This is a genomic window from Affinirhizobium straminoryzae, from assembly GCF_007004135.1.
GTDB lineage: Bacteria > Pseudomonadota > Alphaproteobacteria > Rhizobiales > Rhizobiaceae > Neorhizobium > Neorhizobium straminoryzae.
In genome coordinates this window covers 1-115343 of record NZ_VJMG01000008.1, presented here as the reverse complement: position 1 = coordinate 115343, position 115343 = coordinate 1, and the positions used below count along the sequence as shown (strand labels likewise).

Sequence of the window (115343 nt, the reverse complement as noted above, 5' to 3'; positions counted from 1 at the left end):
GCGTCGCGCCGCCTCGATGTGACGGCGAAGTCCGGTCTGCTGGTCGGCGGGCGTCTGCGTGTCGTAGAAGTAATCGAGGCCCGCCTCGCCGATCGCGACGATCTTCTCGTGGCTTTCGGCGAGGTGCACCAGATCGTCGGCCGTGACGTCCAGTTCCTCATCGGCATTGTTCGGATGCGTGCCGACCGAGCAGAACACGGAGGGATAGCGTTCCGTCAGTGCAAGCAGGGTCGGAAGCTTCTTCACCCGCGTCGAGATGGTCACCATCTGGGACACGCCGGCCGCATGGGCGCGCTGAACCAGTTCGTCGCGCTCGGCGTCGAAATCGGCAAAATCCAGATGGCAGTGGGTATCGATCAGCATGATGATGTCTCAGGCCTTGTCGGCGTCCGGCGCAACATAACGCGGGAACACCGGCGAGGGTGCCGGCAGTTCCGTGCCAGGCTGCAGACGACCCGCCTCGCCCAGCCTGTCGAAGCCGCGATCCTCTTCCGCCACCGCGACCAGATCGAGGATCTTCGCAGCAGACTGCGGCATGATCGGCTGGAAGAGGATGGCGATTTCGCGCACCACTTCGGCCGTCACCCACAGCACCGTTTCCATGCGCGGCACATCCGTCTTGCGCAGCACCCAGGGCTCCTGGGCGGCGAAATAGCGGTCGGCCTCGTTGACGATGTTGATGATCGCAGCCACCGCCTTGTGGATCTGCTGGCGGCCCATCTCCTCGCGGCAGACGGCAATCGCCTCGTCGGCCGTGGCGAGAATGGCCTTGTCCGCGTCGGTCAGTTCGCCGGGCTGCGGGATCTTGCCCTCGCAGTTCTTGGCGATCATCGACAGCGAGCGCGAGGCCAGATTGCCGATGCCGTTGGCGAGATCGGCATTGATGCGGGCGGCGATCGCCTCTTCCGAATAGCTGCCGTCCTGGCCGAAGGACACTTCGCGCAGGAAGAAGTAGCGCACCTGGTCGAGGCCGAAATGGTTCACCAGATTGACTGGATCGACCACGTTGCCGAGCGACTTCGACATCTTCTCGCCCTTGTTGAGCAGGAAGCCGTGGGCATAGACGCGCTTCGGTAGCGGAAGACCCGCCGACATCAGGAAGGCCGGCCAGTAGACGGCGTGGAAGCGGATGATGTCCTTGCCGATGATATGCACATCGGCCGGCCAGTATTTGGCGCGCGGGCCGTTCTGGTCGTCCACATAGCCGGTGGCGGTGATGTAGTTGGTCAGCGCGTCGACCCAGACATACATCACGTGCTTCGGATCGTCCGGCACCTTGATGCCCCAGTCGAAGGTGGTGCGCGAGATGGAGAGATCCTTCAGGCCCGACTTGACGAAGGATACCACCTCGTTGCGGCGCTCGGACGGGCCGATGAAATCCGGCTGCGCGTCATAGAGCGCAAGCAGCCTCTCCTCATAGGCCGAGAGTCGGAAGAAGTAGCTTTCCTCCTCCACCCATTCGACAGGCGTGCCTTGCGGTCCGTAGCGCACGCCGTCGGGGCGCACCTCGGTTTCCTCTTCCTGGTAATAGGCCTCGTCGCGCACCGAATACCAGCCGGCATAGCTGTCCTTGTAGATGTCGCCATTGGCGGCCATGCGGCGCCAGACCTCCTGCACCGTCAGGTGGTGGCGCTGTTCGGTGGTGCGGATGAAATCGTCGTTGGAGGCGTTGAGCAGTCCGCCCATGGCGCGGAATTCATTGGAATTGCGCTCGGCAAGGGCTTCCGGCGTGATGCCTTCGTTGCGGGCCGTCTGCTGCATCTTTTGGCCATGCTCGTCCGTTCCCGTCAGGAAGAACACATCCCTGCCATCGAGCCGCTGGAAACGCGCCATGGCGTCGGTCGCGATCAGTTCGTAGGCATGGCCGATATGCGGCTTGCCGTTCGGATAGGAGATGGCGGTCGTGATGTAGTAGGGGGTCTTCGTCGACATTGCGGCCAGCATTACCGTTCTTGTTCAGGTTCTCTGGTCCGCGTCTTAACGCAAGTTTCGCGGATGCGAAACAGCAAGTTTCCGTTTGATACCCCAGCCCGCTACCGCGTCACATCCTCCAGCAGCGACAGGATCGTCTGCTTGCGGTCGAGATTGTAGGCCTGCGAGATGCCGATCCGCTCGCCGATCTCGGATGACAGGCGCGAGGCGCGGTCGGCGCCGGCCAGATCGCCGGCAAAGGCGGCGGCCCGCGCGCGCTCCACCAGATGCTCGCGCAGATGATCGAGGAAGAAGCCGAAGATCACGTCATTGTCCTTGGCCGAGAGCACATCCGCCAGCCGGTGCATGGCGCGCCGCGCGGCGGGGCCGGAGGATTGCAGCACCTCGTTGAAGGCGGCAACGATCTCCGTGCCGCCGTAGTTCAGAAGCTTCAGCGCCTGTGAAACGCTTCCAGCCGCCTCGGTGAGCACGTCTTCGGAGGTGCGCCCGCCGTCCGGGGCGAGACCGAGGGACGTTAGGGCTTTGGCCAGATCCGGACGGGAAAGCGGCGACAGTTTCAGCGGCAGGCAGCGGGAGCGGATGGTCGGCAGCAGCCGTCCCGGCGCATGGCTCAGCACCAGAAACAGCGCCCGCTTCGGCGGCTCCTCGAGGATTTTCAGGATGGCATTGGCGGCATTGCGGTTGAGGTCATCGGCCGGATCGATGATGACGATGCGCCAGTTGCCCGTGCCCGAGGTCTGGGAAAAGAAGTGCCCTGCCCTTCGGACCTCGTCGACGGTGATCGCCGTCTTCGCCTTGCCGGTCTTTTCGTCCACCGGCCGTGTGAGATGCAGGAGATTGTGCGAGGCACCCGACGCGATCTGCCGACTGACCGGCGTGTTCGGATCGGGGTCGCCAAGCCGTTCGGGCGCGCTGGCAGGCTCCGGATGGGAGAGCACGTGATTGGCAAAGCGGAAGGCGAGCGTTGCCTTGCCGATGCCCTCCGGTCCCTCGATCAGAATCGCATGGTGGCTGCGGCCGGAGCGATAGAAGCGCGCCAGGAAATCTTCCGCATCGGCGTGCCCGAACAGATGCGGATTGACCTGCGGCGCAACCGCACCCTCCAGAATGCCGTGGCCTTCCTCGCTCATGCCGTGCCTGTCCCCGCAATCCGTTCTGCAAGACTGGCCTCTACCAGTTGCAGGATCTCTTCGGCAATCGTGGCCTCGTCGCGCGCCGCATCGAGCACGCGGCAACGATCGGGTTCCGCGGCGGCAATGGCGAGAAAGGCCTGGCGGCGCGTCTCGTGCACGGCGATCTCTTCCTTCTCGAAGCGGTCGGGCGACACCGCCTGCCCCGCCGCTGCGGCCGCGCTGCGGCGGCCGGCGCGCGCGAGCCCCTCGGCGGCGGGCAGGTCCAGGATCAGGGTCAGATCCGGTTTCACGCCGTCGATCGCCACCCGCTCCAGCCGTTCGATGAAGACGGGGTCGAGATCGCCGGTAATGCCCTGATAGACCCGGGAGGAATCGATGAAGCGGTCGCAGAGAACCACCTTGCCGGCGGCGAGCGCCGGACGGATCAGGGCGCGGACGTGATCGGCGCGCGCGGCGGCAAACAGCATGGCTTCCATGCGCACGCCAAAGGGTTCGGCCGCGCCGGAGAGAATGACATGACGCACCGCTTCCGCGCCGGCCGAACCGCCCGGCTCCCGTGTGACCACCACATCATGGCCGGCCGCCTTCAGCGCTTCTCCCAGGCGGCGAATCTGGGTGGACTTGCCGGCCCCTTCCCCGCCCTCGAAACTCACGAACAATCCGGGTGTATTGACCACTTTTCCGTCGCTTTTCCTGTCCTGCTGCACTCGGTTCTAGCCGATTGCGCCACAATGCGAAACCGCGCGGTCTGCGTTAAAGCCAGAACAGGGCAAGTTCGAGGAGCGCATCGGTGGCGCGCGAGACGAGCGATCCCTGCCCCACCGGCGCGGCCGCATAAAGCGGCACCTCCTTCAGCGGCCGCTCGCCCTCGAAGATCTTCAGGACGCCGACCTGCTGGCCTTCGGCAACCGGCGCGCGCAGCGGCCAGCGATAGACAATACGGCCCGACAAACGCTCTGCATTGCGTGAGGGTACATAGACATCCACGGCCTCGCGCGCCACGAGATCGATCGCATGGCGATCGCCGCCATAGATCGATGCCTGACCGATCGCCTCGCCCGGTTGAAACAGCACGCGGGTGGTAAACGACGACAGCGCCCAATCCAGCACGCGGCGCGCTTCGTCCTGGCGGTCCTTGTCGCTCTGCAGGCCGCCGAGCGCAAGAAACAGGCGCGTGCCGTCCCGCTCGACGGAGGCAACCGCCGCGAAGCCGGAACCTTCCGCATAACCGGCGCCCAGCCCGTCAATGCCCATGCCGAGTGACAACAGCGGGTTCTTGTTGCGCTGGAAGATCTTGTTCCACTCGAAATCCGGCTGGGCGTAGAGCCGGTAATAGTCCGGGTACTGGTGATAGATATGGCGGGCCAGTTCCACGAGGTCGCGCGCCGTGGAGCGGCTTTCCTCGGACGGCAGGCCGGTGGCATTGCCGAACAGGCTGCGGGTCAGGCCGAGATCGCGGGCGCGCGCGCTCATGCGCTCGGCAAAGCGGGCTTCAGACCCGCTAAGGCCCTCGGCGAGGATGATGCAGGCATCATTGGCATTGTGAATGACGACGCCCCTGATCAGATCCTCGATGCGGATTTCGGAGCGCAGCGCGGCAAACATGGTCGTCGTGCCGGAGGGCGCGCCGCCCTTGCGCCAGGCGTTTTCGGAGACCCGGTAGGTGGTATCCGCCGTCACCTCGCCCTGCTTCAGGGCTTCGAAGACGAGATCCATCGTCATCAGCTTGGCAAGCGAGGCGGGCGGAAATGCCTGATTCTCGTTCTGCGCCAGCAGCACCGTGCCGGACTTGTCTTCTACCAGATAGATCTGCCGGGATTTGAGCCCCGGCAGGCGGGTCTCGTCTGCCGCCCTGGCGTAGGGCGTGGGGAACGCAGCCGCACAGGCCACGACGCATGCTGTCAGGAACTTTGAAAGGTCAGGCCAGCGCATGAGGACACTCTTCAACCGCATCGGCCATGCCTAACAAGCATGGCCGGCCGGTGCAACCGCGCGTTCAGCGCCGCGCGGCTTTCGGGGCGGCTCCGCCGCCATCCGTTTCGAGAACGCCATCCTCGCGCAGCACGACATTGCCGAACATCACGCGCGGGGTCTTGGCGCTCGGTGCCGGCGCGGCAGATGCCGTTTCCATGGCCGGGCGCGCCTTGGCCGGAGCGACCTTCGGTGCCTCGATCCGCGACGGCTCCGCCCGGTGGGCCGGGGCTGCCTGTACGGGTGCTGCCATCTGCGCCTGTCGCATCACCGGTACGGCCGGCTGCACGACGGAAGCAGGCTTGCGCTGGACAGCAACAGGCTGCGGCAGGACTGCCTGACGAACCACCGGCTGAGGCTGGACGGGCTGGCGCTGGGCAATAGCAGGTGCCGGACGGGCTGCCGGGGCCGGCTTGGCCTGCGGCGCGTCATAGGACCTGACCGCTTCCTCGAAGGAAGCGCTGAGCGGCTTCACCTTGGCAGGCTTGCCCTGTGGCGTGGAGCCGGCAAAGGCCGTCTGCGACGAAGTGCGGCTGCCATAGCTCTGCAGATCATCCCCGAGCGACCGGTTGGACGCCACCATCACGCCCGATGCGATCTGGCCTTCCGGGTTGATGACCCCTGGTACGCGCTCGCCCTTGCGGACATAGGAGGCCATCAGGAAGGGCATGTCGCGGCCGTCCATGCGGGCGCGCCCGACATACTGTACGTTGACGCGGGCTGTCCCTGTGCGGCGGAAGTCGAGAAGTTCGGCGGTCTTTTCCGAAACGTCTATCACGCGGCCCGGGTGGAAGGGCCCGCGATCGTTGACGCGTACGATCACCGAGGAGCCGGTATCGAGATTGGTCACGCGCGCATAACTCGGCAGCGGGAAGGTCGGATGAGCGGCCGAGATGTAGTCGCTGTCATAGACTTCGCCATTGGCGGTCATGCGCCCATGGAACGCGGAACCGTACCAGGAGGCAAGACCCGACTTGTTGTAGTTCGGATCTTCCTTCGGCACATAGGTTTTGCCCTTCACTTCATAGGGGTCGCCCACCAGGAAGCGGCCGCCGCCCCGCGGCACCGGCTGGCCGTCCGCGATCACCCGCGGGCTGGCCTTCACGCCATATTCGCTCTCGGCGAAATATTCCTTGCTCTTGCTCTTGCCCTTCTTGGCAACCGTCGTCGGGTTGCCCGCACAGGATGCCATGCCGATGCAGACGAGCGTCAAGCTCAGCCACCGCGCACCCAGCCGAAGTTTACCAGAATAAGAAGTCAAATCGTGTCCCACGCCGCTTTGAGGTTCATCCAGGTCCTCGTCCGGATGTGTCCCCCCGCGCCTTTTTGCATCTATGGTTAATGCTCAGGCTCATGCCCGGCAGTCTTGCCTGTAACGTGGCTAAAATGCGATCCAAAACAGGGGATAAGGAAAATTCGATGAGATCATGGTTAATGAAGAATTGATGTTTCGGCCTCCCCAGTCGAATCGGTACAGGATTGGAAACCCTTCTGCCTTGTGATCACGTCTTGTTGCCTTGCCTCCCCGGCAGACGGCTGCAATGTGACGTGATGATGTCTCCCCGTCCCTTTCGTTTCCTGGCCTGGCTCTCGCTCGCCGCCATCGTGTTCGTGACCGTCTCGCCGATCGGACTTCGTCCGCATGATCCGCTGCCGGTCAATCTCGACCGCGCGCTCGCCTTTGCTGTGATGGCCTTTCTGTTCGTGATGGCCTATCCACGGCGACCGCTTGTGCTTCTCGTGCTGCTGGTCGCCAGCGCCGGCGCCATCGAGGCGCTGCAACTTCTGGCGCCCACGCGCCATGCGCATCTGCTGGATGCGTCCGTCAAAGGCATGGGGGCGGCCTGCGGCGCGTTGCTGGCCTGGAGCTGGCAGTCTCTGCATCTGCGCGCTCGACACGTGCTTGCGGCGCGCCGGCGGCGCTGATTGCCGGGCGACTGTCAGCGGCGGACAAGATCGAGAACAAGCCGTCTCTGCGTCAGCGCGAGGAGCAGCGCATAGACGACGCCACCCAGCGCAACGCCTGCCGCAAGCTGCAGCACGGCGCCGTGGAAGATGATCAGCCCCTCCCCCTGCGCCAGCCGCACGGCGATCGCCATGGCGCCAGCGACGGCCAGCGGCAGAAGCGTGTCGCGCATGCCCTGCGCCAGAGGCAGCCGCGCCACCTTCAGCACGATGGCGAGATAGGCAAGCAGCACGAAGAGGTTGGCGATGCAGAGCGCCAGGCACAGGCCTTCCAGCCCATCCCACCAGGCGCCCAGCGTCATGGCCGCCACTACGGTGATGGCCCGCCCGAGCCCGAACCACCACAGCACCGAGGCATGGCCGGTGGCCTTCAGATAGGGAATGAAGCTGCCGCAGGGCGACATGATGCCCTTGGATACGGCGAGAAGCCCGAGCACCGGTGCGGCAAAGGCCCATTTTTCGCCGAACACCACCGTCATCGCCGGCTCCGAGACCGCCCAGATGCCGAACAGAAGCGGCGCCAGTAGCAGCGTGGTGGCGCGGGTGGTGCGCGACAGGACCTCAGCCTGCCGGGCATTGTCCTCGTTCATGCGACTGAAGGAGGGAAACAGCACGCTCATCAGCCCCGTCAGCACGATCTGGTTCGGCAGGTCGGACAGACGGTTTGTGAGGTTGAACGTGCCGGCCTGTGGCAGGCCGAGCATGCGGGTGATGATGACGATGGGCGACTGGAAGGAGAGGAAGTTGACGAAATCCGCCCCCACCAGCCTCACCCCGTAGCTCATGTGGCGCTTCAGTTCACTCGAGGAGAAATGCAGGCCGGGCAGATAGCCGGCCGCGACGAAGAGGCCGAAAAACCGCAGGACGGCGCTCACATAGAGCTGGACGATCAGCGCCCAGATGCCGTAGCCGCCGAGCACGACGGCAATCGCCGCCATCGCGCCCAAGGCTTCGGCAACCACGGTGACGAAGGCATCGCGATCGAAGGCCATGCGCCGGGCCAGTTGAGAGCTTGCCACATCCGGCCCCAGATAAAGCACGAAGAGCGGCGAGAAGACCTGCAGCAGCCAGCTGGCTTCCGGCGCACCAAGCAGCGTTGCCAGCGGATCGGCCCAGACAAAGACGGCGACCGCCAGGAGGGCCGAGACCGCAAGATTGGTCCAGAACACGGTATCGTCGCTGACGGCATCTTCACGGGCGTCGCGGATCAGTCCGGCCGTGAGGCCCGCGCCGGCAAACATCAGCAGGAAGGTGATGACGATCATGCCGCTCGCCACCATGCCAAGTTCTTCCGGCGAAAGGTAGCGGGCCAGAATCGGGACGCTGATGAATTTCAGGGTGAAGATGGCGATCTTGGACGAAATGCTCCAGACAACGCTGGTCAAGGTCTTTCGCTGCTCTGCCATCAACCTCTCCTGCCGCATCGTTCCGGAACAATGCCGGAAGGATCGAAGCCAAGCTTTGCCGTTTCGGTGCAGCCAAACGGCATTCCATGGCCGATCTAGGGCAGTATTGCTGCAGCGCAAGAGAAACCGAGCGGTGAATGCGGCTCGTGTTGCATTGCAGCATCGTTGATCGCCAGTTGACGTACCCCCGGCCTGCACGATAAACCCACCGCCGAACCGTGGCGCATGGCGCCGAAGGCATCCGGAAGAGTGTCCGAGTGGTTTAAGGAACCGGTCTTGAAAACCGGCGTGCGGGAAACCGTACCGTGGGTTCGAATCCCACCTCTTCCGCCAGTTCTCGAGTGCTTCTGAAGTCTGTTGCCTAGGGATGCAGGGGCCTGTCTTCCGCCTGACCGAAAATCATCCAGTGCTCATAGCCGGAGCTCAACTCACCGCGGCGCACCGCGGCTTCAACATCGGGATTGGCCAGCAGATAATAGCGCTCGCGAAAGGGTGAGGGCTGTGCCTCGATACCCATGTACAGGCGCAGGAATATCGCCATGATACGCTCCACGGCTTCGTGCGCCACATGAAGGTGGTCGGACGAAAAGACGCTGCTGCGTGGTGACATCGCCACCATGTCATAGACGGGAAAGTAATCGACGTTATCGTGATCCTGGGCAAACAGATCTGCTGCAACTCTGAGTGTGGATTTGGACAACATGTTGGCCGTCATGACGTCGCGTCCTGAGAAGGTTTCGTGCAGGGGAACCGGCGATACCGTGACGATGATCCGCATCTCGGGATTCAGCTGCATCAGCAGCGTGCGGATGCGATCGAGATCCTCAAGGCTTGTCGCAACGTCCATAATCCGAAGCTCATAGCGCTCAGGGGCTGTCCGTGTGGAATGAAATCCGGGGGCGGCATTCAGATATCGCCTGCTGTCAGTATCATACCACACTTCATTCAGGCCAAGCGTGATGATCACGGTAGTGGCCTGCTGCAGCCGTGCAAAATAATCGGATATGATATACGCGCGTCTCTCCATCGCCCGCTCGAGCGGTACAGGACGTGTCCCCGGACAAAGTTGAAGATCGCGCCAGCCGTCGGCCCGCTCCTCGAAGAGCGCAGGGGTGATCTGAGGCTGCTCCAGCACCCATTCCACCTCGTTGCGCATGGACTGGGTGGTGAACTTGTTGACGATACCCGTGGGCCTGCTCGACCACTCTTCCTGCGGGCAGATGATCTTCCGGCTGAGGACGGAGATGTTCTGGTAGATCAGGTGTTCCTCGATGCTGCGGGCAAAACAGGAGCCGATGCAGAAGACGCGCTCATCCTGCCCCAGACGAAATTTCGGCGTATGGACGACCTCCACCAGTTCCTGCGAAAAGCGATCGATATGTTCCTGCCACCGAGCCACTTCTGCTCTGGCTGCCGTCTGCCATGCCGCCTGCCCGCTGAACGTCCTGATTGCCATTGCATTCCCTCATGTCTTCGGCGCATCAGTGCCAGAAGCCCGACGTTCGGGCAATGAAATTTCAGGGGCTTGCTCGCTGATTGCCGGTCTGGCTGGACACGGATCACAAGGGCGATCCGCTTGGCCACATTTTCTCATTGATGCACGTTTCGGTTGATTGTAAGTATCGTCTTAGAAATACTTTCAGATGCCGGAGCCTGGCCATGCATGTCGCTCTCAGCATTCTTCCGAAATTCGCTCCCCTTCGACAACTTCGAGGCTGGATGCGGTTTTGTCTTATTCTCAACAGTCCTGATCGTAATCCTCATCAAAACATCAGGGTTCGTCGATCTCGCGGGACTGTCGATCTTGATCCAGGTTCTTACGTTGAATGGAACGTACTTCTCTTTCGTGACTATGAGGGTGAGGAGAAGAGGCTGTTCTGTCAGCTCGCGGAAAGTCGGGGGCGCGCGGGTCTGGTTCTGGATGTCGGAGCCAATGTCGGTATGCATTCGCTGACTTTTGGCGAGCATTTTGACCGTGTCTTCGCCTTCGAGCCTAATCCGGTGGTCTATGAGCGTCTGGTACGCAACGTTGAAACCGGGTCTGACGGAAACATCACGACCTTCAATATCGGCCTGTCTGACCGTGACGACATATTGCTCTTCTATCAGCCGACGCACGCGAACCAGGGGACTGGTACCTTCGATCCATCCTTCAAGGTGGATGGCGCCCGGGAGGTCTGTCTGCCGGTCCGAATAGGTGACGAGATCCTGCGTGAGCAGGGACTCGCCGCGCGCGTGGATGCGGTCAAGATTGACGTGCAGGGTTTCGAGCCGCAGGTTCTGTCGGGTTTGCGGCAATCGCTTCAGGCAAGCCGTCCTCTCATCTGGTTTGAAGTGTCGGACTCCACGATCGCGCGGTTTTCCGACTATGGGGGGCTGAGTTCCGTCATTCCGTTCCCCTTCACGCTGTTTCGCTTCCACACGCGCCTTGTTGCTGGCCTTGTTTATCGCACGGATCTTGTGCCATGCGGGATCAACGAGCCACTGGTCAACGCAGACTACGTGGTGGTGCCGACTGACTAAGCAGACCCGATATTCCCTCCGGCAGGCGTTTCGTCGGCGCTGACGGACAGCACGCAGGTTCCGACACGGACCTGCGGCACGCCTGCCTAAGCCGACGGCCGGATTGTTGTGCCCGCATGCGCCATGCTGGTCGGCTTCTCGACCCGTGCGGTATTCGGCTGCGTTGATCCTCTCCTCCGGCTCTACCACTGCATGCCTCAAAGGCCTGTCCGAAGGCGTCAGTTCCTCCCTTGTCGCGGTGGAAGCATGCGACCAGCCGGAGAGAGGAGTCGCCCCCCTTCCGGATCCTCCGCTTGCCTTTGCCCCAGTTCTGTCAGCAGGCTGTCGGCGATGGCGAAACAGCATATGGCCGCATGGGTTCCCGCGCCCTTGTCATGCAACCCAAAAAAACGATCACAGATCAGTTTCGTGCAAGGTTGATCCATCATCTGATTATGTGTCGGAAAAACGTGTCTGTGGACGACGGTTGGATCATGAGGATCGCACATGCTGAGTGAAATGGATCTCGTACTCGACTGGCAGCAGCGGGGCATGAGTGCCCGCGTTCTGGGGTTGCGTCCTGGAGACAATCCGCTGCTGGACAAGCGCCCTGCCCGTCACGGTGCGCCGCTGGCGGAATGGCAGGCGAAGTGTGAGGCCTGGGCTTTCGGCTGGCGCATCGAGGATGCCAGCCGCAACTGAACCTGCGTCATTTTGCGGAACAGGCTAGGAAATTGCAGGCCATGCGTGCAGATGTGTTTCGTGATGAGACAGGGCCGTGTTCGGTTAACCTTTTGGAAATGATGCGCTTGTAAGCTTGTCCACCTGTGTCATCGTCTCGTCAGGGACAAGGAGCTTACGTCCATGGGCCAAAGACACGCCCCGGCCGAAGAGGCCGAACTCGATATCTGCCGCCGCTTTCAGGTGGAGGCGGCCATGCTGGACATGATCGCCGCCCTTCGCGCAAAAGGACTGGACCAGGCGGAAATCGCGCTGACGCTGGCGGATGCTGCGGAAGACTATGTCCTGCGGCTGGCGCAGAAATCCGCCGACAGCGACGATATGCTGTTCTATCAGTGACGGCGTTCCGCGCGTCGCGGGAACGGGAGGCTGCCTTGGCGGTTCGGAACGCGGAAACCGGGCTGTGTCAAGCGGACGCGACGGCGATGAAGAACATGGGCATTTTTCCGCTTTCTGCCCATGGCCGACGAATTGGCAGGCGAGCTTCCCACCCGTCCGGCCCGGTTCCAGCCTCCTGTAACGACAGCCCTGAGGGGCACAGTCCTTACTCTGCCGCCTTCGGCATTTCCGCATCCAGTTCGTAGGAATAGCCTTCCAGCATGGAATAGGCCTGTTCGATCACCTTGATCTCGGCTTCCGCCTTGCTCATGGCATCGGCAATCGCATCGCAGCGGGCCGACAGCATGCGGCCCAGCACGTCGCTTTCCGGCCGGCGGCCGATACGGTCCATGTGGTTGCGAATGCGGCCCCGGTGCCGCTCCAGCTCCAGAATGTGAAAGCGCGTGTTGACGATGCGGTCGGTCAGCTTGCGGCGCATGGCGGCAACGGGATCGAAACTGCCGGGCTGCCGCTCGTCCAGGATGATGTCGTTGACGAGAGCATCGAGCATCATCAGGCCTTCCAGATCCTTGGCATCCGTCAGCTGCGGATCGAAGCCTGTATCGTCGTAGATCTTGCGGCGAACGGGATCGAGCAACAGCTCGTAAGAAGCCTTCAGTTTGGAAAAGGTCTCCACGTCGCCGCCGGAATCCGGATGCGCAGTCTTGGCACGGTGGCGATAGGCGGATTTGATCGCCTGCCCATCGGCATCGCGCGGCACGCCAAGCATCTTGTAGGGGTCTGTCACGGTTCCACCGGGCGTCTGGCTGTCCAAGGTTACCTCTCGTCGTCTCACTCGCCGGAAGGGTTCAACCCCTTACCGCATCCTGTGGCGAAACAGGGGCCGGCGCGTCCTTTTCCCCAGGCTTTGCCACCGGCACGAATCGCTGCAGCGGCCGCGGTACCCGCCCCTGCGCGACCGGAGCCATGATGAAGCTGAGGCACAGGAAGGGCAAGAGCAAGGCAAAGCTTGCCGTCAGCCCCACATGTTCGGCCACAAAGCCGAGGAGCGGCGGCACGCCGATGCTGGAGAGCAAAAGCGTCAGCGACAGAGCCGCCAGATTGTCCGCCGCCGGACCGCGCCCCAGCTCGATCGTGGTGGCAACCGCCAGCGGAAAGCCGAGCGCTACCCCGCAGCCCATCAGGAAGAGGCCGAGGGCTGCGAGCGGCAGGCCGCTGGTCGAGAGCAGGATCGCAAGGCCGATGGCGACACAGGTGGCGGAACCGCGCACCAGCAGCAGCGGCCGGAAGCGTTCGCGCAGCCCGTCACCCACCATTCGCGTGGCGCCCATGCCGACGGTGAAGCCGGCATAAAGCACGCCGGCCGTCGCGGCATCGGCATGCAGGATCTCCCGCAGGTAGAAAATGCCCCAGTCATAGACGGCGCCTTCGCTGATGCCGATGCCGAACACCATGATGCAGATCAGGATGATGATGCGGTCCGGCAACACGAAGACCGGGCGACGGCCACCGGCCAAGGGGACCCGTGCCTGCCGAGGTTCAACGGGTGCAATGTTAAGGACGACGAGACAGCAGAGCACCACCACGATGGCTGCGCCGCACTGGTGCAGCAGCGGCGAGACCTCGCGTCCCGCCAGCACGCCCGAGATCAGCGAGCCGACCAGCAGACCGATCGACCAGAAGCCATGGCTGCGCGACAGCACCTTCTGGCCCGTGCGCTTCTCGATGCCGGTGGAAATCATGTTGGCGGCGACGTCGTGAATGGTGCGGAAGAAGCCGAACAGCAGGAACAGCAGGAAGAAGCCCCAGACGGGTGCCACGGTGAGCGCCGGGGTGATGAGACCGGCCACCGCCAGCATCAGCGGCGCGGCAACGCGTGGCGTCAGCCGTTCCGTCACCCGCCCGGCAAGCGGCAGCGCCATGAAGGTGCCGACCGGGGCGCCGAGCAGCGCCAGCCCGAGCACGGCCTTGTCGACGCCAAGCGTTTCCTGAATCTCCGGCAGGCGGGTGAACAGCGACACGAACAGCAGCGCGTTGCAAAAGAAGAGAAGCGCGGGCGGCGCGAGAATCATCATGGGGAATGTCCGGGGCGGGAGAGGCGATCTTCTGTCGCATTCGTCCATGGCAAGAACAAGGGCGGAACGGAGGCGGGCCGGTGATCGGTTGCACTATCGTGGGCGTAGTGACTGCATCGCGACAGTCGCGTAGTGTGAAGGCGACGCCCGGAAAGGGCAGCCTCCCTTCCCCGCGCGGCGACATCGCGTTCTCTCACGCGATCACGAGGAGGACTGTGCGCATGGCGTTTCGACCTTTTCATGCTGTTCTGCTGCTCGGGCTCATGCTTGCCCATCCTGCCGGCGCCGAGGATCCGGTTGCCGATGCCCAGACGGTGATTTCCCGGCAGATCACGGCCCTGATGGCCGGCAATGCGCGTGAGGCCTACAGTTTCGCCTCGCCCGCAATCCGCAGCCTGTTTCCGAGTGAGGCAGGCTTTTTCGACATGGTGCGGCGGTCCTACACGCCGCTGTCCGAGCCCGGTCATTATGCCTTCGGCCGTGCCAAGGCGGTGGCGGGCGGCGAGATGGTGCTGCAGGAGGTGATCGTCACCGGCCGCGGCGCGAAAGACTGGAGCGCGATCTACGAAATGCGCCTGCAGGATGACGGCAGTTACAAGGTCAACGGCGTGCGGGTGCTGCAAAGAACCAGCAGCACCGGCATCTGAGGCGTTCGTTCAGTCGTCGCCGCGCGCCCAGGCGTCCTGCGTCTCGGCCATGAAATCCGCGTAACGGCCCTCGGCGATGGCCTTTCGGATGCCCTGCATCAGCTCCTGATAGTAGGAGAGGTTGTTCCAGGAGAGCAGCATGCCGCCCAGCGCCTCGTTGGAGCGCACCAGATGGTGCAGGTAGGCGCGGGAATAATCGCGCGTTGCCGGGCAACTCGACTGTTCGTCCAGCGGCCGCATGTCTTCGGCATGCTTGGCATTGCGGATGTTGACCTTGCCCTTGCGGGTGAAGGCCAGACCATGGCGGCCGGAACGGGTCGGCATCACGCAGTCGAACATGTCGATGCCGCAGGCGACCGATTTCAGAATGTCGTCCGGCGTGCCGACGCCCATCAGGTAGCGCGGCTTTTCCGTCGGCAGCACCGGCAGCGTGATGTTCAGCATGTCGAGCATCACCGCCTGCGGCTCGCCGACGGCAAGACCGCCGACCGCATAGCCCTTGAGGTCGAGCTGCTTCAGTCCTTCGGCCGAACGGATGCGCAGCGCCGGCTGGTCGCCGCCCTGCACGATGCCGAACATCGCCTTGCCCGGCTGGTTGCCGAAGGCGACCCGGCAGCGTTCGGCCCAGCGCAGCGAAAGTTCCATCGCCCGCTCGATCTCCTTGGGCTCCGCCGGCAGCGCCACGCATTCGTCAAGCTGCATCTGGATATCGCTGTCGAGCAGGCCCTGGATCTCGATGGAACGCTCCGGCGACATGTGGTGCGTGCTGCCATCCACATGGCTCTTGAAGGTGACGCCCTTCTCATCGAGCTTGCGCAGGCCGGACAGCGACATGACCTGGAAACCGCCGGAATCGGTGAGGATCGGCTCCGGCCAGCGGATCAGTTCGTGCAGGCCGCCAAGCCGCGCCACGCGTTCAGGCCCCGGGCGCAGCATCAGGTGATAGGTGTTGCCGAGGATGATGTCGGCCCCGCCTTCCCGCACCTGATTGAGATACATGGCCTTGACCGTGCCGACCGTGCCGACGGGCATGAAGGCCGGCGTGCGGATCGCGCCGCGCGGCATGGAGATTTCGCCGAGGCGTGCCTTTCCGTCGGTGGCCTTCAGGGTGAACTGGAAGTTTTCGGTGGTCATCGGGTGGTCTTCCGGAAAAGCAGGCTGGAATCGCCGTAGGAATAGAAGCGATAGCCCGTGGAAATCGCGTGGGTATAGGCTGCGCGCATGGTATCGAGCCCGGCAAAGGCGGACACGAGCATGAAGAGCGTCGAACGCGGCAGGTGGAAATTGGTCATCAGCACATCGACGGCGCGGAAGCGATAGCCGGGCGTGATGAAGATGTCGGTTGCGCCGGACCAGGCTTTCAGGGTGCCATCGGCCTCCGCAGCACTTTCGAGCAGCCGCAGCGAGGTGGTGCCGACCGAGACGATCCGCCCTCCCCGCGCCTTCACCGCATTCAGTGCCTCGGCGGTGGCGGCGGAGACATGGCCGATCTCGGAATGCATCTTGTGTTCGGTGGTGTCATCCGCCTTGACCGGCAGGAATGTGCCGGCCCCGACATGCAGCGTCACGAAGTGACGTTCGATACCGGCAGCATCGAGCGCCGCAAACAGGTCCGGCGTGAAATGCAGGCCGGCGGTCGGCGCTGCCACGGCGCCCTCCTCGCGGGCATAGATCGTCTGGTAGTCGCGGCTGTCCTGCTCGTCTTCCGGACGCTTTGCAGCAATGTAAGGCGGCAGCGGAATGTGCCCGACAGCCATGATCGCCTCGTCAAGCGCGGGGCCGGAGAGATCGAAGCGCAGCAGCACCTCGCCGCCCTCGCCCTTTTCCTCCAGAACGGCATCGAGTGTACCGAGCGCGCAGGTTTCGCCGGAATGGCCGAAACGGATGCGGTCGCCGATCTTCAGCCGCTTGCCGGGCTTGGCAAACGCTTTCCACGCATCGGGCGCCACGCGCATGTGCAGCGTTGCCGAAACATGCAGATCCGGTGTGCCCTCGCGCGAGCGGATGCCTTCCAGCTGGGCGGGGATGACTTTTGTATCGTTGAAGACCAGCGCATCGCCGGGCCGCAGGAAGGACGGCAGGTCGCGCACCACGTGATCCTGCAGCACGGTCGCTCCGTCCGGCTGCACGACGAGCAGCCGGGCGCTGTCACGCGGGCTTGCGGGCCTCAGCGCAATGTTGTCCTCCGGCAGGTCGAAATCGAACAGGTCTACGCGCATGGGGGGATCCGGGTGCTCCTGGCGGGTGTCTGGTGCGTGTCATCTGGCCGTCACGGGCCTTGCGCTGCTGATAAAGCGAGATGCGGCAAAAGAAAAGCGCCCCGGCAGAACCGGAGCGCCCGATGATGATCATGGAGACGGATCAGGCTGCGATGTCGGCAGCGACCTTCATCGACACGATCGAGTCCGGATCGGAAACAGGCTCGCCCTTCTTGACCTGATCGATCACGTCCATGCCTTCGGTGACCTGGCCCCAGACGGTGTACTGCTTGTTCAGCCAGGGAGCGTCGGTGAAGCAGATGAAGAACTGCGAATTGGCCGAGTTCGGGCTCTGCGAGCGGGCCATGGAGCAGGTGCCGCGCACGTGCGGAACGGCGGAGAATTCGGCCTTCAGGTCCGGCTTGTCGGAACCGCCCATGCCGGCACGGCCCGGGTTGAAGCTTTCGCCGCCCTTCTTGCCGAACTTCACGTCGCCGGTCTGCGCCATGAAATCGGCGATGACGCGGTGGAAGACCACGCCGTCATAGGCGCCTTCGCGGGTCAGTTCCTTGATGCGGGCCACATGGCCGGGTGCGAGATCCGGCATCAGGGCGATCACGACCTTGCCCTTCGTGGTTTCCATGATGATGGTGTTTTCCGGATCCTTGATCTCGGCCATGTGTCTCTCCTTGAGATGTTGGGGCGTGCCGCCCGTTATTTCCCGACGCTGACCTTGATCATCCGGTCGGGATTGGAAACTTCGCCATTGCCGCCCTGGCCGCGCTTGATCTTGTCGACATTTTCCATGCCGGACACGACCTTGCCGATGACGGTGTACTGGCCGTTCAGGAACGAGCCCTGATCGAACATGATGAAGAACTGCGAATTGGCGGAATTCGGATCCTGGCTGCGGGCCATGCCGACGGTGCCGCGTTCGAAGGGCACCTTCGAGAATTCGGCCGGGATGTTGGGCAGGTCCGAACCGCCGGTGCCGACACGGCGCGCGTCAAAACCCTTGGCCATGTTCCCATACTGAACGTCGCCGGTCTGGGCCATGAAGCCATCGATCACGCGGTGGAAGGCAACATTGTCATACTTGCCGTCGGCTGCAAGCTTCTTGACCTGGGCAACATGCTTCGGCGCCACATCCGGCATCAGCTGTATGACCACCGGACCATCCTTCAGCTGGATGGTCAGGAATTCGCTGGCAGCGGCAAGCGCGCTCGAGGCGAAGGATGCAGCGGCGAGTGCGCCGGCCAGGGCAAAGGTGACAAGTTTCATGCGGGAACTCCGTGTTTCAAAATGCGCTCAGCGCTTCAGCTTCCGGTTCAGGGCGTCGAGAACGGGAGACGGCACGAAGGCCCTGACGTCACCGCCCATGGCGGCGATCTGGCGAACCAATGTGGCCGTAATGGGCCGCGACGCCGTGCCGGAGGGCAGGAAAACGGTCTGGATGTCCGGCGCCATCTGCGCGTTCATGCCCGCCATCTGCATTTCGTAATCGAGATCGGTGCCGTCGCGCAGGCCGCGGATCAAAAGCGTCGCGCCATGTTCGCGCGCCGCCTGCACCACCAGCCCGTCGAAGGCCACCACATCCAGCATGGCCGCCCGTTCCGGCAGCACGGCCTCCAGTGACAGACGGATCAGGTCTGCGCGTTCCTCGAAGGAAAACATCGGCACCTTGCCCGGATGAACGCCGATCGCCACCGTCAGCCGGTCGGCCACGTTCAGCGCCTGGATGAGCACATCCAGATGGCCGTTCGTCATCGGATCGAAGGATCCCGGATAGAAGGCTGTCCTCATTGCACCTCGCCTGACGGTCTGCACGCCTTGTGTCACGGACGCCCGCCGCGTGCAAGCGGTGAGCCCAGGTGAACGGCGGATGAATGACCCGTTCAAGGCCGTTTCAGCCCCCGCATGTTGTTATCGACCCATCGAAACAGGGGTACCGCCCCAAGCCGAGAGGAGAAAAAACAATGCTTGTCATCATGATGCTGACAGCCGCCGCCCTCTCGCTCGTGGTGGAGATCCTGTTCCTCGATCCGCAGCCGCGCCCAAAACCTTACCGAATCCTGAACGCCAGATGAACGGCGCTTTCAGGGAGGCTTCAGAGGCGTTTCTGTAAGTCGTAGTCACGATAACAGGGAACCCAGCGACGCGATCCGCGTTCTGGTCAGCGAAGAAGGAAGTTGGAAATGTTCGCCAAGAGAAAAACGGTCATGCCCGACACGATTACCATGATCAACGTGGTATGGACGGCCGTGATCGCAGTCATGATGACTGCTACCGTGACGCTCTACCAGGGGAAGTCCAACCCCACCAGCGCACAGTTTACCCAGATGACCGGCCACGTGGTGGAGCAGCCCTACTACTGAGGTCGGCATCGATGAAAGGAGTTCCGATGTACGTTACGATGATTGTGCTTGCCGGTTCCATCAGCACCATGTTCGTCGCATCCGTGAGCTCCACCATCGCAGACCTTCGTCGCGAACGGCAAAATCTCCGTGATTTTGCCCGCAGGCACAGCGCGTTCTGATGACATGAGGAACCGGCAGATGCCGGTTTTGAAAACAAACAGCCGGCGGCTCTCGGGCCCCGGCTTTTTTCATGCCGCGGTTTCAGCATTTCAAGTGCAAAAAGCGCTTGACGGCAAAAGCATGACCCTCGCCTCTTCCAGACATGAAAAAGGCCGCGTCTCTTTCGAAGCGCGGCCTTTTTCATATTGTTCGTTTGCCGCAGCAGAGGCTGCAAGCGGTGGGCCGGGCCTTACTCGGCCCCGGCCCCGCCCTCGCCTTCCGGCGCGGCTGCGCCGGGATCGCCGGTTTCCGTGGTCACGTCTTCCGGCAAGCCGCCTGCCTCGTCATCGCCTTCCGGCTCGCTGATGCGCTCGACGGACACCACCTTCTCGTCCTTGGCGGTGGAGAAGATCGTGACGCCCTTGGTGGCGCGGCTGGCGATGCGGATGCCGTCGACCGGCACCCGGATCAACTGGCCGCCATTGGAGACCAGCATCAGCTGATCCTTGTCATCGACCGGGAAGGCGGCGACCAGCTCGCCGATTTCCGCTGTCTTCGAGGTGTCGGTGGCGCGGATGCCCTTGCCGCCACGACCCGAGGTGCGGAAATCGTAGGACGAGGAGCGCTTGCCGAAGCCGCGTTCGGAGATCGTCAGGACGAACTGCTCCTGCGCCTTCAGATAGTCATAGCGCTCGTCGCTGAGCTGACCCTCTTCGGTCACCTCTTCGCCGACGAGAGCGATGTCCTCTTCATCGACGCCGGCGGCACGACGCTCGGCGGCCGAACGCTTGAGATAGGCAGCACGCTCCCAGGGCTCCGCATCCACGTGGCTGACGATGGTCATGGAGATCAGGCGGTCGCCGTCCGCCAGCGTGATGCCGCGCACACCGATCGAATTGCGGCCGGCAAACACACGCACATCATCGACGGGGAAGCGGATGCACTGGCCGAGCGCGGTGGTCAGCAGAACGTCATCACCCGGCAGATTGAGTTCCGGGCTCGGCGGCGAGCAGGTTTCGACCGACAGAATCTCGTCGCCCTCTTCCTCCAGCTTCATGGCGATCTTGCCGTTGCGGTTGACCTGGATGAAGTCGGAGAGCTTGTTGCGACGCACGGTGCCGCGCGTCGTGGAGAACATCACGTCGAGGTTCTCCCAGCTCTTTTCGTCCTCGGGCAGCGGCATGATGGTGGTGATGCGCTCGCCAGGTTCCAGCGGCAGCATGTTGATCAGCGCCTTGCCGCGCGATTGCGGGGTGCCGATCGGCAGGCGCCAGACCTTTTCCTTGTAGACGATGCCGCGTGAGGAGAAGAACAGCACCGGCGTGTGGGTGTTGGCCACGAACAGGCGGGTGACGAAATCCTCGTCGCGCGTCGCCATGCCCGAGCGGCCCTTGCCGCCGCGACGCTGTGCGCGATAGGTGGTCAGCGGCACGCGCTTGATATAGCCGAGATGCGAGACGGTGACGACCATTTCCTCGCGGGCGATGAGATCCTCATCGTCCATGTCCGGGCCGCCATCCATGATCTCGGTGCGGCGCGGCGTGCCGAACTCGTCGCGTACGGCGGTCAGCTCATCCTTGACGATCTGCTGGATGCGCAGGCGCGAGGAGAGAATGTCGAGATAATCGCTGATCTCGGCGCCGATCTTGTTCAACTCATCGGCGATTTCATCGCGGCCGAGCGCCGTCAGGCGGGCCAGACGCAGTTCGAGAATGGCGCGCGCCTGCTCTTCCGAGAGATTGTAGGTGCCGTCCTCGTTGATGCGGTGGCGCGGATCGTCTATCAGGCGGATCAGTGACTCGACATCATGGGCCGGCCAGCGCCGCTCCATCAGCTGCTCGCGGGCCGTCTGCGGGTCCGGCGCGCGGCGGATCAGGTTGATAACTTCATCGATGTTGGCGACCGAAATGGCGAGGCCCACCAACACATGGGCGCGCTCGCGCGCCTTGCGAAGAAGATACTTCGTGCGCCGGCTAACGACCTCTTCCCGGAAGGTCACGAAGGCCTTCAGCATGTCGATCAGAGTCAGCTGTTCCGGCTTGCCGCCATTCAGCGCCACCATGTTGCAGCCGAACGAGGTCTGCAGCGGCGTGTAGCGGTAGAGCTGGTTCAGGATCACTTCGGCATTCGCATCGCGCTTCAGTTCGATCACCACGCGATAGCCCTGGCGGTCGCTTTCGTCGCGCAGGTCGGAAATGCCTTCGATGCGCTTTTCGCGCACCAATTCGGCAATCTTTTCAATCATCGTCGCCTTGTTCACCTGGTAGGGAACTTCGGAAATGATGATCTGCTCGCGGTCGCCGCGCATCGGCTCGACCCGGGCCTTGCCGCGCATGATCACCGAGCCGCGACCGGTCTCATAGGCGGCCTTGATGCCGGAACGGCCAAGGATCAGCGCGCCTGTCGGGAAGTCGGGACCCGGAATGATCTGCATCAGCTCCGGCAGTTCGATGGCCGGATTGTCGATGATGGCGATGCAGCCGTCGATCACTTCGCTGAGGTTGTGCGGCGGAATATTGGTGGCCATGCCGACGGCGATACCGCCCGCGCCATTGACCAGAAGGTTCGGAAACTTAGCCGGCACAACAACGGGTTCCGACAGCGTGCCGTCGTAGTTGTCGCGGAAATCGACGGTTTCCTTGTCAAGGTCGTCGAGCAGCGAATGGGCCGCCTTCTGCAGGCGGCATTCGGTGTAGCGTTCGGCCGCCGGCGGATCGCCGTCAATCGAGCCGAAATTGCCCTGACCGTCGATCAGCGGCAGACGCAGCGACCAGTCCTGCGCCATGCGCGCCAGTGCATCATAGATCGCCGCATTGCCGTGCGGATGGTATTTACCCATCACGTCGCCGGTCACGCGGGCGCATTTGACGTATTTCTTGTTCCAGTCGATGCCCAGTTCGGACATGCCGTAGAGGATGCGACGATGAACCGGCTTCAAACCGTCGCGCACATCGGGCAACGCGCGGCTCACGATCACGCTCATGGCGTAATCGAGGTAGGAGCGCTGCATCTCCTCCATGATGGAAATAGGTTCGATGCCGGGAGGCAGCTTTCCGCCGCCGGGGGTGCTCTGCTCAGTCAAATCGGATACGATCTCTGTTCGGAATCAGTTGTTTCTTTATAGCGGAAGGGCAGCGCAAACGCCAATTTGCGGGCCGGTTTTAAACAGACTTTTGCGCCTTCGGGATGCGCCGGGGCCATTTGGCGCAATGAAGCCTTTCCTTCATGGATGTGTTCTATCAATGTGGAGCCATTGCGGCAAGCAAGCCGGGGCAGCCAAGCGAGAGGAGGTCCGTTGATGACCAGCGCCGACAGCATCATGAGCGCCTTCACGACACTTCTCGTCACGCTCGATCCGCCGGGACTGGCGCCAATCTTTCTGGGGCTGACGGCGGGGCTCGATACCGCCCAGCGGCGGCAGGTGGCGCTGCGCGGAACCCTGATCGCCTTTTCGATCCTGACGGTCTTTGCCCTGTTCGGCGCCGGTATTCTCTCCGTACTCGGCATTTCCATGGGCGCGTTTCGCATTGCCGGCGGCCTGCTTCTGTTCTGGATCGCCTTCGAGATGATCTTCCAGCGCCGCAATGACCGCAAGGAGGAGACCTCCAAGGTGGCAATCACCATCGATCACATCCAGAATATCGCCGTCTTTCCTCTGGCCCTGCCGCTGATTGCGGGGCCGGGCGCGATCTCCGCTACCGTGCTTCTGGCCGGCTCCTTCGCTGCTCCGCTTGATCGGGCGCTCCTGATCGTGATGCTGGCAATCGCCATGGGAACGGTGCTTGTGGCGCTGATGGTGGCGCAGCGGCTCGATCGCTTTCTCGGCGTCACCGGCCGCGCACTTCTGACGCGTCTGCTGGGGGTGCTGCTCGCCGCCCTTTCGGTGCAGTTCGTCGTCGATGGAATCCGCTCTGCCTTTGCCCTCTGACAGTTGGCTGCAACCACACCATAACTCGCCCTCGTCGTTGCTTGCCGCCCGCGTGTGTGGTGGCAGAGTCTCACCCGTCCTGCCCCTTTGCCTGCAATCGAAGACCTTCCGACATGACGCTACTCTCCCGTCTCGACCGCTTCCTGCCTTCGCCGATGCCTCTCAGCCTGCGCGAGCGCATCCGTGCGCCGCTTGGGGCTCTCGCCGGCATCGCGCTGACGGCGGCCGGTGGTCTGCTTGCCCTCAGGCAAGGCCTGCCTGCGCCGGCCCTGATTGCGCCGATGGGTGCCTCTGCGGTCCTTGTGTTTGCGGCACCCGCCAGTCCGCTGGCGCAGCCATGGTCCGTTCTCGGCGGAAACGGCCTCTCTGCGGTCGTCGGGGTCGCTGCGGCCATGCTGGTACCGGATGCCCTGTTCGCCTCGGCGCTTGCCGTCGCTCTGGCGATAGCCGTCATGACGGCCTGCCGCTGCCTGCATCCGCCGGGCGGCGCTGTGGCGCTGACGGCCGTGGTCGGTGGTGCGGCGGTGCGCGAACTCGGCTTCGGCTTTGCGCTCTGGCCCGTCATCGGCAATTCCCTGCTGCTGCTCGTCGCGGGACTTTTATTTCACCGCCTGACGGGCGGTGTCTATCCGCACCGGCTGCGACCGTCGGCGCGTTCCCACGCGACAGCGGATCCTGCCCCGTTCGCCCGCATCGGCTTTGCCAGCGAGGATCTCGACGCGGTGCTGAAGGATTATGACCAGTTTCTCGATGTCGACCGCGGCGATCTGGAAACCATCCTGCGGCGCACCGAACTGCGCTCCTATCGCCGCCGCGCCCGGCACGTGGAGTGTGCCAGCATCATGTCGCGCGACGTGGTGGCCGTCGCGCCGGATACCAGCCTGCGGGAGGCGCATGAGCTGATGCGCCGGCACCGGTTCCGCGCCCTGCCCGTCACCGACGACCATGCGCGGGTGGTCGGCATCGTCACGCAGACGGATTTCCTGCACAAGCCGCGCTGGGTGGCGGGGCGCCCGCGCATCGCGTTCGGACAACGCCTGCGACTGATCCTTGCCGGTGCCAGCGCGCCAAACGATACGGTCAAAGACATCATGACCTCGCCGGTCAGGACCGTGCGACCGGACACGCCGATTGCCGATGCCATCATCGCCTTTGCCGAAGGCGGACTTCACGACATGCCCGTGGTGCGCGACGACAGCCGACTGGCCGGCATCCTCTCGCAATCCGATGCCCTTGTCGCCATGCTCGAAGACAGAAAGGCCGGCGAAAGCAGTGCTTCGCCGGCCACCGTGAACCCGTAAAACGGATCGATCAGAACGGAATGTCGTCGTCCAGATCGCGGGCGAAACCACCGCCACCGGACGAGGCGCCGCCGCGGCTGGAACCGGAACCGGAGGACGGGCCACCGCGATCATAATCGTCATAGCCGCCGCCGAAATCGCCGCCGCCGCTGTTGCCCACATTGCGACCGCCGCCATAGCCGGCATTGCCGCCGCCCATGCTCGGGCCATCGCCGCCGCGACCGTCCAGCATGGTCAGCGTCGAGTTGAAGCCCTGCAGCACCACTTCCGTGCTGTAGCGGTCGTTGCCGTTCTGGTCCTGCCACTTGCGGGTCTGCAGCGCGCCTTCGATATAAAGCTTGGCGCCCTTCTTCACATACTGCTCGACAACCTTGCAGAGGCCCTCGTTGAACACCACAACCGTGTGCCACTCCGTCTTTTCCCGGCGTTCGCCGCTGTTGCGGTCGCGCCAGGTTTCGGACGTCGCGATGCGCAGGTTGGCGATCGGCCGGCCGTCCTGCGTGCGACGGATTTCCGGATCCGCCCCGACGTTCCCGACCAGGATTACCTTGTTGACGCTGCCAGCCATCTCATCACCTTGTCTGCCGCCATCACGCGGCACTTCAATTCCGTTGGATGAAGCAGTGTAAACCATCCCTCCCGCCCGCAGGAAAGGATGCTGCCTTAATCCACAGGCAAATTTGTTCTTTATTTGTTCTAGTATTCCGCTATGATCCTGTCAACAGCCTGCTGCGTAGGAGCGAGTCGAAGCCCGGATCTTGCGGCAGTCTTGCCTCGACAGAAGCCACCGGATCACTAAATAAGGGGCTTGTCCTCCCAAAGAGCTTTTCACGATGAGCGAACTCAAGACGATTTCCATTCGCGGCGCCCGCGAGCATAACCTCAAGGGCATCGATCTCGATCTGCCCCGCAACAGCCTGATCGTGATGACCGGCCTTTCGGGATCGGGCAAGTCCTCGCTGGCCTTCGACACGATCTATGCGGAGGGCCAGCGCCGCTATGTCGAAAGCCTGTCGGCCTATGCCCGGCAGTTTCTCGAGATGATGCAGAAGCCGGATGTCGACCAGATCGACGGCCTGTCGCCGGCGATCTCCATCGAGCAGAAGACCACCTCGAAGAACCCGCGCTCGACCGTCGGCACCGTCACCGAGATCTACGACTACATGCGCCTTCTCTTCGCGCGCGTCGGGGTGCCTTATTCGCCGGCCACGGGACTTCCGATCGAAAGCCAGACGGTCAGCCAGATGGTCGACCGCGTGCTGGCCTTCGAGGAAGGCACCCGCCTCTATATTCTCGCGCCGATGGTGCGCGGGCGAAAGGGCGAGTACAAGAAGGAACTCGCCGAGCTGATGAAGAAGGGCTTTCAGCGCGTCAAGGTGGATGGCCAGTTCTACGAGATCGCGGAGGTCCCGGCGCTCGACAAGAAGTACAAGCATGACATCGACGTGGTGGTGGATCGCGTCGTGGTGCGTCCCGATGTCGGTGCGCGCCTTGCCGACAGTCTGGAAACCTGCCTGACGCTCGCCGATGGCCTGGCTGTGGCGGAATTTGCCGACAAGCCTCTGCCGCCGGAGGAAACGGCGGCCGGCGGTTCGGCCAACAAGTCGCTGAACGAAACCCACGAGCGGGTGCTGTTTTCGGAAAAATTCGCCTGCCCCGTTTCCGGTTTCACCATTCCGGAGATCGAGCCGCGGCTGTTCTCGTTCAACAATCCCTTCGGCGCCTGCCCCACCTGCGACGGTCTGGGGGCGCAGCAGAAGGTGGACGAGAACCTGATCGTCCCCGAGCAGGATCGCACGTTGAAGGACGGCGCGATCGCGCCCTGGGCCAAATCCAGCTCGCCCTATTACAACCAGACGCTGGAGGGGCTCGGCAAGGTCTTCGGCTTCAAGCTCTCTGATCGCTGGTCAAAGCTGTCGAAGGAGGCGCAGAAGGCCATCCTGCACGGCACCGAGGAGAAGATCGAGTTCAACTATGCCGACGGAGCCCGCTCCTACAAGACCACGAAGACCTTCGAGGGCATCGTGCCGAACCTGGAGCGCCGCTGGAAGGAGACCGACAGCGCCTGGGCGCGCGAGGAGATCGAGCGCTACATGTCGGCCGCGCCCTGCCCCGCCTGCGGCGGCTTTCGCCTGAAGCCGGAGGCGCTGGCGGTGAAGATCGACCGCCTGCAGATCGGCGAAGTCACCGACATGTCGATCAAGGTGGCGCGCGACTGGTTCGAGGCCCTGCCGGACAAGCTGACGGCGAAGCAGAACGAGATCGCGGTGCGCATTCTCAAGGAAATCCGCGACCGCCTGCGCTTTCTGAACGATGTCGGTCTCGATTATTTGAGCCTGTCTCGTTCTTCCGGCACGCTGTCGGGCGGTGAAAGCCAGCGCATCCGGCTCGCCTCGCAGATCGGCTCGGGCCTGACCGGTGTTCTCTACGTGCTGGATGAGCCGTCGATCGGTCTTCACCAGCGCGACAATGCACGCCTGCTCGACACGCTGAAGCACCTGCGCGATATCGGCAACACCGTGCTGGTGGTCGAGCATGACGAGGATGCGATCCTGACGGCCGATTACGTCGTCGATATCGGCCCCGCCGCCGGCGTGCATGGCGGCCAGGTGGTGGCGGCCGGCACGCCGAAGGAGGTGATGGCCAACCCGAAATCACTGACGGGCAAGTATCTCTCCGGCGAACTCGGCGTGGCGGTGCCGGCCGAGCGGCGCAAGCCCAAGAAGGGCAAGGAAATCAAGGTTGTCGGCGCGCGCGGCAACAATCTGAAGAACGTGACGGCTTCGGTGCCGCTCGGCCTGTTCACGGCGGTGACCGGCGTGTCGGGCGGCGGCAAGTCCACCTTCCTGATCGAGACGCTCTACAAGGCGGCGGCCCGCCGCGTGATGGGCGCGCGCGAAATTCCGGCCGAGCACGAGCGGATCGATGGCCTGGAATTCGTCGACAAGGTCATTGATATCGACCAGTCGCCGATCGGGCGCACGCCGCGCTCCAACCCGGCCACCTATACCGGCGCCTTCACGCCGATCCGCGACTGGTTCGCGGGGCTGCCGGAGGCCAAGGCGCGCGGCTATCAGCCGGGCCGCTTCTCCTTCAACGTCAAGGGTGGCCGCTGCGAGGCCTGCCAGGGCGACGGCGTCATCAAGATCGAGATGCACTTCCTGCCGGACGTCTACGTGACCTGTGATGTCTGCCACGGCAAGCGCTACAACCGCGAAACGCTCGACGTCACCTTCAAGGGCAAGTCGATCGCCGACGTGCTGGACATGACGGTGGAAGAAGGCGTGGAGTTCTTCTCCGCCGTGCCGGCCGTGCGCGACAAGCTGCAGGCGCTGTTCGAGGTGGGGCTCGGCTATATCAAGGTCGGCCAGCAGGCCAATACGCTGTCCGGCGGCGAGGCGCAGCGCGTCAAGCTCGCCAAGGAATTGTCGAAACGCTCCACCGGCCGCACGCTCTACATTCTCGATGAGCCGACCACCGGCCTGCACTTCCATGACGTCGCAAAGCTTCTGGAAATGCTGCATGAACTGGTCAACCAGGGCAATTCCGTGGTGGTGATCGAGCACAATCTGGAGGTCATCAAGACCGCCGACTGGATCATCGACATCGGCCCGGAAGGCGGCACCGGCGGCGGCGAGGTTGTGGCCATCGGCACACCGGAGGATGTGGTCAAGGAAAAGCGGTCCTATACCGGCCAGTTCCTCAAGAAATTGCTGGCACGACGGCCGGTGAAGAAGGTCGAGGCGGCGGAGTGATCCGCCGTCTCCCGTAGATGTCGACATTTCGAGATGCGGGGCGTGCATGAATGCTTGCGCGTCATCGTCCCACGGGAGGCTTGTCATGACCCAATCCGGCATCATCCGTACCGGCATCGGCGGCTGGACCTTCGATCCCTGGGAGGGCCGCTTCTATCCGGAAAAGCTGCCGAAGAAGCGGCAGCTGGAATTTGCCAGCCGCGAATTGACCGCCATCGAGGTGAACGGAACCTATTATTCCAGCCAGAAGCCCGAAACCTTTGCCAAATGGGCGTCGGACGTGCCGGACGGTTTTGTCTTTTCGCTGAAGGCGAGCCGCTTCTGTACCAACCGCAAGGTTCTGGCCGAGGCCGGGCCGTCGATCGAAAAGTTTCTCGGCCAGGGCATTGCCGAACTCGGCCCGCATCTCGGCCCCATCCTCTGGCAGTTCATGGGCACCAAGAAATTCGAGCCGGAGGATTTCGAGGCTTTTCTCGCCCTGCTGCCGCCGTCGCTCGACGGTCTGCCATTGCGGCATGTGGTGGAGCCGCGGCACGAGAGCTTCTGCACGCCTGACTTTGTCGAACTGCTGGCGAAATACAAGGTGGCGGCCGTCTGTGCCGATCACGCCGACTATCCCATGTTTGCCGATGTTACGGCGGATTTCGTCTATGCACGTTTGCAGAAGGGCAGTGATGAGGTTGCCACCTGCTATCCGCCGGAGGCGGTTGCCGGCTGGGGCGAGCGCCTGAAGGTCTATGCGTCGGGCGAGGTGCCGCCCGACCTGCCGCTCAACGCTCCGGGTCGGCACGCGGAAAAGAACCCGCGCGATGTCTTTGCCTTCTTCATCACCGGCGGCAAGGTGAATGCGCCGGATGGCGCTCGCCTGTTGCAGAAGGCGGTCGGGTGATGGGCGCGACGGAGAATGCCGCCGCTTCGGCAGAGGCAGACCTGCATGTGGCTCCGGCCGGCAAGGAGCATTTTGCCGCGCTGCGCGCCGTGGAACTCGCCGCCTTCGAGACGTTGCGGCGTGCGGGCGCCGTGTCCGGCGAACCGGCCGCCAGCAGCGCTCTAGAACTGCAAGCCTATCTCGATGCGGGGTTTCTCGTCGCCGCCTTTGCTGGCGCAAAACCCGTTGGCTATGCCGGTGGCACTCTTCTGGAGGGCCGGCTGCATGTCGGCGAAATGGATGTTCATCCGGATTGGCAGCGCCGCGGCATCGGCCGGCGGCTGATGCAGGCGCTGCTGGCGCAGGCAATGTCCCGGGGGCTTTGCGGCGCTTCGCTGACGACGGATCGTCTTGCGCCATTCAACGCGCCTTTTTATGCAAACCTCGGCTTCCGTATGGTGGAAGGTGCTGCCGTTCCGGAGAGACTTGGGCAGATCCTCGACAGCGAAAGGTTGAAGGGCCTCGATCCCGCCCGGCGTTGTGCGATGCTGCTCGACTTTGCCGGATAAACCGGTCAGCCGGCATGCATGGAAAGAGCCTCGAAGGGTCTGACCTGCTGCACCAGCGTTTCCGCCGTCATGCCCGGCCCTCCATGAACGGCAGCAGCGCCATGCAACCATACACCGGCGGCGGCGGCCTCGAAGGCCGGCACGCCCTGCGCGAGAAGCGCGCCGACGATACCGGCCAGCACGTCGCCGGAACCGGCGGTGGCAAGCCAGGGCGGCGCATTGTCATTGATGAGAATGCGTCCATCCGGTGCCGCGATCACCGTATCCGCCCCCTTGCAGACGATCACGCCGCCGGATCGTTCTGCGGCCGCCAGCGACCTTTCGGGCTTGCCGCGCCGTCCGTCGGCGGAAAGATCCGGGAAAAGACGCCCGAACTCCCCCTCATGCGGCGTGAGCACCAGGCGTGCAGGGCCTGTCCGAAATAGCGCAAACAGATCCTCAGGGCAGGCCGCGAAGGAAGTGATGGCATCGGCATCCAGCACCAGCGGACGCTTCGACAGCATAGCGACGAACTGCCTTGCCCGCTCGCCCACACCAAATCCCGGGCCGATGACGAAGGCGGAGAGCTTGGCCGCCTGCAGCCATTGGCCCAGCGCCTCCGTGTCGTCAATCGGTCGTACCATCACTGCGGTCAGCGTCGCTGCCAGCGTGGGAAGCGCACCAGACGGGGCTGCTACGGTGACCAGCCCTGCCCCGGCATTGAGGCCGGCGGTTGCGGAGAGACGGGCGGCCCCGGTTTGCGCGGCAGGGCCGCTGAAGACCGCGAGATGGCCCCGCCGATACTTGTGGGTTTCGCCCTGAAGCCTTGGCATGGTTTTTCCCCACACGGCCGGTCCGTTCAAGGCCATCTGGCCGGCCTCCGCCGCAACGATGCGGCGGGGAATTCCGATATCGAAAACCTCGATCGTGCCGCACAGGTCGCGTCCCGGCATCAGCAGATGACCGGGCTTTTTCGTCATGAAGGTGACTGTCCGCTCGGCCCGGAAGGCGCTGCCGAGAACCAGCCCGCGCGCGCCGCAGAGACCGGAGGGAAGATCAACGGCAAGCACCGGACATGCCGCGTCAGCCACCCGCGTAATGATATCGGCCACCGCCTGCGGCACATCGCGTGACAGGCCGGCGCCGAAGAGCGCGTCGATCACCACGTCGCCGGGGCGCGGCCGATAGTCTGCCAGCGGCTGGCCTGGGATCGGACAGAGATTGAAGGCAAGGCGCGCGTCTGCCGGCAGTCTGTCGGGGTCGCCGAGCACGTGCACCACCACGTCCGCGCCGGCCTGACGCAGCGCCCGCGCAGCCACATAACCATCGCCGCCATTGTTGCCGGGCCCACACAGCACGGCAAAACGCAGCGCTGACGCATAGGCCTTCAACGCGGCCGCAGCCACCGCCTGCCCTGCGCGCTCCATCAGGCCGAAGGAGGAAAGGCCGGATGCTGCCGCTGCCGCATCGACGCGCGCCATTTCACCCGGTGTCAGAAGAGCTGTCGCATTTGAAAGCATATGGCCATTGAAACGGACCGGTCTTAAAACGCAAGCGGATAATTTATGGCAATTATGATTATAAAATATGCATTTGACGACAAATTGCGCATTATGTCTTGCCATCAATTTGGTCATGTTATCCCGCCGCACCGTCACGCCCGCGACGCCTCTTGCAACCGGTCGCGGGAAACCCTAGCCTGCCTTCGGGATCACAAAGGCGGAGGAGGCCTTGCCGCAAGTCACGGGATTTTCCGGCAAAGCCCGTCCCTGTTTGGCACGATACCTGCATCATGATGGGCGATCGGGTATGGGCCCGTTCCCAAGGGAGAAGCGGAGAGACATTTTCTCATGAAAAAGATCGAAGCGATCATCAAGCCTTTCAAACTCGACGAAGTTAAGGAAGCGCTTCAAGAGGTCGGACTGCAGGGGATCACGGTAACGGAGGCCAAGGGTTTCGGCCGCCAGAAGGGGCATACGGAGTTGTATCGCGGCGCCGAATACGTCGTTGATTTCCTGCCGAAAGTGAAGGTCGAGGTCGTGCTGGCCGACGAGAACGTCGATGCCGTCATCGATGCCATCCGCAACGCCGCCCAGACTGGACGCATCGGCGACGGCAAGATATTCGTATCCAACGTCGAGGAAGTTGTGCGTATCCGCACCGGCGAAACCGGCGTCGACGCAATCTAGACAAATCCGGCTGCAAAGAACCGGGTATCGGCATCACCTCATAATATCCAAGGGAGACACCATGACGACCGCAAGCGACATCATGAAACAAATCAAGGAGAACGACGTCAAGTTCGTCGATCTGCGCTTTACCGATCCGAAGGGCAAGCTGCAGCACGTGACGATGGACGTTTCGGCGGTCGACGAGGACATGTTCGCCGATGGCGTCATGTTCGACGGCTCCTCCATTGCTGGCTGGAAGGCCATCAACGAGTCCGACATGGTGCTGATGCCGGACCCGGCCACCGTGCACATGGACCCCTTCTTCGCGCAGTCGACCATGGTCGTCATCTGCGACATTCTCGATCCGGTCTCTGGCGAAGCCTATAACCGCGATCCGCGCGGTACCGCCAAGAAGGCCGAAGCCTATCTGAAGGCGTCGGGCATCGGCGACACCGTCTTCGTTGGCCCCGAACCGGAATTCTTCGTCTTCGACGACGTCAAGTACAAGGCCGATCCGTACAATACCGGCTTCAAGCTTGATTCCTCCGAACTGCCGTCGAACGACGACACCGATTACGAGACGGGCAATCTCGGCCACCGTCCGCGCGTCAAGGGCGGCTATTTCCCGGTTCCGCCGGTCGACAGCCTGCAGGACATGCGCTCGGAAATGCTGACGGTTCTCGCCGAAATGGGCGTGGTCGTGGAAAAGCACCACCACGAAGTGGCATCCGCCCAGCACGAGCTTGGCGTGAAGTTCGACACGCTGGTGCGCAATGCCGACAAGATGCAGATCTACAAGTATGTCGTGCACCAGGTTGCCAATGCCTATGGCAAGACGGCCACCTTCATGCCGAAGCCGATCTTCGGCGACAACGGTTCGGGCATGCACGTGCATCAGTCGATCTGGAAGGACGGCAAGCCGACCTTCGCCGGCGACGAATATGCGGGCCTGTCGGAAAGCTGCCTCTACTATATCGGCGGCATCATCAAGCATGCCAAGGCCATCAACGCCTTCACCAACCCCACGACCAACTCCTACAAGCGTCTGGTTCCGGGTTATGAAGCACCGGTTCTGCTGGCCTATTCGGCGCGCAACCGTTCGGCCTCCTGCCGCATTCCGTTCGGCTCCGGCCCGAAGGCCAAGCGCGTCGAAGTGCGCTTCCCCGATCCGGCCCAGAACCCCTATCTCGGCTTTGCCGCCATGCTGATGGCCGGCCTCGACGGCATCAAGAACAAGATCCATCCGGGCAAGGCCATGGACAAGGATCTCTACGATCTGCCGCCGAAGGAACTGAAGAAGATCCCGACCGTCTGCGGCAGTCTGCGCGAAGCCCTCGACAGCCTCGACAAGGATCGCAAGTTCCTGACCGCCGGCGGCGTCTTCGATGACGACCAGATCGATGCCTATATCGAACTGAAGATGCAGGAAGTCATGCGTTTCGAAATGACCCCGCATCCGGTCGAATTCGACATGTACTATTCGGCCTGATCGGCCGCAGCGGTCGCCTCGGCGACCTCCAGATCCCGAACCGGCAGGCACGCCTGCCGGTTTTTCTTTGGGCCGGCCTCAGGGAAGGACGGTTGCCTGAACACCAGACCGGAGACCCTTGCCATGACGGATGCCGCAGGCCGGCCAAGCGCCATCGACTGGGTTCTCCTTCTGTCCGCGCCCGTTTTCTTCTCCTCCAACCTGATCTTCGGGCGCGGCATCACCGGAGAAATCGGCCCCTTCATCACGGCCTTCATCCGCTGGATGGGCGCGACGCTGCTGATCCTGCCCTTCGTCATCGCAGACTGGCGCGGGCTCTTGGCCTTCGTGCGCCACCACACGCTGCTCTGGCTGACGCTTGGCATTCTCGGCATGGGCATCTGCGGCGGCTTCGTCTACTGGGCACTGACGCTGACCACGGCTTCCAATGCGACGCTGATCTATACGACCTCGTCCCTGTTCATCATCCTCTTCCAGTGGCTGTTCCAGGGGCGCCGGCTGGTGCTGCGGGAGGTTGCCGGCATGATCATCGCCTTTTGCGGCGTTGCCACCATCGTGCTGAAGGGTGATGTCGCAGCACTCATGCATCTCATCTTCAACATCGGCGATCTCGGCATCCTGCTGGCCGCCATCGCCTTTGCTGCCTATTCCATGCTGCTGCGGCGGCCGGCCATTCGCGGCATTGCGCCGTTCTCCCTGTTTGCCCTTCTGGCAGCTGCCGGTGCCGTGGTGCTGTTTCCGCCGGCGGCGATCGAGGTGCTTGCCGGCGCCCCCTTGCCCCATACCGGTGGTGCATGGGTCAAGCTTTCAGGCATCATCCTGTTCGCTTCGGTTGCCGCTTTCTATTCCTTCCAGCATTCGGTCATGGTGTTCGGCGCGGCGCGGGCCGGTGTTACCCTTTACCTCATGCCGCCGGTCTCGATCGTCATGGCCGTGCTGTTCCTTGGCGAGCGCTTCGAAGCCTATCATGCGCTTGGCATTCTGCTGGTCACCGGCGGAGTTGTGCTGGCGACGACACAAATCCGCCAAGTTGCTGAAGCCAAAGCATGATTTCGCTTGTGGCTGGACTTGCCCTCTTGATGTCAGTTTTGTGAATTCCCACATGGACTGCGAAAGGAAGTCCGCGCCATGAAACAACGAAACGCAAAATTCACGATCGGCGAAGTCGTTCGCCACAGGGTTTTCCCGTTCCGAGGGGTTGTGTTCGATGTGGATCCCGAATTCGCCAACACCGAGGAGTGGTGGAATTCCATTCCGCCGGAGATCCGCCCGCACAAGGATCAACCCTTTTACCACCTGCTGGCGGAAAACGAAGAGACCGCCTATGTCGCCTATGTCTCCGAGCAGAATCTCGTGCATGACGACAGCAACGAGCCGCTGAAGAACCCGCAGATCGCGCAGATCTTCGAGCAGGCGCCAACCGGCCAGTTGAAGCCGAAGGCAATCATGGCCCATTGACGCCCGGATGTGGTGCCGGTCACTCGACAGGCCATATAAAAACGACGCTGCAGGCTGCAGCGTCGTTCATCGTCTCTTCCAGTGTCTGGATCTGTCCCAAGGACGGATCAGTTGCCGGTCTTGGCAGCGTTCTGTGCGTCTTCCAGCTTCTTGCGGGCCTCTTCAGCCTTCTTCTGCATGCTTTCCTGCAGGCTGCGCTGGCTTTCGGCGAGCTGCGACTGCGAGATCGGCGCACCATCGAAAGCGCTGCTGAAGCCGTTCAGCGGAACCTTGATCGGGTTCGGGGCGCGGCGGAAGTTCACCGAGGTGAAGACCACTTCATTGCCCTTCTTCAGGCTTGCGATCATCGGGTCCGTCAGCGGAATTTCGGCCGTGCAGCGATCCGGAATGCACAGCACGTAATCGATCTTCTGGCCCTTGCCGCCATCGATCTGCATCATCACGCCCGGCTGGATGAGACGAGCGGACGGAACGGAGACCTGCAGGATCTTGCGGTTGACCTTGCCTTCGACCGTAATCAGGCCAACGGCCGTGATCAGCTGGCCGTTCTGCGAGAGAATCACGTTCTGCACCGCGCAGACGTCGCTGTCGTCCTGCTTGTCGCAGGTCTTGAACCATCCGAGCGGCGGGCCACCGGCCGGGGCAGCAGTCTGGGCCAGGGCAGCGACAGGCGCAGCGCCGATGGAAAGTGCGAGGGCAGACATTGCTGTCCGCAGAACCTTGTTTGCCTTGAGCATCATACCGAGATCCGTCTCCTGAAAGCGGTTTTGCGGCGCAGCGGCAAGCCGCGCCATGCCGGGGTCGTGGATCACCACCTGTCGTTCAAATGAGGCAATTGAATGACCCGCCCGTCCGGCCAAACCTGTTACATTGCAGTGGCCGCGATATCCAGTCCTAGTTTTCGTTTCCGGTGTCAAAGACACGTTTCGCGGCGCGAAAATTTCGCCGATGTTGGTCTTGAAGATGCGATCGGTTACCGTGCGGCGAATCAAGAAATGCAGTGGAGACAGGACCATGCGCCGTCTGATGACCCTTTCCCTCGCCCTGTTTTGTCTTGCCGGCCAGGCCTTTGCCGAACCGGTCCACGGCATTGCCATGCATGGGACGCCGGCGCTCCCCGCCGGCTACACGCATTTTCCTTATGTGAACCCCGATGTGAAGAAGGGCGGCAAGGTGGCTTACGGCGTCGTCGGCACTTTCGACAGCCTCAACCCCTTCAATCTCAAGAGCATTCGCACCACCGCACGCGGCATATGGGACAATATCTTCGGTAACCTGCTCTACGAATCACTGATGGTGCGCTCGGCCGACGAGCCCTTCACGCTCTATGGCCTGCTCGCCGAAAGCGTCGAATGGGACGAGAACCGCACCTATATCCAGTTCAACCTCAACCCGAAGGCCAGGTGGTCGGACGGACAGCCGGTGACGCCAGACGACGTGATCTTCTCCTTCGAGGTGTTGCGCGACAAGGGCCGTACGCCCTTCAGCAACCGCCTGAAGCCGGTCGACAGGATGGAGAAGGTCGGCGAGCATGGCGTCCGCTTCACCTTCAACGACAAGGCCGACCGCGAGTTCCCGCTGATTCTCGCCTTCGCCACCCCGATCCTGCCCAGGCATGCCATTGATCCTGCCACGTTCGACCAGTCGACGCTGCAGGTGCCGATCGGCTCCGGCCCCTATCGCATCAAGTCGGTCTCTCCGGGCCAGAAGATCGTCTACGAGCGCAATCCGGATTACTGGGGCAAGGACCTGCCCTCCAAGATCGGCTTCGACAATTACGACGAGATTTCGGTCGAATATTTCCTGCAGGAAAGCTCGCTGTTCGAAGCCTTCAAGAAGGGCGCGATCGATGTCTATCTCGAGGGCAATCCGACCCACTGGGCACGCGCCTATGATTTCCCCGCCGTCACCAGTGGCGAGGTCGTGAAGGATACGTTCCGGCCCGAACTGCCGACCGGTATGCTGGGCTTCGTCTTCAACCTGCGCCGGCCACTCTTCCAGAATGACAAGGTGCGCGAGGCGCTTTCGCTTGCCTTCGATTTCGAATGGGCGAACCGCAACCTGTTCGACGGCGCCTACAGCCGCACCCAGAGCTACTGGCAGAATTCCGAGCTTTCCTCTCTCGGCCATCCCGCTGACGAGAAGGAGCGCGCCCTGCTGGGTGCCGCCGCCGCGCGCATGTCGCCGGACCTTCTATCCGGCAAGCCGACGCTGCTTGCCACCGATGGCTCCGGCAGCGATCGCAAGGTGCTGCGCCAGGTGGTCGATCTCCTGAAGGCCGGCGGCTACACGATCCGCGGCGGCAGAATGGTCGATGCGGCGGGCGTGCCGCTGGCTTTCGAGATCATGACGCAGAACCAGGATCAGGAGAAGGTGGCGATCGCATACCAGCGTACGCTGAAGATGATCGGTGTCGAGATCTCGATTCGCACGGTGGATGACGCGCAGTACCAGAGCCGCTCCGGTACCTTCGATTACGACGTGATCATGAAGTCCTATCCCTCCTCGCTGTCCCCCGGCATCGAGCAGATCGGACGCTGGGGCTCGGATTCGAAGGATCGCCCGGGCAGCTTCAACTTTGCCGGTCTTGCCGATCCCGATGTCGATCGGGTGATTTCCGCGATGCTGAACGCCCGCAGCAGCGACGACTTTACCACTGCCGTTCGCGCCTATGACCGGCTGCTGCTCTCCGGTCACTATCTCGTGCCTCTTTATCATATCGGCGATCAATGGGTTGCGCGCTGGAAGCAGATCGCGCATCCACAGGCCGTGCCGCTTTACGGCTATCAATTGCCAACCTGGTGGGATCAGCGCGCGCAGTGACTTGCGCCGAAGTCCGCCCCAGCCAAAGGATCGCTTGCCATGGAAAGACTGACCATCGACCTCGTTTCCGACGTTGTCTGCCCGTGGTGCTATCTCGGAAAGGCGCGGCTGGAACTGGCGATTGCCGAGGTGCAGGACGAGGTGGGCATCGACGTCAACTGGCGCCCCTACCGTCTGAACCCGGACTATCCGCCGGAAGGCGTCGACCAGAAGGCCGCACTCGCCGCCAAGCTCGGCGGCGCAGATGCCGTGGCACGCGCCCATGCCATGCTGACCGATCTCGGCCGCGAGGTGGGCATCGCCTATGATTTCGATGCGATCCTGATCGGCCCCAATACGCTGGATGCCCATCGCCTGATTCACTGGGCGATGACCGAAAGCCGCGAGCACCAGGACCGGGTCGTGACCGCCCTGTTCAAGGCGAATTTCGAACAGGGCCGCAATGTCGGCGACCATGCCGTTCTGCTCGACATCGCCGAGGAGGCGGGGCTTGAGCGCGCGGTGATCGCCACCCTTCTCGCCTCCGATGCGGACAGGGATCTGGTGGTCGGCGAAATCGAGGCGGCCCAGAAAATGGGCGTCAACGGCGTACCCTTCTTCATCATCGACCAGCAATATGCCGTCAGCGGTGCCCAGACGCCGGACGTGCTGGCAAACGCCTTCCGCCAGATCGCCGCCGCCAAGGCCGAGGCGCGTGCAAATCTGAATTGACGCACGCGGGATGCGGCCCTAATTCGGCAGGATTATCCCTCCTGCCGGAACGCCGCGCTTGTCCTCCTCCGATTCGACCCTGAAGGGCGTGCTGATCGCCTTTCTCTGCTTTGCCGCCTATTCCTTCAGCGATGCCGCCGTGAAGCTGGTGGAAGGCCGCGTGCCGCCCTTCGAGGCCGGCTTCATCGGCACGCTGGCCGGCATTCTCGCCGTGCCCTTCCTCCTGAAGCGCGGCGACAGCTGGCGCGACATGGTGCGCACTACCAACCGTCCGCTCTGGCTGCTCCGCTTTCTCTGCTCCTCGATCGGCACCGTCGGCAGCATCATCGCCTTTACCGAACTGTCGATGGCGGAGGCCTTCTGCCTCATCTTCCTGCTGCCGTCGTTTGCCACCATCATGTCGGTGATCTTCCTCAAGGAGAAGGTCGGGGCAAAGCGCTGGGCGGCGGTCATTGTCGGCTTCATTGGCGTGCTGATCGTTCTGCGGCCCGGTTTCCGCGAACTGTCCTTCGGCCATGTGACCGCGCTCGCCTCCGGCTTCACCGGCGCCGTTTCCGTCATCATCTACCGCTATCTGGGGCCGAGCGAGAAGAATATCTCGATGTATGGCGCGGGCCTGATGGGCGCCCTCGTCGTCTGCGGCCTCGCCATGCTGCCGCATCTGATGGTGCCGACCCCCAAAGACCTGTTGCTGCTGATCGTTTTCGGCGTGCTCGCCGCCGTCGGCACCGTGCTTCTGATGGTCGCCTCCTTCTACGCGCCGGCAGCCATCGTCACGCCGATCCAGTACAGCCAGATGCTGTGGGCGATCCTGCTTGGCTATCTCATTTTCGGCGACAGCGTCGATCTGTGGATGGGCCTCGGCATCGCCCTCATCGTCGGCTCCGGCCTGCTGACGCTGGTGCGCGAACGCAAGCGCGGCACCGCTCTCCCGCCGCCGGTTGCCGGGAAGACCGAGGCAGCGCTTGCCGTAAAGCCGGAAGAGGAGGGCTGAGCGCCCTCCCCGCCTGTCACCCTTCCTTCGCCAGTCCCGACAGCTGCGCCATGATCTGCGCGGCCGACGACAGCCGCTTTTCCGGCGTCGGCAGGTCGCGGGTCAAGAACACGCTGTGGTCGGGGCGGATCTTTGCCATCGTACCCTGCTTGGCGATGTAACCGACCAGGCCCGCCGGGTTGGGGAACTGCTTGTCGCGGAACTGCAGCACGATGCCCTTCGGCCCTGCCTCCAGCTTCTCGACATTGGCGATGCGGCAGAGCGACTTGATGTAGACGACCTTCAGAAGATTCTGCACCTCGACCGGCATCGGCCCAAAGCGGTCGACCATTTCCGCGCCGAAGCCATCGATCTCGGAGAGTTCGGTCAGTTCGCCGAGGCGACGATAAAGCCCCATGCGCAGATGCAGGTCCGGCACGTAATTGTCCGGGATCATCACGGTGATACCGACCGAGATCTGCGGCGACCAGCCGGTGTCGAGCACCTCGTCCTCGCCCTTCACCTCGGCCACGGCCTCCTCCAGCATCTGCTGGTAGAGTTCGAAGCCGACTTCCTTGATATGGCCGGACTGTTCCTCGCCCAAGAGATTGCCGGCGCCGCGGATATCGAGGTCGTGGCTCGCCAGCTGGAAGCCTGCGCCCAGCGTATCGAGTGATTGCAGCACTTTCAGGCGGCGTTCGGCGGTCTGGGTCAGCTGCTTGTTGACCGGCAGGGTGAACAGCGCAAAGGCGCGCACCTTCGAGCGCCCGACGCGACCGCGCAGCTGGTAGAGCTGGGCAAGACCGAACATGTCGGCACGGTGGACGATCAGCGTGTTGGCGGTCGGCACGTCGAGGCCGGATTCGACGATGGTGGTGGACAGAAGCACGTCATATTTGCCGTCGTAGAAGGCATTCATGATGTCTTCCAGCTCACCCGCCGGCATCTGGCCGTGGGCCACCGCCACCTTCAGCTCCGGCACGTCGGATTGCAGATAGGCCTGGATATCCGGCAGGTCCGCCAGCCGCGGGCAGACGTAAAAACTCTGGCCGCCGCGATAGTGCTCGCGCATCAGCGTTTCGCGGATGACCAGCGGATCGAACGGAGAGATGAAGGTCCTCACCGCCATGCGGTCGACCGGCGGCGTGGTGATCAGCGAAAGCTCACGCACCCCGGTCATGGCAAGCTGCAGCGTGCGCGGGATCGGCGTGGCCGACAGCGTCAGCACATGCACGTCGCTCTTCAGCTCCTTCAGCTTCTCCTTGTGCTTCACGCCGAAATGCTGCTCCTCGTCGATGATGAGGAGGCCGAGATTGGCAAACTTGATGCCGGTGCCGAGCAGCGCATGGGTGCCGACGACGATATCGACCTTGCCCTCGGCGAGATCCTTCTTCGTCTGGTTCAGTTCCTTGGCCGTCACCAGACGCGAGGCCTGTTCCACCCGGATCGGCAGCCCGCGAAAGCGTTCGCGAAACGTCTTGAAGTGCTGGCGGGCGAGAAGCGTCGTCGGCACGACGACGGCCACCTGCGCGCCGTTCATGGCGGCGAAGAAGGCGGCGCGCAGCGCCACCTCCGTCTTGCCGAAGCCGACATCGCCGCAGACGAGACGATCCATCGGCCGGCCGGCGGCAAGATCCTCGCGCACCGAATCGATGGCATTCGCCTGATCTTCCGTTTCGTCATAGGGGAAACGGGCGGCGAACTCGTCATAGAGCCCTTCGGGCGTCGCGAGAACCGGCGCGCGGCGGGTGATGCGGGTGGCGGCAAGCTTGATCAGCGCATCCGCCATGTCGAGCAGGCGCTTCTTGAGCTTGGCCTTGCGCGCCTGCCAGGCGCCGCCACCGAGCTTGTCCAGCTGGGCTTCGGCGGCATCCGAGCCGTAGCGCGACAGGAGATCGATGTTTTCGACCGGCAGGAACAGCTTTGCCTGATCCGCATAATGCAGCTCCAGGCAGGCGCGCGGCGCGCCGGCCGCCTCGATCGTCACCAGACCGACGAAGCGGCCGATGCCATGTTCGGCATGCACGACGAGCGAACCTTCGTCGAGGCCGGCCACTTCCGAGATGAAATCGGCGCCGCGCTTGCGGCGTTTGGAGCGGCGCACCATGCGGTCGCCAAGAATGTCCTGTTCGCCGATGACGACGAGATCACCCGTCTCGAAGCCGCCTTCGAGGCTCAGCACGGCGGATGCCGCCTCGCCCTTGGCGAGGTTGCGGATATCCGACAGCTTTTCGATGGGCTTGATGCGCTTCAAGCCGTGCTCGTCCAGCACCTGCAGCAGGCGGTCGAGCGAGCCCGCCGACCAGCCGGTGACAAGAACCTTGGCGCCGCCGGCCCGCTTGTCGGCAATGTGCTTGACGACGAGATCGAAGACGTTGACCCGCTCGTCGCGGTTCTGCTGCTCGGCCTCGGCCTGCGCCTTGGCCCAGCGCGGACCGGCATGCGCCTCCAGCGTCACCACGCGCTTGGCCTGCGCGTCGATTTCGGCAAAGGGGGTCAGGCGAATGGCGCTGGCGGCATCCAGTTCCCGAACGAAAGCGGAGCCATCCAGATAGAGCTGGCCGGGCGAGACGGGCTTGTAGGGTGTCGACTGCGCCATGCCGGCCTTGCCGGTCTGGCCAGCTGTATGACGCGCCTCGAAATAGTCGTGGATCAGCTTGGAGCGTTCCTGCGCCGCCTCGCGCGCCGTATGGTCGGTGACGATCCGAAAGCCTTTCAGATACTCGAAGGCGGTATCGAGCTTTTCGTAGAACAGCGGCAGCCAGTGTTCCATGCCGGCATAGCGGCGACCTTCGGACACGGCCTGATAGAGCGCGTCGTCGCGGGTCGCTGCCCCGAAGGTGGAGAGATAGGATTTGCGGAACCGGCTGATCGTATCCGGCGTCAGCGTCACTTCGCTCATCGGGTTGAGGTCGAGCGATCGCGCCTGCCCCGTCGTGCGCTGGCTGGCCGGATCGAAGGTGCGGATCGATTCCAGCGTGTCGCCGAAGAAATCGAGGCGCACCGGCTCTTCGGTGCCCGGCACGAAGACATCGAGAATGCCGCCGCGCACGGCAAATTCGCCGACTTCACGCACGGTCGACACCCGGTCGAAGCCGTTACGCTCCAGCCTTGCGGCAATGTCGTCCATGCGGATCGTGTTGCCGGGCCGGGCGGAAAAGGCGAGGCTTTCGATCACGCCGGCCGGCGCAATCTTCTGCATCATGGCATTGACGGTGACGAGCACGATGGCCGGATGCGGCTTCTTCGCATGCGCAATCAGGCCGGAGAGTGCGGTGAGCCTGCGGGCCGACACATCGGCGCTCGGCGAGACGCGGTCATAGGGAAGGCAGTCCCAGGCCGGCAGCGTCATCACCGGAATGTCGGGTGCGACGAAGGACAGCATCTGTTCGATGTCGGCCATGCGCTGGCCGTCGGACATCACATAGGCAACCGGCTGGCCGGTGCGGGCGATCTCGGCCAGCAGCAGCGGCTCCATGCCGGCCTGCACATTGGCAATGGTGAGGCCCGCCGGCGAGGCGATGACGGCCTTTGCGCTGAAACCGGCAATCATTCGCTGCGCCCAAACTTCTCGTCGAGGCTTTCCTTCGTCACGAGGTCGAAATCCGGCCGATAAGCGGCAATGCGCTGAAACATCGGCGTCTGCAGGTGTTGTGGCACCGGATCGGCCCCGGTGATCCAGCGGTTCAGGTCCTGGTCTTCCTCGGCCATGACCGCTTCGAGTTCGTCGAGCTCGGCATCGGAAAGCGTGGCGATCTGCTCCTCGGCGAACTGGCCGAAGACGAGATCCATCTCGCGGATGCCGCGATGCCAACAGCGATAAAGAATTCTGCGGCGCCGGGGATCGAGATCGGCGCTTGAACGCGACAGTCCTGTCATGAGCGTAAAACCTTGTTGCGCGGCTGATATAGGATGAAAACTTGCGAATGTCAGCCTTGCCAAGCAGGCAAATTCCGACGCATTTTGCGCCCCATGCGTCCCGCCCTTCTCGATCCCCTGTTCGCCTCGGTCTCCAGCCTGCCCGGCATCGGCCCGAAGCTCGCCGATCTCATCGCCCGCGTCACGAACCGGCAGGATGCCGAGGATTGCCGGGTGGTGGACGTTCTGTTCCACGCGCCGGCCTCGCTGATCGACCGGCGCAACCGGCCGGGTATCGCGCTTGCCCCGCAAGGCGCAATCGTCACGCTGGAAGGCCGTGTCGACCGCCATCAGCCGCCACCGGCTCACACGAACCAGCCCTACCGCGTCTTCCTGCAGGACGAGACCGGCGAACTGGCGCTGACCTTCTTCCGGGTGAAGGGCAACTGGCTGGACAAGGCGCTGCCGGTCGATGAGCAGGTGATGGTCAGCGGCAAGGTCGACTGGTTCAACGGCCGCGCCTCCATGGTGCATCCCGACCTGATGGTGAAGGTTTCGGAAGCCGGCGAGATGCCGCTGGTGGAGCCGGTCTATCCGCTGACGGCGGGCCTGATGCCGAAGGTGATCCGCCGCGCCGTGGAGGGCGCGCTTGCCCGCCTGCCGCGCTTTCCCGAATGGATGGATGCGGCGCTCCAGCAGAAACAGGGCCTGCCGGATGTCGCGGATGCCTTTCGCCAGTTGCACGATCCGCGCGATGCGCAGGATCTCGATCCCCGCGCGCCGGCCCGCCGCCGGCTGGCCTATGACGAGTTTCTTGCCGGCCAGGTGTCGCTGGCGCTGGTGCGCCAGCGCATGCGCAAGGCCTCCGGAAGGCCGGTTGCGGTGCCGGGCCGGTTGGGCGCCACCATCCTCGCCGCCCTGCCCTTTTCCCTGACAGGCAGCCAGCAGACGGCGATTGCCGAGATCCGCGCCGATATGGCCAGGAGCGAACGCATGCTGCGCCTCGTGCAGGGCGATGTCGGCGCCGGCAAGACGCTGGTGGCCCTGATGGCGATGGCCGATGTCGTGGAAGCCGGCGGCCAGGCAGTGCTGATGGCGCCGACCGAAATTCTCGCCCGCCAGCATTTTGCGACGATCCAGCGGTTCGGCGCAGCCGCCGGACTGAAGGTGGAGGTGCTGACCGGCCGGGTAAAGGGCAAGGAGCGCGAGGAGGTTCTGGCGCGCATCGCATCGGGCGAAGCCCAGATCGTCATCGGCACGCATGCGCTGTTCCAGGATGCCATCATCTATCACGATCTGATGCTGGCGGTGGTGGACGAGCAGCACCGGTTCGGCGTGCATCAGCGCCTGAAGCTGACGGCCAAGGGCGATGCGCCGCATCTGCTGGTCATGACCGCGACCCCCATTCCGCGCACGCTGGTGCTGGCCGCCTTCGGCGACATGGATGTCTCCAAGCTCACGGAAAAGCCGGCGGGCCGCAAGCCGATCCAGACCGTGACCGTGCCGACCGAACGCACCGACGAGATCATCGCCCGCCTACGTGCAGCACTCGCGGAAGGCAAGAAGGCCTACTGGATCTGCCCGCTGGTGGAGGAGTCGGAAGAATCCGAGCTGATGTCGGCGGAGGAACGGCATGCGGTTCTCATAAAGGCGCTGGGCCCGCAGTTCGGCACAAAGGTCGGGCTGGTGCACGGCCGCATGAACGGTGCCGACAAGGATGCGGTGATGGCCGCCTTCAAGGCCGGCGAGCTGCGCCTGCTGGTGGCGACCACCGTGGTCGAAGTCGGCGTTGACGTTCCCGATGCAACGATCATGGTCATCGAGCATGCGGAACGCTTCGGCCTTGCCCAGCTGCACCAGCTGCGCGGTCGCGTCGGGCGCGGCGACGAGGCCTCCACCTGCATCCTGCTCTACAAAGGCCCCCTGGGGGAAACAGGCCGGGCGCGGCTCTCCATCCTGCGTGACAGCGAGGACGGGTTTCTGATTGCCGAGGAAGACCTGAAGCTGCGCGGCGAAGGCGAACTGCTCGGCACCCGCCAGTCCGGCACGCCCGGCTTTCGCATCGCAAGCCTGGAAGCTCATGCGGACCTGCTGGAAATCGCCCGCAAGGATGCGGCCTATCTCATCGAAAAGGACCCGGAGCTGGTCAGCGAGCGCGGACAGGCGCTGCGCGTGCTTCTCTATCTGCACCGCCGCGACGAGGCGATCCGGTATCTCCGCGCGGGATGACAGGCGCCACGGTCGCGGCGCCCGTCACGGTCGATCTTACTTGGCCATGCCCGGCAGGGTGACGCGGAACACCTGGAACATGGTGTCGACGTCCGCGCCGCCATCGGCCTTGTAGGCCGCGCCCACCTGGAAGCCGTCCTGCGTCAGGAAATCATTGTCGTTGGCGACGAACAGGAAGTAGTCGTCCGGCGCGGAGGCATCGAGCACCGGGGCGATCGACATGGCCTCCCACTTTTCCGACAGGTTGTTCTTGTCGTTCGGCGCACCATTGTGCAGGCCGAATCGACCAAGCTCGGCATTGTCGTTGAGGTCGATGAATGGCGTGACCGCCGCGACCTTCACGGCACTGTCCACCACACCCTTCGGCGCCACTGGCTTCATGCCGTCGAATTCGCTGTTTGCGATGTCGGTGGCGGCCGAGAGATCGACGAGGTCGATCTTGCGATAGACGGAGGTGTCGCCCTTGAGACCCTGGCCGTTGTTGCTGTCGCGCGCCAGCATCAGGAAGGCCTTGTCGGACAATGCGAGGATTTCGCTCTGCGCGGCAACGGCGACCTTGCCCTTGTTGTCGAAGGTCGGCAGCGGCACGACATATTCGTGCACCAGCTTCAGGTTGTCGATGTCGGTGGCATCATAGACCAGCGCGCGGGTGTTAATGCGGGTCGCGCTCGAATCGCCGCCATCCTGGCGGGTGGCGGACTGCAACAGCGCGACGACGAACTTGCCGTCCGGCGTGATCGACATGCCTTCGAGGCCCTGGTTGTTCTGGCGGCCGGTATCGGGATCCTTCGGGTCCGGCTTCTTGCCGCCGGCATCCACGTTGTTGGAGGAGAAGTTGAGTTCGCCCTTGCGCATCGGAAGCAGCGCCTTCGGCGGCTGCGTGGCGGAGATCATCTTTCCGTCGGCGCCGAAGTGATAGATGTAGGGACCGTATTCGTCGCTGATCAGGAAGGAACCGTCCTTCAGGCGGACGACGGCTTCGGGATCGAGCGACACCTTGCCGGTGCGGGCTTCCGGCAGCGGCGGCAGCTTGCCGGCAGCGGCGCGCACGCCCGATTCCGGGTCGAGGCCGGTCATGCTCTTGCCCTTGTCGTCCAGGAGCAGGATCGTGTCGGCGAGCTTTGCTTCCATGCCCTTCTGCTGGTCGGCGGCGGCCGGCGTGCCGGTGGCCGGCGTCAGGCGAAATTCGATGCGGTTCAGGCGGTCGTTATAGTCCGTCGTGCCTTCCACATTGTAGCCGCGGTCCGGCAGCAGCCACAGGGCGCCGGTATAGCCTGCGCCGTCCTTTTTCCAGGCGGTCGGATCGATCGCCATGCCGGAGCCGGAGCCAAAGGTCTCGCCGAACTTGTCGCGCTGGCTGGCCGGGATGCGACCGATGGCCACCAGCCCCTTGTTGGTCACCGTCACGCCTGCGCCGGACACCGACGTCTCGGCAAAGGCCATGACCGGAATAAGGACGACGGATGCTGCCAGAGCGGCTTTCAAGCCGCGGCCGAACGTCACGCAATCGAATTTCATCTTGCTGATCCTGTGAGCGAAAGGAAAAAAGTCTGGATCATCGTCATGGCTGCCAGGCGGCGCGCCGACGATACTTCACGCGGGATCACTCCCCCACAGCGTGATCTAGGAGTCTATTGTGACCGCCAGATGAAATGTGCCGGCAAGGCACGGCGGAATCTTACTCGGATATGGTTTTCGGCGTCCAGGCGGGCGCAATCAGGCCGCCGGAAATCAGAAGCTTTGCCGCGTCTTCCGGCGTCATGTCCAGCATCACCACCTTGCTCTTTGGCACGAAGAGCAGGAAGCCGGCCGTCGGCACCGGCGTCGGCGGCAGGAACACGGCCAGCATTTCCTCGCCGTCCTCGTTCAGGCGGGCGGCAATCTCGCCCTGCGCCTCGGTGGAGATGAACACCATGGCCCAGCTGCCCGGCCCCGGAAACTCGATCATCCCGACCTTCTTGAAGGAGGTCGACTGATCCTTCAGCACCGTTTCAAAGATCTGCTTGAGGCTCTTGTACAGCGTACGTACCAGCGGCGTGCGGTGCAGGATCGATTCGCCGAAATTCACCACCGACCGGCCGATCAGGTTCTTGCCGAGAAAGCCGATCACGGTGATGAACACCACGGCAATCAGCAGGCCGAGGCCCGGAATGGTGATGTCGAAATAATATTGCGGATTGTAGCGCTGCGGAATGTAGGGCGTCACCCAGCTGTCCGCCCAGTCGATGAAGGCGAAGGTGAGCCAGATGGTGATCGCCAGCGGCGCGCAGATGATCAGGCCGGTAAGGAAGTTATTCCTCAGGCGGCCGAAAAACGTGATGCGTTCCGGTGTATCCGTCATTCTCGTCGCCGCTCATGCTGCACCGCCGCACGGACGGATTACCCGGACAATGCCCAAGGCCTTCACACTTCGCAAGGGCGAAAGGATGAAATAACGGCAAGGCGGGCGCTGCAACTTCCGCGTTTTCCGATCACTCCACCGTGACCGATTTGGCGAGATTGCGCGGCTGGTCCACGTCGGTGCCCATGAAGACCGCCGTGTGATAGGCGAGCAACTGGATCGGCAGGGCATAGATCATGGGCGCGATCACTTCATCCACCGTCGGCAGCACGATGGTCGCCATCGTGGCAAGCTTCGAGGCCGCAGCCCCCTTTTCATCCGTGATGAAGATGATCCGGCCGCCGCGTGCCGCCACTTCCTGCATGTTCGAGACGGTCTTCTCGAAGAAACGGTCATGCGGGGCAATGACGATGACCGGCATGTTCTCGTCGATGAGCGCGATCGGACCGTGCTTCAGCTCGCCCGCCGCATAACCTTCGGCATGGATATAGGAGATTTCCTTGAGCTTCAGCGCCCCTTCGAGCGCCAGCGGAAAACTCGTGCCGCGCCCGAGATAGAGCACATCCTTGAAGCGCGAAAGCTCGCGCGATAGCCCTTCCACCTGCGGTTCCACCAGATTCAGAACCCGGCTCATGATGCGCGGCATCTCGATCAGATGCCTGACCATGGCCTTCTCGTCTTCGGCGGTCAGCGTGCCGCGGGCACGGCCGGCCTGGATTGCCAGCGCCGCCAGCACGGCCAGCTGACAGGTGAAGGCTTTCGTCGAGGCAACCCCGATTTCCGGACCAGCGAGAATGGGGAAGACGGCATCGGCCTCGCGGGCAATCGTCGATTCGCGCACGTTAACGACGGCGCCGATGGTCAGCCCCTCCTGCCGGCAATAGCGCAGCGAGGCCAGCGTATCGGCCGTTTCGCCGGATTGCGAGATGAACAGCGCCGCCTGATCCTTCGACAGCGGGATTTCGCGATAGCGGAATTCGGAGGCGACATCGATTTCGACCGGCAGCCGGGCATAGCGCTCGAACCAGTACTTGCCGATCAGGCCGGAAAGATAGGCCGTGCCGCAGGCGGAAATCGCCAGACTGCGGATGCCTGCAAAATCGATGCCTGACGCGAGCGGCTTCACCGTGCCGGCGGCAAAGTCCACGTAGTGGCTGAGCGCATGCGAGATGATTTCCGGCTGCTCGTAGATTTCCTTTTCCATGAAATGGCGGTGATTGCCCTTGTCCACCATCAGCGCCGCCGCGTGCGAGATTTGCACGGGCCGAATCACCGGCTTTCCGGAGAAATCCATGATCGAGACGCCACTGGCGTTCATCACCGCGCAATCGCCATCCACCAGATAGGTGATGCGGTTGGTGAAGGGAGCAAGGGCGATCGCATCGGAGCCCAAAAACATCTCGCCCTTGCCATGCCCGACGGCCAGCGGCGGGCCGGAGCGGGCGGCAAGGATCGTGCCGGGATCGTCCTTGAACATCACCACCAGCGCATAGGCACCGGCAACACGGTTCAGCATGGAAAGCATCGCCGCCTTGTGGTCGAGGCCTTCACGCGTGAATTTCGCCAGCAGGTGCGCCACCACTTCGGTATCGGTCTGGCTCGAAAAGACGGCCCCCTCGGAAAGCAGTTCGTCGCGCAGCTCGGAAAAATTCTCGATGATGCCGTTGTGAACGACCGCGACACCCTCGACAAAATGCGGATGGGCGTTGGTCTCGTTCGGCGCGCCATGCGTCGCCCAGCGGGTATGGGCAATGCCGATCAGGCCCGGCAGCGGCTCGCTCGCCAGCTTCTTTTCCAGGTTGAACAGCTTGCCCTCGGCGCGGCGACGATCCATCACGCCATCATGGATGGTGGCGACCCCGGCGGAATCATAGCCGCGATATTCGAGCCGGCGCAGCGCATCGACCAGCCGCTCTGCGACCGGTTTACTGCCGACGATACCAACGATTCCGCACATATGAGCCTCATGTTATCCAAGTTTGCGTGGCGCATGTTTCCTACCGCACCGCACGCAGGACGCAACGGCAGCGGGGGTCAAATTCAATTTCTTACGGTAATCTAGAAAATGTTACCGTTCCGCCTTCTGTGCGGCCTTGAGCGCCAGCGCCCGCGCGCGCACCGCCGTCGCCCGCTCCGGCTTCACCTCCTGGCGGGCTCGGCCGAAGGCGAGCGCTTCGGCCGGAACATCCGCAGTGATAACGCTGCCCGAGGCCACATAGGCGCCGTCGCCGATCGTGACGGGCGCGACGAGGGCGGAATTGGAGCCGATGAAGGCATGCGCACCGATCCGGGTCTCGTGCTTGTTCACGCCGTCATAATTGCAGGTGATGGTGCCGGCGCCGATATTGGTGCCGGCGCCGACAAAGGCATCGCCGATGTAGGTCAGGTGATTGACCTTGGCGCCCGCGCCGATCTCGGCCTTCTTTACCTCGCAGAAATTGCCCACCTTGGCGCCTTCACCGAGGTTCGCGCCCGGGCGCAGCCGCGCGAACGGGCCAACGGTTGCGCCTTCCGCAACATGCGCCCCTTCCAGATGCGAGAAGGCGTGAATGACGGCGCCGCTTTCCACCGTGACGCCAGGGCCGAACACCACATTCGGTTCGATCAGCACATCCGGCGAAAGCACGGTGTCATGGGCGAGAAACACGGTTTCGGGCGCGATCATCGAGACGCCCGACAGCATCAGCGCATGGCGGCGGCGCTTTTGCCAGAGGGCTTCCAGCCCGGCGAGCTCCGCGCGGGTGTTGCAGCCGGCGAGTTCCTCCTCCGGCGCATCGATCGCCACCACCCTGGCGCCTTTAGCGCGGGCGATCTCGACGATGTCGGTCAGGTAGTATTCACCCTTCGCATTGCTGTTGCCGATCTTTTCCAGCCATTCCAGCGCCCGGGCGCCGTTGATCACCATCAGGCCGCTGTTGCAGCGGGTGATCCGCCGCTCGTCTTCGGAGGCATCCTTCTCCTCGCGAATCGCCAGCAGTTCGCCATTCTCGATCAGCAGTCGACCATAGCCGAAGGGGTTTGCCGCCTCGAAGCCGATCACCACGATGTCGGCGCCCTCCGCACGCTTGTCCCGCGCGGCGAGGAAGGTTTCCGGCTTCACCAGCGGCACGTCGCCATAGGTTACCAGCACATCGTCGTAGCCCTTGGCGATCGTCTCCCGGGCGGTCAGCACCGCATGACCGGTGCCGCGGCGCTCGGTCTGAAGCACGGAGGACACCTGCAGGCCGGGCAGCGAACCGGCCTGGGTCACCTTGTCCGCATCCCGTCCCACGACCAGCACCGCATCCTGCATGCCTGCCGCCTGCAACGCCGTCATCACATGCGCGATCATCGGCAGGCCTGCAATCGGATGCAGGACCTTCGACATCGAGGACTTCATGCGGGTGCTGTCGCCGGCGGCGAGGATAACGGCAAGGCAGGTGCGGTTCATGGCGCTCTCTCTCAAAATCGGTCGGCGCTTCTTACCAGCAGTCACGCTGCTTCGCCACTGGGGTCGGCCCGAGCCCGGTGCGGCGGCCAAAATGCAAAAGGCGCCCCGCGAGGGACGCCTTCCGGTAACGCTGTCCGCGTGGCGGCTTACTTCGGCAGCTTGTCGTCGACGCCTTCGACGTAGAAGTTCATGCCGAGCAGCGTGCCGTCGTCCGCCTTCTCGCCGGCCTTCAGCCAGGGCGTGCCATCCTGCTTGTTGATCGGACCGGTGAAGGGATGCAGTTCGCCGGACTTGATCTTGGCTTCGGTCTCTTCGGCCATCGCCTTCACGTCGTCTGGCATGTTGGTGTAGGGCGCCATGGTCAGGATGCCGTCCTTCAGGCCGTCCCAGATCTGTTCCGACTTCCACGTGCCGTCGAGCAGTGCCTTGGTGCGCTTGATGTAATAGGCGCCCCAGGTGTCGACGATGGCGGTCAGCTGGGTCTTCGGACCGGCGGCGATCATGTCGGAGGCCTGGCCGAAAGCATAGATGCCGCGCTCGGCAGCCACCTGCATCGGCGCCGTCGTGTCGGTGTGCTGGGTCAGGATGTCAACGCCCTGGTCGATCAGCGCCTTGGCGGCATCGGCTTCCTTGCCCGGGTCGAACCAGGTATTGGCCCAGACGACCTTCAGCTTGAAGTTCGGGTTGACCGACTTTGCACCCAGTTCGAAGGCATTGATGCCCATGACGACTTCCGGGATCGGGAAGGAGGCGATGTAGCCTGCGACGCCCTTCTTGGACATCTTGGCCGCGATCTGGCCGAGGATGTAGCGGCCTTCATAGAAGCGCGAATTGTAGGTTGCGAGGTTCGGTGCAGCCTTGTAGCCGGTCGCGTGTTCGAACTTCACGTTCGGGAACTTCTGGGCCACCTTCACGGTCGCATCCATGAAGCCGAAGGAGGTGGCAAAAACCACTGCGCAGCCGGAACGGGCCATGCGCTCGATCGCACGCTCTGCATCCGGACCTTCCGGCACGCTTTCCAGGTAGGGTGTCTCGATCTTGTCGCCGAGAGCCTTCTGCAGTTCCTGGCGGCCGAGATCATGGGCCTGGGTCCAGCCGCCGTCGGTCTTGGTGCCGACATAGACGAAGCAGACCTTGGTCTTGTCCGCTGCCTGGGCGCCGGGCACGGTGCTGCACAGGGCAGCGGCCGTTGCGGCAAGTGCGATGATGAGCTTCTTCATATTCAACCCCTGTTTGGCTTGAAGCTTCGGTTGTTCTATCTGCCGCCTCAGCGGTCCGGAACGAAGGGTTTCCCCAGGCATGCCGGCGTATTGATGAGCGTTGTACGGCGATTATGCGAAATGATGATGAGAACGACAATAGTCACGGCATAGGGCAGCATGGAGAGAAACTGCGAGGGAACGCCGATGCCGAAAGCCTGGGCGTGCAACTGCAGGATGCCGACCGCCCCGAAGATATAACCCCCGGCCAGAACGCGCCAGGGCCGCCAGGACGCAAACACGACGAGGGCCAGCGCGATCCAGCCACGGCCTGCCGACATGTTTTCCACCCATTGCGGCGTGTAGACGAGCGAAAGCTGGGCGCCGGCAAGCCCTGCGCAGGCGCCACCGAACATCACGGCCAGATAGCGGGTGCGGATGACGCTGATGCCGAGCGCATGGGCCGAGCCGTGATTGTCGCCGATGGCGCGCAGTTTCAGCCCGGTGCGGCTGCGGAACAGGAACCAGTTCACGCCGATGACAAGCGCGATCGACAGGTAGAAGGTGATGTCCTGCCGGAACAGCAGCGGCCCGACAACCGGGATGTCCGAGAGAACCGGAATGACGATCGGCGCGAGCTTCACGCCGGGAATGCCTACAAAGGCCTCGCCGAGCTGTCCCGAAAGGCCGAGGCCGAGCAGCGTCAGCGCAAGGCCCGTTGCCACCTGATTGGTCACCAGCGTCAGCGTCAGAAAGCCGAACAGCAGCGAAAACAGCGCGCCGCCGACAATGCCGGCCACGAGGCCGACGAGCGGCAGGCCGGTGAGTTGCGCTCCCGCGAAGGCACAGACGGCGCCCATGATCATCATGCCCTCGACGCCGAGGTTCAGCACGCCGGCGCGTTCCGTCACCAGTTCGCCCATGGCGGCGATGACAAGCGGCGTCGCGGCGGTGATGATCGTGAGAAGGATCGCTTCGATCATGGTCAGGACTTCGCCTCCCGGGCGCGGCCGGAGCCGAAGATGATGCGCACGCGGTAGAGGATCAGCGTGTCGCAGGACAGCACGAAAAACAGCAGCAGGCCCTGGAAGACGCGCGTCACCTTGTCGGACACGCCGATCGACAGCTGCGCCGCCTCGCCGCCCAGATAGGTCAGCGCCAGCACGAAGCCGGAGGCGATCGCGCCGAGCGGGTTGAGGCGCCCCAGGAAGGCAACGATGATCGCCGTAAAACCATAGCCCGGCGAAATGCTCGGCTGCAGGTGGCCGATCGAACCGGACACTTCTGAAATGCCGGCAAGCCCCGCAAATGCGCCCGACAGCATCATCGAGAACCACACCATGCGGCGGGCGGAAAAGCCGGCGAAGCGCCCTGCCCGTTCGGAGCGGCCAAGCACGGTCACCTCAAAGCCCTTCAGCATGAAGCGCATCATGAACCACACGAGCACGGCTGCCAGAAGCGCAAACAGGATGGAGGCATGCGCCCGGCCGGAATCGAGCAGCGGCGGCAGCACGGCTTCCGGCGCAAAGCTGATCGACTGCGGAAAGTTGAAGCCCTTCGGATCGCGCCAGGGCCCGCGCACGAGCCAGTCGAGGAACAGCTGCGCAATATAGACCAGCATCAGGCTGACCAGGATCTCGTTGGTGTTGAAGCGGGTCTTCAGCAGCGCCGGAATGCCGGCAAACAGTGCGCCGCCGGCAGCCCCCATCACCAGCATCAGCGGCAGCACCAGCACCGAATGCCATTGCGGCACCAGGATCGGCAGGATCGAGCCGGTGATCGCGCCGATGGTGAACTGGCCCTCGGCGCCGATATTCCAGTTGTTCGAGCGGTAGCAGACCGAGAGGCCCACCGCGATCAGGATCAGCGGCCCGGCCTTGATCGCCAGTTCGTGCAGCGACCAGACCTCAAGCAAGGGCTCCACGAAGAAACTGTAGAGCGCGTGTCCGGGATCCTTGCCGAGCAGACGGAACATGATTGCGCCGAAGATCAGTGTCAGCACGAGCGCCAGAAGCGGCGAGACCAGCGAGAACACGCCTGAGGCGGCAGGGCGGCGTTGCAGTTCAATGCGCATGGACGCCTCCCGCAGTCGCACCGGAATGGGCCGTCGAATCGTGGATGCCGCCCATCAGCAGGCCGATCTTTTCCAGCGTCAGGTCGCCTGCCGGATAGGGTTTCGACAGCCGCCCCTCGGAGATCACGGCGATGTTCGTCGCCACCTCGAAGATCTCGTCGAGATCCTGACTGATGACGATGACGGCGGAGCCGGCCCGCGCCAGATCGATCAGCGCCTGGCGGATACGGCTTGCCGCACCGGCATCCACACCCCAGGTCGGCTGGTTGACGACAAGCACGGCGGGCTTGCGATCCAGTTCGCGGCCGATGATGAATTTCTGCAGATTGCCGCCGGACAGCGAACCGGCGGCGGGATCGTCACCGCTCTTGCGCACGTCCATCGCCGCGCAGATGCGCCGCGCCGTGGCACGGATGGCGTCATGGCGGATGACCGACAGCAGCCCCCCCGCCAGGAACAGGCTGCGGTCGGACTGGCTGCGTGACAGCAGCAGGTTGTCCGACAGCGCCATGTCGGAGACGGCCGCATGGCCGTGTCGCTCTTCCGGCACGAAGCCTGCGCCGAGCAGCCGCCGTCCATTGATTCCGGTCCGACCGACCGCCTTGCTGCAGAGACGGATCGCCTCGTCATTGCCAACAGGATATTCGCCTGAGAGCGCATCAAACAGTTCGCCTTGCCCGTTGCCGGCCACACCGGCAATAGCGAGCACCTCGCCTGCCCGCACCTCCAGCGCGATATCCTTCAGCGTGACCGAGAAAGGCGTCCGGGCCGGAACCGAGAGGTTCTGCACCTGGACCAAGGCCGAACCGAGATCGGTTGTTGAGTCGCGATGAACGCCGGCAACGTCGGAGCCGACCATCATCCGGGCGAGCGAGGCCGGCGTTTCCTGCCGGGGATCGCAGTCTCCCGTCACCTTGCCATGACGCAGAACGGTGGCCCGGTCGCAGATCCGCTGCACCTCTTCCAGCCGGTGGCTGATATATAGCACGGAGCGCCCCTCCGCCTTCAGCTTGAACAGCGTCTCGAACAACTTGTCGGCCTCTTGCGGTGTCAGCACCGAGGTCGGCTCGTCGAGAATGATCAGCTTGGGGTTCTGCAGCAGCGCCCTGACGATCTCGATGCGCTGGCGCTCGCCGACCGAAAGATCGGCCACATGCGCATGCGGATCGAGCGGCAGGCCGTAGGCCTTGGACAGGCTTTCCGCCTCCTCGGCGATCTTGGCGAGCGGGATCTTCGGATCGAGCGACAGGGCGATGTTTTCCGCAACCGTCAGCGCCTCGAACAGCGAGAAGTGCTGGAACACCATGCCGATGCCGAGCGTGCGCGCCTCGCCGGGCGAACCGATGGAAACAGGGCGGCCATCCCAGAAGATACGGCCCTCGCTCGGCTGCAGCACGCCGAACAGCATCTTCACGAGGGTGGATTTGCCGGCGCCGTTTTCGCCGAGAAGCGCGTGGATCTCGCCCGGGCCGATCGAAAGATCGATCCCGTTGCAGGCGGCGAACGTGCCGAAATATTTCGTCAGGCTTCGAACCTTCAGAAGCGAACCCGCTTCCGGACCCCGCGCTTCACTCACACGCCACCCCTCATGCTTGTCGCACCCACCTTCTGCGAGGCTTGACCGGCTGCGAAAGCGAAATCATCTGCCCGGGCAACTCCGGTACATCGAAGAATTGATACCGTTTTTGCTGCCGTGCACAACAGAAAAGTCGAGGCTTACCGGCGGTTTATCGGGCTTTTCCAAGGTTTGGAAGAAGTTGAAGCACGCCGCCGATGACGTAGAGATAGAGACCCGTCAGCACCACGCCCCAGACCAGCCAGGCGGGCGAGTCGAAATGCAGGAGCAGCGAGTAACCGGACAGCGCGCACCACAGCAGGAAGATGCCGAGGTTGAGCGGCCGCAGCCGTTTGACGCGCACCGGATGCAGGAAATGGACCGGCAGGAAGGTGACGATGACAGAGGTCACCACCACGATCATCGCGGTGGCCTCGCTCGCCTGGATGACGAAGAGGGTGAGGATCACCATGTTCCACACCACGGGGAAGCCGGAGAAGAAATATTCGTCCGTCTTCATGCCGGTGTCGGCGTAATAGATGGCGCTCGATACCACGATCATTCCGGCGGCGACGAAGGACCACGTCTCGCCGATCATGCCGCTCTGGTAAAGCGCGAAGGCCGGCAGCAGCACATAGGTCACATAGTCGATAATGTTGTCGAGCGTGTCGCCGGACCAGTTGGGCAGGACTTCCTTGACCCGTACCTTGCGCGCGATCGGCCCGTCGATGCCATCGATCAGCAGCGCCAGGCCCAGCCACCACCACATGTCGACGAAACGCCGTTCGGCTGCCGCCACCACGCCGAGAAAGGCGAGGAAAGAGCCGGAGGCTGTCAGCACATGCACGGAAAAGGCGCGGATTTCCGCATAGGGCACTTTCCGGTAATTGAAGATTCGCCTGATCACGCCCTGCTCCGCAACGCCTGTGGAAAGACGGTCATATGCGGCCAATCGGCGCGCTTTGCAACCTTATCGGCCCCCTTGCGACCAAGCCCATGGATAAGTGTCACAAGTTTGCCTAAATAGGTCAGGACCGACATAACAGAAGAAGACTGCCAATGCATGACATCGAGATCGCCGTTGTGGGTGAAGGACTGGCTGGTTCGGTGGCGGCGCTCGCACTGGCGCGTGCCGGACGCAAGGTCTCGCTGGTTGCCCCGCAACGGAACCGTCAGGACCGCCGCACGACGGCGCTGATGGACCAGTCCATCCGCTTCGTCGACAGCCTCGGCCTGTGGTCAGTGCTGGAGCCGGCCTCTGCGGCGCTCTCCGTGATGCAGATCCTCGATGGCACGACACGGCTGTTCCGTGCGCCGCCGGCGCAGTTCCGCGCCGCCGATGTGGGGCTTTCCGCCTTCGGCTACAATATTCCGAACGCCGCGCTGATGCAGGTGCTGTCCGATGCCGTCACGGCCGAGCCCAATATTGCCCGCATCGATGCGAGCCTCGAGCGTCTGGACCTGCAGGCCGATGCCGCGCACCTCACCCTTTCCGACGGAGAGACCATGACGGCGGCCTTCGTGATCGGTGCCGATGGGCGTGGTTCGAAGGTGCGCGAGGGGGCTGGCATCGCCACGCGCCGCTGGGCCTATCCGCAGACGGCCGTGGTGCTGAACTTCTCCCACGAGCAGCCGCACGGCAATGTCTCGACCGAGTTTCACACCGAGACCGGCCCCTTCACGCAGGTGCCGCTGCCCGGCAACCGTTCCAGCCTTGTGTGGGTGGTGAAGCCGGATGCGGCCGAGCACCTTCTGTCCCTGCCGCTCGAGGCATTGTCTCACGAGGTTGAACTGCGCATGCAGTCCCTGCTGGGCAAGGTCTCGGTCGAGGATGGCGTCGAATCCTGGCCTCTCTCCAGCCTGATGTCGGATCGGTTCGGCAAGGGACGGGTGGCTTTGGTCGGCGAGGCGGCGCATGCCTTCCCGCCGATCGGCGCGCAGGGCCTCAATCTGTCGCTGCGCGACGTGATGGAACTGGTGGACCTGCTGAAGACCACCGGCGGCCTGCCGGTTGCCGCCGATGCCGGCGACCGCTTCAACCGCCGCCGCCGCCCGGACATCATGACCCGCACGCTCGGCGTCGACCTGCTGAACCGCTCGCTGCTGTCGGATTTCCTGCCGATGCAGGTGGCCCGCGCCGCGGGCCTTCACATGCTGACCGCCGTCGGGCCGCTGCGCAATATTCTGATGCGCGAGGGCGTGGAACCCGGTCGCAGCCTGAGGGATATGGCCTCCAGCCTAAGGACCGCCTTCGGCCGGAAGAAGACCGGCTGAAATCAGATAGAGCACGACGGGCAATGTCGCGATCGACAGCAGTGTTGTGATCAGCACCGTTGCCGAGGCCCGCTCCTGCCATACACCGTAATGCTGGCTGATGACGAAGACGTTGGTGGCGGTCGGGAGCGCGGCGAGCAGGACGGCCGCATGCACCCAGGCCGGATCGATGCCGCCGACCAGCCTCAGCGCGGCATACATCGCGGCCGGCAGGATCACCAGCTTGGCAACGGCGATGGTGCCGATCTCGGCGGGAACGCGCCGCAGCGGCCGGAGCGAGAGCGTCACCCCCATGGCAAACAGCGCGCATGGCGCGGCCGCTTGCGCGAGGTAGTCGACAAGGCGCTGCGCGGCCACCGGCAAGGGCCAGTCCAATGCGGCGACGAGGAAGCCTGCAGCCGCCGACAGGATGAAGGGGTGAAACGCGACACGCCGCGCCACCTGGCCGGCAAGTTGCAGCGGCGGCTGGCGCTCGCCGCCCGCCAGCGCCATCAGGGCCGGGGCCACGATGAAGTGCAGGGCGTTTTCGAAACAGACGATCAGCGCCACCGGCACGGCGGCCTGTTCGCCGAGCGCCAGCAGCGCGAGACCTGGCCCCATATAGCCGATATTGCCGTAAGCGCCGCCAAACGCCTGGATGATGCTTTCGGCAAAGCTTGCGCGATGCAGCAGGAAGGCTGCTGCAAACAGCAGCGCATAAACCGCATAGACGGCGGCAAGCTGGGTCGCGATGAAATCGAGGCGGGTCAGATCGGCAATCGGCGTGCGCGAGACGAGCTTGAAGAACAGCGCCGGCAGTGCCGCATAGATGATAAAGGTGTTCATCCAGCCGAGTGCGTCTGCGCCCTGCCGGGTTACCTTGGCCGCGACGAAGCCGATCAGGATCAGACCAAAGAACGGCAGCAGCAAAGCAAGTATGGCAGCCACCGTTAATCCTCCTTCGCCGTCCGCCTCACGTGCCGGTTAGCATCCCGTTCCGGCACGCGAAACGGAAAACCGCAAAAAATCCTCAACCGATTCGGGTCAGGATCGGAAAGGTTTGCTGGAACCAGATCGCCATGTCGCTGACGAAGCCGAAGATGAAGGCGAAGCCTGTCAGCACAAGCAACCCGCCCATTGCCTTTTCAACCAGCCCCAGATGTCGCCGGAAGCGGGACAGGAAGCGCATGAAGGCACCGGAAAAACCGGCCGCGATCCAGAAGGGCACGGCAAGACCGAGCGAATAGATGGCAAGCAGCAAAGCCCCGTCACCCACCGTTGCGCGCGAGGCGGCGACCGCCAGGATCGCACCCAGCACCGGACCGATGCAGGGCGTCCAGCCGAAGGCGAACGCAAGGCCCATGACATAGGCCCCCGAGAGCGTCGCCGGCTTACCCCCCGCCTGGAACCGCGCTTCCCGCGCCAGAAGACCGATGCGGAAGGCGCCGAGAAAGTTCAGGCCCATGACGATGATGATGAGACCACCGATCTTCGCCAGCATATCCATGTGCTGGCGCAGCAGCACGCCAATCGTCGTCGCGCCCGCCCCGAGCGCCACAAAGACCGTGGCAAAGCCGAGCGTGAAGAACAGCGAGGACAGAAGCACCGCCCGCCGCGCAACGGTTGCCTCACGCCCCTCGCCGCCACGGAACTGCTCCACCGAGATGCCGGCCATGTAGCACAGGTAAGGCGGCACCAGCGGCAGCACGCACGGCGACAAGAACGACAGGGCGCCGGCAAGCAGCGCACTGACCAGCGAAATTTCGGCAATCGACACAGGCACTCTCCGTCCACTTCAGCCCTTCCATACGCAGCTGCGGGACGGCATGCCAATCACCTTTTCGCGTCAGCCGGGCAGATCTGTCGGGAGAATTGCGCCGCCCCAGGATGAGAGCATGGAACTCTCAAGTTCCATACCGACCTCCTCTTCGAGGGCACCACACCGGGAGACAAAAGATTGCAAAGGAATGCCTGCCCCTCCCGATACGTTTCAGTTTCAGGGCCGGTGAGGAAACAGCACCGTATAATTACCGAGATCAATGCGTTCTGCTGTCTTTGCGATTTCGCACAGGGCATCCGTGTTTCGACGTACGCCATAGCGCATGAGGTCGGCCCAGCCTGCAGGGGCAAAGGCCGGCTGCGGCGCGCAGGACAGATCCTTGACCACGATTGCCTTGGTGTCCATCCGGGCCAGGTAGTCTGTAAGTCCTGTGGTATAATCAGGCAGAGGCTCTGTGTTCGTCTGCTGACGCCATGGGATAAGCATGCCGGGCTGGTCCATCAGCAGCACCCTTGCCTGCAGCAATGGAACCAAGAAGCGGGCTTCGCTGATGTCCACCAGCACTACAGCGCCGTTTGAGCCGATTCTGGAATTAATGATGTCACCGACGTTGCGAACCATCGCTGCCTGCTCGCGGGTCAGTTCATGCTGAAGGAGGCGACGTTCCGCGACGCCGTGTCCCGCAACGCGTGCGCCCAACAGAAGAACGAGCAAAATGCCAAGCAGCGCCGGCGGTGCGAAACGCGTAAAACCCTGCGATTGAAGAAAAGACCAGCGCGAGAACGCCTCGCCCACCACGATGAGGCTGACAACGATCATCGAGAAGGAAACGGGGGTAATGTATCGCCCCGACGCCAGGCCGGATGTGGCGATGACGACCGATGCCGCAAAGATCAGGAAGATCACGATGACGGCCAGAAATGCCAGGCAGACCGAGCGATTGCGGCGCAGGACGACAAGGCTGGACAGGGCGCCAACCAAGGCCAGTAGAAACGGAATGTCGCGCGAGGTTATTCTGGCAATATTGGCGAGATGTCCCGAAAGGGGCATCGATCCCATAATCGAAATTCCCTCCGAGGTAATATGCGTTCCACGTCCCAGGAGCGGATAGAGCCAACTTCCACCGATGTCGTGGTAGACGAGCAGAGAGCTGCCGAAAAGGCCGACGATGGGAAGCCCGAGGACGGCAAGTCTGACCGCGTCCATCGGATTGCGAATGACAAGCCAGAGACATATGCCGCCGGCAAGAAGGCCGTTGAAGGGCGCTGTGGTCGGTCTGAAGACAAGCGCTGCAAGAGGCAGGGTCACGATGGCCGCCAGTTCCATTGATGTTGGCCTGCCGCCTCGAACAATACCCAGGGCAAGGAGAATGAGAACCAGCGACAGCGACCCGATGATGAAGGTGCTTGCCGTATTCGCGAGCGCCGCACTTCCCAATAACGGCATCAACGCTATGACGATGATCGCCAGAAGTGCTGCAGCCACAGGAAGCTTTGGCCGTGTCACCACCGCCACAATGAAAAGCAAGATGCCCAGCGCAGGCTCGACCAGAGACAGGTAGCCCATGCCGAACCAATGGATAACGGGTGCCTGAAACGCATAAATGCCCCCAACCGAAAACAGTCGCCGCTCGCTTAGAGGCTGTATTGTCGCCCGAATGTCTCCATAGAAGTCCCGGGCAAAGACAAGGTAGGCGCCATTGTCATCGCCGCCATTGATGGCGGCGGGAAAGGCCAGAGCCCAGAAGAGGTAGCCGGTGACCACCGCGAGACCAAGCGCGATATGACGCCGCGTGGCCGATGCTCCGGACAGGCCGACGACCGAAATGGAAAGGAGCACTGCGCCGCAGGTCATCCAAATCGATCGAAAAAACTCCGGCAGCGGCATCAGCGCGACGAATGTGAACACCGAAAGAGCGATGAAAACTGCCAGGACCGGCCGAGAGGGAGGATCAAAATCCAGCTGATCTTGTTGTGCGTGAATATGATCTGAAATGTTCCGGTTCGTTATGGAAGCCATTGAGTGTTGTCCTTCCCGATCTGAAAATGCTTGAAGCAAATCATCCGAAGCAAATTCTGTTGCCTGCCAAGCGCCCGCCTCGTTCTGCGAGCATTTGAGCTGAAGCCGAATCCATCCACAAAATCTCTGCAAATACTTGAAGCAGCCGGCACGATTGCATGCAACGAGATTCCTCTGCGATTGCGTCAAGACCCTGTGGAATTTTCACTTTCGCGGGTTGACCGAAGCCGCACCCCCGCATATGTTCCGCGCACTTTCGAAGGGCGCGTCGCCCCACCTGAGAGCGTAGCTCAGCCGGTAGAGCAACTGACTTTTAATCAGTAGGTCCTGGGTTCGAATCCCAGCGTTCTCACCATTAAATCCCCTGACTGATTGTCATTCCTGACAGCGATGATTGCACCAGCGCCGGCACAAGCCGCTTCGATGGAGTGTTGTGGCGTTTACGCCATCGGTGCCACAGCGTTCTGATATATCAGATAAGGGCACTCTGTTGCAATTCCGCGCGCTTTTGATATATCAGCTCGATATGGAGCCGTTGGAAACTGTCAGCTACGCTGATTCTCTCGCCCATCAGGCCTATCGGGTTCTGGAGCAGGCGATCGTGACGCTGGCGCTGGCGCCGGGTTCGCTTGTCACCGAGAAGCAGTTGATCGATCTGGCTGGCCAGGGGCGTACGCCGGTGCGCGAGGCGATCCTGAAGCTGGAATGGCAGGGGTTGATCGTGGTGAAGCCGCGCAGCGGGCTTCTGATCGCCGACATTGCACCGTCCGACTGGCAAAACGTGATGGCGATGCGACGGCGGCTCGAGCCGGAGGCGGCGGCGCTTGTGGCGCGCCACGCCGATGACGGACAGCGCAGGCGGCTGGTGGAATGCGCAAGGGACATGAGCACCGCAGCCGTGATGGCAGATACCGTGGGCTTTCTCGCCGCCGACAAGCGATTCGATGACATCATGGAGCATGCCTGCCCCAATCGTTTTCTCTCGGCCGCGCTTGCACCGCTCAGGGCGCATGCGCGCCGCCTGTGGTGCGCCACAGCGACGACCGAACTCATGGACCGGGCCGTCGGCCTGCATCTGGCCGTCATCCGCGCCATTCAGACGGGGGATTGTGTTGAAGCGGCAGCCGCAACCGGGCGACTTCTCGATGCCTTGCCGGATCTTGAGAGATAGGTCTCAGGCGGGGCTTGCTTCGCCCGCCCTTTCGCGGGCGAGGGCTGCAAGATCCGCCGGCTTCAGCTCGACCGATTCGCCGCAGCCGCAGGCCGAGGTCTGGTTGGGATTGATGAAGGTAAAGCCGGAGCGCATTTTCGTTACTTCGAAATCCATCCGCGTGCCGAGCAGATAGAGCACGGCGGAGGGTTCGATCCAGACCTTCGCACCTGCATGCTCGATCAGATCGTCTTTGGCGCTCGGTTCCGTCACCAGATCGACGGTATATTCCATGCCGGCGCAACCGCCCTTCTTGATGCCGATGCGAAGCCCCTTCGCATCCGGCCCGGATTTGTCGACGATTGCCTTTACGCGGTCCGCGGCGGCATCGGTCATGGTCATCACGGCAAAGCCCATCGGCCCATTCTCCTTCACGCATCCGGGTTCAAGGCCCGGCGGTTTTCATCTGCAATGTAGGCCCGGCCGCGCGCCGGATCAAGACGCGGGAGGCATGCAGGACGCGGCGGATGTCAACGCCATCTGTCGGAATGCCTCTTCCCCATCGATCGGCTCGCCACTGGCGATCCCTTCCTGGATTACGGCATCCCGTTCTGTCGCTGCAGCAGGAAGGCATCGAGCGCTGCGCACACCACATCGTCGGCGGACTGGAACTCGCCGCTTTCGAGCGTGCTCTCGACGATGTCCGTCATGTTCTCGCTGAGTCCGATGCGAATGGGGTGTGAGCCCGGCGCATCGGCCGGTTCAATACCAGCCGACCGCCACCTGCGCCTCTTCCGACATGCGCTCCGGCGTCCACGGCGGATCGAAGGTCATTTCCACGTCCACACCGGACACGCCCTCCACGGCGCCGACGGCATTTTCAACCCAGCCCGGCATTTCGCCGGCCACCGGGCAGCCGGGGGCCGTCAGCGTCATGACGATCTTCACCATGCGGTCGTCCTCGATGTCGATCTTGTAGACGAGGCCGAGTTCAAAGATGTCCGCCGGAATTTCCGGGTCATAAACGGTCTTCAGTGCCGCGACGATGTCGTCGGACAGGCGGGCGAGTTCGTCCGCCGGGATCGGCGAGCTGATGATGCCTTCGCGGGCATCCCACTTCGGAATGGTTTCTTCGGTCGACATGATTTCGTCCTCAGGCAAAGAAGTTTCGCGCATAGTCCAGCGCATCGGCCAGCGCATCCACCTCGGCGCGCGTATTGTACATCGCAAAGGATGCCCGGCAGGTGGATGTCACGCCGAAACGTTTCAAGAGGGGCATGGCGCAATGGGTGCCGGCGCGCACCGCCACGCCCTTGCGGTCGATCACCATCGAGACGTCATGGGCATGGATGCCGGCAAGTTCGAAGGAGAAGATCGCGCCCTTGCCCGGCGCATTGCCGATGATGCGCAGCGCATTGATCGCGGTCAGGCGTTCGGTGGCATAAGCCGTCAGGTCCGCCTCATGCGCGGCAATCGCGGCGCGACCGATCTTCTCCATATAGTCCAGCGCATGGCCAAGGCCGATCGCCTGCACGATCGGCGGCGTGCCGGCCTCAAAACGGTGCGGCGGGTCGTTGTAGGTGACGAAATCCTGATCGACATCGATGATCATTTCGCCGCCGCCCTGGAAGGGACGCATGGACAGCAGCCGTTCCTTCTTGCCGTAGAGCACGCCGATGCCGGAGGGGCCGTAGAGCTTGTGGCCGGTCATCACATACCAGTCGCAGTCGAGATCGCGCACGTCGACCGGCATGTGCACGGCACCCTGGCTGCCATCGACCAGCACCGGGATATCCCGCTCATGGGCGATACGGCAGACATCCTTGATCGGCACCACGGTGCCGAGTGCGTTCGACATGTGGGTGATCGCCACCAGCCGTGTCCGGTCGGTCAGGCATTTTTCGAAATCGTCCAGATGGAAGGCGCCCTCGTCATCCACCGGTACCCAGACCAGCTTCACGCCCTGCCGTTCGCGCAGAAAATGCCAGGGCACGATGTTGGAATGGTGCTCCATGATGGTGAGGACGATCTCGTCGCCCTCCTTCAGGTGCGGCATCGCCCAGCCATAGGCGACCGTGTTGATCGCCTCGGTCGAATTCTTGGTGAAGACGATGTCGTCCACCGAGGGTGCATTCAGGAAGCGGCGCACCTTTTCGCGTGCGGCCTCATAGGCCTCCGTCGCGGCATTGGAAAGGTAATGCAGACCGCGATGCACATTGGCATATTCGGCGGAATAGGCATGCGCGATGCCATCGATCACGCTTTGCGGCTTTTGCGCGGAGGCGCCGTTGTCCAGATAGACCAGCGGCTTGCCGTGCACCATGGTGGAGAGGATCGGGAAATCCCGGCGGATTGCCTCGACATCATAGGCGCCACCGGCGGATGCGAAATTAGCCGTCATAGCTGATGAACTCCATGAGCGACCCGTCCGGATCGCGGAAATAGACGCTCAGTCCCTTGCCTTGCGCACCGAAGCGTTCAACAGGTCCAATCTCTAAGGCGACGCCTTCTGCAGAAAGATGGCCCATCGCCTCCGCGATCGGTCCGTGCCAGCGGAAGCAAAGGTCGCTGTTTCCGGGCATCACCGGGTGGTGCGCAACGGGCGTGCCCACGGCACCCGGTCCATGCACGTTGAGCTGCTGTTCGCCGAGGCGAAACACATAGCCTCCCTTTGCCGTGCGGATCGCCTCGGCCCCGATTACCCGTGTGTAGAAGTCCCGGGCCGTTTCCCAGTCCGAGACGTGGATCACCGAATGATCGAGGCTGACGCGGGGATCAGGCATGCCGTTCCAGCCAGCCGGAAATCACCGTCTCCAGTGCCTCGACCAGCGCCTCGTCATCCAGCTCCTCGACGATCTCCGCCACGAAGGCATTGACCAGCATGGCGCGGGCCTTGCTGCGCGGAATGCCGCGGGCCATCAGGTAGTAGAGATGGTTGTCGTCGATATCGGCAACGGTGGCGCCATGGCCGCACTGCACGTCGTCGGCGAAGATTTCGAGTTCCGGCTTGGCCGCGAACTCGGCATCGTCGGACATCAGCAGCGTGTTGCAGGCCATGCGGGCATCGGTCTTCTGCGCATCGAGCGCCACCTTGATCATGCCCTGGAACACGCCCCGCGCGCGGTCGAACACCACATTGCGAAAAATTTCCGTGGAGGTGGTGTTTGGCACATTGTGGCCGAGAACCAGCGTCACGTCGGTATGGGTGTCGCCGCCGAGCAGGTTGACGCCGCGCAGCTGCAGGTCAGCGCCCTCGCCCGCCACATCGACGCGCAGTTCCTGGCGCACCAGCTTGCCGCCGGCGTTGATCACGAAAAGCCGCAGCTTGGCGTCTGCACCGACGCGGATGCGCACCTGGCCGAGATGCGTGTCGGAGGAACCCTGTTCCTGCAGCACGATCCAGGTCACGTCTGCGCCGTCTTCCAGCGAGATGTCGCTGACGGAAGAGACGAAGGCCTGACCGTCGGTCGTCGCCACATGCCGCTCGATGACGGTCGCCTTCGAGGCCGCACCGAAGCTCACCGGAAAGCGGGTGTGGATCTGGCCGGCGCCGTGCAGCGCCTGGATCTCGATCGGCTGCTCGATCTCGACGCCTTCGGGAAACTCCAGCACATAGCCGTCGCGCACGAAGCTGCCATTGATCTTGCCGATGGTATCGTCACCATCGATCACCGAAAGGCCGGGAGCCGCGGTGCCTTCGCGCAGCATCGCATCGAAAGTGCCGACGACCACGCCCTCGACGGAGGCTTTGCCGTCGGCATGCCCGTCCTGCATCACGATGACGGAAGCGGTTTCCACCAGCGGGGCCGGCGCGGCAACCAGGCCTGCCGGCTGCATCGCGGGAAGTGCGCGCAGCAGCGTCTTCAGGTCAGTATAGTGCCAGGCTTCCACCCGGCGCGTTGGAAGACCATTGGTCTTCAGATCGTCCACCAGCCGGTCGCGCGCGCTGATCACCGCGCCATTGCCCGGCAGGTCGCCGACATGCTGGTTGAAGGCGTCGATCAGGGCCGCTTCTGCAGCGGTCTGCCGGCTTGTTGTCTGCATGTTCATGCCACACTCCTTTCGCCGTCGCCCTCAGGCGGCTTCACCGATGATGTCGGCATAGCCGTTGGCTTCCAGTTCGAGTGCCAGCGACTTGTCGCCGGTGCGGATGATCTGGCCCTTGTAGAGAACATGCACCGTGTCCGGCACGATGTAGTCCAGCAGGCGCTGGTAGTGGGTGATGACGATCGTGGCGCGATCCGGAGACTTCAGCGCATTCACGCCATCGGCAACGATCTTCAGCGCATCGATGTCGAGACCGGAATCGGTTTCATCGAGCACGCACAACTTCGGCTCCAGCAGCGCCATCTGCAGGATTTCTGCACGCTTCTTCTCGCCACCGGAGAAGCCGACGTTCAGCGGCCGCTTCAGCATGTCCGGGTTGATCTTCAGCTCGGCGGCGGCTTCCTTGACGCGGCGCATGAAGTCCGGCGTCGTCAGTTCCGCTTCGCCGCGCGCCTTTCGCTGCTCGTTCATCGCGACCTTCAGGAACTGCATGGTGGCAACGCCCGGAATTTCGACCGGATACTGGAAGGCGAGGAAAATGCCCTTGGCGGCGCGCTCGGCCGGATCAAGTTCGAGAATATTCTCGCCGTTATACAGGATCTCGCCCTCGGTCACCTCATAGTCCTCGCGGCCCGACAGGATGTAGGAAAGCGTCGACTTGCCGGAGCCGTTCGGGCCCATGATGGCCGCCACTTCGCCAGCCTTCACGGTCAGGTTCAGGCCGCGGATGATTTCGGTGCCGTCTTCGGCGATGCGGGCGTGCAGGTTCTTGATTTCAAGCATGTTCACGTTCCTGTTCATAGGGCGGTTCAAGGGCCGCCTGTCTTTGTCTGCGCCGTCCCGGCGCCATGTTCCGTCATCCTCGGGTTTGCCCGAGGATCCATCAAGTCGCGTTCTGTGCGTCACTTCGCGCCGCATATCCTCGGGGCAGGCCCGAGGATAAGGACTGGCGGACGCCAGCCGCTCCCATCACCCGACGCTGCCTTCCAGCGAAATTCCGATCAGCTTCTGCGCCTCGACTGCGAATTCCATCGGCAGTTCCTGGATGACCTCCTTGACGAAGCCGTTGACGATCAGTGCGATCGCCGCCTCTTCCGGAATGCCGCGCTGCAGGCAATAGAACAGCTGGTCCTCGGAGATCTTCGAGGTGGTCGCCTCATGCTCAAACTGCGCAGACGAGTTTTTCGCCTCGATGTAAGGCACGGTGTGCGCGCCGCAGCGGTCGCCGATGAGGAGCGAGTCGCACTGCGTGAAGTTGCGGGCATTGGTCGCCTTGCGATGTGCCGAGACCTGGCCGCGATAGGTGTTTTGCGAGACACCGGCGGCGATACCCTTGGAGATGATGCGGCTCGAGGTGTTCTTGCCGAGATGGATCATCTTGGTGCCCGAATCGATCTGCTGGTGGCCGTTGGAAACCGCGATCGAGTAGAACTCGCCGCGGCTGTCATCGCCGCGCAGGATGCAGCTCGGATATTTCCAGGTGATGGCCGAGCCGGTTTCCACCTGCGTCCACGAGATTTTCGAGCGGTCGCCGCGGCAATCGCCACGCTTGGTCACGAAATTGTAGATGCCACCCTTGCCCTGCTTGTCGCCGGGATACCAGTTCTGCACCGTCGAATACTTGATCTCGGCATCATCGAGCGCCACCAGTTCGACGACGGCGGCATGCAGCTGGTTCTCGTCGCGCTGCGGCGCCGTGCAGCCTTCGAGATAGGATACGTAGGCCCCCTCGTCGGCGATGATCAGCGTGCGCTCGAACTGGCCGGTGTTCTTCTCGTTGATGCGGAAATAGGTGGAAAGCTCCATCGGGCACCGCACGCCCTTCGGCACATAGACGAAGGAGCCGTCGGTGAAGACGGCCGAATTCAGCGTGGCATAGTAATTGTCGGTGGTCGGCACGACGGAACCGAGATATTTCTTCACCAGCTCCGGATGCTCGCGCACGGCTTCGGAGATCGACATGAAGATCACGCCGGCCTTGGCGAGTTCCTTCTTGAAGGTGGTGACGACCGAAACGCTGTCGAACACGGCATCGACCGCGACGCGCGGCTTGTCCACGCCGGCGAGGATTTCCTGTTCCTTCAGCGGAATGCCGAGCTTTTCATAGACTTTCAGAAGCTCCGGATCGACCTCGTCGAGCGACTTCGGGCCGGACGTCGTCTTCGGCGCGGCGTAGTAGTAGATATCGTTGAAGTCGATCCTCGGATAATCGACGCGCGCCCAGCCCGGCTCTTCCATGGTCAGCCAGCGGCGATAGGCGTCGAGGCGCCATTCCAGCATCCAGTCCGGCTCCTGCTTCTTGGCGGAAATGAAGCGGATGATCTCCTCGGACAGGCCCTTCGGGGCCTTCTCGACTTCGATCTCCGTCTCGAAGCCATATTTGTACTGGTCCACGTCGATCTGGCGGACCTGATCGATGGTCTCCTGCACGGCAGCCATGGTCATACTCCAATCTTGCCGGAATCAAGGGTCCGGCAGCTTGTCATTTCTTGGCGGAAGTCCGCCCTCATGTAGGCGCCAGAAGGCGGTTTTCCCACCTTTTGGCAAGCAGATTTTTGCGTTTCCGCAATTAAGAACAGGCTCACGCGGCCTGTCCGGCAGCCTTCCGGCGCCCGGAAATTCTCGCGAAGGCGGCAAGCGCCTTCTCGATCTCCGCCTCTGTCGTCAGCGGGCCGAGCGACATCCGCAGCGCCCCCATGTCCGCATCGCAACCCATGGCTGCCAGCACGTGGCTCTGACCCACCTTGCCCGACGAGCAGGCGGATCCTGCCGAGAGCGCAATTCCTTCCAGATCGAAGGCGATCTGCCCGGTCTCCGACTTCAGCCCAGGCAGGGTGAAGAAGGTGGTGTTGGACACCCGTTGCTCGCAGGCGCCATGGATGATCACATCGGCGGCGGCGGCGCGCATGCCCTCTTCCAGCCGCTGGCGCAAGGCGCCGATCGCGATATTGCGTGTCTCCATGTCAGCAAGGGCTGCCTCCGCGGCGGCACCGAAACCGAGGATGCCCGGAAAGTTCTCCGTACCGGAGCGATGGCCCTTCTCCTGCCCGCCGCCGCGGATCAGCGGCTGTGGCATCATCACCTCGCCGCGCGATATCAGCGCCCCGACACCCTTCGGTCCGGCGATCTTGTGGGAGGAGACAATCAGAAAATCCGCGTCCAGCGCGGCAATATCGACCGGAATGCGCCCGACCGCCTGCACCGCATCCACCACCAGCAGGCCGCCCTTGCCATGCACCAGTGCAGCCGCTTCGGCCACCGGCTGGATGATGCCCGTCTCGTTGTTGACCAGCATGACGGCGACCATCGGCAGGCCTGATGCGAAATCATGGACGTCGAGCGCAGCGGCAAGCGCCGCCAGATCCAGCACGCCCTGCGGCGTCACCGCAATCTCGCTCACCTGCCCGGCACCAAAACGTCCGCCTTCGCGCAGCGCCGGATGCTCGATGGCAGAGACATAGAGATGGCCGATGACAAGCGGCGCACGCCCCATGCGGAAGGCGGGTGTCAGCACGAGGTTCGCAGCTTCGGTTGCACCGCTGGTGAATGTGACATGCTGTGGATCGGCTCCGACAAGCGCCGCCACCTGCCGGCGTGCGCGGTCTATGCCGGCGCGTGCAGCGCGTCCCTCGCCATGCACCGAGGAGGCGTTGCCCGGCAGATCATAGGCATCCAGCATGGCGCGCCGTGCCGCTTCGCCAAGCGGCGCCGTCGCGTTCCAGTCCAGATATGCGCGTGTCTTGGACATTGCAGCCTGCGGTTCCCGGTCCAGATCCGGCATGACGACGCATTTCCCTTGAAATTTTCGCCACGCATGCCGTAAGAGACGACCACCTGGGCGGCATCGCCGACCCAAATTTCGAATGGTTCTAAACTGTTTCTAGAAAAGATGACCGCATTCGTCAAGTCAAAGCGGTTGTGAAACGGTTGGAAACATCAAAAAAGCTGACCGGAGTAACGATGCCCGAAGTGATTTTCAACGGCCCTGCCGGCCGCCTCGAAGGACGCTATCAGCCCTCGAAGGAGAAAAACGCCCCGATCGCGATCATCCTGCACCCGCACCCGCAGTTCGGCGGCACGATGAACAACCAGATCGTCTACCAGCTGTTCTACATGTTCCAGAAGCGGGGCTTCACGACGCTGCGCTTCAATTTCCGGGGCATCGGCCGCAGCCAGGGCGAATTCGACCATGGCGCTGGCGAGCTTTCCGATGCGGCGGCCGCGCTTGACTGGGTGCAGGCGCTTCACCCCGATTCGAAGAGCTGCTGGGTCGCCGGCTATTCCTTCGGCGCCTGGATCGGCATGCAGCTCCTGATGCGCCGCCCGGAGATCGAAGGCTTCCTGTCGATCGCACCGCAGCCGAATATCTACGACTTCTCCTTCCTCGCGCCCTGCCCCTCGTCCGGGCTGATCATCAATGGCGATTCCGACAAGGTTGCGCCGGAAAAGGATGTGAATGCGCTGGTGGAAAAGCTCAAGACGCAGAAGGGTATCCTGATCACCCACCGCACCGTCGAAGGCGCCAACCACTTCTTCAACGGTCGCGTGGAAGCGCTGATGGCTGACTGCGAGGATTACCTTGACCGCCGCCTGAACGGCGAGCTGGTGCCGGAACCGGCGGCGAAGCGCATCCGCTGAACGCGCCGTCCATTCCGCATGAACACCCAAACGGCCCTTCGGGGCCGTTTTTCGTTGAAGACACTTCCGCAGTGTCGATCAGGCGCCGCTGGACACCACGGAAAAGGCCGGTGCTGCGCGATACTGGCGCACGCAGTTGCGGCCGGCAGCCTTGGCGTCGTAGAGCGCCTTGTCGGCGTGACGCATCACCATGCCGAGTTCATGGGCATGCTGGAAGACTGCAACCCCGAAGCTGGCGGTGATGTGGAAGCCCGCAGGCAGGCCCGGCACGGTCTGCATCGCCACGGAACCGCGCAGCGCCTGAGCGAACATGACGGCCGCATCCAGCGGCACCCCGGGCAGCAGGATGCAGAATTCTTCCCCGCCGATACGGCCCACCACGGCGTCATCGGGAATGCTGGCGAGCAGCAGGGCACCAAAATGGCGGATCACCGAATCGCCGCTGAAATGGCCATAGGTGTCGTTGACCCGCTTGAAGTGATCGAGGTCGCAAAGGATCAGCGCATGCGGCCCCATGGCACGCCGCCGCAGCGCAAGGTCGCAATGCACGTCGAAGCCGCGACGGTTATAGACGCCGGACAGCGAATCGACCTCGGAATTGGTGCGCTCGTCGGCCATGATCTCCAGCACGAAGACCGACAGCAGCATCAGGCCGATGATCACGACAAAGACGCCGGTCGTGCTTTGCGAGACCAGCGCATAGTAGGAATGCACGTAATCCTGTGCCGTCTGCCCTGCTCCCACCAGCACGGCCAGCACGCCCTTGCCGATGAACTGCAGGCTGGCGAGCACCAGCAGCACCAGCATCACGCGGTCGATCATCATCCGCCGTGTCGAGTGCAGAATGGCAATCGCGCTGTGTGCCATGATCAGCGCAAACGGCACCTGATAGCTGATCGAATGCATAAAGGTGCCGCGCGGCAGCGGGTAGATCACGAGGTCAAGAAGGATCGAGGCAGCGAAGAAGACGCCAAGGAAGACCGGACTTGCCGGTACGCCATAAAGTTTGCCAATACCGATGCGGATCAGGACCATGCCGCCCAGCACCGAGGAGAAGGCCATCAGGGCAAACAGCTTAGGCCAGTCTGTGTAGGCCACCAGCAGTTCGGCAATGGTGGAGAGGGAGGCGATCGCATAGGCAGAAGCAATCCAGCGCGCGGCGGCTGCCGAGCGGCTGCGTGTGGAGACGATCAGGAAAACGACGCAGAACGACAGGCCGATCAGCAGGTTCATGATCAGAAAAAAATTTGCTCCATTCATAGAGCATCACGGGACTGCAGTTCCCGCCCTCCGTTCGGCGCTTTGCGGCCATCACGGACAAGAAAAGATTTAAACATTAATTTCATCTTAAATCACAATACGAAATGCAACATAAACGCAGGCCATGGCGGCCACAAGACAGCGATGGCGCACTTTTGGAGTGATTCCGCCGGAAAACAGTGTTAGAGGCGCGCTGCACATCAAAAGCAACCTCTTGCCAGAGATAGATCATGTCCAGGTTCAAGTCCGATTTCCTCCGCACGCTCGATGAACGCGGCTTCATTCACCAGGTCTCCGATGAAACCGGGCTGGATGAACTGCTGACCAAGGAAACCGTGACGGCTTACATCGGCTATGATCCGACCGCTTCCAGCCTGCATGTCGGACACCTGACGCAGATCATGATGCTGCACTGGTTCCAGGCGACCGGCCACCGGCCGATCTCGCTGATGGGCGGCGGCACCGGGATGGTGGGCGATCCGTCCTTCAAGGAGGAAGCGCGCAAACTGATGACAGTCGAGATGATCGAGGAGAACATCGCCTCGATCAAGCGTGTCTTCGCCAACTACCTCGATTACGACCGCGCCGGCGCCGCCGCGCTGATGATCAACAATGCCGAATGGCTGCGCCCGCTGAACTATCTCGAATTCCTGCGCGATGTCGGGCGGCATTTCTCGGTCAACCGCATGCTGTCCTTCGACAGCGTCAAGACCCGCCTCGACCGCGAGCAGTCCCTGTCGTTCCTGGAATTCAACTACATGATCCTCCAGGCCTACGACTTCGTGGAGCTGTCGCGCCGCTATGGCTGCCGGCTGCAGATGGGCGGTTCGGACCAGTGGGGCAATATCGTCAATGGCATCGATCTCGGCCACCGCATGGGCACCGAACAGCTTTACGCGCTGACCTCGCCGCTGCTGACCACCGCATCCGGCGCCAAGATGGGCAAGTCCGCCTCGGGTGCCGTCTGGCTGAACGCCGAGCTGATGCCCGTCTATGACTTCTGGCAGTACTGGCGCAACACGGAAGACGCCGATGTCGAGCGCTTCCTGAAGCTGTTCACCACGCTGCCGATGGACGAGATCGCCCGTCTTGCGGCCCTGGACGGCTCCGAGATCAACGAGGCAAAGAAGATTCTGGCGACAGAAGTGACGGCCATCCTGCATGGACGCCGGGCCGCCGACGAAGCCGCCGAAACCGCCCGCAAGACCTTCGAGGAAGGCGCGCTGTCGGAAAATCTGCCCTCCGTCGAGGTGCCGGGTGACGAACTGTCGACCGGTATCGGCCTTCTTGCGCTGATGGTGCGGGCTGGCCTTGCTGCATCGAACGGCGAAGCCCGCCGTCACGTGCAGGGTGGCGCCGTGCGCATCAACGACGAGGCAGTGTCGGACGAGCGCATGGCGATCGGTCGCGCCCAGATCACCGCCGATGGTATCGTCAAGCTGTCACTCGGCAAGAAGAAGCACATTCTGGTGCGTCCGGTCTGACGAGCGTCTTTCCCGAGCGAGTGATAAAACCCGGCCGTTGCGCCGGGTTTTTCATTGGAACTCGAAGATCTGACGGAAGACGCCGGGCGCGATGATCGACAGCGGATTGATTGCCAGCTTCGGCTGCGCGAAAGGCCCGGTCAGCTTGAAGGTGATGCCGAGCAGGCCGCGGTCGCGGCCGTTGCCAAGGATGGCGCCGACGATGGGCAATTCGGCAAACAGGCGATTGAGACCATAGGCCGGCATGAACGTGCCGGTCATGTCCATGTTGCCCCGCGCATCACGCAGCATGCCCTGGAAGGTCGCGCCGATTTCCTCGCCCCGCACCACGCCGTTTTCCACCGAGAGCGACCGGTCGCGATAGACGACGCGGGCAAAGCCGCGCTGGAATTTCTGCGTGCTGACGTCGATATCGCGTTTCACGGCCGAGTTCAGGCTGCGCCCATCCTCGCCCACCGGCGTCGAGACCATCGATTGCAGCCGGCTTTCATTGACAAGCGAGAAGCTGCGCAGATCCACGAAGCCGCTCCAGTTGCCATCCGGGCCGTTGTCGATGCGGATGTTCAGCAGGCCTCCGCGCATATGGTCATAGAGATTGGTGAAGCGGGCGACGGCGCCGGCATCACCGCTCGTCAGCGTGATCGTCTCACCGCGATCCGCCTTGCTCGTCTTGCCGACCACCGCCTGGCCGCTGCCGGTCACGCCGGTCAGGTCCAGCTCCCGCAGGTGCCCGTTGTTGACGAAGAGCGAGACATTGGCGCTGGCAAGCTTTTCGTCGTTGAAGCCGACCAGCCGGTCAATCTTGCCGCGCACCCGCGCACCGCCGTCCCCGCCGGACTTGCCATCGCCGACCGGCCCATCGCCCTCCGCGCGAAGCTTGGCCAGAACCGGACGCAGGTCAGCCGAGGCGCCGGAAAGCGTGACGTCGTAGATGCGCCCCTTGCCACGCTTGAGCGACAGCGCGAAGTCATCCCCGGGCGACAGCTGCATCTGCGAGAAATCCGCCGTTGCAAGCCCCGCATCGTCCATGCGCAGATCGCCGCGCAGGCCGAATCCGTCGCCGGTCAGCTGCAGCTTGTGCACATCGGCGCCCTTGTCCTTCTCGGTCAGCTCGAAGGTGGCTGTTGCCGGAATGCCGGCGCCCTTGCTCCAGCCGACGACGGGCAGCGACAGGCTTGCCTTGGTGAGATCGAGCTTGATACCCTGCCGGTCACCATCCAGGCGCGTCACTTCCGCGGCAACCGGTCCATCCACCACATCGGAGAGCCCGGGCGCCAGCTTGTTGCGCTGCTCGTTCGACAGCGTCGCCTTCACCACAAGCTGCCGGTCGGCAGTCTTCGCCTTGTTGAAGGGCTCCACCAGCATGATGTCCGCCGGAACCGTATCGATCGTGCCGTTCGCCTGCAGGCGTGCGGCTGTCCCGTCGACATCGAGGGTGCCCTTCAGATCAGCCACCGTACGACCGGCCAGCGGCTTGCCGATGCTGACGCCGTTGAGGTCGATACTGGCGGAAAACTGCGGCGGCGGCGGATTGTGCGCCTTGATCAGGCCAAAGCGCGCCTTCACCGAGGCTTCCGCTTCGCCACGGAAATCCTTGGCGACGAAATCCGTGTCCTTCAGCGCGTCAATCGGCTTGAAGGTGGAAAGCTCTGCCAGCGCATCGGCAGCCCCCGTCACATCCAGCGCCAGATCGGCCATCAGAGGCTTGGCATAGGTGGAGGCTATGGAGAAGGTGCCGCCGGTGGCCGTCACGCTGCGACCGGACGGGAAATAGGAGTTGGCATCCTTGATGGCGACGGTCAGTTGTGCCCCATGCAGATCAAAGTGGCCCGCCAGATTGCGGACCGGCGGCATGTCGCCCGGCAGGTTAAGGCGGGTATCGGCAATATCGAAGGCGATGCGCAGCTCGTTGGCATCGAGTTCCATCGGGATGCCCGGTCCGTGCATGCGCCCTGCCGGAATGAAGACCGCGATCGATCCATCCGTCACTTCGCCGCCAAACAGACTGGAGACAGCCCAGTCGCGCGCCTTGCGGGCCATCCAGAACGGCCACAGCTGCTTGACCGCCGCCACCTCCATGCGTGGCAGTTGCGCACCGAACGAAATCTCCGGTGAAACCTTGCCGGGAAACCGTATCTTCAGAGAACCCGCCATCTGTCCGGACGGGCTGGACACCTGCATGGAATCGAACTGCAGTTCGCGCGCTGCGGTCAGATAGCGCCCGCTGGCCTGCAGGTCGAACAGGGTCGGCTGTTCGCCGCCGCTGGCCGCCTGCGCATGACCGCCGCTGACCAAGAGGTCGAGGCCATAGCCGGGGCGCTTCTCCGCCGGGTTCAGCCGGTCGAGATCGATGATGGCACCCGAGACCGGCACCACCGTCGGCCCGAAACGCAGGCGAGAGGGCAGGATCTCGATGGAATTCTTGGCAAAATCATAGGTGGCGCTCACTTCGGCGCCTGACAATTCCTGCCCGACGCCATCGAAATAGACGGTGCCCGGCGTGTGATGGATCGTCGCCTTGATGGCGGGATCCGCCTCCGTGGTGTCGCGGGTCGCGTTGAGATCCATGTCGATGGCGCCCTGCAGCCCCTCGCGCGGCTCGCCATTGTCGTCCTTTTGCAGCAGGAACGGGGTCAGGTCGAGGCCGGAGAGACGGGCAGCCAGCGCACGAGTGACGCCGTTGATGGCGTTCGACTGGACACTGAGCGCCGCGCGATGACCCTCCAGTTCCATCACCCCGTCAAGCGCCACCTGCCCCTTGTCGGTGAGGGAGAGCCTGAGGTCATCAATCATCAGCCGCGCCACATGGCCGGTATGATCCGGTGGAAAGCGGATCTCGATGCCGGAGAGGCGCACAAGCCCCGTGCCGGTGCGTTCGATCAGGCCGCGCGCCTCGTCCAGGCGCTGGAATGCCTGTTCCAGGGCAAAGGGCAGACTGTCGATCCGGGTCTTGGACAGATCCATCGGGTCGCTGGCCGGCAAGAGCGCGGTATCCAGCGAAATGTCATGGGCGGAAATGCGCCGGATCGACACGCGACCACTGGCAAGCGCCAGCGGATCGATCGCCAGGCGCACCGCACCCGTGCGCGTCAGATGCGCGCCGCTTGCCACTTCCACCACGTTGACGTCGCGCGCTTCGAGCGCCAGGCGAAAATCACTGGAAAACCGAAGCACGGTGGAGCCGACCGTTGCCCGGTAGCGGGGCCCGATCGCGTCGTTGAGGGCCGACTGGGCCCGTGCGTTCAACGTGCTGTCGATGGTGCCCGTTTCGATGGCGAAGAAGCCCGCGCCGGCTGCAAGGCCGCAGATGGCGAGGAAGATGAGGAAGAAACGCATGATTGTTCCGGCGCGCGTCGACGGCGCCGGGCAGTGCACGATCAGCGGATCATGCGCCTGGGCGGACGGCAATTCGTGCAGCGCCACCAGATCCTTCTGGCGGAACGTGACCTTTTCCCCTCTTATTTCCGCCATGCTCTCCCATTCTCGGCATCACACCCGATTCGGGTGATCTGGACCAATTCCGCGCCAGTATATACGCATTGCGGCGACAATTTCCCAACATGCAGGCGAAAGAAAGGAAAACCATGTCCGAGCTCGTAAGCGGCATGCCCGCCCCGGATTTTACCCTCCCGCGCGACGGTGGCGGCACCATCACGCTCTCCGACCTCCGCGGCAAGCCGGTGGTGGTCTATTTCTACCCGAAGGACGACACCAGCGGCTGCACCACCGAGGCTTTGCAGTTCACCGCACTTTCCGGTGAATTCGAAAAGGCCGGTACCACCGTCATCGGCATTTCGCCCGATTCTGCGGCCAAGCATGACAAGTTCATCAAGAAGCACAACCTGACGGTCGCGCTTGCCGCCGACGAGGAACAGGTGGCTGCCAACGCTTATGGCGTCTGGAAGGAAAAGAGCATGTACGGCAAGAAGTACATGGGCATCGAACGCTCCACCTTCCTGATCGCCGCCGATGGCAGCATCGCGCGCGTCTGGCCCAAGGTGAAGGTCGAAGGTCATGCCGAGGAAGTGCTTGCGGCAGCACAGGCCCTGTGACAAAGGACGGGGCCATGACCGAGGCCCCTTCCACCGCGACTGCGCCCGTGGCGCTTCCTCACATCGCGTCGCTGCGCGGCGGCGCGATCGATGCCATTTCTTCTCCGGATCTGACACTGAAGACGGCGCTCGCCCAGGAGACCGCCATGCGGTGGTTCGCGCGGCGCCTGTCTCTGCGCTCGCCTCTCGATCCGCCACTGCCGGATCGGCCAGGGCGGCCCGACAAACCGGAACTCGTGCCGCCGAAATTGGTGGAGAAGCGTTCCCTGCATACCGTCAAGGGCCGCATCGCCATCCTGCATGCGATCGCCCATATCGAACTCAATGCGGTCGATCTCGCGCTCGACATCGTTGCCCGTTACGCCACCGAACCGGTGCCCCATTCCTTCTTCGACGGCTGGATGCAGGTGGCCTTCGAGGAGGCCAAGCATTTTCGAATGGTCAGGACCCGTCTTAACGATCTTGGCGCCGATTATGGCGACATGCCCGCCCATGACGGCCTGTGGCAGGCAGCGCATGCCACCCGCAATGATCTGACGGCCCGGCTTGCCGTCGTACCGCTCATTCTGGAGGCGCGCGGCCTCGACGTGACGCCCTCGCTGCAGGCCAAGATGCGCGAAACAGGCGATCACGAGACAGCGGCCGTGCTGGACGTGATCTACAACGACGAGAAAGGGCATGTGGCGATCGGCGCGAAATGGTTCCGCTTCCTCTGCGCCCGCGAGCGCAAGGATCCCGCCGCCACCTTCAAGGATCTGGTCCGGGCCAATTTTCGCGGCGCACTGAAGCCGCCGTTCAACGATCTCGCCCGCGCCGAAGCGGGGCTGACGCCATCCTTCTACCGCTCGCTGACGTCGACCAGCAATGCCTGAGCGCACCGGGATGGCAGGTCCATCAGCACCATCTGATTTAACGCGACATTAACCTTAACGGTTTCTACTCCCCGGGGCGGATGAGGCGTCAGCAGGCCTTTCCGGGAGATGAGCGTGGCAAAGCCGAAAAAAAATCACATCTTCGACGCAGGCCCGTCCAGGCCAGTGCTGATTCTGGCATCCCGCGAGCGTATCCGCCATATGACCATCCGCCCCGTGATGACGATCGCGGCGGCCGGCCTCTTCACACTCCTGACCGTCGGCTCTATCGGCTCCGCCGCCTACCTTGCGTGGCGTGACGATCTGCTGGGGGCCGCCTCCGAGCGCCAGGCGCGTCTGCAGCAGGACTATGAGGATCGCATCACGACGCTTCGCGCCGAAATCGAACGGATCACCTCGCGGCAGATGATCGAGCAGCGCACCGTGCAGGCCCGCATGGACCAGTTGCTCCGGCAGCAGACTGCGCTTGTCTTGCGTCACGACAAGCTGGAAGGCCTGGTGCAACGCGCCGAAGCCTCGGGCCTCTCGGTCCCGGAGACGGCCGACGAGGGGGCGCAGCCCTTGAGCGCGTCTGCCTTTGCCCCTGCCGGTGCGGCGGATCGGACCGGACGTGCCGCAAGCGAGGGGATCCGGGCGATCGACAGACTTCTCAAACCGGACCTGCGCCTTGGCGATCACGCCCCATCTGCTACCGGATCCTCCGCGCAACCGTCAAAGGATGCAGCAAGCGCCACGCTGTCGCGCGTGTCTCTTTCGCTTGATGCACTCGACCAGCAGCAGCAGGCGCGCGTCTTCAGCCTGACCCGACAGGCCGACCGCACGGCGGATGCCATCGCCACCATCATGCGGCGGACCGGCGTTTCAGTCGGCCTTGCTGCGGACGGCCGCAGCCAGAGGGACAAGGGCGTTGGCGGCCCGTTCGTACCTCCCCTGAAGGACGGGATGATGGATGACAGCTTCGACGCTGCTGCGAACGCGCTCGACGTCGCGCTGACACGGCTTGAAGCGGTGCGTCGCGCGGCAACCACCCTGCCCTACGGCAATCCGGCCCCCGGTCGCGAGATCACCAGCGGTTTCGGCAACCGCATCGATCCCTTCCTCGGCCGCCTTGCCCTGCATGCGGGCGTGGATTTCCAGGCCGAGACCGGCCAGCGTGTGCGCAGCACCGGTGCGGGACGCATCGTGGCCGCCGGCGAAAGCGGCGGCTATGGCAACATGGTGGATATCGACCACGGTCAGGGCCTCGTCACGCGCTATGGTCACCTCTCCCGCATTCTCGTGCGCGAGGGCGACACCGTGGCTGCCGGCGACGTGATCGGCCTTGCCGGCTCGACCGGCCGCTCCACCGCCCCGCATGTGCATTACGAGGTGCACCAGGACGGTCAGCCGATCGATCCGGCCACCTTCCTCAATGCCGGTCTGAAGCTGAAAGCCTACCTTCAGTAACGTCGTATTGACCCAAACAGCCGTTTTACTGCGACGGATTCGCCATTCGCGACCGCAAACGTGCAGTTTTCTTGACTTTGCAGAGCGCAGCCCTTATGTCGCGGCCATCGTCGGACGCGTAAGCGGTTCCGACTCACAGCGTTCTTCAAGAACCGGAACGGAAATAGTTTTCTCTTTGACGACATTTGCTGATCTTGGCCTGAGCCAGAAAGTCCTTTCCGCAGTGACCGACGCGGGCTACACGACGCCCACGCCGATCCAGGCCGGTGCGATTCCGCCCGCCCTCCAGCGCCGCGATATTTGCGGCATCGCCCAGACGGGCACCGGCAAGACCGCTTCCTTCGTGCTGCCGATGCTGACGCTTCTCGAAAAGGGCCGGGCCCGGGCGCGCATGCCGCGCACGCTCATTCTGGAACCCACCCGCGAACTGGCGGCCCAGGTTGCGGAAAATTTCGAAAAGTACGGCAAGAACCACAAGCTCAACGTCGCGCTTCTGATCGGCGGCGTGTCCTTCGACGAGCAGGACCGCAAGCTGGAACGCGGCGCCGACGTTCTGATCTGCACGCCCGGCCGCCTGCTCGATCACTGCGAGCGCGGCAAGCTTCTGATGACGGGCGTCGAAATCCTCGTCATCGATGAAGCCGACCGCATGCTCGACATGGGCTTCATTCCGGACATCGAGCGTATCGCCAAGATGATCCCGTTCACCCGCCAGACCCTGTTCTTCTCGGCCACCATGCCGCCGGAAATCCAGAAACTGGCCGATGCCTTCCTGCAGAACCCGGAACGCATCGAGGTGGCGCCGCCCTCCTCCACCGCCAAGACCGTGACGCAGCGGCTGGTCGCCTGCCACAACAAGGATTACGAGAAGCGCGCAGCACTCCGCGATCTCATCCGCGCACAGGACGATCTGAAGAACGCGATCATCTTCTGCAACCGCAAGAAGGACGTCGCCGACCTGTTCCGCTCTCTCGACCGTCACGGCTTCTCCGTCGGCGCGCTGCACGGAGACATGGACCAGCGCTCGCGCACGACGATGCTCGCCAACTTCAAGAGCAACAACATCACGCTGCTGGTCGCCTCGGACGTCGCGGCCCGCGGCCTCGACATTCCCGATGTCAGCCACGTCTTCAATTTCGACGTTCCGATCCATGCGGAAGACTATGTCCACCGCATCGGCCGCACCGGCCGGGCGGGACGTTCCGGCGCTGCCTTCACACTGGTGACACGCAGCGATACCAAATTCCTCGATGCCATCGAAAAGCTGATCACCCAGAAGATCGAATGGCTGAACGGCGATCTCTCCGCCCTGCCGGAACCCATGGAAAGCCACGACAGCGGTCGTGGCCGGGGTGGCAAGGGCCGCGAGCGCGATCGCGACCGGGGCCGTGACAAGCGCGGCCGCAAGCCTGATACCCGTGCCGCCGAGCCGGTTGCGGATGTCGAAGAGAAGATCATCGAAACGAGGACGGAAAGCGTGGCAGCAGAACACCAGAAGGCGGATCATCGCAGGCAGCAGCACGGTGGCCGCAACCATGGTCGCCCCAATCCGGCCAATGACGATCACCGCGAGCGCCGCCGCCGCCGTGACGACGATGACGGCCCGACGCCGGTCGGTTTTGGCGACGATATTCCGGCCTTCATGCTGATCGTTGCCAACGCCAAGGGCTGATTTCAGCCCATGTCCGCCAGGCCAGGAATTGATTTTCCGGGCGTCGGTTGCGGCCTCGTCATCGAGCGTACCGACGGCCACATCCTGCTATACCGGCGTGTGAAAGCGCCGGAAGCGGGCTACTGGAACATTGTCGGTGGCAAGGTGGATCCTATGGAGCATTCCGCCGCGGCTGCATGCCGCGAGGCGGAAGAGGAAACCGGTCTTTCCATCGGTTCCGTTGAATTCCTGTGTCTGTCGGAACAGATCATCGAAGCCGATGGCCAGCACTGGCTTTCGGTGATCTACCGGACCCGCGACTTTACAGGCACGCCGCGCCTTACCGAACCCGACAAACTTTCGGAACTCGGCTGGTTCTCGCCGGATACGCTGCCGGAACCGCTCTCCCGCTTCACCCGCGACGCCGTTGCGCATCTCGCCAAAGTCTGACGCGCCTTATTTCGTGGCCGTGCGCACGCCGGCCTCATAGGCCAGCCGCGCCCATTTCCCCATCACGTCCGGATCATCGAGCGCCTCGTCGGGCACGCTCCAGTAGGGCATCAGCACGGGCTTGCCGGTCTTGCCTTCGTAGGACCACTGCCGGGCGCCGGCTTCTGCAAACATCGGCGCCGTTTGGGTATCGGCCTTCAGCATCAGTTCGTCATGGAGTTCGAGGGCAAAGATCACGCCGTGATGATAGATGCCCTTGCCGCCGAACATGCGTTTGATGGTAACCCGCCCCAGCGGCTCGAACAGTTCCTCGATCGCCTCGTTGTCCATGCCTCTTATCCCCGCAACAGGCCGCCGGCGGCGGTCACCGCATCCGGCGTGTCCACATCGAGTTGTGCGGCGTCTCCCAGTTCCACATCGACGATCGGCAGGCCGCAGGTCTCGATGACGTGGCGGGCGCCGACATCGCCTTCCAGCCGCATCAGCGCATCGAAGGTGGCGCGTGGCAGGATCACCGGATTGCCGCGCTTGCCGCCACTCACCGCCCGCACGATGGCATTGCCGTCGGCCGCGCGAAAGGCCGCGCAAAGGCGTGAGAGATCCTCTTCCGTGAGGCCCGGCATGTCCGCCAGCAGCACCATCACGCCCGCCACTTCGGCAAGTGCCGGCTGGCGAAGCCCGGTGCGGATGGAGCTCGCCATTCCGCTTGCATGATCCGGATTGTCGGCAAGCACGAGATCGAGACCGCCAAGCGCTGTACGGATCTCCCCGCTGCGATGGCCGGTGACCGCCACCAGCGGACCGTCGAGCACCGAGAGGGCGCGAGAGGCCACGCGGCGCACCAGCGGCATGCCGTCGAATTCCGCCAGTAGCTTGTGGCCGGCCTCGCCCATGCGGCTTGCGCGGCCCGCCGCCAGCAGCAGGCCGCCGATGACGAGCGGTGCGTCCGGTCGGGAGAGACGCTCGCGCGGCTGTGGACGTGTCGGAATTTCCATGAGAAGGCCCCCCACGCCCAGTGCGGAAAGATCGTCGGCCGCCGGTCGTTCACCGGCCAGCAGGCGGTGCAGCACCCAGTCAAAACCGTTTTCCTTCGGCGAGCGCGCACAGCCCGGCGCGCCGATCATCGGCACGGCACCGTGATAGCCGAGCACCAGAAGATTGCCGGGATCGACCGGCAGGCCCACCTGCTCCACCCATCCGCCGGAAAGCCGCATGGCCTCCGGCAGCACATCGCCGGCATCGACCACGGCCGACGCTCCGAAGAGGATGACGAGGCGCGGCAGGCCGCTCTCAGGCGCGCGCAGTGCCGCTTCAATCGCGCCGGCCACCGCATCGGCGCGGTGGGGCACCCGATGCTCCGCAACCAGCCGGCTGCCGGATGGACGGAGCCGGCGCCGCAGAAGATCCGCCGTCTTGTCCAGCACGGAGGATTTCAGCACCGGCAATTCGGTCTGGATCAGCGTCACGGCAAAGGAACGATAGGCCTTCAGCGCAATCGCCTCACCTTCGGCCAGCACGGCGCGCGCCCGCTCCACGGCGGCCCCCGGTACGGCGAGCGGAATGATCTTGACGGTCGCCACCATGGCCCCGGCCGGCACATCGGCGCGGTCGTTGAGACAGGCAAGCGTGATGGCCGGATCGACGCGGTTGAAGCGATCGATCAGCGTGCGATCGGCACGGAAAAGGCCGTTTTCGGTGGCGTGAATATTGACGCGGCCCGTCGATGCCGGCGACAGCCGAAGGCCGGGTCCCGCGAGCGCCGATGCCAGCCGCTCGGCCGCCGCATCCTCGGTCAGATCGTCAGGATCGAGAACGGCGACGGCGACTTCCGTCACGCCGGCAGCCGCCAGCCGTTCCACATCGCCCGCCGAGAGAATGGTACCCTTGGCGATACGCCCTCCCTCGACGCTGACGCCATGTGCCAAAATCGCGCCCTCTGCCCTGTACAGCGGCACTGTCGAAAAGATCATGCGTCCGCCCCGGACAGGCTGCGACGACGGAAGGCCTCAACGATCTCAGCCAGGATGGCAAGCGCGATTTCCTGCGGGCTTGACGCCCCGATATCGAGCCCGATCGGCGCGCGGATGCGCGCGATCTCGTTGGTCGTGAGACCCATGGCGACCAGACGTTCCACCCGCTTCGCATGGGTCTTTCTGCTGCCGAGCGCACCGACATAGAAGCAGCCGCGCCGCAGCGCTTCCGCGAGCGCGAAATCGTCGATCTTCGGATCATGTGTCACCGCGGCCAGCGCGGTGTAGGAATCGAGCGGCCGCTCCGAGAGCACGTCTTCCGGCCAGTCGGCCACCAGATCGACACCCTCGAAGCGCTCGGCCGTTGCAAAGGCGGTACGCGGATCGATGATGGTCAGATCGAAGCCGACCACGCCGGCCAGCCGCGCCAGCGCCTGGGTAATGTGGACGGCCCCGATTGCCACGATGCGCGGCGGGGGCAGGTGCACGTTGAGAAACAGGCTGCCTTTTTCCGTCTCGACGAGACCGGACTTGCCGGAGAGGAATGCTGCCCTCACCGCATCCGCCAGATGTGGCGGCAGGGTATCGCCCTCCTCCAGCACCTCGCTCCGGCCGCCTGCGATGTCGGTCACCAGCACGGCGGCGCGGCGGGCGGAACGCGCGGCATTCAGCCGGCGAAGAGAGGCAAGATCCATCAGCCGAGCCTTTCCACATAGACCCGGATGCGGCCGCCGCAGGAGAGGCCGACGCGCCAGGCGGTCTCGTCGGCAACCCCGAAATCCAGCATCTTCGGTTGACCGCCTTGCAGCACCTCGAGCGCCTCGGTGATCACCGCACCCTCGACGCAGCCGCCGGAGACGGAGCCCTCGAAATTGCCCTCGCCATCGATCACCAGATGGCTGCCCACCGGACGCGGCGCCGATCCCCAGGTTTCCATCACGGTGGCGATGGCAACGGCGCGCCCCTCGGCCGCCCAGCCCTCCGCCGTCAGAAGCGGGTCAAGACTATTGCTCATGCGGCACTCCTTTGCAGAAATCGGCGCGGATCGGCAGCGCGGCCTGTCTCGCCGCTCAGTGCGGCAGCCAGTGCGCCAAGAGAATCCAGATTGTGGACGGGTCGGAATTCGTCCACATGGGGCAGCATGGCCCGCACGCCCCGGGCGCGCGCGGCAAAGCCCTCGAACCGCAGCAGCGGATTGAGCCAGATCAGCCGGCGGCAGCTGCGGTGCAGCCGGTCGATCTCGGTTTCCAGCACGTCCACCCCGTCGCGCTCCAGCCCGTCGGTGATCAAAAGAACCACCGCGCCGCCACCCAGCACGCGACGCCCCCACAGCCGGTTGAAGTCCTTCAGCGTCTCGCCGATCCGGGTGCCGCCCGACCAGTCGCGGACAGAGGCCGTGCAGGCATCCAGCGCCGCATCCGGATCGCGCTGGCGCAGTGCGCGGGTCACGTTGGTCAGCCGTGTGCCGAACAGGAAGACATGCGTGCGACGGCGCTTTTCCATCAGCGCATGCGCGAAATGCAGGAAAATGCGGCTGTACTGGCTCATCGAGCCGGAAATATCGGCTAGCACCACGAGAGGCGGTGGACGGCGGCGCACGCTGCGAAACTTCGGCAGCATCATCGCGCCGCCGCTGCGCATCGCCTGGCGCAGCGTGCCACGCGGATCGATCCTGACCGGGCGGGTCGATGGCTGGTAGCGGCGCGTCGCCACCTCCGCAAGCGGCAGCACCAGACGCGCGATCGCCCGGCGCGCTTCGCCAAGCTCTGCGGCCGTCATCTGCGCGAAATCGGTCTGCCGCAGCACGTCGGAGCCGGAGGCCGTGAAGCGGGCATCCGTCTCCACCTGCGGCGGCGCCTCCCGCTTGGGCGCCCTCTGCTGGTGTCCCAGCAGCGAATCGCTGACGCGGGCGGCGGCCGGCTTCGGCTTTTCCCTGTCGCGGCCATCGGCCACTTTTGGCGACATCATCTGGATCATCTTTTCCACGAGGTCGCGCTTGCGCCAGAACAGCCGAAAGGCCTCGTCGAACACCGCCATGTCCTCGCGCCGCTTGACGAAGACGGCGGCGAGTGCCGCATGAAACTCCTCGCGCGCGCCGATGCCCACGGCCTCGACCGCCGCCACGGCGTCCAGCGTCGCCTGTGGCGAGGTTTTCAGACCGGCGCGGCGCAGCACCCGGGAGAAATGCAGGATGTTGTCCGCAAGCTTTCCCTCGCCCGCCTGAACCGGTGGCAGAATGGTACCATCGCCTGTGGAGGGGTGCACCATGGCTCAGCCCGCCGCCAGAAGTTCGGCGCGGATGTCCGACAGGATGGCCTCGCCCTCGCCGCCGCGGATGCGGGCAATGTCTTCCTGGTATTTCAGCAGCGTGCCGAGCGTGTCCGAAATCGTTTCGGGATCGAGTGCCAGCCGGTCGAGTTCGGTGAGCGCGGTTGCCCAGTCGATGGTTTCGGCGACGCCCGGATTCTTGAAAAGATCAATGGTGCGCAGCCGCTGCACATAGGCCACCACCTGCTGCGAGAGCGCAGTCGCCGCACCCGGCACCTTGCGTTTCAGGATCGCCAGTTCCTGCGCGGCATCCGGATAATCCACCCAGTGGTACAGGCAGCGGCGCTTCAGCGCATCGTGGATCTCGCGCGTGCGGTTGGTGGTGATGATGACGATCGGCGGTTCCGCCGCGCGGATCGTGCCGAGTTCGGGGATCGTCACCTGAAAATCCGAAAGCACTTCCAGCAGGAAAGCTTCGAACGCCTCGTCGGTGCGGTCGAGTTCGTCGATCAGGAAGACGGGGGCTGCCTCTCCGGCGGCGGCAAGCGCCTGCAGCACCGGGCGGCGGATCAGGTGACGCTCCGAATAAAGGCTGGTTTCCAGGCGGTCGCGGTCGGCAAGGCCTGCGGCTTCAGCGAGCCGGATATCCAGCATCTGCGCCGGGAAATTCCATTCGTAGACGGCCGAGGCGACATCCAGCCCCTCGTAGCACTGCAGGCGGATCAGCGGCCGGTTCAGCCCGCGCGACAGGGCCTTGGCGATCTCGGTCTTGCCGACACCGGCCTCGCCTTCCAGAAACAGAGGTCGCTTCATCCGCAGCGCGAGAAAGATCACCGTCGCAAGGCCTCGGCCGGCCAGGTAATCCTGCCCCTCCAGCAGGGCAAGCGTCTCGTCGATGGAGGCCGGCAGCAGGTGCTGGATGTCTGAGGACATGATCGTTTCTCCCGTCAGCCAGCAAGCCTACAGCGCGTGAAAGGTGCGGTCCAGATAGACCAGCGCCGGATTGACCGGCCCGAAATGCAGATCCACGACCTGCCCGAACAGCACGATATGGGTGGACATGCGGCGGATGTCGATCAGCTGGCAGTCGAAGGCGACCAGCGCATCGGAAAGGATCGGCGCGCCGGTCGACAACGTCGTCCATTCGGCGAGCGCAAAACGCTCCTCGACCGGCAGGCGGTCGAAACCGGCCAGCGCCCGGGCAAGCGCCTGGTGATGGGCGGCGAGCGTGTTCAGTGCAAAGCGGCCGCTGGCCTCGAAAATGGCATTGCTTTCATTGCCGGCATTGAGGCAGGCGAGAACGGTTGCGGGATCGTCGGATACAGAACAGGCGGCCGTCACCGTCACGCCGCGCCGCAGACCCTGCCACTCGGTCGTCACCGCCTGCACATGGCCGGCATAGCGCGCCATGCCGTTGCGGTAGACCGCAGGTTCGATCAGCCTCGGCTCGGCCTTTTCGGAAATCGTCACGCTTGGCATCCTCCCCGCCGCGACCACACGCTATCATATGGGAAGGTTTCCGGCCCTTGTCCACGCCCGCGCCGGATTTGCGCGGGGCATGCCGAGGAGGCCACGAATTCCGCTTTGCAGCGGCACGCCGTCCGGCTAGAGGTGAAGCATGCGCGACGTTGACACATCTCTTCTGCGAAAGACCGGGACGACTGCCCTGCTCGCTGTCCTCCTGGCGGTCGCCCAGCCGGCGGCGGCGGCCAGCATCGGCGTGGTCGCGCCGCAGGATGGCCCCTATGCGCTGCTCGGCCAGCAGATCCTGCGCGGCGCCCGCGCCGCCGTGTCGGCCGGCGATACGCTGGTGCCCGTCGCCGAAAGCTGCGAACAGGGCAGCGGCCAAGCGGTGGCGGACAAGCTGCGCCAGGCGAAGGTCACGGTTGCCATCGGCTTTCTCTGCGTGGAGACCCTGTCCGCTGCGTTGCCTAAGCTCAAGGATGCCGGCATCGCAGCGATTACCGTTTCTGTGCGCTCGCGCATCCTGATGGAGGATGCGGCGCGCTATGGCTGGCCCTTTTTCCGGCTCGGTCCCGTCGATGGTGACGAGGCCAACACGCTCGCCGAAACCATCCTCACCCGCTATCAGAACCGGCCGATCGCGCTCGTCGACGACGGCACCATCTATGGCCGCGAGCTGACGAGCGCCGTGCGCCAGAAGCTGGAGGCCGGCGGTATCAAGCCGGTCTTCACCGATGTCTTCCGTCCCGGGCAGGAGCAGCAGCTGGCGCTGGTGCGCCGGCTGGTGAAAGCCGGTGCCACGCATGTGGTGGTCGGCGGCGACCGTGGCGACGTCGCCATCCTGGCCCGCGATGCGGCCAACGATGGCGCGGGCCTGTTCTTCATCGGCGGCGACGTGATGCGCGCCGCCGACCGGCCGATCCCGCTGCGCGAGGGTGTGCTCGCCGTCGCGCTGCCTGATTATGCGAACCTGCCGCAGGCCGAGGCCGCAGCCGCCGCTCTGCGTGCCACCGGTTTCGAGCCGGACGGCTATACGCTGCCCGCCTATGCCGCCCTGCAGGTGGCGAGCGCTGCGGTGAAGGCTGCGGACGGCAAGGGCTCGGTGGCTGCTGTTCTGCCCGGGCTTTCCGTGCAGACGGTGATCGGCCAGGTGCAGTTCCGCGCAGACCATGAACTGACCCGCAATCCCTTCCTGCTGCAACAGTGGACCGGCAGCGGCTTCGAGGTGCTGGGTCCCCCGACGCAATAGCATGGCCTCGCGGATTGTGCCGCCGTGCCTGCGATGTTAAGCGGACCCCGCGATCCAACAGCCGCCGAAGGAACCCGTCATGACCCTGCCCATCCGCATCGCCCCGTCCATTCTCGCCGCCGATTTTTCAAAGCTCGGCCAGGAGGTGCGTGATGTCGTGGAGGCCGGCGCCGACTGGGTGCATCTTGACGTGATGGACGGGCATTTCGTGCCGAACATCTCCTTCGGGCCGGACGTCATCAAGGCGCTGCGCCCGCACACCACCGCCTTCTTCGACTGCCACCTGATGATCGCACCGGCCGATCCCTATCTGGAGGCCTTCGCCAAGGCCGGCTGCGACAGCATCACCGTGCATGCCGAGGCAGGCCCGCACCTGCACCGCTCGCTGCAGACCATCCGCGCGCTCGGCAAGAAGGTCGGCGTGACGCTGAACCCGGCAACTCCGCTTTCCGTGCTGGAAAACGTGCTTGATGATATCGACCTGATCTTGATCATGAGCGTCAATCCGGGCTTCGGCGGCCAGAAATTCATCCCCGCGATGGTGGAGAAGATCCGCGCCGCCAAGGCGATGATCGGCGCCCGCCCCATCGAGTTGCAGGTTGATGGCGGCATCACGGCCGATACCATCGGGGCTGCAACGGCGGCCGGCGCCAATGTGTTCGTGGCGGGCTCCGCCGTCTACAAGGGTGGCAGCATCGAGGCCTATCGCGCCAATGTCGCTGCGCTGCGCACCGCCGCTGAGTCCGCCCGCGGCTGACAGGCGCCGCATCGACGATCCTTCCGCCCCGCCATCCTGTCGCGCCGCCCACGTTGAGCTTGGCGGCGCTTCTTGCTAAAGCGGGGCCAATTTCCGAAACCGCCAAGGACCCCCCGATGATCCCCCGCTATTCCCGGCCCGAAATGGTCGCCATCTGGTCGCCCGAGACCAAGTTCCGCATCTGGTTCGAGATCGAGGCCCATGCCTGCGACGCTCTGGCCGACATCGGCGTGATCCCGCATGATGCCGCGCGGACCATCTGGGAAAAGGGCGGTGCGGCAGAGTTCGACGTGGCCCGCATCGACGAGATCGAGGCCGTCACCAAGCATGACGTCATCGCCTTCCTCACCCATCTGGCCGAATTCGTCGGCCCCGATTCCCGCTTCGTGCATCAGGGCATGACATCGTCGGACGTGCTCGATACGACGCTCAACATCCAGCTGGTGCGCGCCGCCGACATCCTGATCGCCGACATGGACCGCGTGCTGGCGGCGCTGAAAACCCGCGCCTTCGAGCACAAGGACACGATCCGCATCGGCCGCAGCCACGGCATCCATGCCGAGCCGACCACGATGGGCCTCACCTTCGCGCGCTTCTATGCCGAGATGGCGCGCAACCGCGCCCGCCTGGTCCATGCGCGCGCCGAAATTGCCACGGGTGCGATTTCCGGCGCCGTCGGCACCTTCGCCAACATCGATCCGCGCGTCGAGGAACATGTCTGCGCCAAGCTTGGTCTGGTGCCGGAGCCGGTCTCGACACAGGTCATCCCGCGCGACCGCCACGCGATGTTCTTCGCGACGCTTGGCGTAATCGCCTCCTCGATCGAGAATGTGGCGATTGAGATCCGCCACATGCAGCGTACCGAAGTGCTGGAAGCGGAAGAATTCTTCTCGCCCGGCCAGAAGGGCTCGTCGGCCATGCCGCACAAGCGCAATCCTGTTCTCACCGAGAACCTGACCGGTCTTGCGCGTCTGGTGCGTATGGCGGTGGTGCCGGCGCTCGAAAACGTGGCGCTCTGGCACGAACGCGACATCTCGCATTCCTCCGTCGAGCGCGGCATCGGTCCGGACACGACGATCACGCTTGACTTCGCGCTGAACCGGCTTGCCGGCGTCATCGAGAAGCTGGTGATCTACCCGGACAACATGATGAAGAATCTCAACAAGTTCCGCGGGCTTGTTCATTCGCAGCGCGTACTTCTGGCGCTGACCCAGGCCGGCGTTTCGCGCGAGGATGCCTATCGTCTCGTGCAACGCAACGCCATGAGGGTCTGGGAAGACGGCAAGGATTTCCTCGAGGAACTGCTGGCCGATGCGGACGTTCGCGCGGCCCTTTCGGAAGAGCAGATCCGCGAGAAATTCGACCTTGGCTACCACACCAAGCATGTCGACACGATCTTCAGCCGCGTGTTCGGCTAACCTTTTCATCCTGAATCAAAAAATCAGCCGGGGCGGCCAACCGCCCCGGCTGATTTGCATTTCAGGCATCACGAATGGATCGCCGCTACTTACCGGCAGGCAAAACGGCTCTCGTCATCCGCAGCAGCGCCGGTGAAGCGGGCCACCTGCGGATAGGGGCAATAGAGAGTGCGCTTGCCGGCGAGGCCCTCGGCTTCCTTGTTGGCAGGCGTGATGCCGGCCGCCACGGCGCCGGGCGCCTTGTCCTGTTCCACCCAGGCGACCAGCGGCGAGAGGAAGTCGAAATCGTCATAGGACGGTCCGCCTGCGCCATGCGGCATTCCCGGAATGCGGTAAAGTTTGACGAAATCGCCGGCCTTGCCGCCATTGTTGGCATCGAGCTTGCGGTACCAGTTGACGGTGTCGAGCACCGAAAACACCGGGTCGGCATTGCCGTGGAACACGATCATCTTGTGCCCGGCATCGCGGAACGCCTTCAGGTCCGGATTGTCGCTTCCGGGCGGGATCATGAAATCCACGGCGGATTCGGTGAAGGTCGCATCCTTCGCAAACACCTTGGGCGCGTCCCGGTCAAAATCGAAGCCGAGAAGATAGGCCTGCAATGCATCGGGCGTGCCGCCCACAGGCGTCGGCGGCGTTGTGAAGACCTGCGCCAGCGAAGCAGCGCCCATCACGCCGATGATCGGCTTCCTGCCCCAGGCATCCACGGCGCTTTCGAGCTTCCAGCCGCGCCAGTTGGCAGAGGCCATGCCGGGATCCCAGTCCCATTCGCTGTAAAGCTGCTCGCCCTTGCTGTTGCGGGGGCCGGCATGGCTGGTCTTCAGCGCGGTGATCTGCGCGGCGGAGAGGCAGCCGGTGTCGCCCGCCTTCGTGCATTCCAGCGTTTCCGGCTTGAACGCCGTCTGGCAGGCGTCGGGATCGCCCACCACCCCGTCGGCAAGACCATCGAGACTGTCGCAAGCCTTCAGGATGCCCTTGGCCAGCACGGCCATGTCATCGCGGCTGAAGGCCTTGGCGATATCCGGATTGACCTTCGTCCAGGCCTGCACATCGAGCGCATGCTGGATGGCGGCCTTCGGCAGGTTGAGGCCGGGATAGCCGGCCAGCAGTCCGTCGAATTCACCGGCAAGGCGGCTTGCCGCCATCAGCGCATGGCGCCCGCCATTGGAACTCCCGATGCCGTAGGTGAAGGCGATCTTTTTCCCGTAATAGGTCTCGACCAGCTGCTTTGCGAGCGGGTTCAGCGTCGCAACGGCGGTATAACCGTAATCCCGCCTGGCCTGCGGATCGAGGCCGAAGGCAGCGCTGCCGGCAATGCCCTTTTCCGGCGCAGCCTTGCCATCATGGCCCGCATCGCTGGAGACGACGGCGTAGCCGCGGCCAAGGGCCGTATCCTTCTTGTTGCCGCCGAGCAGCGGCCCGAGGGCCGGCACCACCACGCCATCATTACCGCCGTTGAACTGGTGCACGAAGCGGCCGTTCCAGTCCTTCGGCAGCCGCAGTTCGAAGCGGATCGCATAGGTCTTGCCGTCGACCCCGGCCCTGTCCGGCGTCTTGCCGCGCACCAGGCAATGGGCAACCGGAATGTCGTCGGTCGGGGGCGTTTCCACCGCCTCCGTCACCTGAAGGCCGGCCGGATGCTGGCCATCGCGCAGCAGGCCGGCGCAATCGGCTGCCGCGAGCGCAAGCTGCGGCACAAGCGTGACGACCAGCGCCGTCCCGCCCAGAAAAAGGGCTTTTCTCATGAATTCCTCCCAATCCATCGGGCTGCCGGCAACTCCCCTTGGGCAACCCGGGGGCAAGATTAGCATCGCGACATCGGGCGATATAGTATGTGTTGCATATTATTTTTTGACAAAGCCGTGATGGCTCTCTCTTGACGCGACGCGGCCGGCTCAGCAGATAAGGGCCATGAAGGCATCAGACGCAGATATTCTCATCGTTCCCGGCTACACCAATTCCGGACCGGCCCACTGGCAGACGCGCTGGCAGTCCAAGTTGCAGACCGCGCGGCGGGTGGAACAGGCCGAATGGTCGAAGCCCGTGCGCGAGGACTGGGTGGCGCGTGTCGCCGAAGAGGTGAACGCCTCCACGCGGCCCGTCGTGCTGGTGGCGCATTCGCTGGGCGTTCCGACCGTCATCCATGCCATTCCGCATTTCCGCAACAAGGTGGCCGGCGCCTTCTTCGTCGCGCCGCCGGATGTGGCCAACCCGGACATCCGGCCGAAGCATCTGATGACGTTTGGCCCCTATCCGCGCGACCCGCTTCCCTTCCCGTCGATGACGATTGCCAGCCGCAACGACCCCTTCGGCACCTACGAGCACGCCGACGACATCACCAATGCCTGGGGCTCACAGTTGATCGATGCCGGCGAGGCGGGCCATATCAATGCCGATTCGGGTCACGGCCCCTGGCCGGAAGGCACCATGGTGTTCGCCCGCTTCCTGTCCGGATTAAAGCCTTGACCTGCCGCAGGAAATCCTTCCTTCTTAGGTGAATTATTTAACTTTGGTTAAAAGAAGCGGGCTAATGTCGCGCATCGGGTGATGTCGAGCTTGGGGAGTGCGTCGCTGGTGTTGCCGGATTGCCAGATTCCGAACACGCCCGTTTACGGTGTGGCAGCCGCCGAGGCTGCAGCGCTTGCTTTCGTGCCCTTCCCGACCGTTCTCATCGAAGCCCCGACCGGGCGGATCATCGAAGCCACGGAACGTTTCGAGCAGGATTGGCGCCGTCTCGCCAAATCCTCCCATGCCTTCGACCTTCTCTCTCTTGTACATCCGGACGATCGGGGGCCTCTCGAAGCGCTCCTCGCCGGTAACCGCGTTTCGGAGACGGATGAGCCCCTCATCGTCCGGGTCCCGCTCGCATCAGGCGCCCAGAAATGGGCGCTTGTCGATTGTGCCCCCTGGCCGAATGACCTTGCGGACGGAACGGCGCGTCTTCTCCTGCAGTTTGCCGACATCACCGCGCAGAAGAAACGCGAGGCCGAGATCGCGACCCGCGAACTGCGCTGGAACAGCGCCCTGATCAGTTCGGTCTCCGGCGTCTGGGACCATCATTATGCGATCGGCGTCAAATATTACTCGCCCACCTGGCGACAGTTGCGCGGTCTCAAGGAAAGCGACCCGCTTCCCGCCTCCAAGGAGGAATGGCTGAAGCGCCTGCATCCGGATGATGTGGACTTTACACTGCACGCCATGGAGCGACAGGAGGCCGGCGATCCCGACTATCAGGTGTTCCTTTACCGGGAGCGGCACGCCGACGGTCGCTGGGTCTGGATCGAATGCCGCGGCAACTGCGTCGAGCGCGCGCCGGACGGGCGGCCACTGCGGGTGATCGGCACCGACACCGACGTCACCGACCGCATCGAGGCCGAACATGGCCTGACCCAGATGACGCGCCGGCTGGAGATGGCGCTGTCGCTGTCCGGCGTCGGCGTGTTCGAGGCCGATCTCGTCACGGGTCGTGTTCATTGGGACGAGCGCATCTATGAAATGTACGGCATCTCGCCCAGCGAGGAGATCCGGGTGGGCGAGACCTGGGAAAGTTTCCTGCATCCCGAGGATCGCCCCCGCATCCTGGCTGCGGCTGCGGCCGAGCATGATGAAGGACGCCCCTTTGCCGAAGAATATCGCATCGTTCTGCGGGACGGCAGCGAGCGGGTAATCCGCAGCTGCACCATGAGCTATGTCGATCAGGACGGCCACAGGAAGACGGTCGGCGCCAATTGGGACATCACCGATGACGTCATGCTGCAGCGCGAACTGGACCGTGCACGGCGGACTGCGGAGGCGCGCAACGCCGAGCTCGAGGCAGCGCGCAGCAGCATCGAATACAATGCGATGCATGACTACCTGACCGACCTGCCCAACCGCCGCTATCTCGATACTGTCATGGCGGAACAGGCGATGCAGGCAAGGCGCGACGGGACCGCTCTCGGCGTTCTGCATATCGATCTCGACCGCTTCAAGCAGATCAATGATACGCTGGGGCATGGCGCCGGCGACGCCATACTGCGCCATGCGGCAGGTGTTCTGCGCAAATCCGCCCGTCCGGGCCAGTTCGTTGCCCGCATCGGCGGCGATGAATTCGTGCTGCTTGCACCCTTTGACGGCTCCGCCCGCAAGCTTGCCTCACTGGCAGATCGGCTGGTGCGCATGCTCAGCGAGCCGGTGCTGCACGAAGGCCGCGAATGCCGCGTCGGCGCCAGCATCGGCATCGCCTGGATGAAGGGCGGCGACATCGATGCCCACCAGCTGCTCCTGAATGCCGATATGGCGCTCTATCGGGCCAAGAAAGCCGGGCGGAACCGTCACGAATTCTATTCGGCCGAAACGCACGAGCAGATCCTGATTGCCAAGCAGACCGCAGACGACATCCTGCACGGCATCGAAACAGGCCAGTTCTTTCCCGTCTACCAGCTGCAGTTCGACGCCAGAAGCCTCGAAATCAGCGGCGCCGAAACGCTGGCACGCTGGCAGCATCCGACCCAGGGATTGCTGGCACCCGACACCTTCCTGTCGATTGCCGAGGAAATCGGCGCGCTGTCGGTCATCGACGACCTGATCCTGGAAAGGGCGCTCGCCGATCAGGCGCGGCTGCTCGACATGGGTCTGGCCTTGCCCAAGCTTTCGGCGAATGTCTCCTATCGCCGCCTGCTCGATCCCGGCCTGATCCGCAAGGTGCGGAAACTTTCACTGCCGCCTGGCATGCTCTCCTTCGAGCTTCTGGAATCGACCTTTCTCGACAATTGCGGCGACGAGGTCATGCGCAATCTGGCACAGCTGAAGCGACTCGGCATCGATATCGAGATCGATGATTTCGGCAGCGGCCACGCCTCGATCGTCAGCCTGCTGCGTCTGTCGCCCAACACGCTGAAGATCGACCGACAACTGATCCGTCTCCTGCCGCAATCGGCGGAACAGCGCAGGCTGGTGGGGTCGATCATCGAGATCGGCAAGTCGCTGAATGTGCGTGTCGCCGCCGAAGGGGTCGAAAGCATGGAGCACGCACGCATCCTGCGCGATCTCGGATGCGACGTGCTGCAGGGCTTTGCGCTTGCAAAGCCGCTAGCCTTCGGCGAACTGGTGCCCTTCATGCTCTCGGGCGCCTGGCACGAGACATGCTGCTAGAGCATGTCCGAGCCCAAAATGCGTCAGCGGTCTTGCGTCCGGACTGCCTGAAAACAAAGTGATAGAGCATTTCAGGTGATCCGGTTTTCACCGGAAATGTTCCAGTCACTCCACGCTTGGCGGCGACGCGCGTCGCACCCGCACGCCAAACGCATGCTTCACATCCAAGGTGAACCTGTTTTCGGCATGCGCAAAGGCGCGACGGATGGGGGAACCCCTGCCCGGCGCTTACGATCGCGAGAGGCGGCGGATCAGGGCGCCCGCATCTCGGCCAGCGTTTCCAGCAGCATCTCGCGCATGCGGGTGGCCAGATCCTGCTCGTCGAGAACGAGGGCTGCGGCCGCAAATTCGCTGCGCAGCCTTGCGGTCATCGCCTTGTCGTCATGGTGCTCGACCGCCCAGGCGGCAAACTCCTCCGCATAGGCGATGGGATTGGACTTGCCGAGCAGCTGTCCGGCCCAAAGGCCGATCAGCTTGTTGCGGCGCGCGGTGGCGCGAAACTGCTCGCCTTCCTCGTAGGCAAACCTGTTTTCGAGCGCGAGCGCCCGGTCATGCAGAGTGATCATTGGCTGTCCCCGATGCCATGCGCCCGCAGGCGCGACGAACCGACGCAAAGGAAACTGCCGGAGAAGATTTGCCAAACCGTGTAGCCCAACGGTGAACGAATCCTTCTTGCCTGTGCCGTCCTCCACCACATGCTCTGCCAACGCGCATTGTGAATTGCACGGTTTTCCGTTATGGGACCGCTCAAAGACCCTTCACGGCGCCACGACCGGCGCCCAACAACAAGAGACAGAAACTCATGAACCGTCGCCGCCGTATCTACGAAGGCAAGGCCAAGATCCTTTACGAAGGCCCTGAGCCTGGCACGCTGATCCAGTTCTTCAAGGATGATGCCACTGCCTTCAACAAGAAGAAGCATGACGTCATCGACGGCAAGGGCGTGCTCAACAACCGCATCAGCGAATACATCTTCACGCACCTCAACAAGATCGGCATCCCCACGCATTTCATCCGCCGGCTGAACATGCGCGAGCAGCTGATCAAGGAAGTGGAAATGATCCCGCTGGAGATCGTCGTGCGCAATGTCGCCGCCGGTTCGCTCTCGACGCGCCTTGGCATCGAGGAAGGCGTGGTTCTGCCGCGCTCGATCATCGAATTCTACTACAAGTCCGACCAGCTCGGCGACCCGATGGTCTCGGAAGAGCACATCACCGCCTTCGGCTGGGCCAATCCGGCCGAGCTTGACGACATCATGGCGCTCGCCATCCGCGTCAACGACTTCCTTTCCGGCCTCTTCCTCGGCGTCGGCATCCAGCTCATCGATTTCAAGATCGAATGCGGCCGCCTGTTCGAAGGCGACATGATGCGCATCATCCTCGCCGACGAGATCTCGCCCGACAGCTGCCGACTGTGGGACATCGAGACGAAGGAAAAGATGGATAAGGACCGCTTCCGCCGCGACCTCGGCGGCCTGCTGGAGGCCTATTCCGAAGTTGCCCGTCGTCTCGGCATCATCAACGAAAACGAACCGATCCGCGGCACCGGCCCGGTTCTGGTCCAGTAAGCTTCGAGGAGCACTCAGTGATCAAGGCACGCGTCACCGTCACGTTGAAGAACGGCGTTCTGGACCCGCAGGGCAAGGCCATCGAAGGCGCGCTCGGAAGCCTCGGCTTCGAGGGCGTCCATCAGGTGCGCCAGGGCAAGGTCTTCGATCTCGAACTCGACACCTCAGACCGCGCCAAGGCTGAGGACGAGCTGAAGGCCATGTGCGAAAAGCTGCTGGCCAATACCGTGATCGAGAACTATTCTATCGCTCTCCTCTGACGGTTGCGAAAGCGTGTGATGGCCGATGTCAGCCGTGAACGTCTGTATGACCTTATCAAGAGGGTTCATGCGGGGGTCGCGGACGTCAAACAGGGCCAGCGCGAACTGAAGGCGGAGATGAATGCGATGCGGGGTGTCATGGTGTCACTTCACCAGGACATTCACAATCTTCACTCCGTTTTAGCGCGGCATGAGCTGCGCCTCGACCGCATCGAAAATCGTCTCGAACTCCGAGAACTGTCAGAAGCACAAGCAAGGTTTGAGCCCCACCCATGAAGTCCGCCGTCCTCCAGCTTCCCGGCCTCAACCGTGACCGGGACATGATTGCCGCCCTTACGCGCATTTCCGGGCAGGCCCCGGTCACCGTCTGGCAGACGGAAACGGAAATCCCGGATGTCGACCTGATCGTCATCCCCGGCGGCTTTTCCTATGGTGACTATCTGCGCTGTGGCGCGATTGCCGCGCGCATGCCGGTGATGCAGGCCGTGCGCGAAAAGGCGGCCAAGGGTGTCAAGGTTCTCGGCGTCTGCAACGGCTTCCAGATCCTGGTCGAGGCCGGCATGCTGCCCGGCGCCCTGATGCGCAATGCCTCGCTGAAGTTCGTCTGCAAGGAAGTGAAGCTCGAGGTGGTCAACGCCGATACGGATTTCACCCGCGCCTATGCCGAGGGCCAGATCATCCGCTGCCCGGTTGCCCACCACGACGGCAACTATTTTGTCGAGGACGAGACCCTGAAGGCGATGCAGGACAGGGGCCAGGTGGTCTTCCGTTATGCGGAAGGCACCAATCCGAACGGCTCGATGCTCGACATCGCCGGCGTCGTCAACGAGGCCGGCAATGTGCTCGGCATGATGCCTCATCCGGAAAACCTCATCGAGGCGGCCCATGGCGGCACCGATGGGCGCGGCATCTTCGCCTCTGCCCTGGATGTCATTGCGGCCTGAGCCATACGCCTGCCGCAATCATCCGTCAGCCCTCCATGTCTCGAGGCTCCGTGGCAACGCGGAGCCTCTTTTCCTCCCGCCGTTTGTCCGGATCAGAGCCCATGACCTACAAGATCGCCCTCGCCTGCCTTGCCGTCACGCTCATCAGCCTGCAGGGCTGCAAGAGCGAGCGCCCCGCAGCCGTGGCGCCGGATCGCGCGGCGCTGCCGATGATGGAGCGGATCGCGGTTGCGGCAAACAGCTGCTGGTTCAAGTCCGGCGATGCAGCCTTTGCCGCCTACCGGCTGGCGCCGGAACTCAATTCCTTCTCCGGACGTCCGCGCATCCTGGCGGTCCCGCGCCACAGCCCGGAATCGCGTCCTTTGCTTGTCGTACAGGCAGAGGGAAATCCGGCGCGGCTCGACGCCTTCGGACCGATGATGAACGGCAGTCAGGCGGCCCGCATCCGCAAGGACGTGACGCGCTGGGCCGCCGGCGACAAGGGCTGCTGAACAGGCGGACCGAGCCGGGGATCTCAGTGGTTTCAAGCGGTTAGCCGGCTACGCGACTCTCGTCCTTCAGGCTTCCTGATTCGCGGATCTCATGGCCGCCGGCTGGCTCCCCATGCCTCCCCGTGACTGGATTTTCAGCAGTCTCCGGCGCGCTGAGCGTACTTTTTCTGCAACAATGCCGCGTCTTTGCGTGTCATGATTTGGCACTGCCGAGATACCACCTTGTATCTTGCTCAATTCAGGGACAACCTCCGGCACGCTGCTTCGGGTGTCGAAGCAGATCCCGTCCATCGGAGTTCACCTGAACGATGTCCCAACGTGCATGTTCCAAGCTGGCAGCATCCCTGTTTGCATCCGCATGTCTCCTGATTGCCGCCGGCCCCAGCCTTGCACAGGACAATATCTTCGATGAAGCGCGCTTCGGTTCGGTGCTGGGCGTTGACCAGGCCAATCCGGAACGCGGCGTGCTGATCACCGGCATGCTTTTCTTCGATCCCTGGGACCATGACAATGCCACCGGGTGGAGCAAGTTCACCCGCCCCCGCATCCATATCGGCGGTGATGTCAGCACGGCCGGGGAGACCAACCAGATTTATGCCGGCTTCTCCTGGACGGCGCATCTGAACGACACTTTCTTCCTCGAAGCAGGCTTCGGCGGCAGCGTCAACGACGGCAACCTGCATCCGGATGGCAGCAACAGCCCGGCGCTTGGCTGCCATACCCTCTTCCACGAATACCTCGCCGCCGGCATCAATCTCGACAAGAACTGGCGCCTCGTCGGCACGGCCGAGCATTCCTCGCATGCCGGCCTCTGCGGCAGCGACAACAGCGGCCTGACGCGTGCCGGCCTGATGGTCGGCTACAAGTTCTGATCATCGCCTCACCGGCGACAGACGCAAATCATCTGGGCGCGACGGGAAATTTCCTGTCGCGCCCTTCTGTCATCTAGGCTAAAGAGACGCCAGTCTGGACCGCCCACTAGAGATGACGATGACCATTTCCAACACGATCGCGATCACGCCCGACCTCATTGCCGCCCACGGCCTGAAGCCTGATGAATACCAGCGGATTCTCGATCTGATCGGCCGCGAGCCGACCTTTACGGAACTCGGCATCTTCTCGGCGATGTGGAACGAGCACTGCTCCTACAAGTCATCCAAGAAGTGGCTGAAGACGCTGCCGACCAAGGGTCCGCGCGTCATCCAGGGACCGGGCGAAAACGCCGGCGTCGTCGATATCGATGACGGCGATGTCGTGGTGTTCAAGATGGAGAGCCACAACCACCCCTCCTACATCGAGCCCTATCAGGGTGCGGCAACCGGCGTTGGCGGCATTCTGCGCGATGTCTTCACCATGGGCGCCCGGCCGGTCGCGGCGATGAACGCGCTGCGCTTCGGCGCGCCCGATCATCCGAAGACCAGGCACCTTGTGGCCGGCGTCGTTGCCGGTGTCGGAGGCTACGGCAATTCCTTCGGTGTGCCGACCGTCGGCGGCGAAGTCGAATTCGACCCCCGCTACAACGGCAACATTCTCGTCAATGCGTTTGCCGCCGGCCTTGCCAAGTCCGACGGCATCTTCCTGTCGCAGGCCAAGGGCGTTGGCCTGCCGGTCGTCTATCTCGGTGCCAAGACCGGCCGCGATGGCGTCGGTGGCGCAACCATGGCCTCGGCCGAATTCGACGAGTCGATCGAGGAGAAACGCCCGACCGTTCAGGTCGGCGACCCCTTCACCGAAAAGTGCCTGCTGGAAGCCTGCCTTGAGCTGATGAAGACCGGCGCCGTGATCGCCATCCAGGATATGGGGGCGGCCGGCCTCACCTGCTCGGCGGTGGAAATGGGCGCCAAGGGCGACCTCGGCATCGAGCTGCACCTCGACAAGGTGCCGGTGCGCGAGGAGCGCATGACGGCCTACGAAATGATGCTGTCGGAAAGCCAGGAGCGTATGCTCATGGTGCTGGAACCCTCCAAGGAAGAGGTCGCCAAGGCGATCTTCGTCAAGTGGGGCCTGGACTTCGCGATCGTCGGCTACACCACCGACGACCTGCGTTTCCGCGTCATCCACCAGGGCGAGGAGGTCGCCAACCTGCCGATCAAGGAGCTCGGCGACGAAGCCCCGGAATACGACCGTCCCTGGCAGCCTTCCGCTGCCCGCGCGCCGCTGCCGGCCGAAAAGGTTGCGGCACCCGCCGATTACAATGAGGCCCTGCTGAAACTGGTCGGCTCCGCCAACCAGTCCAGCCGCCGCTGGGTCTACGAACAATATGACACGCTGATCCAGGGCAATTCCCTGCAGCTTCCGGGCGGCGATGCCGGCGTCGTGCGTGTCGAAGGCCATCCGACCAAGGCGCTCGCCTTCTCCTCCGATGTCACGCCGCGCTATGTCGAGGCCGATCCGGTCGAAGGCGGCAAGCAGGCGGTTGCCGAATGCTGGCGCAACATTACCGCAACCGGCGCAGAGCCGCTCGCCGCCACCGATAACCTGAATTTCGGCAATCCCGAAAAGCCGGAGATCATGGGCCAGTTTGTCGGCGCCATCCAGGGCATCGGTGAAGCATGCCGCGCGCTCGATTTCCCGATCGTCTCGGGCAATGTCTCGCTCTACAACGAGACAAACGGCATCGCGATCCTGCCCACCCCCACCATTGCCGGCGTCGGCCTGCTGCCCGACTGGTCCAAGATGGCGCGGATCGGCTCTGCAAAGGCGGGCGACGTGCTGATCATGATCGGCGGCGATGGCAGCCATCTCGGCTCGTCCGTCTATCTGCGCGACATTCTGGGCTCCACCGAGGGCCCGGCGCCGGTGGTCGATCTCGCCGCCGAGCGTCGTCACGGCGATTTCGTGCGCGGCATCATCCGCAACGGTCAGGTGACCGCCTGCCACGATATTTCCTCGGGTGGGCTTGGCGTGGCACTGGCCGAGATGTGCATGGGTGCCCGCCAGGGGGCGAAGCTGTCTCTCGCCGAAGGGCGCGGCCTGCCGCATGCCCAGTTGTTCGGTGAAGATCAGGCCCGCTACGTCATCGCAGTGCCGGCAGATCTTGCCAACTTCGTACGCGCCAGCGCCGAATCGGCTCGGGTGCCCTTCCGCACGCTTGGAACGCTGGGGGGCGAGCGTCTCGTCATCGACGAGATCATCGACGTCGCGGTTGCCGATCTCGTGGAAGCCCATGAAAGCTGGTTCCCCAGCTTTATGGCGTAAGCGCATCAGGAAGCGCTTTGACAATGGCGCGCTTTTTGGCACTCTTGCTGAAAAGCGCGTTGCGACTGACTTGAAAGGAATGACCCATGCCCATGCGCCCCGGTGACATCGAAGACATGATCAAGGCGGGGATCCCGGGTGCCAAGGTCAAGATTCGCGACCTCGCCGGCGATGGCGATCATTATGCGGCCGAAGTCGTGGCCGAAGCCTTCCGCGGCAAGACCCGCGTTCAGCAGCACCAGATGGTCTATGAGGCGCTGAAGGGCAACATGGGCGGCGTTCTGCATGCGCTGGCACTGCAGACCTCCGCGCCTGAGTGACGCGGCCCGTTCATCACGCTGGCTGGCATCACGCGATTTGATGGGTTCCAGCACGCGCAATGGCTGGAATTTGTGTAATCCCGTGTTATTTAAAGGCCCGACAGCGCCCGGACCTTGACCCCGGGCAGGAAAGGAACGGACCATGAGCGGAATTCACGACTTGATTGACAGCGAAGTGAAGGGCAACGATGTCGTTCTCTTCATGAAGGGCACCCCCCAGTTCCCGCAGTGCGGGTTCTCCGGCCAGGTGGTGCAGATCCTCGATTACCTCGGCCTCGACTACAAGGGCATCAACGTGCTCGCCGACCAGGAAATCCGCCAGGGCATCAAGGACTATTCGAACTGGCCGACGATTCCGCAGCTCTACATCAAGGGCGAATTCGTCGGCGGCTGCGACATCGTCCGCGAAATGTTCCAGTCCGGCGAATTGCAGTCGCACCTCCAGGAACAGGGTATCGCCGTTCGCGGCGCTGCCTAAGGGGCCTCTTGCCGGCTGATCCGGCATCATCGATTTCAGATCGAGGCGCCGCCATCCCGCGGCGCCTTTGCATTTTCAGGATTATTGATCGTGACATCCGTAACCAACGTGGCGGCCGCCCGGCTGAAAGGCATGGGCAAGGCTGAATTCATTGGCATGATGGCCATGCTGATGGCGCTCAACGCGCTCGCCATCGACATCATGTTGCCGGCTCTGCAACAGATTGGCGAGGCACTCCGGGTCGAGAACGTCAACGAACGCCAGTTCATCGTGTCCTCCTACCTGTTCGGCTTCGGCTTCGCACAACTGCTCTACGGCCCGATTTCGGACCGCTTCGGCCGCCGCAAGCCGATGATCTTCGGCCTGGCGCTCTATATCGTCTGTTCGTTTGCCATTGTCGCGGTTCCCTCCTTCTCCGGCCTGCTGATCCTGCGTTTCATCCAGGGGGCGGGCGCCGCTTCCACGCGCGTCGTCACCGTGTCGATCGTGCGCGACGTGTTCGGCGGCCGCGCCATGGCTGAGGTCATGTCGCTGATCATGATGGTGTTCATGATCGTGCCGATCATTGCGCCGGGCACCGGCCAGGTGATCATGCTGGGCGGCAACTGGCACATGATTTTTCTCTTCATCGGCATCATGGCGATCGCCATCCTTGTCTGGATGATGCTCCGGCTGCCGGAAACCCTTGCGCCGGAGGATGTCCGTCCGCTGACGCTGTCCTCCATCATCGACGGGTTTCGCATCGTTCTGACCAACCGCATGGCGCTGTGCTACACGATTTCCGCGACCTTCATCTTCGGGGCGCTCTTCGGTTTCATCAACTCCGCGCAGCAGGTCTATGTCGGCATCTACGGTCTCGGGCACTGGTTCCCCGTGGCCTTTGCTGCCGTCGCCGCCTTCATGTCCTTTTCTTCCTTCCTGAACTCGCGCCTGGTCGGGCGCTTCGGCATGCGCAGGCTGTCGCATGGCTCCCTGCTGGCGTTCATTGCCATCACGGCGCTCTGGCTGTTCGTCCAGCTCGTCGGCCCCCAGCCGATGCCCTTCCTGCTGTTCCTGAGCTTCTTCGGGCTTGCGATGTTCATGTTCGGCTGGATCGGCGCCAACTTCAACTCGCTTGCCATGGAGCCGCTCGGCCATGTGGCAGGCACGGCCTCCTCCGTCCTCGGCTTCATGAGCACGGTTGGCGGGGCGGCAATCGGCGCCCTTATCGGGCAGGCCTTCAACGGCACGGCGCTGCCCATGGTCGCGGGCTTCTTCTCCGTCTCGCTCGTCGGGCTCGTCTTCGTGCTGATTGCCGAAAAGGGCAAGCTCTTCCAGCCGCACAATCCGCGCGTCTGACGGCGCTCCGGTTTTAAAATACAGAAAAGCCCCGGCATCACTTCCGTTGCCGGGGCTTTTCGAATGAGGGCCCAAGGCTCTCTCAGCCGATGATTTCGTCGCGCAGCACGCGCCAGCTGTCCGGAGTTGTGGCAACGAGCAGGCCGCCGTCCAGATCGGTCGGGCGATAGGGACTGCCGTCAAAACGCGCCGCATGGCCACCGGCCTCCTGGGAGATCAGCGTTCCCGCCAGATGATCCCAGGGCATCAGCTTGTTGTACATGGCAAAATCCACATGGCCACCGGCAAGCGTGCGATATTCCTGCGCCGCACAGCGATAGCAGGCGAACATGCGCACCTTGGCGAGATTGCCAAGGATCTTCTCCCGCTGCTCGCCAAAGAAATAGCCAGCCGATGCCATGCCGATCATCGATCCCAGCGGCTTCGGTGCCGCCACCGACAGGCGGATCGCCTCGCCATCCGGCCGGCGCAGATAGGCGCCACTTCCCTTTTCCGCCATCACCCAGTCATCGCCCATCGGATCATAGATCAGGCCGGCGACCGTTTCGTTGCGGTAGACCACCGAGGCCATCACGCCGAAGGCCGGAATGCCCGAGGCAAAGTTGAAGGTACCGTCAACGGGGTCGACAATGACCGCCAGTTCCGCTTCCTTCAGCTTTGACAGCAGGGCCGGGTCGGCCGCGACCGATTCTTCGCCGATGAACAACGCCTGCGGCGCGAGCTGCTCCAGTTCCGCGCGGATCATCCGCTCGGCATTCACATCGGCCTCGGTGACGAGATCGGTCGCCTCGCTCTTGGCGCGCACGTCGCCATCGGAGAGCCTGCGAAAACGCGGCAGGATTTCGGCCTTGGCAGCACGTCTGAGAACGTCCGCCAGTGCCATCACATCAATGCTCATGGAAAACCTCAGTCTTTCGGGGAGGGAGAAAGGGAAGCGAAATCGAAAAGCTTGGGATCGAGCAGATGCGACGGGTTCACGTGGGCAAGCGCCCGCAGCATGCGGTCCTTGCGGCCCGGCATCTGCGTTTCCATCGTCGTCAACATCTGCTTCATGGCATTGCGCTGCAGCCCGTCCTGCGAACCGCACAGATCGCAGGGGATGATCGGAAACTGCAGGGCGGCGGCAAATTTCGCCAGATCCTCTTCCGCGCAATAGGCGAGCGGCCGCAGCACGAAGAGGTCGCCCTCGTCGTTCAAAAGCTTGGCCGGCATGCCGGCCAGCCGTCCGCCATGAAACAGGTTCATGAAAAAGGTTTCGAGAATGTCGTCGCGGTGATGGCCGAGCACCAGCGCATCACAGCCTTCCTCGCGTGCCACCCGGTACAGGTTGCCGCGTCTGAGTCGCGAGCAGAGCGAGCAGTAGGTGGCACCCTCCGGCACCTTTTCCTTCACCACCGAATAGGTGTCGCGGTACTCGATGCGGTGCTTGACGCCAATGCCCGTCAGGTATTCCGGCAGGATGTGCTTGGGAAAATTCGGCTGGCCCTGGTCGAGATTGCAGGCGACAAGCTCGACCGGCAGAAGCCCGCGCCACTGCAGATCCATCAGCAGCGCCAGCAGGGAATAGCTATCCTTGCCACCGGAGAGCCCGATCAGCCAGCGCGTCTGGCCCTTCAGCATGCCGAAATCGTCAATCGCCTGCCGCACCTGCCGCAGCAGGCGCTTGCGCAGCTTGTTGAAGGCGGTCGTCTGCGGCGCATGGGCAAACAGGCCGTTGAGAAAGCCATCCGCTTCCACCGGCATGTCGTCCGTCTCGTCGATCGCCACCGCCAGCGTCACGCCCTGTCCCTTCCCTTGCCAAGCACCCGTCAGGTTCATTCCGAACCCGGCAGCCCCTGGGTTTTCCTTGCTTCGTCTGTCTGGTCCGCCGTCTCTGCGGAAAAACCACGTTCCGGTCTTTCCCGACAGATACGGGCCACGTCAGCCATGCCGGCGCTCCCCGTCACGGGTTTCGCCCGGGAACCATAGAGAAGGGCCGCGCCGGTGCCCGGCCCTTGCCTCTTTCGATCAGCCCGCGATGGCGGCTGCCACCGCTTCGATGGCCTCATCAGTCTTGGCACCGTCCGGACCGCCGGCCTGCGCCATGTCCGCACGGCCGCCACCGCCCTTGCCGCCGAGGGCGACGGAAGCGACCCGCACCAGATCGACGGCGCTGAAGCGCTCCGTCAGGTCGGCCGTCACGCCGACAACCGCGCTCGCCTTGCCATCATCGCTGACGGCAATCAGCAGCACCACGCCGGAGGTCAGACCGGTCTTGGCCTCATCCACCAGACTCTTCAGGTCCTTGGCATCGACGCCGCTGACGGCCTTGCCGAGATACTTGATACCGGCAAGATCGCGCACCTCGGAAGCAGCTCCGCCCTGGGCGCCGCCCATGGCCAGCTTGCGGCGGGCATCCGCCAGTTCCTTCTCGAGCTTCTTGCGCTCGTCCATCAGTGCCTCGACGCGCGGCAGAAGTTCGGATGGCTGCACCTTGAGGACGGAGGCCAGCGCCTTCACGCGCTCGTCCTGTTCGGCAAGATAGGCGCGGGCGCCCTCGCCCGTCACGGCCTCGATGCGGCGCACACCGGAACCGACGGCGCTTTCGCCCAGCACGCGCACCAGACCGATCTCGCCGGTCGAGGCCACATGGGTGCCGCCGCACAGTTCGATCGAATAGGGTTTGCCGGCCTTGGCGCCCTCGATGCCGGTGCCCATCGAAACGACGCGCACTTCCTCGCCGTATTTTTCGCCAAACAGGGCCATGGCGCCCTCGGCAATCGCGTCATCGACGCTCATCAGACGCGTCGTGACCGGGGCATTCTGCAGGATGATGGCGTTCGCCATGTCCTCGACGCGTGCCAGTTCCTCGGCCGACATTGGCTTGGGATGGGAAACGTCGAAGCGAAGCCGCTCCGGCGAGACCAGCGAGCCCTTCTGGGCCACATGCGTGCCGAGCACCTCGCGCAGCGCCTCGTGCAGCAGGTGGGTGGCGGAATGGTTGGCGCGCAGGCGCGAACGGCGGGCATGGTCCACCGTCAGCACCACGGCATCGCCGGTCTTCAGCACACCTTCGGCAACCACCGCCGCATGCACGAACAGACCCTCGCCCTTCTTCTGGGTGTCGGTGACCGAAAGCTTCGCGCCATCGGTCGAGATCACGCCGCTATCGCCCATCTGGCCGCCCGATTCGCCGTAAAACGGCGTCTGGTTGACGACGATCTGCACCGTCTCGCCAGCCTTGGCCTCGCCGACAACCGTACCTTCGCGGACGATTGCCTGCACCACACCTTCCGCCGATTCGGTGTCATAACCCAGGAATTCGGTGGCGCCGAACTTTTCCTTCAGTTCGAACCAGACACCTTCGGTGGCCTTTTCGCCGGAACCGGCCCAGCTGGCGCGCGCTTCCGCCTTCTGCCGCTGCATGGCATCGTTGAAGCCGGTGAGGTCGACGCCGATGCCGCGGGCGCGCAGCGCATCCTGCGTGAGATCGAGCGGGAAGCCATAGGTATCGTAGAGCTTGAAGGCGGTTTCGCCGTCAAGCGAATCGCCCTTGCCAAGAGTTTCCGTCGCATCCGACAGAAGCGAAAGGCCGCGGGCGAGCGTCGTGCGGAACTTGCCTTCCTCGAGCTTCAGCGTCTCGGAAATCAGCGCCTCGGCGCGGCCAAGTTCCGGATAGGCGCGGCCCATTTCGCCGACCAGAGCCGGCAGCAGGCGGTACATCAGCGGCTCGCGCGCGCCGAGCAGCTGCATGTGGCGCATGGCGCGGCGCATGATGCGGCGCAGGACGTAACCGCGGCCTTCGTTCGACGGCAGAACGCCATCGGCAATGAGGAAAGCGGAGGAGCGCAGATGGTCGGCAATCACGCGGAAGCTTGCCGCCTGGTCACCTTCCGCCCTGGCGCCGACCACGTCTTCCGTCGCCGAGATCAGCGTCTTGAACAGGTCGGTGTCGAACACGCTGCTGACGCCCTGCAGGATGCAGGCCATGCGCTCCAGGCCCATGCCGGTGTCGATCGACGGGCGCGGCAGCGGCGTGCGCTCGCCAGGCGCCGTCTGTTCGAACTGCATGAAGACGAGGTTCCAGAATTCCAGGAAGCGGTCGCCATCCTCTTCCGGTGAGCCGGGCGGGCCGCCCCAGACATGCTCGCCCTGGTCGATGAAGATTTCCGAGCACGGGCCGCAGGGGCCGGTATCGCCCATCTGCCAGAAATTGTCGGAGGTCGGAATGCGGATGATCTTGTCGTCGGAGAAGCCGGCAATCTTCTTCCAGAGGCTCGCAGCCTCCTCGTCCTCGGCATAGACCGTCACCAGCAGGCGTTCCTTCGGCAGATCGAAGCCCTTGGTAACGAGGTTCCAGGCAAGCTCGATGGCGCGCTCCTTGAAATAGTCGCCGAACGAGAAGTTGCCGAGCATTTCGAAGAAGGTCAGGTGGCGGGCGGTATAGCCGACATTGTCGAGGTCATTGTGCTTGCCGCCGGCGCGCACGACCTTCTGCGAGGTCGAGGCGGTCGTATAGGGACGGCTCTCCAGGCCCGTAAAGACGTTCTTGAACTGCACCATGCCGGCATTGGTGAACATCAGCGTCGGGTCGTTGCGCGGCACCAGCGGACTGGACGAGACGATCTCGTGACCGTTCTTGCGGAAATAGTCGAGGAAGGTCGACCGGATTTCATTCACGCCACTCATGCAACAGCCCTTATACCCCCGCCCCAGGCGGTCCCTTCATCCAAAAACCACTGGCTTTTAACGTTCCAGCCGAACCCTGTCCAGCACGACGACAAACCGGCCGCACAACGTCTCAAGTCGTGCGGCCGGCCAAACCTGTCAGGGAAGGTGCGGGGCGCCGATCAGGCGTCCGGATCACCGTCAGCGTCATTGGCATCCGGCCCGCCATTCTGCAGGAAACGGTCAGCGATCAGGCCGGCATTCTGGCGCAGCGCCATCTCGATCTCGCGCGCCACTTCCGGATTGTCACGCAGGAAGACCTTTGCGTTTTCACGCCCCTGACCCAGCCGCTGGCTGTTGTAGGAGAACCAGGCGCCCGATTTCTCGACAATGCCGGCCTTGACGCCGAGATCGACCAGTTCGCCGGTCTTGGAGACGCCTTCGCCATACATGATGTCGAACTCGACCTGCTTGAAGGGCGGCGCCATCTTGTTCTTGACGACCTTGACGCGGGTCTGGTTGCCGACAACCTCTTCGCGCTCCTTGACGGCGCCGATGCGGCGGATGTCGAGGCGAACCGAGGCATAGAACTTCAGTGCATTGCCGCCCGTGGTCGTTTCCGGCGAACCGAACATCACGCCGATCTTCATGCGGATCTGGTTGATGAAGATCACCATGCAGTTCGAGCGGGAGATGGAGGCCGTCAGCTTGCGCAGCGCCTGGCTCATCAGGCGCGCCTGAAGGCCCGGCAGATTGTCGCCCATCTCACCTTCGATTTCGGCGCGCGGCGTCAGTGCCGCAACCGAATCGACGACCAGCACGTCAACCGCGCCAGAGCGCACCAGCGTATCGGTGATTTCCAGCGCCTGCTCACCGGTATCCGGCTGCGAGATCAGAAGATTCTGCAGATCGACGCCCAGCTTGCGGGCATAGACGGGGTCCAGCGCATGTTCGGCATCCACGAAGGCGCAGATGCCGCCCTTCTTCTGGGCTTCGGCAATGGTCTGCAGCGCCAGCGTCGTCTTGCCCGAGCTTTCCGGACCGTAGATTTCGACGATGCGGCCCTTGGGCAGGCCACCGATGCCAAGCGCGATATCGAGGCTGAGCGACCCGGTCGAGACGGTCTCGATTTCGACCACGCTCTCGTTCGCCCCGAGCTTCATGATCGAGCCCTTGCCGAAGGAGCGTTCGATCTGGGAGAGTGCCGCCTCCAGCGCCTTGCTTTTGTCCACTGTCTTTTCCTCTACGAGCCGCAATGAATTCTGTGCCATCCCATCCACCTTTAGGTTATTGCAGCCGCGTGGGCAACAAGCATCCGATGGAGATGATGTACTCTTTTTGTTCTATTTTTGCAAGAGGCAACCAAGTCCCTGAATCGCAAAAATAATTCGTTCTGTGTTCTCCAGACGTTCCGCACGGTTTGATCCACGCCGAAGTCCCGGAATTTCCTCGGATTTCCGAAGATCGGCAGAGGCTGCCTTCAATCCTTCCGGTCGAGCATTTCCCTGACCGCCACGGCCAGCTGCTTCAGCGAGAAGGGTTTCGGCAGGAAGCCGAACTTCGCATCCGCCGGCAGGTTTCGGGCAAAGGCATCCTCCGCGTAACCGGACACGAAGATGAATTTCAGGTCCGGATAGGTCTTGCGCAGTTCGCGCAGCAGCGAGGGGCCATCCATTTCCGGCATCACAACGTCGGAGACGACGATGTCCACCTTGCCGTCCAGTTCCTGCATGATGTCGAGCGCTTCCGTGCCGGAGCCTGCCTCATGCACGGTATAGCCGCGCGTTTCGAGCATGCGCTTGCCGCCACGCCGCACCGCCTCCTCGTCTTCGACCAGCAGCACGACAGCGGAATTGCCGGTCAGATCGACATCCTGCGAGGCGGGTGCCGTGTCGGCGGCCGCGGCCTGCGGCAGGCTGTGACTGTCGGCCGGCTGTGCCGCGGGCGCCGCTTCGACCACCGGCTTCACCTCCGGCACATGGCGCGGCAGGAAGACGCGGAAGGTCGTGCCCTTGCCCACTTCCGATTCGGGGTAGATGTAACCGCCGGACTGTTTCACGATGCCATAGACCATCGACAGCCCGAGACCGGTGCCCTTGCCCACCTCCTTGGTGGTGAAGAAGGGTTCGAAGATCTTGTCCATGATGTCCGGCGCAATGCCGGTGCCGGTATCCGCCACCTCGACCATCACGAAATCCTCGGCCGGCAACCGGGCACTCGGGAAGGCTGCGGCCTCTTCGGCCGTCACATTGCGGGTGCGGATGCGAATCTCGCCGCCGCCCGGCATGGCGTCGCGGGCATTGACGCACAGATTGATCAGCACCTGCTCGAACTGGGAAAGATCGGTACGCACCGGCCAGAGGTCGCGTCCGTAATCCACCTCCAGCTTCACATTGGTGCCGGAGATCAGCCGGTCGACCAGCATGCGCAGATCGCCCACCACGTCCGTCAGGTTCAGCACCACCGGCCGCATGGTCTGCTTGCGCGAGAAGGCCAGCAACTGCCGCACCAGAACCGCGGCGCGGTTGGCGTTGCGCTTGATCTCCATCAGGTCGGCGAAGCTCGCATCGGAGGGGCGCGCCTGCAGCAGCAGATGGTCGGAGGAGAGCAGGATGGCGGTCAGCACATTGTTGAAATCATGTGCGATGCCACCGGCCAGCGTGCCGACCGCATTCATCTTCTGCGTCTGGGCCATCTGGGTTTCCAGCGCCTTCTGCTCGGTGGTCTCGACCGCATAGACGATCGCCACTTCTTCCGGCGCCTCGTCGCTTTCGTCGATCACCGCATTGACGTAGAAGCGCACGTGACGGCTGTCATCGGCCGGATGGCGGCAGTCGATGGGCGCGATATCGCCCTGCCGGTCCTTGGCGGCGCCCAGCGCCCGCTCCAGATCGGCCCGTGCGCTGTCGTGCACGATGACGTCCAGCGACACGCCCGAATCGATATCGTCACGCGAGACGACGCCGGAGAAGAGGCGCAGGAACGGCGCATTGATGCGCAGGATCTTGCCGTCACCGCCGATCGAGGCAATCGCCATGGGCGTGTTGTTGAAGAAGCGGGTAAAGCGCATGGCAGACGCCGACTGGTCGCCACCCTCGGCACGCGAGCGCGCCAGCACGACGGTCCGGCTTTCGCCTGGCGCCCCGTCACGCATGGAGGAAACGCAATGCACCAGCCGCACCGGCAGGCTCTGGCCGTTGCTGCGGCGCAGATCGAGATCCAGCGTCTCCGTGCGTTTCTGGCCAGGGCCGGCCTGCACGGACTGGATGAGCGCCATGCCCTCGCCCGCCACCATGTCCGACATGGTCATCGAACCCGGCACGAATTTGGTCAGATCAAGCCCCAGCCATTCGGCAAGCGTCGCGTTGAGATAGAAGACCTCGCCCTTCTTGCCGGCGGAGAAGAAGCCGACAGGGGCGTGATCCAGATAGTCGATGGCGTTCTGGAGTTCGCGGAAGAAGCGCTCCTGCTCCTCCCGCTCGGAGGTGATATCGGCGATCTGCCAGACATCGAGCGGCGCCGGCAGAAGCGGCGAGACGAGAATGCGGGCCTTCAGGCGATACCAGTGGGCACCGGCGCCATTGGAAGAGCCGCGTCCGAGCGGCTTCAGCAGGCGGAATTCCTCGTGCCCGCCACGGCCGTCGCGAAGGGCAGTCGTCAGCCGGTAGAGCGCTTCCGTCGCTTCGCTGTTCTTGGAAAGAAGTGCTTCCAGCGACTGCGCATTGCTTGCCTTTGTGGCACCGGTCAGCCGGCCATAGGCAGCATTGGCATAGAGAATGCGGCCGCGCCGGTCGGTCACCAGAATGCCGTCGGGATGGCCCGCGAGATAGCTTGCGGCAAAATCGTCGGAGCGTGACTGCGGCATCACCTCGACGAAGCCGATCATCGAGGAGACGATGAAGAAGATGCCGACCATGGCGAGAATGCCGAGCACGCCCAGCACGATCTCATTGTCCATCACGTCCTTGAACAGCACGAAGGCGATCGACACGCCGACCAGCACCAGCGCCAGAAGAAGCAGGCGCAGCACGGTGCCGCCGCGCGTTCCCCGGTCCACCAGGGGCGCGTCATAGCCGCCGATCGGTTGCGATTTCGTCATCACACCTCGCATTTCGACCGGTTACTGAACGTCACGGCCATGGAATCGGTCCATTGCTCTTCCATAGCAATTTGCGGACCGGCCAAAAAGCGCTTGGGATCAGAAACCCGTTGAAGACATTCACAATCCTATTGCCGAGCGCCGGTTTGCATCCATATCTGCGATGCAACATGGAGCCGTCCGGCCGGATCGGCAACCACTCCTATGCAGGCTCTGGCTTGCGGCGGACTTGCGACTTGCCTAACCTCAACCGGCGCCCGGCACGCTTGCGCCGCGCCTCGGGTGCCGGCAGGCTTCGGTCGGGCACAAAAACGGCATAAGTGGCTGCGACAGGATGCGCGGTCGCCAACCAGACAGGGAGATGCATGCATGGTCGATGATCTGATGGGAGCCTATGGCGACCGACTGGTCCTTGCCGTGGCGGGTGTGGCGCTGGCGCTGCTGGTGCTCGTCCTCATCCTGTGGCTGGTCAGGCGCCGCAGCGGCCCCGCAGGAAGGGCGCGG

At 63.4% G+C, this 115343-nt stretch carries 100 protein-coding genes and 2 tRNA genes (1 of these 102 running past the window's edge); 44 read left to right on the top strand and 58 right to left on the bottom strand.

What is annotated here, in order from left to right:
* The 6 genes from FNA46_RS03270 to FNA46_RS03245 all read right to left on the bottom strand — a co-directional run.
* Positions 1-363, bottom strand: partial view of a TatD family hydrolase gene (locus FNA46_RS03270; RefSeq protein ID WP_142880908.1) — the 5' portion only. Its footprint begins 420 nt before the window's first position; the window shows 363 of its 783 coding nt (coding positions 1-363); it begins with the start codon at positions 361-363; its stop codon lies off the left edge, out of view.
* Between the two features lie 9 nt (positions 364-372).
* Positions 373-1932, bottom strand: a complete 1560-nt coding sequence (gene metG / locus FNA46_RS03265) for a methionine--tRNA ligase (protein WP_142880907.1) — start codon at positions 1930-1932, stop codon at positions 373-375.
* A gap of 101 nt (positions 1933-2033) precedes the next feature.
* Positions 2034-3062, bottom strand: a complete 1029-nt coding sequence (locus FNA46_RS03260) for a DNA polymerase III subunit delta' (RefSeq protein WP_142880906.1) — start codon at positions 3060-3062, stop codon at positions 2034-2036.
* Entirely contained in the window at positions 3059-3742 is a 684-nt protein-coding gene (tmk, locus tag FNA46_RS03255; RefSeq protein WP_142880905.1) for a dTMP kinase, read from the bottom strand. The genes FNA46_RS03260 and tmk overlap by 4 nt, the downstream gene beginning before the upstream one ends.
* Before the next feature lie 76 nt (positions 3743-3818).
* Positions 3819-4997, bottom strand: coding sequence for a D-alanyl-D-alanine carboxypeptidase family protein (locus FNA46_RS03250; RefSeq protein ID WP_142880904.1), 1179 nt, complete (start codon positions 4995-4997; stop codon positions 3819-3821).
* Positions 4998-5061: 64 nt separating this feature from the next.
* Positions 5062-6228, bottom strand: a complete 1167-nt coding sequence (locus FNA46_RS03245) for a septal ring lytic transglycosylase RlpA family protein (RefSeq protein ID WP_142880965.1) — start codon at positions 6226-6228, stop codon at positions 5062-5064.
* 359 nt (positions 6229-6587) lie between these two features.
* Here FNA46_RS03245 and FNA46_RS03240 point away from each other — a divergent pair, with 359 nt between their 5' ends.
* Positions 6588-6962: a VanZ family protein gene (locus FNA46_RS03240; protein ID WP_185969707.1), complete on the top strand. Its 375-nt coding sequence runs from the start codon at positions 6588-6590 to the stop codon at positions 6960-6962.
* A gap of 14 nt (positions 6963-6976) precedes the next feature.
* On the opposite strand, the gene FNA46_RS03235 is transcribed toward FNA46_RS03240, so the two are convergent.
* Positions 6977-8407 carry a lipopolysaccharide biosynthesis protein gene (locus FNA46_RS03235; protein ID WP_185969706.1) on the bottom strand — a complete coding sequence of 477 codons (1431 nt, stop codon included), beginning with the start codon at positions 8405-8407 and terminating at the stop codon, positions 6977-6979.
* A gap of 243 nt (positions 8408-8650) precedes the next feature.
* Here FNA46_RS03235 and FNA46_RS03230 point away from each other — a divergent pair.
* Positions 8651-8740 (top strand) — tRNA-Ser (locus tag FNA46_RS03230).
* A gap of 28 nt (positions 8741-8768) precedes the next feature.
* Here the strand turns inward: FNA46_RS03230 and FNA46_RS03225 are convergent.
* A complete protein-coding gene (locus FNA46_RS03225) occupies positions 8769-9863 on the bottom strand; it encodes a GSCFA domain-containing protein (protein ID WP_142880902.1) in 1095 nt (364 codons plus the stop codon).
* 203 nt (positions 9864-10066) lie between these two features.
* Between FNA46_RS03225 and FNA46_RS03220 the strand changes: the two genes are divergently transcribed.
* The 3 genes from FNA46_RS03220 to FNA46_RS03210 all read left to right on the top strand — a co-directional run bounded on the left by FNA46_RS03220 (position 10067) and on the right by FNA46_RS03210 (position 11989).
* A complete protein-coding gene (locus tag FNA46_RS03220) occupies positions 10067-10930 on the top strand; it encodes an FkbM family methyltransferase (RefSeq protein ID WP_185969705.1) in 864 nt (287 codons plus the stop codon).
* 486 nt (positions 10931-11416) lie between these two features.
* Positions 11417-11611, top strand: a complete 195-nt coding sequence (locus FNA46_RS03215) for a CrpP-related protein (RefSeq protein ID WP_142880900.1) — start codon at positions 11417-11419, stop codon at positions 11609-11611.
* A 162-nt stretch (positions 11612-11773) separates the two neighbouring features.
* On the top strand, positions 11774-11989 hold the full coding sequence (locus FNA46_RS03210) for a hypothetical protein (protein WP_142880899.1): 216 nt from the start codon (positions 11774-11776) through the stop codon (positions 11987-11989).
* 205 nt (positions 11990-12194) lie between these two features.
* On the opposite strand, the gene FNA46_RS03205 is transcribed toward FNA46_RS03210, so the two are convergent.
* Together FNA46_RS03205 and FNA46_RS03200 are read right to left on the bottom strand one after the other, a co-directional pair.
* Positions 12195-12758 carry a J domain-containing protein gene (locus tag FNA46_RS03205; protein WP_142880963.1) on the bottom strand — a complete coding sequence of 188 codons (564 nt, stop codon included), beginning with the start codon at positions 12756-12758 and terminating at the stop codon, positions 12195-12197.
* A gap of 79 nt (positions 12759-12837) precedes the next feature.
* Complete coding sequence (locus FNA46_RS03200) at positions 12838-14064, bottom strand: MFS transporter (protein ID WP_185969704.1); 1227 nt, start codon at positions 14062-14064, stop codon at positions 12838-12840.
* 221 nt (positions 14065-14285) lie between these two features.
* Here FNA46_RS03200 and FNA46_RS03195 point away from each other — a divergent pair, with 221 nt between their 5' ends.
* Positions 14286-14711: a DUF4864 domain-containing protein gene (locus FNA46_RS03195; protein WP_142880897.1), complete on the top strand. Its 426-nt coding sequence runs from the start codon at positions 14286-14288 to the stop codon at positions 14709-14711.
* A 9-nt stretch (positions 14712-14720) separates the two neighbouring features.
* On the opposite strand, the gene tgt is transcribed toward FNA46_RS03195, so the two are convergent.
* From tgt to FNA46_RS03160, 7 genes are all read right to left on the bottom strand, one after another.
* A complete protein-coding gene (tgt, locus tag FNA46_RS03190) occupies positions 14721-15845 on the bottom strand; it encodes a tRNA guanosine(34) transglycosylase Tgt (protein ID WP_142880896.1) in 1125 nt (374 codons plus the stop codon).
* Positions 15842-16930 (bottom strand): tRNA preQ1(34) S-adenosylmethionine ribosyltransferase-isomerase QueA, encoded by a 1089-nt coding sequence (gene queA / locus FNA46_RS03185; protein ID WP_142880895.1) that lies wholly within the window; start codon positions 16928-16930, stop codon positions 15842-15844. The genes tgt and queA overlap by 4 nt, the downstream gene beginning before the upstream one ends.
* A 142-nt stretch (positions 16931-17072) precedes the next feature.
* Positions 17073-17588, bottom strand: coding sequence for a peptidylprolyl isomerase (locus FNA46_RS03180; RefSeq protein ID WP_142880894.1), 516 nt, complete (start codon positions 17586-17588; stop codon positions 17073-17075).
* 35 nt (positions 17589-17623) lie between these two features.
* Positions 17624-18190, bottom strand: a complete 567-nt coding sequence (locus FNA46_RS03175; RefSeq protein ID WP_142880893.1) for a peptidylprolyl isomerase — start codon at positions 18188-18190, stop codon at positions 17624-17626.
* Positions 18191-18217: 27 nt separating this feature from the next.
* Positions 18218-18712, bottom strand: coding sequence for a pantetheine-phosphate adenylyltransferase (gene coaD / locus FNA46_RS03170; RefSeq protein WP_142880892.1), 495 nt, complete (start codon positions 18710-18712; stop codon positions 18218-18220).
* Between the two features lie 963 nt (positions 18713-19675).
* A complete protein-coding gene (gene gyrA, locus FNA46_RS03165) occupies positions 19676-22507 on the bottom strand; it encodes a DNA gyrase subunit A (protein WP_142880891.1) in 2832 nt (943 codons plus the stop codon).
* Complete coding sequence (locus FNA46_RS03160; protein WP_142880890.1) at positions 22504-22746, bottom strand: hypothetical protein; 243 nt, start codon at positions 22744-22746, stop codon at positions 22504-22506. Before FNA46_RS03160 ends, gyrA begins: the two co-directional genes overlap by 4 nt.
* Between FNA46_RS03160 and FNA46_RS03155 the strand changes: the two genes are divergently transcribed.
* Positions 22724-23353 (top strand): MarC family protein, encoded by a 630-nt coding sequence (locus FNA46_RS03155; protein ID WP_142880889.1) that lies wholly within the window; start codon positions 22724-22726, stop codon positions 23351-23353. The genes FNA46_RS03160 and FNA46_RS03155 overlap by 23 nt on opposite strands.
* 113 nt (positions 23354-23466) lie before the next feature.
* Positions 23467-24654: an HPP family protein gene (locus tag FNA46_RS03150; RefSeq protein WP_142880888.1), complete on the top strand. Its 1188-nt coding sequence runs from the start codon at positions 23467-23469 to the stop codon at positions 24652-24654.
* A gap of 10 nt (positions 24655-24664) precedes the next feature.
* On the opposite strand, the gene FNA46_RS03145 is transcribed toward FNA46_RS03150, so the two are convergent.
* Positions 24665-25222 (bottom strand): single-stranded DNA-binding protein, encoded by a 558-nt coding sequence (locus tag FNA46_RS03145; RefSeq protein ID WP_142880887.1) that lies wholly within the window; start codon positions 25220-25222, stop codon positions 24665-24667.
* Between the two features lie 265 nt (positions 25223-25487).
* Here FNA46_RS03145 and uvrA point away from each other — a divergent pair, with 265 nt between their 5' ends.
* The 3 genes from uvrA (at position 25488) to FNA46_RS03130 (ending at position 29846) form a co-directional block, all read left to right on the top strand.
* Positions 25488-28409, top strand: a complete 2922-nt coding sequence (gene uvrA / locus FNA46_RS03140) for an excinuclease ABC subunit UvrA (protein ID WP_142880886.1) — start codon at positions 25488-25490, stop codon at positions 28407-28409.
* Between the two features lie 85 nt (positions 28410-28494).
* Entirely contained in the window at positions 28495-29298 is an 804-nt protein-coding gene (locus FNA46_RS03135) for a DUF72 domain-containing protein (protein ID WP_142880885.1), read from the top strand.
* Entirely contained in the window at positions 29298-29846 is a 549-nt protein-coding gene (locus FNA46_RS03130) for a GNAT family N-acetyltransferase (RefSeq protein WP_142880884.1), read from the top strand. The genes FNA46_RS03135 and FNA46_RS03130 overlap by 1 nt, the downstream gene beginning before the upstream one ends.
* A gap of 5 nt (positions 29847-29851) precedes the next feature.
* Here the strand turns inward: FNA46_RS03130 and FNA46_RS03125 are convergent, their stop codons facing one another.
* On the bottom strand, positions 29852-31345 hold the full coding sequence (locus tag FNA46_RS03125) for an NAD(P)H-hydrate dehydratase (protein WP_142880883.1): 1494 nt from the start codon (positions 31343-31345) through the stop codon (positions 29852-29854).
* Positions 31346-31675: 330 nt separating this feature from the next.
* Between FNA46_RS03125 and FNA46_RS03120 the strand changes: the two genes are divergently transcribed.
* From FNA46_RS03120 to hspQ, 4 genes are all read left to right on the top strand, one after another.
* Positions 31676-32014 carry a P-II family nitrogen regulator gene (locus FNA46_RS03120; protein WP_062554525.1) on the top strand — a complete coding sequence of 113 codons (339 nt, stop codon included), beginning with the start codon at positions 31676-31678 and terminating at the stop codon, positions 32012-32014.
* Positions 32015-32075: 61 nt separating this feature from the next.
* Positions 32076-33485 carry a type I glutamate--ammonia ligase gene (gene glnA, locus FNA46_RS03115; RefSeq protein ID WP_142880882.1) on the top strand — a complete coding sequence of 470 codons (1410 nt, stop codon included), beginning with the start codon at positions 32076-32078 and terminating at the stop codon, positions 33483-33485.
* Between the two features lie 123 nt (positions 33486-33608).
* On the top strand, positions 33609-34535 hold the full coding sequence (locus tag FNA46_RS03110; protein ID WP_142880881.1) for a DMT family transporter: 927 nt from the start codon (positions 33609-33611) through the stop codon (positions 34533-34535).
* 78 nt (positions 34536-34613) lie between these two features.
* Positions 34614-34943 (top strand): heat shock protein HspQ, encoded by a 330-nt coding sequence (gene hspQ / locus FNA46_RS03105; RefSeq protein WP_142880880.1) that lies wholly within the window; start codon positions 34614-34616, stop codon positions 34941-34943.
* Positions 34944-35050: 107 nt separating this feature from the next.
* On the opposite strand, the gene FNA46_RS03100 is transcribed toward hspQ, so the two are convergent.
* Positions 35051-35683 (bottom strand): invasion associated locus B family protein, encoded by a 633-nt coding sequence (locus FNA46_RS03100; protein ID WP_142880962.1) that lies wholly within the window; start codon positions 35681-35683, stop codon positions 35051-35053.
* Positions 35684-35957: 274 nt separating this feature from the next.
* On the opposite strand from FNA46_RS03100, the gene FNA46_RS03095 reads away from it, so the two are divergent.
* From FNA46_RS03095 to FNA46_RS03085, 3 genes are read left to right on the top strand one after another with little or no spacing between them, the layout of a single operon-like run.
* The gene (locus FNA46_RS03095; RefSeq protein WP_142880879.1) at positions 35958-37766 is read left to right on the top strand and encodes an extracellular solute-binding protein; all 1809 of its coding nucleotides are present in this window, start codon (positions 35958-35960) and stop codon (positions 37764-37766) included.
* 39 nt (positions 37767-37805) lie between these two features.
* A complete protein-coding gene (locus FNA46_RS03090; protein WP_142880878.1) occupies positions 37806-38477 on the top strand; it encodes a DsbA family oxidoreductase in 672 nt (223 codons plus the stop codon).
* A gap of 58 nt (positions 38478-38535) precedes the next feature.
* Positions 38536-39471 (top strand): DMT family transporter, encoded by a 936-nt coding sequence (locus FNA46_RS03085; RefSeq protein ID WP_142880877.1) that lies wholly within the window; start codon positions 38536-38538, stop codon positions 39469-39471.
* A 16-nt stretch (positions 39472-39487) separates the two neighbouring features.
* Here the strand turns inward: FNA46_RS03085 and mfd are convergent, their stop codons facing one another.
* The gene (gene mfd, locus FNA46_RS03080) at positions 39488-43003 is read right to left on the bottom strand and encodes a transcription-repair coupling factor (RefSeq protein WP_142880876.1); all 3516 of its coding nucleotides are present in this window, start codon (positions 43001-43003) and stop codon (positions 39488-39490) included.
* On the bottom strand, positions 43000-43329 hold the full coding sequence (locus tag FNA46_RS03075; RefSeq protein WP_142880875.1) for a succinate dehydrogenase assembly factor 2: 330 nt from the start codon (positions 43327-43329) through the stop codon (positions 43000-43002). Before FNA46_RS03075 ends, mfd begins: the two co-directional genes overlap by 4 nt.
* A 93-nt stretch (positions 43330-43422) precedes the next feature.
* Between FNA46_RS03075 and recG the strand changes: the two genes are divergently transcribed.
* Positions 43423-45537 carry an ATP-dependent DNA helicase RecG gene (recG, locus tag FNA46_RS03070; protein ID WP_142880874.1) on the top strand — a complete coding sequence of 705 codons (2115 nt, stop codon included), beginning with the start codon at positions 43423-43425 and terminating at the stop codon, positions 45535-45537.
* Positions 45538-45573: 36 nt separating this feature from the next.
* Here the strand turns inward: recG and FNA46_RS03065 are convergent, their stop codons facing one another.
* The 9 genes from FNA46_RS03065 to pcsA form a co-directional block, all read right to left on the bottom strand.
* Positions 45574-47055, bottom strand: coding sequence for an esterase-like activity of phytase family protein (locus FNA46_RS03065; protein WP_142880873.1), 1482 nt, complete (start codon positions 47053-47055; stop codon positions 45574-45576).
* 160 nt (positions 47056-47215) lie between these two features.
* Positions 47216-47878 carry a DUF502 domain-containing protein gene (locus FNA46_RS03060; RefSeq protein ID WP_142880872.1) on the bottom strand — a complete coding sequence of 221 codons (663 nt, stop codon included), beginning with the start codon at positions 47876-47878 and terminating at the stop codon, positions 47216-47218.
* A gap of 130 nt (positions 47879-48008) precedes the next feature.
* Positions 48009-49835, bottom strand: coding sequence for a glutamine--fructose-6-phosphate transaminase (isomerizing) (glmS, locus tag FNA46_RS03055; RefSeq protein WP_142880871.1), 1827 nt, complete (start codon positions 49833-49835; stop codon positions 48009-48011).
* Between the two features lie 111 nt (positions 49836-49946).
* The gene (gene glmU, locus FNA46_RS03050; RefSeq protein WP_142880870.1) at positions 49947-51308 is read right to left on the bottom strand and encodes a bifunctional UDP-N-acetylglucosamine diphosphorylase/glucosamine-1-phosphate N-acetyltransferase GlmU; all 1362 of its coding nucleotides are present in this window, start codon (positions 51306-51308) and stop codon (positions 49947-49949) included.
* A gap of 146 nt (positions 51309-51454) precedes the next feature.
* Positions 51455-52528 carry a BMP family ABC transporter substrate-binding protein gene (locus tag FNA46_RS03045; protein ID WP_142880869.1) on the bottom strand — a complete coding sequence of 358 codons (1074 nt, stop codon included), beginning with the start codon at positions 52526-52528 and terminating at the stop codon, positions 51455-51457.
* 47 nt (positions 52529-52575) lie between these two features.
* Positions 52576-53496 (bottom strand): ABC transporter permease, encoded by a 921-nt coding sequence (locus tag FNA46_RS03040; RefSeq protein WP_142880961.1) that lies wholly within the window; start codon positions 53494-53496, stop codon positions 52576-52578.
* On the bottom strand, positions 53493-54581 hold the full coding sequence (locus FNA46_RS03035) for an ABC transporter permease (RefSeq protein WP_142880868.1): 1089 nt from the start codon (positions 54579-54581) through the stop codon (positions 53493-53495). Before FNA46_RS03035 ends, FNA46_RS03040 begins: the two co-directional genes overlap by 4 nt.
* Positions 54571-56157, bottom strand: coding sequence for an ABC transporter ATP-binding protein (locus FNA46_RS03030; RefSeq protein ID WP_142880867.1), 1587 nt, complete (start codon positions 56155-56157; stop codon positions 54571-54573). Before FNA46_RS03030 ends, FNA46_RS03035 begins: the two co-directional genes overlap by 11 nt.
* Before the next feature lie 151 nt (positions 56158-56308).
* On the bottom strand, positions 56309-57043 hold the full coding sequence (gene pcsA / locus FNA46_RS03025) for a phosphatidylcholine synthase (protein WP_185969703.1): 735 nt from the start codon (positions 57041-57043) through the stop codon (positions 56309-56311).
* A gap of 152 nt (positions 57044-57195) precedes the next feature.
* On the opposite strand from pcsA, the gene FNA46_RS03020 reads away from it, so the two are divergent.
* Complete coding sequence (locus FNA46_RS03020) at positions 57196-58410, top strand: UbiH/UbiF family hydroxylase (RefSeq protein ID WP_142880866.1); 1215 nt, start codon at positions 57196-57198, stop codon at positions 58408-58410.
* Here FNA46_RS03020 and FNA46_RS03015 read toward each other — a convergent pair.
* The 3 genes from FNA46_RS03015 to FNA46_RS03005 all read right to left on the bottom strand — a co-directional run bounded on the left by FNA46_RS03015 (position 58375) and on the right by FNA46_RS03005 (position 62188).
* Complete coding sequence (locus FNA46_RS03015; protein WP_142880865.1) at positions 58375-59337, bottom strand: AEC family transporter; 963 nt, start codon at positions 59335-59337, stop codon at positions 58375-58377. The two genes, FNA46_RS03020 and FNA46_RS03015, sit on opposite strands and share 36 nt — an antisense overlap.
* 82 nt (positions 59338-59419) lie before the next feature.
* Positions 59420-60166 carry a cytochrome c biogenesis CcdA family protein gene (locus FNA46_RS03010; RefSeq protein ID WP_142880864.1) on the bottom strand — a complete coding sequence of 249 codons (747 nt, stop codon included), beginning with the start codon at positions 60164-60166 and terminating at the stop codon, positions 59420-59422.
* A 219-nt stretch (positions 60167-60385) separates the two neighbouring features.
* Positions 60386-62188, bottom strand: a complete 1803-nt coding sequence (locus FNA46_RS03005; RefSeq protein ID WP_142880863.1) for a hypothetical protein — start codon at positions 62186-62188, stop codon at positions 60386-60388.
* A 279-nt stretch (positions 62189-62467) separates the two neighbouring features.
* Between FNA46_RS03005 and FNA46_RS03000 the strand changes: the two genes are divergently transcribed.
* A tRNA-Lys gene (locus tag FNA46_RS03000) sits at positions 62468-62543 on the top strand.
* Positions 62544-62714: 171 nt separating this feature from the next.
* Positions 62715-63359: a GntR family transcriptional regulator gene (locus FNA46_RS02995; RefSeq protein WP_142880862.1), complete on the top strand. Its 645-nt coding sequence runs from the start codon at positions 62715-62717 to the stop codon at positions 63357-63359.
* Between the two features lie 3 nt (positions 63360-63362).
* Here FNA46_RS02995 and sufA read toward each other — a convergent pair whose 3' ends face one another.
* The 8 genes from sufA to FNA46_RS02955 form a co-directional block, all read right to left on the bottom strand.
* Positions 63363-63755, bottom strand: coding sequence for a Fe-S cluster assembly scaffold SufA (sufA, locus tag FNA46_RS02990; RefSeq protein ID WP_142880861.1), 393 nt, complete (start codon positions 63753-63755; stop codon positions 63363-63365).
* A gap of 345 nt (positions 63756-64100) precedes the next feature.
* Positions 64101-64481 carry an SUF system Fe-S cluster assembly protein gene (locus FNA46_RS02985; protein WP_142880860.1) on the bottom strand — a complete coding sequence of 127 codons (381 nt, stop codon included), beginning with the start codon at positions 64479-64481 and terminating at the stop codon, positions 64101-64103.
* Positions 64482-64491: 10 nt separating this feature from the next.
* Positions 64492-65739 (bottom strand): cysteine desulfurase, encoded by a 1248-nt coding sequence (locus FNA46_RS02980; protein ID WP_142880859.1) that lies wholly within the window; start codon positions 65737-65739, stop codon positions 64492-64494.
* Positions 65729-66121 (bottom strand): VOC family protein, encoded by a 393-nt coding sequence (locus tag FNA46_RS02975; protein WP_142880858.1) that lies wholly within the window; start codon positions 66119-66121, stop codon positions 65729-65731. The genes FNA46_RS02980 and FNA46_RS02975 overlap by 11 nt, the downstream gene beginning before the upstream one ends.
* A complete protein-coding gene (gene sufD / locus FNA46_RS02970; RefSeq protein ID WP_142880857.1) occupies positions 66114-67388 on the bottom strand; it encodes a Fe-S cluster assembly protein SufD in 1275 nt (424 codons plus the stop codon). Before sufD ends, FNA46_RS02975 begins: the two co-directional genes overlap by 8 nt.
* A 24-nt stretch (positions 67389-67412) precedes the next feature.
* Positions 67413-68168, bottom strand: a complete 756-nt coding sequence (gene sufC, locus FNA46_RS02965) for a Fe-S cluster assembly ATPase SufC (RefSeq protein WP_142880856.1) — start codon at positions 68166-68168, stop codon at positions 67413-67415.
* A gap of 186 nt (positions 68169-68354) precedes the next feature.
* Complete coding sequence (gene sufB, locus FNA46_RS02960; RefSeq protein WP_142880855.1) at positions 68355-69824, bottom strand: Fe-S cluster assembly protein SufB; 1470 nt, start codon at positions 69822-69824, stop codon at positions 68355-68357.
* A 142-nt stretch (positions 69825-69966) separates the two neighbouring features.
* On the bottom strand, positions 69967-71133 hold the full coding sequence (locus tag FNA46_RS02955; protein ID WP_142880854.1) for a cysteine desulfurase family protein: 1167 nt from the start codon (positions 71131-71133) through the stop codon (positions 69967-69969).
* A 212-nt stretch (positions 71134-71345) separates the two neighbouring features.
* Between FNA46_RS02955 and FNA46_RS02950 the strand changes: the two genes are divergently transcribed.
* Positions 71346-72023, top strand: a complete 678-nt coding sequence (locus FNA46_RS02950; protein ID WP_142880853.1) for an alpha/beta hydrolase — start codon at positions 71346-71348, stop codon at positions 72021-72023.
* Positions 72024-72101: 78 nt separating this feature from the next.
* Here FNA46_RS02950 and FNA46_RS02945 read toward each other — a convergent pair whose 3' ends face one another.
* Positions 72102-73256 carry a GGDEF domain-containing protein gene (locus FNA46_RS02945; RefSeq protein WP_246102803.1) on the bottom strand — a complete coding sequence of 385 codons (1155 nt, stop codon included), beginning with the start codon at positions 73254-73256 and terminating at the stop codon, positions 72102-72104.
* Between the two features lie 257 nt (positions 73257-73513).
* Here FNA46_RS02945 and tyrS point away from each other — a divergent pair, with 257 nt between their 5' ends.
* Positions 73514-74767 (top strand): tyrosine--tRNA ligase, encoded by a 1254-nt coding sequence (gene tyrS / locus FNA46_RS02940; RefSeq protein ID WP_142880851.1) that lies wholly within the window; start codon positions 73514-73516, stop codon positions 74765-74767.
* A gap of 51 nt (positions 74768-74818) precedes the next feature.
* Here the strand turns inward: tyrS and FNA46_RS02935 are convergent, their stop codons facing one another.
* Positions 74819-78238 carry a YhdP family protein gene (locus FNA46_RS02935; protein WP_142880850.1) on the bottom strand — a complete coding sequence of 1140 codons (3420 nt, stop codon included), beginning with the start codon at positions 78236-78238 and terminating at the stop codon, positions 74819-74821.
* Positions 78239-78351: 113 nt separating this feature from the next.
* On the opposite strand from FNA46_RS02935, the gene bcp reads away from it, so the two are divergent.
* From bcp to FNA46_RS02910, 5 genes are all read left to right on the top strand, one after another.
* Positions 78352-78819 carry a thioredoxin-dependent thiol peroxidase gene (bcp, locus tag FNA46_RS02930; RefSeq protein WP_142880849.1) on the top strand — a complete coding sequence of 156 codons (468 nt, stop codon included), beginning with the start codon at positions 78352-78354 and terminating at the stop codon, positions 78817-78819.
* Between the two features lie 14 nt (positions 78820-78833).
* Positions 78834-79691: a ferritin-like domain-containing protein gene (locus tag FNA46_RS02925; protein WP_142880848.1), complete on the top strand. Its 858-nt coding sequence runs from the start codon at positions 78834-78836 to the stop codon at positions 79689-79691.
* A gap of 114 nt (positions 79692-79805) precedes the next feature.
* The gene (locus tag FNA46_RS02920; RefSeq protein ID WP_246102800.1) at positions 79806-81137 is read left to right on the top strand and encodes a M23 family metallopeptidase; all 1332 of its coding nucleotides are present in this window, start codon (positions 79806-79808) and stop codon (positions 81135-81137) included.
* Positions 81138-81312: 175 nt separating this feature from the next.
* Positions 81313-82809, top strand: coding sequence for a DEAD/DEAH box helicase (locus FNA46_RS02915; protein WP_142880846.1), 1497 nt, complete (start codon positions 81313-81315; stop codon positions 82807-82809).
* A 9-nt stretch (positions 82810-82818) separates the two neighbouring features.
* The gene (locus FNA46_RS02910; RefSeq protein ID WP_142880845.1) at positions 82819-83238 is read left to right on the top strand and encodes an NUDIX domain-containing protein; all 420 of its coding nucleotides are present in this window, start codon (positions 82819-82821) and stop codon (positions 83236-83238) included.
* Between the two features lie 6 nt (positions 83239-83244).
* Here FNA46_RS02910 and FNA46_RS02905 read toward each other — a convergent pair whose 3' ends face one another.
* The 7 genes from FNA46_RS02905 to FNA46_RS02875 are packed head-to-tail and all read right to left on the bottom strand — an operon-like array spanning position 83245 to position 88886.
* A complete protein-coding gene (locus FNA46_RS02905; protein ID WP_142880844.1) occupies positions 83245-83568 on the bottom strand; it encodes a TfoX/Sxy family protein in 324 nt (107 codons plus the stop codon).
* A 5-nt stretch (positions 83569-83573) separates the two neighbouring features.
* Positions 83574-85208, bottom strand: coding sequence for an NTP transferase domain-containing protein (locus tag FNA46_RS02900; RefSeq protein ID WP_142880843.1), 1635 nt, complete (start codon positions 85206-85208; stop codon positions 83574-83576).
* Entirely contained in the window at positions 85205-85903 is a 699-nt protein-coding gene (locus FNA46_RS02895; protein WP_142880842.1) for an XdhC family protein, read from the bottom strand. Before FNA46_RS02895 ends, FNA46_RS02900 begins: the two co-directional genes overlap by 4 nt.
* On the bottom strand, positions 85903-86223 hold the full coding sequence (locus tag FNA46_RS02890) for an XdhC family protein (RefSeq protein WP_142880841.1): 321 nt from the start codon (positions 86221-86223) through the stop codon (positions 85903-85905). The genes FNA46_RS02895 and FNA46_RS02890 overlap by 1 nt, the downstream gene beginning before the upstream one ends.
* Positions 86220-87476, bottom strand: a complete 1257-nt coding sequence (locus tag FNA46_RS02885; RefSeq protein ID WP_142880840.1) for a vWA domain-containing protein — start codon at positions 87474-87476, stop codon at positions 86220-86222. Before FNA46_RS02885 ends, FNA46_RS02890 begins: the two co-directional genes overlap by 4 nt.
* A gap of 3 nt (positions 87477-87479) precedes the next feature.
* Positions 87480-88409, bottom strand: a complete 930-nt coding sequence (locus FNA46_RS02880; RefSeq protein WP_142880839.1) for an AAA family ATPase — start codon at positions 88407-88409, stop codon at positions 87480-87482.
* A 27-nt stretch (positions 88410-88436) separates the two neighbouring features.
* The gene (locus FNA46_RS02875) at positions 88437-88886 is read right to left on the bottom strand and encodes a flavin reductase (RefSeq protein ID WP_246102820.1); all 450 of its coding nucleotides are present in this window, start codon (positions 88884-88886) and stop codon (positions 88437-88439) included.
* Positions 88887-89094: 208 nt separating this feature from the next.
* Between FNA46_RS02875 and FNA46_RS02870 the strand changes: the two genes are divergently transcribed.
* The 3 genes from FNA46_RS02870 to purB all read left to right on the top strand — a co-directional run bounded on the left by FNA46_RS02870 (position 89095) and on the right by purB (position 92364).
* Complete coding sequence (locus FNA46_RS02870) at positions 89095-90189, top strand: branched-chain amino acid ABC transporter substrate-binding protein (protein WP_142880837.1); 1095 nt, start codon at positions 89095-89097, stop codon at positions 90187-90189.
* Positions 90190-90268: 79 nt separating this feature from the next.
* On the top strand, positions 90269-90946 hold the full coding sequence (gene rpe / locus FNA46_RS02865) for a ribulose-phosphate 3-epimerase (RefSeq protein ID WP_142880836.1): 678 nt from the start codon (positions 90269-90271) through the stop codon (positions 90944-90946).
* 116 nt (positions 90947-91062) lie between these two features.
* Entirely contained in the window at positions 91063-92364 is a 1302-nt protein-coding gene (gene purB, locus FNA46_RS02860; protein ID WP_142880835.1) for an adenylosuccinate lyase, read from the top strand.
* Positions 92365-92453: 89 nt separating this feature from the next.
* Here the strand turns inward: purB and FNA46_RS02855 are convergent, their stop codons facing one another.
* Positions 92454-94109: a tannase/feruloyl esterase family alpha/beta hydrolase gene (locus FNA46_RS02855; RefSeq protein WP_142880834.1), complete on the bottom strand. Its 1656-nt coding sequence runs from the start codon at positions 94107-94109 to the stop codon at positions 92454-92456.
* Positions 94110-94275: 166 nt separating this feature from the next.
* On the opposite strand from FNA46_RS02855, the gene FNA46_RS02850 reads away from it, so the two are divergent.
* Entirely contained in the window at positions 94276-94830 is a 555-nt protein-coding gene (locus FNA46_RS02850; RefSeq protein WP_142880833.1) for an RBBP9/YdeN family alpha/beta hydrolase, read from the top strand.
* A gap of 81 nt (positions 94831-94911) precedes the next feature.
* Positions 94912-97497, top strand: a complete 2586-nt coding sequence (locus FNA46_RS02845; RefSeq protein WP_142880832.1) for a sensor domain-containing protein — start codon at positions 94912-94914, stop codon at positions 97495-97497.
* A gap of 251 nt (positions 97498-97748) precedes the next feature.
* Here the strand turns inward: FNA46_RS02845 and FNA46_RS02840 are convergent, their stop codons facing one another.
* A complete protein-coding gene (locus FNA46_RS02840; RefSeq protein ID WP_142880831.1) occupies positions 97749-98063 on the bottom strand; it encodes an ATPase inhibitor subunit zeta in 315 nt (104 codons plus the stop codon).
* A gap of 236 nt (positions 98064-98299) precedes the next feature.
* Between FNA46_RS02840 and purC the strand changes: the two genes are divergently transcribed.
* From purC to FNA46_RS02790, 10 genes are all read left to right on the top strand, one after another.
* Positions 98300-99064: a phosphoribosylaminoimidazolesuccinocarboxamide synthase gene (purC, locus tag FNA46_RS02835; RefSeq protein ID WP_142880830.1), complete on the top strand. Its 765-nt coding sequence runs from the start codon at positions 98300-98302 to the stop codon at positions 99062-99064.
* A gap of 17 nt (positions 99065-99081) precedes the next feature.
* Positions 99082-99324, top strand: coding sequence for a phosphoribosylformylglycinamidine synthase subunit PurS (gene purS / locus FNA46_RS02830; RefSeq protein ID WP_142880829.1), 243 nt, complete (start codon positions 99082-99084; stop codon positions 99322-99324).
* A gap of 18 nt (positions 99325-99342) precedes the next feature.
* Positions 99343-99600 (top strand): hypothetical protein, encoded by a 258-nt coding sequence (locus FNA46_RS02825; protein WP_142880828.1) that lies wholly within the window; start codon positions 99343-99345, stop codon positions 99598-99600.
* Positions 99597-100268, top strand: a complete 672-nt coding sequence (gene purQ, locus FNA46_RS02820; RefSeq protein ID WP_142880827.1) for a phosphoribosylformylglycinamidine synthase subunit PurQ — start codon at positions 99597-99599, stop codon at positions 100266-100268. The genes FNA46_RS02825 and purQ overlap by 4 nt, the downstream gene beginning before the upstream one ends.
* 101 nt (positions 100269-100369) lie before the next feature.
* Complete coding sequence (locus FNA46_RS02815; protein ID WP_142880826.1) at positions 100370-100759, top strand: hypothetical protein; 390 nt, start codon at positions 100370-100372, stop codon at positions 100757-100759.
* A gap of 308 nt (positions 100760-101067) precedes the next feature.
* Positions 101068-101631, top strand: coding sequence for an acyloxyacyl hydrolase (locus FNA46_RS02810; protein ID WP_142880825.1), 564 nt, complete (start codon positions 101068-101070; stop codon positions 101629-101631).
* A gap of 118 nt (positions 101632-101749) precedes the next feature.
* Positions 101750-103957 carry a phosphoribosylformylglycinamidine synthase subunit PurL gene (gene purL / locus FNA46_RS02805; protein WP_142880824.1) on the top strand — a complete coding sequence of 736 codons (2208 nt, stop codon included), beginning with the start codon at positions 101750-101752 and terminating at the stop codon, positions 103955-103957.
* An 86-nt stretch (positions 103958-104043) separates the two neighbouring features.
* Positions 104044-104277, top strand: coding sequence for a BolA/IbaG family iron-sulfur metabolism protein (locus FNA46_RS02800; RefSeq protein ID WP_142880823.1), 234 nt, complete (start codon positions 104044-104046; stop codon positions 104275-104277).
* Between the two features lie 142 nt (positions 104278-104419).
* Positions 104420-104755, top strand: a complete 336-nt coding sequence (grxD, locus tag FNA46_RS02795; RefSeq protein WP_142880822.1) for a Grx4 family monothiol glutaredoxin — start codon at positions 104420-104422, stop codon at positions 104753-104755.
* Positions 104756-104887: 132 nt separating this feature from the next.
* Positions 104888-106093 carry a multidrug effflux MFS transporter gene (locus FNA46_RS02790; RefSeq protein WP_142880959.1) on the top strand — a complete coding sequence of 402 codons (1206 nt, stop codon included), beginning with the start codon at positions 104888-104890 and terminating at the stop codon, positions 106091-106093.
* A gap of 82 nt (positions 106094-106175) precedes the next feature.
* On the opposite strand, the gene FNA46_RS02785 is transcribed toward FNA46_RS02790, so the two are convergent.
* From FNA46_RS02785 to cckA, 5 genes are all read right to left on the bottom strand, one after another.
* The gene (locus tag FNA46_RS02785; RefSeq protein WP_142880821.1) at positions 106176-106991 is read right to left on the bottom strand and encodes an inositol monophosphatase family protein; all 816 of its coding nucleotides are present in this window, start codon (positions 106989-106991) and stop codon (positions 106176-106178) included.
* A gap of 8 nt (positions 106992-106999) precedes the next feature.
* Complete coding sequence (gene ttcA, locus FNA46_RS02780) at positions 107000-107836, bottom strand: tRNA 2-thiocytidine(32) synthetase TtcA (protein WP_425468660.1); 837 nt, start codon at positions 107834-107836, stop codon at positions 107000-107002.
* Between the two features lie 264 nt (positions 107837-108100).
* Positions 108101-110761: an alanine--tRNA ligase gene (alaS, locus tag FNA46_RS02775; protein WP_142880819.1), complete on the bottom strand. Its 2661-nt coding sequence runs from the start codon at positions 110759-110761 to the stop codon at positions 108101-108103.
* Positions 110762-110922: 161 nt separating this feature from the next.
* Positions 110923-112011: a recombinase RecA gene (gene recA / locus FNA46_RS02770; protein ID WP_142880818.1), complete on the bottom strand. Its 1089-nt coding sequence runs from the start codon at positions 112009-112011 to the stop codon at positions 110923-110925.
* A 209-nt stretch (positions 112012-112220) separates the two neighbouring features.
* Complete coding sequence (gene cckA, locus FNA46_RS02765) at positions 112221-114839, bottom strand: cell cycle histidine kinase CckA (RefSeq protein WP_142880817.1); 2619 nt, start codon at positions 114837-114839, stop codon at positions 112221-112223.
* Positions 114840-115343: the final 504 nt, after the last annotated feature.

Coding starts and splice junctions, on each gene's coding strand:
- FNA46_RS03205 (WP_142880963.1), bottom strand. CDS start 12,758: ATGCTTGGCGTGCCGCGCGATGCCGATGGGCAGGCGATCAAATCCGCC.
- FNA46_RS03135 (WP_142880885.1), top strand. CDS start 28,495: ATGACCCAATCCGGCATCATCCGTACCGGCATCGGCGGCTGGACCTTC.
- FNA46_RS03120 (WP_062554525.1), top strand. CDS start 31,676: ATGAAAAAGATCGAAGCGATCATCAAGCCTTTCAAACTCGACGAAGTT.
- coaD (WP_142880892.1), bottom strand. CDS start 18,712: ATGAGGACAGCCTTCTATCCGGGATCCTTCGATCCGATGACGAACGGC.
- glmU (WP_142880870.1), bottom strand. CDS start 51,308: ATGAACCGCACCTGCCTTGCCGTTATCCTCGCCGCCGGCGACAGCACC.
- FNA46_RS02785 (WP_142880821.1), bottom strand. CDS start 106,991: ATGAGCATTGATGTGATGGCACTGGCGGACGTTCTCAGACGTGCTGCC.
- alaS (WP_142880819.1), bottom strand. CDS start 110,761: ATGAGTGGCGTGAATGAAATCCGGTCGACCTTCCTCGACTATTTCCGC.
- sufA (WP_142880861.1), bottom strand. CDS start 63,755: ATGGGCTTTGCCGTGATGACCATGACCGATGCCGCCGCGGACCGCGTA.
- FNA46_RS03045 (WP_142880869.1), bottom strand. CDS start 52,528: ATGAAGAAGCTCATCATCGCACTTGCCGCAACGGCCGCTGCCCTGTGC.
- FNA46_RS03260 (WP_142880906.1), bottom strand. CDS start 3,062: ATGAGCGAGGAAGGCCACGGCATTCTGGAGGGTGCGGTTGCGCCGCAG.
- FNA46_RS02815 (WP_142880826.1), top strand. CDS start 100,370: ATGACCTACAAGATCGCCCTCGCCTGCCTTGCCGTCACGCTCATCAGC.
- FNA46_RS03235 (WP_185969706.1), bottom strand. CDS start 8,407: ATGGCAGAGCAGCGAAAGACCTTGACCAGCGTTGTCTGGAGCATTTCG.
- FNA46_RS02975 (WP_142880858.1), bottom strand. CDS start 66,121: ATGCCTGATCCCCGCGTCAGCCTCGATCATTCGGTGATCCACGTCTCG.
- FNA46_RS03065 (WP_142880873.1), bottom strand. CDS start 47,055: ATGAAATTCGATTGCGTGACGTTCGGCCGCGGCTTGAAAGCCGCTCTG.
- FNA46_RS03240 (WP_185969707.1), top strand. CDS start 6,588: ATGATGTCTCCCCGTCCCTTTCGTTTCCTGGCCTGGCTCTCGCTCGCC.
- FNA46_RS02980 (WP_142880859.1), bottom strand. CDS start 65,739: ATGACGGCTAATTTCGCATCCGCCGGTGGCGCCTATGATGTCGAGGCA.
- FNA46_RS03220 (WP_185969705.1), top strand. CDS start 10,067: ATGCATGTCGCTCTCAGCATTCTTCCGAAATTCGCTCCCCTTCGACAA.
- FNA46_RS03215 (WP_142880900.1), top strand. CDS start 11,417: ATGCTGAGTGAAATGGATCTCGTACTCGACTGGCAGCAGCGGGGCATG.
- purB (WP_142880835.1), top strand. CDS start 91,063: ATGATCCCCCGCTATTCCCGGCCCGAAATGGTCGCCATCTGGTCGCCC.
- FNA46_RS03125 (WP_142880883.1), bottom strand. CDS start 31,345: ATGCTTTCAAATGCGACAGCTCTTCTGACACCGGGTGAAATGGCGCGC.
- purC (WP_142880830.1), top strand. CDS start 98,300: ATGAACCGTCGCCGCCGTATCTACGAAGGCAAGGCCAAGATCCTTTAC.
- bcp (WP_142880849.1), top strand. CDS start 78,352: ATGTCCGAGCTCGTAAGCGGCATGCCCGCCCCGGATTTTACCCTCCCG.
- FNA46_RS02945 (WP_246102803.1), bottom strand. CDS start 73,256: ATGAACCTGCTGATCGGCCTGTCGTTCTGCGTCGTTTTCCTGATCGTC.
- mfd (WP_142880876.1), bottom strand. CDS start 43,003: ATGATTGCCGGTTTCAGCGCAAAGGCCGTCATCGCCTCGCCGGCGGGC.
- FNA46_RS02850 (WP_142880833.1), top strand. CDS start 94,276: ATGAAGGCATCAGACGCAGATATTCTCATCGTTCCCGGCTACACCAAT.
- FNA46_RS03180 (WP_142880894.1), bottom strand. CDS start 17,588: ATGGCCGAGATCAAGGATCCGGAAAACACCATCATCATGGAAACCACG.
- FNA46_RS02895 (WP_142880842.1), bottom strand. CDS start 85,903: ATGGATCTTGCCTCTCTTCGCCGGCTGAATGCCGCGCGTTCCGCCCGC.
- recG (WP_142880874.1), top strand. CDS start 43,423: ATGCGTCCCGCCCTTCTCGATCCCCTGTTCGCCTCGGTCTCCAGCCTG.
- FNA46_RS03090 (WP_142880878.1), top strand. CDS start 37,806: ATGGAAAGACTGACCATCGACCTCGTTTCCGACGTTGTCTGCCCGTGG.
- FNA46_RS02900 (WP_142880843.1), bottom strand. CDS start 85,208: ATGATCTTTTCGACAGTGCCGCTGTACAGGGCAGAGGGCGCGATTTTG.
- tgt (WP_142880896.1), bottom strand. CDS start 15,845: ATGACCACCGAAAACTTCCAGTTCACCCTGAAGGCCACCGACGGAAAG.
- FNA46_RS03020 (WP_142880866.1), top strand. CDS start 57,196: ATGCATGACATCGAGATCGCCGTTGTGGGTGAAGGACTGGCTGGTTCG.
- FNA46_RS02810 (WP_142880825.1), top strand. CDS start 101,068: ATGTCCCAACGTGCATGTTCCAAGCTGGCAGCATCCCTGTTTGCATCC.
- FNA46_RS03095 (WP_142880879.1), top strand. CDS start 35,958: ATGCGCCGTCTGATGACCCTTTCCCTCGCCCTGTTTTGTCTTGCCGGC.
- FNA46_RS03245 (WP_142880965.1), bottom strand. CDS start 6,228: ATGGCATCCTGTGCGGGCAACCCGACGACGGTTGCCAAGAAGGGCAAG.
- FNA46_RS02950 (WP_142880853.1), top strand. CDS start 71,346: ATGCCCGAAGTGATTTTCAACGGCCCTGCCGGCCGCCTCGAAGGACGC.
- FNA46_RS02885 (WP_142880840.1), bottom strand. CDS start 87,476: ATGGTGCACCCCTCCACAGGCGATGGTACCATTCTGCCACCGGTTCAG.
- FNA46_RS02840 (WP_142880831.1), bottom strand. CDS start 98,063: ATGATCACTCTGCATGACCGGGCGCTCGCGCTCGAAAACAGGTTTGCC.
- FNA46_RS03200 (WP_185969704.1), bottom strand. CDS start 14,064: ATGATGATTCTCGCGCCGCCCGCGCTTCTCTTCTTTTGCAACGCGCTG.
- FNA46_RS03175 (WP_142880893.1), bottom strand. CDS start 18,190: ATGAAACTTGTCACCTTTGCCCTGGCCGGCGCACTCGCCGCTGCATCC.
- rpe (WP_142880836.1), top strand. CDS start 90,269: ATGACCCTGCCCATCCGCATCGCCCCGTCCATTCTCGCCGCCGATTTT.
- FNA46_RS03005 (WP_142880863.1), bottom strand. CDS start 62,188: ATGGCTTCCATAACGAACCGGAACATTTCAGATCATATTCACGCACAA.
- FNA46_RS02790 (WP_142880959.1), top strand. CDS start 104,888: ATGGGCAAGGCTGAATTCATTGGCATGATGGCCATGCTGATGGCGCTC.
- FNA46_RS02905 (WP_142880844.1), bottom strand. CDS start 83,568: ATGGACAACGAGGCGATCGAGGAACTGTTCGAGCCGCTGGGGCGGGTT.
- FNA46_RS02880 (WP_142880839.1), bottom strand. CDS start 88,409: ATGTCCTCAGACATCCAGCACCTGCTGCCGGCCTCCATCGACGAGACG.
- sufB (WP_142880855.1), bottom strand. CDS start 69,824: ATGGCTGCCGTGCAGGAGACCATCGATCAGGTCCGCCAGATCGACGTG.
- sufD (WP_142880857.1), bottom strand. CDS start 67,388: ATGAACATGCAGACAACAAGCCGGCAGACCGCTGCAGAAGCGGCCCTG.
- FNA46_RS03100 (WP_142880962.1), bottom strand. CDS start 35,683: ATGATGCTCAAGGCAAACAAGGTTCTGCGGACAGCAATGTCTGCCCTC.
- FNA46_RS02925 (WP_142880848.1), top strand. CDS start 78,834: ATGACCGAGGCCCCTTCCACCGCGACTGCGCCCGTGGCGCTTCCTCAC.
- FNA46_RS03110 (WP_142880881.1), top strand. CDS start 33,609: ATGACGGATGCCGCAGGCCGGCCAAGCGCCATCGACTGGGTTCTCCTT.
- FNA46_RS03150 (WP_142880888.1), top strand. CDS start 23,467: ATGACGCTACTCTCCCGTCTCGACCGCTTCCTGCCTTCGCCGATGCCT.
- FNA46_RS02800 (WP_142880823.1), top strand. CDS start 104,044: ATGCCCATGCGCCCCGGTGACATCGAAGACATGATCAAGGCGGGGATC.
- FNA46_RS02985 (WP_142880860.1), bottom strand. CDS start 64,481: ATGTCGACCGAAGAAACCATTCCGAAGTGGGATGCCCGCGAAGGCATC.
- FNA46_RS03130 (WP_142880884.1), top strand. CDS start 29,298: ATGGGCGCGACGGAGAATGCCGCCGCTTCGGCAGAGGCAGACCTGCAT.
- FNA46_RS02995 (WP_142880862.1), top strand. CDS start 62,715: ATGGAGCCGTTGGAAACTGTCAGCTACGCTGATTCTCTCGCCCATCAG.
- metG (WP_142880907.1), bottom strand. CDS start 1,932: ATGTCGACGAAGACCCCCTACTACATCACGACCGCCATCTCCTATCCG.
- recA (WP_142880818.1), bottom strand. CDS start 112,011: ATGGCACAGAATTCATTGCGGCTCGTAGAGGAAAAGACAGTGGACAAA.
- grxD (WP_142880822.1), top strand. CDS start 104,420: ATGAGCGGAATTCACGACTTGATTGACAGCGAAGTGAAGGGCAACGAT.
- FNA46_RS03160 (WP_142880890.1), bottom strand. CDS start 22,746: ATGATGCTGTCGGCGCTGGTCATCAACGGACCTCCTCTCGCTTGGCTG.
- FNA46_RS02870 (WP_142880837.1), top strand. CDS start 89,095: ATGCGCGACGTTGACACATCTCTTCTGCGAAAGACCGGGACGACTGCC.
- uvrA (WP_142880886.1), top strand. CDS start 25,488: ATGAGCGAACTCAAGACGATTTCCATTCGCGGCGCCCGCGAGCATAAC.
- FNA46_RS03145 (WP_142880887.1), bottom strand. CDS start 25,222: ATGGCTGGCAGCGTCAACAAGGTAATCCTGGTCGGGAACGTCGGGGCG.
- FNA46_RS02910 (WP_142880845.1), top strand. CDS start 82,819: ATGTCCGCCAGGCCAGGAATTGATTTTCCGGGCGTCGGTTGCGGCCTC.
- cckA (WP_142880817.1), bottom strand. CDS start 114,839: ATGACGAAATCGCAACCGATCGGCGGCTATGACGCGCCCCTGGTGGAC.
- purL (WP_142880824.1), top strand. CDS start 101,750: ATGACCATTTCCAACACGATCGCGATCACGCCCGACCTCATTGCCGCC.
- sufC (WP_142880856.1), bottom strand. CDS start 68,168: ATGCTTGAAATCAAGAACCTGCACGCCCGCATCGCCGAAGACGGCACC.
- FNA46_RS02845 (WP_142880832.1), top strand. CDS start 94,912: ATGTCGAGCTTGGGGAGTGCGTCGCTGGTGTTGCCGGATTGCCAGATT.
- tyrS (WP_142880851.1), top strand. CDS start 73,514: ATGTCCAGGTTCAAGTCCGATTTCCTCCGCACGCTCGATGAACGCGGC.
- FNA46_RS02875 (WP_246102820.1), bottom strand. CDS start 88,886: ATGGCGCGCTATGCCGGCCATGTGCAGGCGGTGACGACCGAGTGGCAG.
- FNA46_RS02890 (WP_142880841.1), bottom strand. CDS start 86,223: ATGAGCAATAGTCTTGACCCGCTTCTGACGGCGGAGGGCTGGGCGGCC.
- FNA46_RS02825 (WP_142880828.1), top strand. CDS start 99,343: ATGGCCGATGTCAGCCGTGAACGTCTGTATGACCTTATCAAGAGGGTT.
- glmS (WP_142880871.1), bottom strand. CDS start 49,835: ATGTGCGGAATCGTTGGTATCGTCGGCAGTAAACCGGTCGCAGAGCGG.
- FNA46_RS03060 (WP_142880872.1), bottom strand. CDS start 47,878: ATGACGGATACACCGGAACGCATCACGTTTTTCGGCCGCCTGAGGAAT.
- FNA46_RS03250 (WP_142880904.1), bottom strand. CDS start 4,997: ATGCGCTGGCCTGACCTTTCAAAGTTCCTGACAGCATGCGTCGTGGCC.
- purQ (WP_142880827.1), top strand. CDS start 99,597: ATGAAGTCCGCCGTCCTCCAGCTTCCCGGCCTCAACCGTGACCGGGAC.
- hspQ (WP_142880880.1), top strand. CDS start 34,614: ATGAAACAACGAAACGCAAAATTCACGATCGGCGAAGTCGTTCGCCAC.
- FNA46_RS03195 (WP_142880897.1), top strand. CDS start 14,286: ATGGCGTTTCGACCTTTTCATGCTGTTCTGCTGCTCGGGCTCATGCTT.
- FNA46_RS03210 (WP_142880899.1), top strand. CDS start 11,774: ATGGGCCAAAGACACGCCCCGGCCGAAGAGGCCGAACTCGATATCTGC.
- queA (WP_142880895.1), bottom strand. CDS start 16,930: ATGCGCGTAGACCTGTTCGATTTCGACCTGCCGGAGGACAACATTGCG.
- FNA46_RS02935 (WP_142880850.1), bottom strand. CDS start 78,238: ATGGCGGAAATAAGAGGGGAAAAGGTCACGTTCCGCCAGAAGGATCTG.
- FNA46_RS02955 (WP_142880854.1), bottom strand. CDS start 71,133: ATGTCCAAGACACGCGCATATCTGGACTGGAACGCGACGGCGCCGCTT.
- FNA46_RS02855 (WP_142880834.1), bottom strand. CDS start 94,109: ATGAGAAAAGCCCTTTTTCTGGGCGGGACGGCGCTGGTCGTCACGCTT.
- FNA46_RS03035 (WP_142880868.1), bottom strand. CDS start 54,581: ATGCGCATTGAACTGCAACGCCGCCCTGCCGCCTCAGGCGTGTTCTCG.
- glnA (WP_142880882.1), top strand. CDS start 32,076: ATGACGACCGCAAGCGACATCATGAAACAAATCAAGGAGAACGACGTC.
- FNA46_RS03225 (WP_142880902.1), bottom strand. CDS start 9,863: ATGGCAATCAGGACGTTCAGCGGGCAGGCGGCATGGCAGACGGCAGCC.
- FNA46_RS03075 (WP_142880875.1), bottom strand. CDS start 43,329: ATGACAGGACTGTCGCGTTCAAGCGCCGATCTCGATCCCCGGCGCCGC.
- FNA46_RS03155 (WP_142880889.1), top strand. CDS start 22,724: ATGACCAGCGCCGACAGCATCATGAGCGCCTTCACGACACTTCTCGTC.
- ttcA (WP_425468660.1), bottom strand. CDS start 107,836: ATGCCGGTGGAAGCGGATGGCTTTCTCAACGGCCTGTTTGCCCATGCG.